This is a genomic window from Nostoc spongiaeforme FACHB-130 (genome assembly GCF_014698475.1).
In the GTDB taxonomy this organism is placed as follows: domain Bacteria; phylum Cyanobacteriota; class Cyanobacteriia; order Cyanobacteriales; family Nostocaceae; genus Nostoc_B; species Nostoc_B spongiaeforme.
In genome coordinates this window covers 230,686-344,575 of sequence record NZ_JACJTB010000003.1, presented here as the reverse complement: position 1 = coordinate 344,575, position 113,890 = coordinate 230,686, and the positions used below count along the sequence as shown (strand labels likewise).

Genomic DNA, 113,890 nt, shown 5'->3' with positions numbered 1-113,890 from the left:
GAGGTACTCATTTTTTAGCATTTGAGCCTCTGTTTCACTCTATGATTCTGCTTTTATTTTCTGTCGAGAGTGATTGACTACTCACACCTTTGTAAAAAACCTACACCTGTCAGGGGAGGTGTGGGAGGTGTGGGAGGTGTGGGAGGTGTGGGAGGTGTGGGAGGTGTGGGAGGTGTGGGAGGTGTGGGAGGTGTGGGAGGTGTGGGAGGTGTGGGAGGTGTGGGAGGTGTGAGAGGATGGTGAAGAAATCTTTCCCCCCTCTCTCCCCACACTCCCCACACTCCCCTCTCTTCCCACACTCCCCACACTTACCTCTCTCCCCACACTCCCCTCTCTCCCCAAACTCCCCACACCCCCTCTACCTTGTCTACTCAACACTCCGCACTTTGTTATTTAGTAGCCGTGGTAGTTGGGCCAACGACATTGTTAGTATTTAGCTTGTCAACTAACTGAGGATTTCCCCCCAGATTTTCGGCAATGATTCGCAGATTGTTTGCCATCATGCCAATGTAAGTATGCTGGGGATTAGTATTTTTTATGGCATTAGCTGATCCCGTTCCTGGTAATTCATCATCAGAGGTATTGGCTATTTTGACTTTGGCTTCTCTGGCAATTTGTTCTTCAACTTTGCTAGGGTAAACTTCTGAACCAAAAATTGCAGGTACACCAGTTTTACGAATTTGGTCGATGAGTTTGGCAACATCTTGGGCGGAAGGTTCTTTAAAATCAGAAGGTTGAATTGCGCCGATGACTTCAAAGCCATATTCTCTAGCCCAATAAGCCCAAGAGTCGTGATATGTCAAAAGTTTGCGATTTTTCGCAGGAATACTCGCCACAACTTCACGGGTAACTTTGTCTAATTCGTCCAGACGTTGCAAGTAGTTCGTTAAATTTTTCTCGTAGTATTCTTTCCCTTCGGGGTCTAACTTCGTTAATTGTTTAGCGGCTAATTTAGCGTAAGCTTCTGCATATTTGGGGTTTACCCATAAATGGGGATTGGGGTCTCCTTTTTCTTTGGGAAAGCTAAAATCATAAATCCATTGGGCTTCGGTGATAGTGTTGTTCCCCAGTTCATAAATATTTGTTTCTTTGGGTTTAGAAGTTTTTGCTAATTTTTCGGTAGGCACTTCTAAACGTAGTCCGTTGACGATAATCAAATTAGCTTTGGATAACAAATCAGCATCACTAGGGCGCGGTTCAAATGTATGAGAGTCAGCACCTTCAGGAATAATGCCTTTGACTTGAGTGCGATCGCCTGCAATATTACTCACAATATTCGTGATCGGTGCAACTGTGGTCACAACAGTTAGTTTACTTTTGGTTTGACTCTGCACAGGTTTTGCAGTCGCACTACTTTCTCCAGCGTTAGGAGACACTGCTGTATTTTGAGGTGCATTACAAGCTGTTAGTAGCAAACTAAGTATTAATAACCACGCAGATGTTTTCATTACTTGAATATTAGTAATTTTTTGGGTGTGAAATCATCCAATAGTAAATATTTTCCTCCTAGTTAATACAATCCCCCAATAGAGGATTTTTCTGTAACTTTTATGTTTTTTTAACATCTTGCTGGCTTGATTATTAATTCTGTCTTAAAAACTGGGCATAAGTTCACTCTTAAGATAGATTTTTCTAGGTGTAAAGGAATATCTTTGAGGATAAATCTAACTCAAAAATAATTTTTCCGGCATAATATTACACCGATTTTACTAATTAATAAAAAATATCATATTTGATAATTTAGATATTTAATTTCACTCAGGTTATTGGGTTTTAATTTTAATTAATATTTAGAATAATTATTACCATTGCAAAACTTATTTTTTTGTAATATTCAGCAAACATTATTCGTAATGTTAAATATATTTCAGATAAATGATGTACAAGTGTAAAATCCAAAATTATCTAGAGACTTTATATGTAAAGTCTCTACAATATTCGACGAATATGTAAACTTCTGTGATTCATACCGCATTTATCCAACAGCACTTTTTCAATTAGATATATTTAAAAAAGTAATACATCAACAGTCGTTATCAATGTATTATAAATTCTGTAACTTTTTTTACAAATAATCTCCGTAGGCTTTGTTGCTCAAAAATTTGATTCCGACTAACAGCTTCTACATCAAGTAGAGAATTTAAGGAATTTAATGTTTACTTTATAATTAACCTTTAATGATTGCTGATGAATAATAAATATAAAATACTTTCATAAATAGTAATTTGATTACATTATTCTCAAATATATTTAATATATAATTAAGTAGGCTTATGCAATAAATCAAAAGTTACAAACATCAAAATAAACTGAATCAAGTAAAAAATATACTTACATATCTTTATCTTAGCCAAATTAATTAAATTATATGGAAGCTGATAATTGGCAACAAACAAGACAAAGGTCAATACCAGTAAATTCCCGTGCGTTACTGTTAGTTAATCGCCATGCCCGCCAAGGAGAGCAAAAATTACGAGAGGCAACTCATTATCTGAATAAACTTGGCTTTAAATTAACTGAAGAATCTACCGAAAACCCCAAGCATCTTTCAGAAATTATCCGCCGTTATCAACATGAAGTTGATTTAGTAATTGTGGGTGGTGGTGATGGAACTTTAAACGCCGCAGTGGAAGCTTTAGTAGAAACACAATTACCTTTAGGAATTTTACCTTTAGGTACTGCCAACGATTTAGCCAGAACATTAGCAATTCCCAATTCCTTAGCAGAAGCTTGCGAAATTATTGCCTATGGAGAATTACGCCGCATTGATTTAGGGTGGGTAAACGGGAAACATTTTTTTAATGTTGCGAGTATGGGATTGAGTGTCAAAATTACGCAAAAACTCACCAAAGAAAGAAAACGTCGTTGGGGAGTGTTGGCTTATATTGCCACTGCATTACAAGTAATTTGGGAGTCTCGCCCCTTTAGTGCGGAAATTAAAATGAAGGATCAATCCTTTCGTGTCAAAACTGTGCAGATTGCGATCGGTAACGGTCGTTATTATGGTGGTGGTATGGCAGTAGTTCACGATGCCACTATTGATGATCAAAGATTGGATCTCTACAGTTTAGAAATAGAACATTGGTGGCAAATCATACCCTTATTGCCAGCTATGCGCCAAGGCAGACATATTCACTGGCGGAGTGTAAGGGCGCTGCAAGGACAAAAATTTGAAATTTATACTCGTAAACCACGCCCAATCAATACTGATGGGGAAATTACAACTTATACTCCTGCCAGTTTTAAAGTCATACCCAAGGCAATTCCGGTTTTAGTACCGCCAGTATAAATTAGAGAGTAGTTTTTTACACTCCCTACTCCCCCGATATTCAAATTTAGATTCGATATACTAAAAAAGCTGGGTCTTGTGACAATTCACTCTAACTCGCGCCAAATGTCTCTGAGATTTTCGCAAGAAATTAAATCTTTGCTACAACGCTTATCTAACCATCACTTAACTTTAGGTGATATTTTGGCAGAGACTGCGGAACGAGGTTTCAGCCTGATAATAGCTTTATTAGTTTTACCTTTTTTGTTTCCCATGCCTCCAGGGTTAGCAGGGCCTTTTGGTGCTGCTTGCTTGCTGGTTTCTATACAGATGGTTTTTGGCAGGCGATCGCCTTGGCTACCAAAACAAATCGCCAGATATCAATTTCCGCGTCCATTTGCCCAACTGATCTTAAAAAATCTCCAACGTCTTACCAAAATAGTTGAAAAAATTACCCGTCCGCGCTTAAAGCGAATCGCCAGTAATCCATTAACTTGGCGACTGAATGGGTTATGTATTTCTTGGTTAACAATATTGTTAATGTTACCAGTACCTTTAACAAATCCGATTCCAACTATTGGCATATTACTATTAGCAATTGCAACTATTGAAGCTGATGGTTTATTGATTTGTATTGGTTATATCATTACTGCTTTAATTACTTCTTTCTTTGCATTTCTAGGATATGCAATCTGGTTAGCACCTGGTTTATTACCTGCTATTTTCAAATAATTAATAGTTCTTCAGATCCCCGACTTCTTTGAGAAGTCGGGGACCTTATTATTAAAACATGATGTAGAAATGCTATGCCATTTGGAATTGATACTTGCTGTTCTGTATTCAGAATTAGAGAGAGCTGTCTTATATGCCATACGGTTTAGTTAAGGTTATAAAAGTTGATTTCTCAAGTTCTGCTTTACCTATTTAGACAATGAGCAAGATTTGGGGGATTCTCCCCCAAGCCCCCGATTAGGGGACGGTTGCGTCCCCCAAACCCCCTCCAAAAATATTCTTTCATTTTTTGTTAAGTCATTATTTGTTGGTTTTATTGTAATTTATAGTTCTTGTCTAAACCGTATTGTCTTATATGCAATAAATAAAAGCCCTCAGTGAATAACTGAAGGCGAGAAATTAATAAGGGTGCATCTACTACTACTTGTGTTTACAGATAAATAGTAACTGTATCCGGAAGGATATAATATTTTGTCAGGATTTAGATAAAATATCACGACTATTGCAAATATTTATATGGTGGTTATGAAACTGTAGAGATAAAAATTTATCTGCGTTTATCCTCTTCACTCGGTGGTTAAATTTATCTATCTGTACTTTACCAGTGCAAGAATAGCTATATTATCTATTTTTTAATGAGATATTGTGTACCAGATTTAATTTCGTCAATTGCTAACAAAGCTATTGCGAATAGCAGTGGCAAAAAATAGTATACACCTCGATAAACAAGCATTGCAGCTAAAACTGCTGCTGCTGAAATTTTATTGGAAAGCATCAATAAAACTACTGTTTCAAATACGCCTAAACCACCAGGAACATTACTCACTACTCCTGCAAACATAGCGAGTAAATAAATACCTAAAAAATCTAAATAGTTAAAAGCTATGTTAATAGGTAATAAGCTATACAGTACTGCTGCGGCAAAAATCCAATCAAGGCTGGAAATAATTATTTGCATCAGAGATATCTGAAAAGATGGCAAGCGAAATTCATGAGTATGAATAATTAAAGGTCTGTGGATAACTAGGCTACCGATTAAATAAATTCCAATCAAGCTAAGAAATATCCAACCGAGAGGCCGCACAGTGATAAATGGTAAATGTAATTGTGGGGGAATTACTAAAGGGTTAATCAAAAAAAGTAACCCAGCAACAGCAAACATTCCCAGCCAAAATGTGAAATTCACAAAAGCGATAATTTGGGCGATCGCAATTTTTGAGATTTGCCATCTAGAATAAAAACGATAGCGAATAGCACTACCAGTCAGTAAAGCAAAACCGATAGTATTGCTAAAGCTAGAACTAATAAAATTAGTCAAAGCAATTTTTTGCCAGTGTAGGGAACGATGAATATAAGCAAAGCCTAAAATATCGTAACCAAACATGACTAAATAACCCAACGCTGTGAATCCAACAGCCCGACTCAAGCTTTTTAGTGGAATTGAGGCGATCGCACGCAGAATATCATGGTAATTATACTCGCGCAGTTCGTTGGCGATCGCCCAGACAGAAAGTGCCAGCAGCAACAAGCCAAATAAAGAACTTATGTTTAGTTGCAGCTTTTTGTGCATTATTTACTTCCTATTCGCAAATTTTCCATTACCTTGACACAGCATTGTCATATCACAGGCTTAAGCTTCGAATGTACAACATCAAAGTTTAGATCAGTAATGTAGCAATTTTCCATGACAGATGATGACTGTTTTATAGATGCTTTAATTGGTTCTTCAATTCATCTACGGCGAGACGTAAACTTACAAGTTTGCCATAGTCCTGGTATAACTCCGCCGATAGTGTTTATTCACGGCGGAATGGGCAATCATTTTAACTTTAGAAACCAGTATGAATTTGCCCACAATCAAGGCTGGGAAGTTCTCGCTTATGATTTAGCTGGACATGGAAAATCTAGTCGTTACTCGCGCTATTCTATTGGGAGACATTGCCGAGATTTAGGCCGTTTGCTGCACAAGTTTGAGATTCAATCACCCGTGCTTTGCTGTCATAGCTATGGCGTTCCTATTGGTTTAGAATTTGCCCAACACCATAGCGTGAGTGCGATAATTGCCATTGCTGGTGGTACTCATGATTTAGCACCTTGGTGGGAAATTCCCCTGATGAAATTGATGGCTTGGGGTGGGAGATATCTTTACCATTTACTAAGTGTGCAAGTTTTCAATAACTTCCTTTCTACTTCTTACCGTCACAAAGTTATGGAAAGGTTTTTTGCGGAAAATCCTGTACCAACAGATTTTGATGCGTACAAAGCTTTAGAAATTTTTTGGGACTATAACTTTTTTGTCCGCCATTCATTACCACAGCATCTGCATATTCCCACTTTGGTAATTACTGCGGGAAAAGACCCAATGTTTACTCAAAAAATGGGAGAAGAATTAACAAATCATTTTGTGAATGGTACTCATTTACATTTTGCTGAAGCTGGACATCTAGTTATGGCGGAATGTGCCGAGTTAGTTAATCAGGCGATCGCAAATTGGTTAACACAACAAGTTTATTCTTAATTGTTCAATATGAACTACAAAAAAATCTTAATAATCTTCATTTCGGCATTGACTTTAGTTGGCTGTAACTATTCCCAAGGTGTAGCCGCTAAACCAACACCAATAAAAGTTTCTCTTTTACCAGCCCAGCCAGATGCTAATACTTTAGCCTCACCTTTAACTTATAAAATCGAGTCTTACGATAGCCAAGTTATGCCAGGAAAACGCACTTATGGAGTATCCTTACCCCCTGGTTATGAACAACATCCCCAACAACGTTATCCCGTAATTTTTCTTCTCCACGGTGGTCACGGTGAACCGCTTGATTGGTTTAGCGAAAAGAAAGGACAAGCCCTCAAAATTTTGACCAAACTATACACTATAGGTAAATTACCACCCAGTATTATTATCACGCCCGATGGTAATGATAAGCGCGGTTCTAGTCCATATTTTGATCCCCAATATATCGACGGCCCCAATGGAAAAGTTGTAACAGCCGTAGGCGATGAATTGGTGAAGTTAGTGCAGCAGCGTTATCGCACTTTACCTAATCCTGATTTTTGGGCAATGGGAGGATTATCTTCTGGTGGTTGGGGTGCAATGAATGTGGGATTGCACAATTTACAAAATTTTTCAGTTTTATTTAGTCATAGTGGCTATTTTAAAGATAAAAGCGGGCCGCAAAACAGCCCAATTAGCTATATTAAAACTCTGCCAAATCAGGCTAAAAAAAGATTGCGAATTTATTTAGATTCCGGGACATCTGATACAGAAGAACTTGATGATGCTAAAGAATTTTCAAAAGTCTTGAATCAGCAAAAAGTTTACAATCTATTACAGCAGTTTACTGGTAGTCATACTTGGCAATATTGGCGAGAACATTTAGCAGATTCTTTGACATTTGTGGGCGAACAGTTTCGGATTGCGGAAATCGCTCACGCTGCTGATAAATTAGGAGTTACTCAGCCGAAAAAACAGAAAATAAATTGAAATTTATGAAAATTCTGAAATTATTTTTGAGTTTAGCAGGAGCGATCGCCATTCTCACAGGTGCTGCATATTATTATGTTTTTATCTTAGGCGCACCGCAATTAGACCCACCCCAACAACAAGCAGATACAGGCTTAAAATTTCAGCTAGAAACCTTCAATTCCCAAGCTATGGGTACAGTCCGTCAATATGGCGTGATTTTACCGCCCAACTATCGAAAAAATTCCAAAACTCGCTATCCCGTGATTTTCTTATTACATGGTGGTCACGATGATGCGCGTGCCTATGCTGATAAATATGCCATCATAAACGTATTACATAAATTATACAAAAGTGGCAAATTACCACCATCAATTATTATTACTCCCGATGGCAATGATAACCGTGGTTCTAGCCCTTTATATGACCCTGATTATTATGACGGGCCGAATGGCAAACTTGGGACTTTAATTGGTGCAGAATTAGTCCAAGTTGTTAAGTCACGTTACCGGACTCTAGAAAACCCAGAATTTTGGGCGTTGGGTGGTCTATCTTCTGGTGGATGGGGCGCATTTAATATTGGGTTACGCTATCTCAACAACTTCAATATATTATTTAGTCATAGCGGTTACTTTACCGATAGTAGCGGGGCGCAAAATAGCCCATTACAAATAGTCCAACAGTTATCAATTACCGATAGAAAACGACTACGTATATATCTGGATGCGGGGTTGAATGATCAGAATTTCTTGGCTTCTACTAAAACTTTTCATCAAACCTTAAATAATTTAGGTATTGCTAACGTTTTCTATGCTTTTCCTGGAGGTCATGGTTTATCTGGTGCAGATGTTGGTTGGAATTATTTTCACAAGCATTTAAAAGACTCTCTTGCTTATGTGGGAGAACAATTTAAAACATTCAAAAAATAATTCAATATAGATTAAGGACATTATAAACGCCGACAAATTAGATTATCAATCGCTATAAAACGTATTGATTTAGTTAAAAATAATGAATAAAGACTTAAAAAATAAGATTGGAATTTGGAGTGTCGTTTTCTTAACAGGTTTAGTCGGTGTAGTCAATGTTTTATCCGCAGTTACACCAAACCTATATGGTAGAAATCATTGGTTAAAGGAATTTTTACCGTTTGAAATTCGGGTTACTGGTCATATATTTGCAGCCTTAACAGGATTTATATTATTAACTTTGGCAACTAATTTGTTACGCCGCAAGCGAGTTGCTTGGCTATTAACGATTGGGTTACTAGTTATTTCGATTTTGAGCCATTTAATCAAAGGGTTAGATTACGAAGAAAGTATATTATCAGGGATTTTATTAATACAATTGATTTTGATGCGCCATGTATTTACAGCCCAATCAGATCGACCTTCTATTGCTAGGGGTGTGCGAGTCTTAATGGGAGCGTTGCTGTTTACTTTGGCTTACGGCACAATCGGATTTTATTTATTAGATGGCAAGTTTACAGAAAATTTTAGTTGGAAGAATGCCCTAATTCAGACTTTAGCAATGTTTTTCACTGAGGATAATTGGGGCTTACAACCAACAACTAGATTTGGTGAATTCTTTGCTGATTCTATTTATATTATTGCTGCCAGTACAATTACATTTGCTGTGGTGATGTTGTTACAGCCTGTATTTTTACAGAACCCAGCAACTTTAATTGAGCAGCAAAAAGCCAAAAAAATAGTAGAAGATTATGGATGTTCTTCTTTAGCTGCAATTACACTTTTAAGCGATAAAAGTTATTTTTTTAGTCCTTCTGGTAAAAGTGTAATTGCTTATGTACCAAAAGGGCGGGGTGCGATCGCCCTCGGAGATCCCATCGGCCCCATTGAAGAACGCCAAGAGGTAATTGTCAGTTTTCAGCAGTTTTGTCAGCGCAATGACTGGTATCCAGCTTTTTATCAAACCTCGCCCGATGACCTTGACTTATATATCTCTCTGGGATTTAGAATACTGAAGATTGGCGAAGAAGCGATCGTTGACCTAAAAAACTTTACTCTCCAAGGGAAAGCCGGAAAGAACTTTCGCCCATCAATTAATCGTTTAACTAAACTCGGCTATCAAGTGAGTTTTTATCAACCACCAATCAATCATGACTTATTACATCAACTCAAATCTGTCAGCGATGAATGGTTAAAGATGGCGCAAGGTTCCGAAAAACGCTTTTCTTTAGGATGGTTTGATGAAGCTTATCTGCGTAATTGCGAAATTGCTGTCGTGCATACACCTGATGGTGGAATTGCAGCGTTTACCAACATTTTGCCAGAGTATCAGCTGAATGAAATTACCATTGATATGATGCGGCATCGTGCCTCAATGGAAAATGGAATGATGGATTTTCTGTTTACTTCTCTGCTTCAGCACTTTCAAGAAACAGGCTACGACAGCTTTAATTTCGGCCTTTCCGCCTTAGCTGGAGTCGGGGAAAATTCTACGTCACGCCGCTTAGAAAAAGTGCTGCACTATCTTTACGAACACTTGAACGGCTTTTATAATTTTCAAGGCTTACATGCTTACAAAGACAAGTTTCGTCCTAATTGGGAACCCCGTTATTTGGTGTACCCAAGTTTGACAGCCTTACCTGATGTAGTTGTAGCATTAATTCGCGCTGATTCTGGCGATCGCCTCCTCGATTATTTCAAACCAGGAGCGTAGAAGCAAGACAAGGTGGACAAGGTGGACAAGGGGGGATAGTATCAATCATAAAAACCGCAGGGGGCAGGGGGCAGGGGGCAGGGGGAGAAATAGTTTTGCCTTTTTACTTTTTACTTTTGCCTTTTTACTTTTACCTTTTGCCTTGTTCTACTAGCGAATATTTACTTCTTGTAGTTGATAGTCGAAATGAGAATTGATCAGTTTATTGGTATTTTTTTTAGGTGAACCTACATCAAATGCTAATTCTTGAGTGCGAGTTTGCCAACGTTGCTTTTGAGTGTATTCTTGCAATTTAGCTTGAGCTTGAGCATATACTTTTGTGTTTTTGGGAATTTGGCGCAGAAACTTAACCGCACTATCAAAGTCACCAAAAGCTGCTTTTTTATAAGCATTTTGTAAAAAGTAAGCGGCTCTAATCTGTCGTTTGTGATTATACTCGGTCAATTTTCTCTGCACGATCGCCCCAGCCGAACTTTCTTGGGGAATTTGGCGCAGATATTCTAAGGCGCTGGAAAAATCTCGTGCTTCCGCCTTTGCATAAGCTTTCGCTAGTAAACTTTGGCTTTGGCTTTCGAGATTAACTCTGGCTTTCTGTACGAGTAGTTGTGTCTTGGATTGCCAATATAAAATATCAGGAACTAGATTAGCTGTTTTAAAAACATCAGACCATCTACCCTCATTCAAGGCTTGTTCGGCTAATAAATATTGTTCCGCCGCTTGCAGCCATTGTTGTTGCCAAACGTCAATAGTCGCTTGTACTTCTGGATAAACATTACTATAAGATGGAATGGACTTAGCCAGAGCGATCGCACCTTGTAAGTCTCCAGCCTGATAGTTTTCCGTCGCTTTATATAAAGTTTCGCTTTCTGAATATGCAGGTGAATTATTCAGTAAAGAATAAACACCAAATCCCATCAACACAGAATTAGCCGCTAGTCCAATTTTCATCCCTGTCATCAGGGGTGCTAATTTATCGATGGTGAAATTTTGCTGAGTCTCATCACTCGTCCTTACCAGTTCTGACGGTTCATAATCTGATATTGGTAAAACTTGAGATGGCTGAATTTCGCGGCGCATTTGTTTGAGGATACGCAATACTTCCCCCACCGACTGAAAGCGTTCTTGAAAATCATAGCGGATCATTTGGCTGAGAATAGCAGCTAAATAATCACTCACAGGAGTATCTGGTAAACGCCAAATAATCTCATTCGTTTGAGGATCAACTTTAAACTGTAACGGTTCTAAACCTGTCAGCGCCTGAATAGCAATCATCCCCAAAGCATAAATATCACTATTGGGTCTTGTTTGACCAATAAATTGCTCTGGTGGAATGTAACCCAAGGATGTCACAGGAATCCAATCAATAGGCAATTCTGTGTCTAAAGAAAACTTCACCGATTGGATAGAACCAAAGTCAATTAAAACCAACTTGCCATCAATACAGCGTCTAATTAAATTTTCTGGTTTGAGATCACAATGAATCACACCTTGAGAATGCACAAATTCTAAAATTTGTAAAACATCCTCTAAAAATTCCACAACTTCACTTTCACCCCACAAACATCCCCACAGTTGATTGATTGGTAGTTCGGCTGTTAAATCATGTCCTTCCACAAACTCCTGTACCAAATACAGTCGCTCATGTTCTTCAAAGCAAGCGATGAGTTCTGGAATTTGGGGATGGCTACCCAGACGCTTGAGAGTTTCTGTTTCCGTCAGAAAATGTAACCTTAACGTTTCTAAATAGCTGGCTTGGCAATTGTGAGTTTTCAACTGCTTCACGACGTATTTAGGGTTTTCTGGGTATTCAATGTCAATAGCAGTATATGTCTGCCCAAATACACCTGCACCCAAACTTTCAACGATTTGGTACCGCGATTGTAGTACTTTACCGATCATGTAGTGGCTCATAAGCTGGTTACTTAGTAAGTCCGCATATAACTTTTCAGACATCTCCTGATTGTTTCCGGATGTCCTGCAAAATAATTACCTGAGCTTTACTGAAGGTTGTCCTGGCTTATTAATTTTTACGTATTTTTATCCACAAAATTAGTTTTTTTTGCTGTATGCACTACATATAAATCAAAATTAACCAAGTATTTATCATAATATCGTAAAAAGAGCCATCAATGCGTGTTTTTACTGGCAATATTTTCAGAGGGAACTTAAGCATTATTTTAGAAGGCGATACGGTTTAGTTAAGAGAATAGTAGGTTGGGTGTAGCGATAGCGTAACCCAACAAAGTATGCGTGAATGTTGGGTTTCGTTCCTCCACCCAACCTTGTATATTGAGGGACAAGGAAGATTGGAATAGCTCAAAGAAAAGGGTTCCTTTGCGAGGAGAGAAGGAACCCCAGTGCGTATTTGCGTAAAAAAGAACTCTGCAATCAAGCTAATCCAGTTTATGAATTATCCCCGTCTTTCAGGAATGCAACTATGCTATGGTTGCTTTTTGCTTACGCTTCATCCATAAACCCACAACACCAGCCACAGCAACACCAGCAGTAGAAACAGGTTCTGGAACTGGTACAACAGTTGCAGATGTTATTCCTATTCTTCCAGCAGTTAAATTATCGTTGATGTCTATGACACTACTAAATCTTCCACTAGATGCAACAGCCATAGGTAAGCCTGTAAAACCAGAAGGAAATTTTAATCCAAAACTTTCTGTGACTTCACCTTCGCTTGTACCTATGTTGTTACTAAATAGCAAATTATTTTGCATTATTTGACCAGTATGTCCCAGCAAGCTGCTAGAAAATGTTCTCAAAATATTGTTAGAAGCATCTTTGAGAACGATAGACCAATCATTCAAAGAGATGCTTGTAGCAGTGGGTAGTTGGTCTATATCTACTGTATAAGTTCCAAAAAAAGAACCATTTTGTAAATCTACAGCTACTCCAGTGGAACCAGAAATAGCTTGAGGCGCGAATTCTCCAGAAATATTAAATGTTTTTAAAGTTACAGCTTGTGCAGGAGCATTAACCACAGTCGCTAACATTGCAGCACCAAGGGCAATACCAGCAGTAGCTTGAGATAATTTTTTGTAAGATTGTGTCAGCATGAGTTGAGTTTCTCCAAAAGTAGGTTTCATAAAATGGGGGAGCGCAAATAAACTTTTTGCCAAATTACTTCTGCACTAGAAAGAAATTTCTAGCAGTTCATGAAGTAGACATCAAGCTATTGCATTAAGGGCAGCTTATATATCAATCAGCTTGATAACCTCAGTAGTTTCTTTTAAGTGATTTCCTACTGATTTACATCATATCGAAGCAGCACAAAACGCGCTTTGAAAGCGATATTTACGCAAATTAGCAGAAGTCGAAATTATGAGGTTATATAGCTCTTGCAATGTCAGAAATGCTTTTTAGCTACGCACTTGCTCAATTAAAGAAGCACACTAATTTAGCTTGCTGCCTTACATCTCTAATTAACTCCCTAGTTCCTTAAAGCTCGATTGTCATCGTTGCCTTTGCATATTTCCATACTGTCAGTAGAAAAAAAAAACGGCAATAAAAATCTGGTTATTTTACGAAAAGATTAAATTCCTATTTCCGTACTATCTCAGTGAAAATTCTCTCTATATTTGATTACGTAAGGATTTATCAATACTGATATCCGAAGATGCCACAGTACTTACGTAATTTTTACTTAGTGGAAAGTTTACAATGAAAAGGTTTAGGGGCTAGAGGGGAGAAGGGGGAGAAGGGAGACAAGGGAGACAAGGGAGACAAGGGAGAGGAGGGAAACTAGGTTTAGCTGGATTTCTCACAAGAGAGAAATCAAGGGGTGTGGGAGGTTTGGGAGGATGGTGAAGAAATCTTTCCCCCCTCTCTCCCCAAACTGTCCACACTCCCCACTCAGCACTTAAGCAAACTAGCGATCGCTTTTACTAATGCGTCGGGATCTACTGGTTTGGGTACGTGTAATTGGAAGCCGGCTGTGAGTGCTTGCTGTTGGTTGATTTCGCCAGCGTAGGCTGTGAGGGCGATCGCAGGGACATTTCCACCTTGCTGGGGTGTAAGCTGGCGTACTTGGCGAATTAGCATATAACCATCTACTTCGGGCATTCCAATATCACTAATTAAAATATCTGGTACTGACTGCGAAATTTCAGCAAGGGCGGCGGCGGCGGATGTGACGGCGGTAACAGCCACACCATAATCATGCAAAATAAATGTGATTAAGTCGCGGATATCTGGTTCGTCATCCACCATTAAAACTTTGATACCAGAAAGATTCCCAAACTCAGATTCACCTGCTAAAGATTCATTTTCTTGTCTTCTGACTGGTTCGTTAATCACAATCAAAGGTATCCTCACTGTAAAGGTAGCACCCAACCCTTCACCGGGACTGTCTGCTTTGACTGTACCGCCGTGCATTTCTACCACTTGACGGACAATCGCCAGTCCCAAACCCAAGCCGCCAAATTTGCGCGTTGTCGTCCCATCCGCTTGACGAAAGTAATCAAACACATAAGGCAAAAATTCTGGTGAAATACCTTTACCTGTATCACTGACTTGTATTTGTGCTTGATTATCAATTTCTTTAACTTGAATTTCTACCTGTCCAGCATTTGGGGTAAATTTTACAGCGTTGGAAAGTAAATTCCACATCACTTGTTGTAAGCGATTAGCATCACCCATAACTTGCCCGATATTGGGATCAAATATGGTGCGAATTTGAATCGATTTGGCTTCTGCTGCCAAGCGTACTGTTTCTAAGGCTGCTTGCACAACCATCACCAAACTAACAGGACAGACATTTAAGCTTAATTTCCCTTGGAGGATGCGCGAAACATCTAATAAATCTTCGATTAACTGGGTTTGTAATTTGGCGTTGCGTTCAATTGTTTCTAAGGCTTGTTTTGTAGTTTTTTCATCAAATGTACGATTTCGCAGCAATTTCGCCCAACCTAAAATCGGGTTGAGTGGCGTTCGCAATTCATGGGAGAGAACGGCGAGAAATTCATCTTTGATGCGGTTGGCGATTTCTGCTTCTTGACGGGCGATGCGTTCGGTTTGCAAAAGTCGATCGCGTTCTTGTTCGGCGCGTTTGCGATCGCTAATATCTAAAACAAAAGCCACACCCCTATCTTGACAGTCAGCTAATAACGCTATTCCTAAAACCACCGCCACCCGCTTACCGTTGCGTTGGACATATTCTTTTTCATAAATCTGCGAAACTCCGCTAACTTGCACATCTGCCAGGGCGCGATCGTCTAAATCTTGATATTCTAGTGGTGTAAATTCTCGCCAGTCAATTTTCCCGACAACCGCAAACTCATCACGGGTATAACCAACTAACTGTAAATAAGCATCATTAGCATCAGTAATGAAACCCTCCATGTTCCAAAAAGCCACCCCAAGCAAGTTAGACTCAAACAAGCGGCGAAATCGAGCTTCACTTTCCCGTAATGACTGTTCTACTTTCTTATGGGCTGTAATATCACGGGAAACGACAATTACACCTTCAATGCTTTGGGTGTGATTGCGTAGGGGCGTGAGAATATATTCGTAGTCACGCAATCCTTCAATTGTCAGTAATTGACATTCATCTTTAATGGGTTCCCCAGAAACCATCACCGCTTGTTGCTGAATTTCCACCTGTTCAACAAAATCATGGGGTAAATTCAAGTCTCGCAACGTTTTACCCACAACTTCCTGCGGTTGGAAACCTAAGATAGCCGCACCACCGTGACTAATATATTGATGGCAACCAGCGCGATCGAATATATAAATATGATCTACAGAGGTAGCAAGGATAGCATTTAACAGATTGGCTTGTTCTTGGACTTGACTAGTTAATTGACGGGTGTTTTCTTCTGTCTGCTTCCGCCCAGTAATATCCAGACATACGCCAAACATCCGCGTCGCCTGTCCTTGTTCGTTATAGTAAAATTTTCCCTGAGAAGAAATCCAATGCAAACTTTGGTCAGGCCAAATAATCCGAAATTCGTCTTTATAGTCAGTTTTATTGGCTAAAGCAGTGGTAATATTTGTTGTGACAGATTGTCTATCTTCAGGATGCACACAAGCTAAAAAAGCCGCGTAAGTATTTTCAAAGCTACCTGGAGTTAAACCAAACAGCAGTTCATGACTTTCTGACCAAATTAATTTATCAGCCAAAATATTCCAGTCCCAAAAACCCATCCAAGCAGCATCAATAGCCAGTCTCAAGAGTTGTTCGCTTTCTTGCAAAGCGATTTCAATTTGTTGTCGTTCTGCTTTTTCTTGTTGGAGTTGTTGCAGCGTCAATGCTATGTCTACCTGATGAGAATTGAGACTTTTTGCTGTCAGTTTTGTCTGTAATTCAGTTAATTGCGCCTCTAATGCAACTTGCTGACATTGATATTTAATTTCTAATTCTTCTAACTCTGCAACACGCTGCCGTAAAGCTACTAATTCATCTTGATCATGGTCTGGCATGTTGAAAACCACTTGCAATAAACAATCTCAGTTGAAACGGCAGAGACCCTATCGTTGGAATGAGTATGGATTTTTTTGGGCAAAAATGCAATCTCTCACTGGGTACATAAACTATTCAGCCGTAAGATATATAGTAATTGCTGCTGTTATTTGGGCTGAAATTACACCCAAATTCTGCACAAAATATATTTAATAAACCCATCAGACTGGAAGTCTAGGGCTATACAAACAAAGCCTGCACTCCCACAAGCTCAGTGACCACCTTATACCATTTCTTGATGAAGATGCAATTTATCAGTTGTTGTAGAGACGTTGTATACAAAATCTCTACAGGGGTTATAGGTACAGCTTCATATTAAATTGGTATTAGCAGGCTAATTATATTCTTCCTCATATCGATTTGGTATTAGTTCTCATCGCTGTTCCCAAACTAAGATAGGAATATTCCTCGCCATACAGACAATATCGCTAATAGGAATCATGAAAATTAGTCAATAGTCATTTGTCAAAATTTCATACTTCACACTTCATACTTTTCCCTGTGGCAATATTGGAATCAGACTGTGTTGCATTTAGCTAGGCAAACAAAATGTTGGGAAACACACTTGTGGGAAGATACCAAATTATTAGCTATTTGGGAGGTGGGGGATTTGGTGAAACCTTTGTAGCTTGTGATACTCAACTCCCAGGTTCACCGCAATGTGTTGTTAAGCAACTCAAACCCCAAGTTAGCAATGCAGCTACCTTAGAGATAGCTAGGCGGTTATTTGATACAGAAGCACAAGTTCTTTATAAATTAGGCACACACGATCGCATTCCCCAATTGTTAGCTTATTTTGAAGAAAATGCTGAATTTTATCTTGTCCAAGAATTTATCCCCGGTCATGATTTAAGTAAAGAGTTAGTTGCTAGAAAAACTCTGAGTCAAGACCAAGTTATCTTACTCTTACAAGAAATACTCGAAATCTTAGAATTTGTTCATCAACAAAATGTCATTCATCGTGATATTAATCCCCATAATTTACTCCGGCGTGACTCTGATAGCAGATTAATTTTAATTGATTTTGGGGCAGTCAAACAAATTACAACCCAGGTAGTAACGCCCGAAGGACAAACAAAAGTTACTGTTGCTATTGGTACTCCTGGTTATTTTCCTAGCGAACAAGCCCAAGGTACACCAAAATTTAGTAGTGATATCTATGCAGTGGGTGTAATTGCTATTCAAGCTTTGACGGGAATACCTGCTGAAGAGTTAGAAAAAGATGCTGAGACAAATGAAATTATCTGGGAAAATAAAGTGCAGGTTTCGCCAGATTTTGCCAAATTTATCAATAAAATGGTTTGTTACGATTTTCGGCAACGTTATGCTTCAGCAACAGTAGCATTAGCAGCTTTAAAAAATCTCGTTCAGCCTGAAAAGCAAACCATCAATATATCTCCGGGAATTTTGCAAAAAAATCTCAATCTGAAAAAGCATAGTAAAAATTTATTTATCAAGTTAGTGTGGGCGATTTTTCTTTTAACTATCACTGGAATATCCGCTTTATTTGTGGTTAATAGAATTAATGCTAATAATGCTGTAGAATTATCCAAACAAGGAAATACACTATTTGAATTGCAACGCTATCAAGATGCTTTATCTGTCTATAAACAAGCAGTAGATATTAAACCTGATTATGCTCAAGGCTGGAATGGACAAGGTAAAACATTATTTAAATTAAAACAATATGATGCAGCTTTAACAGCTTATGAAAAAGCAATTCAAATTCAGCCAGATTATGTAGATGCTTGGAGTGGACGAGGTTTGACATTACAAAAATTACAACGTTATCCAGAAGCGATCGCAGCTTTTGATAAAGCTTTACAACTCCATGATGATTATCCAGAAGTTTGGAATGCTAAGGGTGAAGTGTTTAGCGAGTTAAAGCAATATGATAATGCAATTAAAGCTTACAATAAAGCCATAGATTTAAAAACAGACTATGTGGAAGCTTGGTATAGTAAAGGCTTGGCATGGCAAAATTTAAAAAATTACGAAGAAGCGATCGCAGCTTATGATCAAGCCCTAGAAATCAAATCTGATTATTACCAAGCTTGGTATAATCGCGGCAATGCTTTAGTAAATTTAAACCGCTACGAAGATGCTTTTACAGCTTATGATAAAACGGTACAATATCAGCCGAGTTATTATCCAGCTTGGTTATCAAGAGGTAATGTCTTGATTACCTTACGTCGCTATGCAGAAGCCGTAGAATCATTTAACCAAGTCATCAAAAATGATGCAGATAATTACCAAGCATGGTACAACATTGGGTGGTCAAAACATCAACTGCAACGCTATACAGAAGCGATCGCAGCTTATAATAAAGCCGCCAGCATTAAACGCAACGATGATCAACTGTGGTATAGCTTGGGTAATTCTCAATACAATTTGCAGAAATATGCAGAAGCGATCGCAGCTTATAATCGAGCATTACGCTACAACCCAAAACATTACGAAACTTGGTATAGCCGAGGCAATGCCTTACTCAATTTAAACCGCCATCAAGAGGCGATCGCATCTTATAATCAAGCTATTAAATATAAGCCAGATTATCAAGAGGCGATAACTGCACGCAACCAAGCCGAGAATCAACTACACAAAGATAAATCAAAACCCATCATCGTTCCCACAATACCTAATTCCAATTGAATATCCCCTCCTCCACATCCAGGTGCTGTCCACAAACCACCTAATCCCAGTTTTTCCCATTGGCGTAATGTGGCTGTGAATGTATGCTGGTGAATTTATCAATGACGTGCAATGATCGGCATTATCAAACCTTTTCTATTTAGGCTTAATCCTATAGCTGCGATTTTGACTTTATATGGGTCGCCCGGGATTCGAACCCGGAACTAATCGGTTAAAAGCCGAGTACTCTACCGTTGAGTTAGCGACCCTTTTGCTTTGTTTGCAACTTTGCCATCATAGCACAAACACCAGTGGATTTGTAAAGGGGTTTTTAGAAAAAACTTGCCGTCAATCTAACAGATGCTTGATAGCTGGCTCCTGGCTCCACCACAGTCAAATTTTCGCCTGTGTTCAGAGAGTTGCGCGGCGCACTCCAAGGTTCCAAACAATAAAAGTCTTTGCCCTTGAGCGTCCAAAATACTACGATGGGATATTCATCGCCGTAATCTAAAGTCAATTTTAATTTACGACTATTGTCGGTGACTGTAGCTGAATTAGCAGTTAGCTGCTTAAAGGCAACATCAATTTCATCCAAGTTGAAATCAAAATTTCCACCAAAAAATTTTCTCTCCTTAGTTCTCTGGTCTTGATACTCACCAGCCGGAATAGCAAACTCTAGCTGAGTTTTATCTGGGGCTTGGAAGTAAGGATGAAACCCAGTGGAAAAGGGTATTGATGTTGCCGATAAATTTTGCAGATGTTGTTGAATTTCCAGAGTGTTCCCATTGATTTTGTAACTGAAACTTAAATGAAAATCAAAGGGATATACTGCTTTTGTTTGCGCGTTACTGACCAGATGAACTTTGACATAAGTTGTCTTGTCTTCAGAGACTTCCTCAAGTTCCCAAGGCAAATCACGGGCAAAGCCATGCTGTTTGAGAGTATACTGCTGCCCATTGTGAGTATAAGTGTTATCAGGTAAGTTACCGCAGATGGGAAACAATATAGGATTTCCACCCCTAATGCTCAAATCAGGGTGAGTAAAGCGTTCTGTATCCAAGTAGAAAATTTCTTGACCTTGGACTTGCCAGCTAGTAATAATCCCGCCCCGTTCTGGGACAACTTCTATCTGATTACCAGTAGTTTCGTCAGCCAGAAGATAAGTTTTGTATTGTCTTTGTTCAATGGTAATTTTAGGCACAAGATGAATCCTTAGAGATTACAGGTTACAGGTGAGAGGTGAGCCACTGCGGTGGACGGGTTTCCCGGCATAAAGCAAGTGGCGAACCCGGAGGGTGAGAGGCTGAATACATATTTCTAGCCTCTAGTTTCTAGTACAAAAAGGCAAAAGTAAAAGGTCAAAAGGAAAAAGAAAGAATAGTAATACCACAAGCCTTTTAGCAATTTCTTATGGTCACTGAGCATGGTCGAAGCATGGTCTGTTTATTTTCACCGAACTGTACTAGCCTCTAGTCCCTAGTACAACGCGGCGGAAATTAAAGATACCATTTCAAGTTAGCGAAAAGCATGTGATATAAGCTTTTTGACTTTTGACTTTTAACTTTTGACTTCCGCGTAGCGGTACTAGTCCCTCATTTCCCACTCCCTAGTCTCTGACAACTACTCGTCTTCTGCAAATATAAAGCGATACAATTCGCTAGGATCAGGTTCAGGACTGCTTTCGGCAAACTTCACAGCCTCGTCAATTAGGTCTTGAATCTTCTTGTCAACTGCCTTAAGTTCTTCCTCAGTTGCCAAATTCTGTTCCACCATATAAGCAGCCAGCTTCTTAATTGGGTCACGGGAGAACCAAAACTCTTTCTCGGCTTTGCTGCGTAACTCGTCTGGGTCGGCTAGGGAGTGACCACGGAAGCGATAGGTGAGGGCTTCGATTAATGTCGGCCCTTCTCCAGCACGGGCGCGGGCGACGGCTTCTTGGGCGACAGACCGGACTGCGAGTACATCCATTCCGTCTACTTCTACGCCCACCATGTTAAACACACTGGCTTTTTTATAAATTTCTGGGTCGGAGGTGGCGCGGTCATGTGCCATCCCAATTGCCCATTTATTATTTTCCACCACAAAAATAATTGGCAGTTTCCATAAAGCTGCCATATTCAAGGTTTCAAAAAATTGACCGTTGTTAGCCGCACCATCACCAAAGAAGCAAGCGGTTACTTGGTCGGCTTTGGGGTCGCCCAAAACTTCACGGCGATATTTGCTTTGAAAAGCTGCACCCGCAGCCACAGGAATGCCTTCCGCAACGAAAGCGTAACCACCTAATAAGTTATGTTCCGCAGAGAACATGTGCATGGAACCGCCGCGTCCTTTGCTGCAACCTGTAGCTTTACCGAATAATTCGGCCATAACTTCACGGGCTGGAACTCCCGCACTCAAGGCGTGAACGTGGTCGCGGTAGGTACTGCTAACGTAATCTTCTCCCGGACGCATTGCCTTGATAACGCCTGTCGAAACGGCTTCTTGACCGTTATATAGGTGGACAAAACCAAACATTTTGCCCCTATAGTACATTTCGGCGCATTTGTCTTCAAAAAAGCGTCCTAACACCATATCTTCGTAAAGCATTAGGCCTTCTGCTTTGGTGATTTGGGCGCTGGCAGTATCAAATTTAGGTAACGTCCGTTCTTGAACCATTATTTTTTTAGTATCCCTGTTGTAAAACTGAAATTTACCATGTTAAATAGGCCTCTGTTTGGCCTGGTTGTGCTGAAGACAAAAACTAAAATTTTTGGCGCTAAGTAGGATAATTGGAATATAGAGGGAAAAATAGGTGAATTTTGGAATTTATCGTCGCTATCTGCGACTTTTACACCCTAACTGCCATAAATGACCTTGAATGTTGCCCTCTGGCGTTTTACAATCCCAACTTCTGTACAGATGCTATCAATCAGGATAGCTTGGTTTCTGCATATCTATTAACAATTTCCCACAAATAAACGCCGCACTTGAATTTAGCTTGTTAGATAGTTGTAACTCAAGGTCTAAGTATGGTAACATTCTATTCCTTGTAATTATCACGCATCTACCGTTACAAGTATTGCTACTATCACTCCAAAGCCAGGGCAAACACGTAAGTATAATGTCAAGCAGATAAACTTATTTTTTAGGTATGTCGATTATGATGAACGATCGCCAGAGAGTTTTGCATTGTTTAATGGCTGATAGCAGTTATACACAAAGGAAATACTAAGAATTAAAACAAAGTTTCCCTCTTATCTAGGCGAAGTCAAATTAATAGTACTAGAATGTGTCTCAAAATTTTAGAGGGAACAAAATTAATTGTTGCAATATACACTTAATAGTGTAAGTCCGGCGCGGTGTTATTCACCGTAATATTGTGGCACGGTTTTACATACCTGGAACGCTCTAGGTGGATTATGTTGATCTCGGTGCAGGGGAAGTAGGCTGTGCGAATTCCGCTAGATTACTACCGAATTTTAGGACTACCGTTAGCGGCAAGTGAAGAACAATTGCGGCAAGCATATAGCGATCGCATTGTACAACTGCCACGACGGGAGTATTCTCAAGCAGCAATTTCTTCTCGTAAACAAATTATAGAAACAGCTTACGTGGTTTTATCAAATCCAAAAGAACGTAGCAGTTACGATCAGCTTTATCTGTCCCATGCCTATGATCCTGATGGCACAGCTACTGCCACAGTCACCGCAGGCAACCGCACAGAAACTAGTCATGATCTTGATAGCCAAGGCCTGAGTATTGACGTTCCCCAACAAGAATTAGTCGGGGCGTTATTAATTTTGCAAGAGTTGGGGGAATACGAACAAGTACTCAAACTCGGTAAAACATACCTTGCTAACCATAATGGTGTCGCCTCGGCCAAAATTGGCAATCATCCCATCGAGGAAGACTTTCTCGAAAGCAGCGAACATCCAGATATTGTCTTGACTGTGGCTTTGGCTTGCCTAGAATTAGGGCGGGAACAGTGGCAACAAGGTTATTACGAAAATGCCGCAGTTTCTCTAGAATCTGGGTTAGAAATGCTGGTGAGTGAAGGTATATTTACCAGCGTCCAGGCAGAAATTCAAGCTGACCTTTATAAACTACGTCCTTATCGGATTTTAGAATTACTACAGTTATCTTTAGATAAAACAGTAGAACGTCGCCGAGGCTTAGAATTATTACAAAGCATCCTGGAAGATCGTGGTGGTATTGATGGCACTCTCAACGATCAATCAGGTTTAAGCATAGATGATTTTCTGCGATTTATTCAGCAAATTCGCCACTACTTAACAGTCACAGAACAGCATAAGTTATTTGAAGCCGAAAGTAAGCGTCCATCGGCAGTAGCTACTTACTTAGCTGTTTATGCTTTGATTGCTAGAGGATTTGCCCAACGCCAACCCGCTTTAATTCGTCAGGCTAGGCAAATGCTACTGCATTTGGGTAAGCGTCAAGATGTGCATCTAGAACAGTCACTTTGTGCTTTGTTGTTGGGACAAACCGAAGAAGCAACCCGCGTTTTGGAAATGAGTCAGGAATACGAAGCTTTAGCTTTTATTCGGGAAAAATCCCAGGACTCGCCTGATTTATTACCGGGTTTGTGTTTGTATGGCGAACAGTGGTTACAAAATGAAGTGTTTCCCCATTTTCGGGATTTATCCAGACAGCCAGCCGCACTTAAAGATTACTTTGCCAACCCACAAGTGCAAGCGTATTTAGAAGCATTACCGACAGATGCCGAAACTACCAACGAGTGGGGTTTCATTAATCGTCAACCTGTTAACGCACCGCCAGCAAATCATCGTCAACCAAATACGCCTGGGGTTTCTCGTCCAAATCAAGCTAAAATTCCAGATTTGGATTTACCAGAAACTCCCAACCATAGACAACCTGAATATTCTCAGGTGTCGCCGCCGAGAACGAATACCCCACCTGCACCAGCTATGGCTAGTCGCACCCCAACGCCAGAAATTCCCGTTGCGTCTTTTACTTCCCCAGAACGGACAAACAACACAACAGGTAATCATCTCAATGGTAAAAGTGCTGCGCCTCATCCGACACCAAAGCGCCGACGACGGAAGCCGACAAATCAACCTATTAACCGAGAACATAGATTAGATAATAACCGCGATCGCCGACCCCGCCAACGCCGCCCTGTCAGCAGTTTAGACCGCAAAACCAGATTAGTCTGGACAGTATTCGCTTCCTTAGCTGGGATATTAGTTTTCTGGTTAATAATTTCCACCACCTTTGGTTGGTTGAAAGATATCTTTGCCCCATCTCCAGGTTTACCAGAAAACCCCTTAGTAATCAAACTTAATCAACCACCCATAGAAATTCCTGATCCCTATAGTGAAGTAATGCCACCTGACGGCCCCCTCACCGATGCAACCGCCGAAGAAGTAATTCGGACTTGGCTTTCTACTAAAGCTTTAGCATTAGGGCCAAACCATGATGTTAACAGTTTAAATAACATTTTAACTGGTGCATCTTTGTCTCAATGGCGATTAGTTGCCCAGCAAGATAAATTAGATAACCGCTATCGTAAATACGACCACAGTATCAAAATAGAATTTGTCAGTAAAAATGACCTAGACCCCAATCGCGCCGCCGTTTTAGCAACTGTTAAAGAAGCAACCCAGTTTTATGAAAATGGTCTGAAGAAAAAGTCTTCTAACGAAAATTTGCGGGTTCGTTATGATTTAATTCGGCGCGATGGTATGTGGCGGATTCAAAGTATGTATGTGGTGAATCAAATTACAATGAATTTTTAAAGTTGGCAGTGTAAAAGAGAGAAAGTTTGATTTGTGATAATTTCGTCTTTCAGATCCCCGACTTCTCAAAGAAGTCGGGGATCTTATTTATTAAGAATGATTTTGAACGCTAGTTAAAGTTAAATAAATCTAAAAATAACTTGATAATACAGCTATGTTGTTTGCAGTTTGTAACATTAACTGCATGACTTATTGCAGTTTGTAAATATTTTTTGTAACTGCAAGGAATATTCCTTTAGACTGAAACTCAATTGCAAAATATTGGGATCGAGGCCAATGCAGTCGATGAATTTCTTGTGTCATGATTTTGTAGTTGCGGTCTCCTTTGGTGCTTGTATTCTTGGTTTAGTATTACTTTGGGACGGTAAGCAACCAAAAGATGACATAGAAGAAACAGAAAAGATTTTGTTTAGAATGAGTTTTTCTTACTGGCTGGTATATTGTGTTGCTTTTGCCTTAGAAAAAGTCATTTTACCTGATTGGGAATCTGTGGTGATGTCTTTGAAAATCACTACAGCTTTGTCATATTTCTTAACATTTTCTTGTATTCTGAGTTTGCCGCTACATAAATTCGCAGTGCATCGAGTGGAAGAATAGTCAGAGAAAGTATGAAGTATGAAGTGTGAAATGAAATCAACTAGACAAAAACGAGCTAGTAACTAACTGTTAAGTTGATTTATGTTTCATAGCGATCGCAATAGCTGTTTGCAGTTCATCCTGGACTAAACTAGTTAGGATGAACACCTCTTGCACTGTCTTACCTTGTCTAGCGATAATTTTGTAACCCCCGCGAATTGGGACAGATATACGTAATTGCATTTTGGGGCTATGACCTTTTACCCGCCCAATTACGCCTGGGGTAATGGTGTAAATGCCTTCTTGCAAGCAGAGATTTTCTAAAATGGGGATCAGACCGGGAAGATGGGTAGAGTGATTCCAAACGAGTCTGCCATCTTTGCGGTTATTTGCTTTTTGGGAGTTTGTGGTAGATTTATCCATGATCTTAAGCCGCTTCTAGGGGAGCCATTGTTAAACCGGCTCGGCGCAGCTGTTGGTGATACAATTCTGCTGGTTCTTGCGGCCCTACCCAAACGATCGCTTGTCCTTCATAATGTACCTGATTTGTTAAATCCCAAGCGCGATCGCTAGTCATATTCGGGATATACTTCATCAAGCACTCAGCGACGTGTTGAAAAGTATTAAAGTCATCGTTCAACACAATCACCTTGTAATTAGGATATTGTTTGCGAATAGTTTGACTAGACCGTTCAGGAGCAATAGTTGGTGCTGTACCCATCCCGTAAACAGCTGCTGAAAGTCTTGTAAGCATAAAACAGTCGGCTACCTGGATTTTACAAAACTACATTATAAGTAAATAGTTTAGTCCATAGAAAGTCTGAAGTTTGAAGTCTGAAGTGTGAAACGTTGTTCTTTCGGCTTTTGACCAATGACCATAAATAGGTAAACCTAGCAGGAAGCACATCACAGACAACCTGCTAGGAGGAAAAAATCTATTCTCGCCATGTTTGAAGGGTAGAGCTTATTTAAAATCAATAATGCCTATCCTTAGTTAGAATAACCAAATTGCTTGTACAACAGGGTTAAGAAAAGTCAATCAATTAGTTAACGCTTTGAAAAAGAGAACAGGCTTCTCAGATGATGGCAAGATCATAAAGCGAACAATAGCTCATAATATTAAACAGACGCTTCATACTTCTTAACTATTTGCTTTATTAAAACAATGGCGAGAGATTTGCGGGGATTCATTAAAATTTTAGAAGAAAGAGGACAATTACGGCGAATTTCTGCCTTGGTTGACCCAGAATTAGAAATTGCGGAGATTTCTAACCAAATGCTGCAAAAAGGCGGGCCGGGGTTGTTGTTTGAGAACGTCAAAGGTGCTTCTTTCCCCGTGGCGGTGAACTTGCTGGGGACTGTAGAAAGAATCTGCTGGGCGATGAATATGCAGCATCCCCAAGAATTGGAAACCTTGGGTAAAAAGCTGAGTATGCTACAGCAGCCAAAACCGCCGAAGAAAATTTCCCAGGCGATAGATTTTGGGAAAGTGCTGTTTGATGTCCTCAAAGCCAAACCAGGGAGAGACTTTTTTCCCGCTTGTCAGCAAGTAGTCATTCAAGGCGATGATTTAGATTTAAATACTTTACCCTTGATTCGTCCTTATCCTGGTGATGCTGGCAAGATTATCACACTGGGTTTGGTAATTACCAAAGATTGCGAGACGGGTACGCCAAATGTGGGTGTATATCGCTTGCAATTGCAATCAAAAAATACCATGACTGTTCACTGGTTATCAGTGCGGGGTGGGGCGAGACACTTGCGGAAAGCGGCAGAACGTGGGAAGAAATTAGAAGTAGCGATCGCCCTTGGTGTAGATCCATTAATTATCATGGCAGCTGCTACACCCATCCCGGTCGATTTATCAGAATGGTTATTTGCTGGGTTGTATGGTGGTTCTGGTGTGCAGTTAGCAAAGTGCAAAACAGTCGATTTAGAAGTTCCGGCTGATTCGGAATTTGTGTTAGAAGGGACAATTACCCCAGGGGAAATTTTACCTGATGGGCCTTTTGGCGACCACATGGGTTATTACGGCGGCGTGGAAGACTCGCCCTTAATTCGTTTTCAGTGTATGACACACCGCAAAGACCCAATTTATTTAACAACATTTAGCGGTCGTCCACCCAAAGAAGAAGCGATGATGGCGATCGCACTTAATCGAATATATACCCCAATTCTGCGCCAACAAGTCACAGAAATTGTCGATTTCTTCTTACCAATGGAAGCTTTGAGTTACAAAGCCGCGATTATTTCCATTGATAAAGCCTATCCCGGACAAGCCCGCCGCGCCGCCTTAGCCTTTTGGAGTGCTTTACCGCAATTTACCTACACCAAATTTGTGATTGTCGTCGATAAAGATATTAATATCCGCGACCCCAGACAAGTCGTTTGGGCTATCAGTTCTAAAGTTGACCCCACCCGCGACGTGTTTATTCTGCCAAATACACCTTTTGATACCTTAGATTTTGCCAGTGAAAAAATTGGTTTAGGTGGACGGATGGGAATTGATGCAACTACCAAAATTCCCCCAGAAACCGAACATGAATGGGGCGCACCACTAGAATCTGATCCTGATATCGCCGCAATGGTAGAACGAAGATGGGCAGAATATGGTTTAGCAGACTTGCAGTTAGGCGAAGTTGATCCCAACTTATTTGGTTATGACATGAAATAGATATCTGTATTGGAGTGATACAGCTAAATTTGTGCAATAACCGAAATTCCATCCGCGTCCATCTGCGTTTATCGGCGGTTAATTTTATCTAAACTGTCCAATAGACTAATGCAGATTCCAGACATAAAAAAAGGGTGTGTTATCCCACAGTGCAACACACCCTTTTTTCCGTTGAATTATAGTGGCTCTCATTCCAGTGAGGTACATTTCCCTAGCCTAACCACCTCTTTTCTCCATCTACTTGTACTGCACTCAACCGAGAAACGCTATATTGTGACCTAGACCTACTAAATTAAATATCTTCCCGTGATTCAGAATTATTTGTATTAGTTTGTTCTGTCTCTTTTTTCTCCTGTTGGACTTCACTGGCTTGTTGTACTTGTTGAAGATGAATATTATTCACCTGCACAATAAATTGTTCAATTGCTTGGCTGGCTTTTTGTTGCTGCTGACTGCTATCAGAGGCATCATAACAGCGATAAGCCGGGGTTACACCCAAAATAAATTTTTCTTGTTCAGCCTCTAGTAATTCTAAAGTTGTGTTAGCCGCGACCCAATTTTTTTGAAAAGGAAATGAGGTGACAATACTAGCTACTATTGAGGCAACTGCTGGACAAATTACAGGGAGCCATTTTAGCCAAGCTTGACCAACTTCTAGTTTATCCACCAAAACTAAAATTGGGGTCACACCTGATAAAATAACCGTAGATATTTGCAGCACATAGTAAAGATTTCTCGAAAGATTCCGAGCTTTTTTATAATCATCAATTAAATCCTGGCAATACTGTAAAGCTTTTTCTCTGGCAGGAACAATTGGATTATTTTCCAACAACAAGTTATTGTTGCCCAGCATATAACTATAAATTTCGGCTTTTTTTGTCAAATAACTACGGTTGGCAACATTTTGTGAATCTTGAAATAACTGCCTGTTAAATAAAAATAAGAAAGTCAAAATTGTTAAAGCGATCGCTCCAACAATGACCAAATTTTCGTTCTTGGCATAAACAGTAAGTACAATACCACAGCAGACAAAAGCAGCAGCCAACAAATATTCCAATAGTTTTAAGATAAATAAACTTTTTCTGTTGGCTATGAGAGATAAATCTAAACTGCGGGAACTTTCTCTTTGTGGTTGCTGTTCAAAGCTAGAAATGTCGGAAGTAATCATGATTGTGTATGCGCTGAATTAACCTGTAAAATAAAATACTGTTATATCAGCTAGAGAAATACTCGTACAGCCGAAAATACTTGTAAATTTGGACTTTCAGTGAAAATCTTTCTCTAGACTGGATACAAATAAAGTGCTTAAAAACACTTTCTGCGGCAGAATTTAGTATGTTATAACACAGCAGTTATCCCTGCTGACAAACAGTACAATTGCACTTGTCAAATCTTGCTTAGAGAGGTAGTTGAAATATTCAAATGAAAAAAATTCTCTTAATTACGGCATTAACTAGCTTATTTTCGCTGGCGTTGACAGCTAACCAAGGGTTGATTTTGGCACAGTCTCCACAAATAGCACAAACACAAAGCACAATCATCCCTGTGGAGAAAGTTGGATTGGGAAAAATTCGTCCGGGAATGTCTGAACAACAAGTACGCCGCATTCTAGGAAAACCCATCCGCACTAAAACCGAATTTAATCCAGGCGTTGGCGACAATATTCGTACCCTGGAATATCCTAATATTTCTTTATATTTAGTTCCTTATGTAAACAAACCGAAAAACTTATTCTTTGTTTATTATTTTGTTACCCGTAGTTCTAAATTGCTCACGTCCACAGGTATAAAAGTCGGTGATACCCAATCTCAGGTAATCAAGGCTTACGGAAAGCCCTATATATCTAAGGAAGGCAACGTCACTTTTTTAGTATATGGGGTTGGTAGTCCAGATAGTACCGCCGCATTGACATTTCGTATAGAAGCTGGCAAAGTCACAGAAATTCAGTATAGTGAACAGCTACTCTAAGTGTTACCTGTGGAGATATAGCTATTCTATTTGAGATATGAATAAGAGACTTTAAAGAGACAAGGTAGATAAGGGAGATAGATGTTTGTCGGATTGCTATAGAGGTTTAATTGCTATAAATAAGGCAGATTTTTTAGCAAATATCAAGTCAGTATGAATAAAAATATCAATCACTCCCTGACAAAGCTAGTAATTACATTAGGACTCACAAGTATAAGTATATTTTTCAACACTGGTATATCCGAGCAAATTGTTTTCGCAAAATCAATTAATGTTAAAAAATGTGATATTTATGCTTATGTGACTGATCCAGATCCACAAGGTTTAAATGTGCGGAGTGGTATAAGTCTGCGTCACAAAATTTTAGGACAAGTACCAATTAACGAAACAGTCCAGATTGTTGCAGCTACTAAAAATTGGGTACAGATTACAAATGCTAGTGCTGGTTTTGTAGGAAAAGGATGGGTATCTGTAGGAAAATTGGGTTTATCTACCCGTGGTTATGGTACTAATGGCGTGAATCTCTATGCTAGTCCTAATCCACAAAGCCGAAAAATCGGCAAAGTTCCGGCTGCGACGACGGTAAAATTATTAGGCTGTCAAGGAGATTGGGCGCAAGTAGAATATCAAGGTATCAAGGGTTGGTTAACTAGAGAAGATCAGTGTGGTGCAGCCTTAACCACTTGTTCGTGATATTCAGGACTTACGTCAGTGTCACAATTGGTGATTGGTGCGTGACGCTATAAATCTGATGACTACGTTCAAATCTTCTTGTTGCGTCACACACCCTACAGAAAAAATATGCCAGTTGCGTAAGTCATAATCTTGTCGGGAGTAAAGCAGTTACCATAAAAATTAGTACTGATAGTCTAATAAAATTGAGCTTGAGGTAAATAAATGCCTTCTCCATTCCCAGGAATGAACCCGTATTTAGAACATCCTGATTTATGGCCGGGAATACATGGCAGAATCATAGTAGCGATCGCAGATTTTTTGGCTCCTCAGTTACGTCCTAAATATTTTGTAGCGATTGAAGAAAGAGTTTATCAAACTAATGATGATAATAGACTTTTAGTAGGTATTCCTGATGTAGTGGTAAAACGACAATCCTCAGAAATCAATCCACAGAATTATACTGTCGCTGTAGCTACACCTACTACCAAACCTAAAGCTGTCACAGTTCCTTTACCAATAGCTGTGAAAGAAAGATATTTAGAAGTGCGAAATGTAGAAACTAAAGAAGTAGTGACAGTCATTGAAATCATATCCCCAAAAAATAAGCGCACAGGTGAAGGACGCAACGCATACGACAATAAAAGGCAGCGAGTTTTAGGAAGTGCAACTAATTTGGTAGAAATAGACTTGTTGCGTACTGGAGAAGCAATGTTAGTTTTTGGCGATGATATACAAAGCGATTACCGAATTTTAATCAGTCGCGCTCAAAATCGTCCTCAAGCTGACTTATACGCTTTTAATTTACAAGATGTTATTCCCTCTTTTCCTTTACCTCTCAAAACAGAGGAAAATGAACCTTTAATTAAACTACAAAATCTATTAACCGAAATTTATGACCGGGGTAGTTACGATTTAGTCATAGATTACAATCAAGCGCCCTTCCCACCGTTGTCAGAAGCAGATGCAGCCTGGGCAAATGAAATGTTACAAACCAAAGGATTACGCACAATAGCCCACAGTCCAGAAATCCCCAATTAAAATTTAAAGTTAGGGTTTCTCTGAAATTAAGACTCATGACATTTTCTGCTCGTTTGCTTTTGCTTTGTAGCTTAGTTAGTACGTTGGGACTAGCATCAGCACTGCCAAACTTAGAAATAGCTAATGCACAAACCGCCAACTGTCCTACTCCGGCTTTAAATCGCTTTCAACGTCATAAAGTGGCGCGTGGCGAAACTTTAGAAAGCATCGCCCAAAGCTACAATCTCGCGCCTGAAACACTGATTGTCATGAACCCAAATGTGAATAATGGCCGTGTGAGTGTGGGTAGTGAACTGCAAATACCACCTTATAACGGAATTGTGGTGGAAGTTCCGACTGGACAAAGTTGGCGAGAGGTAGCAACAAAATATAAAGTTCGTCCTGATGCGCTGTTTGAAATTAATGGTTGTCAAGCAAATCCAAAAATTGTCTTTGTTCCTGGGTTAAATTGGTTGCCAAATCCACCGCAAACTACATCGCTGATACCAACAAATTCTAATACACCAACTCGTGCAGCTATTAGCGGCTATCCTTTAGAGCAGGCTACAACGCTGGGGTTGGGTTATGGTTGGCAAATTAATCCTCGCAACAAGGAAGTATTTTTTCACAGTGGTGTAGATTTGTTAGCTGCTGTGGGTACTCCGGTAGAGGCGATCGCACCTGGTACTGTAGTATTTGCTCAAGAGCAAGGTAGTTATGGTCAATTGGTGATTATTAACCACAGTGGTGGATTGCAAAGCCGCTATGCTCATCTTGCTAGTATCAAGGTTAAGGTCAATCAGCAAGTTAAAACAGGTGATGTATTAGGTACGGTGGGAACGACTGGCGAACCGACAACTCAACAACCACACCTTCATTTTGAAATGCGTTCTAGTTCGTCCCAAGGATGGGTGGCGCAAGATCCCAAAAGTTATTTGAAGAAGTGAAGATTCTGAGTTAGATAAAATTGGCAATTAGTTCGGTTGTTTTCACAATGTGCATTCCAGCCTCCGCAAATCTCGCAAAAGCTGCGTCTGCTTGTTCGGTATAGTCTACAACACCAGGAACGACAACCGGGGAAGAAGAATCTTCTAAGAGATAAACTTTTTTCGCCAGGGTAGCATCTACCTGTTTAATTTCTGTTAATAAATCATCTATTGTCCAAGCAACACAATGGCTTTTGGCTTGACCACCGATAATCACAACATCAAATTCTAAAAGTTGCTTGATTAGTTTAGTATTTTTGTGGGCAAGGGGAGCTTGATCAAAGCCTATCAAAACTTCAGGACGCAATATAGAATAATTTTCTGTTAAAGCATTCTCACCTTTAAGTTCAAATTGAGTCTGACTTTGCCGCGCCATACAATGGAAAAATATTGCTTCTTCCACAGCCGAAACTAAAGCATGACCAATGCCACCCAAAATAGAATGGTAAGGCCAAACAATTAGCGGATATTTACCATCTTGACTGAGTTGTTTAACGTAGTGATAGGCTTGTTTTTCTAATAATTTATAGTTGCCATGAGTAATGCTATGGGCAACTGCGGGGTTAACTTGCCAAACACCTTGTTCAATATCTGCGGGAGTGATATTAGTGGCGGCTGGTATCGGGTGTTGCCCTTGAGAATTCACCCAAAAAATCGGGTGAAAAATTTGCATTGCTGTATGTGTATCGAGGGTAGGAATGATTGTGGTAATTGTGCCTAAATTGCGATAGATAAACTCACATAATCTTTGATTATCTTCTACGGCTGCATTACCAGATTTACCACCGACAAATAATTCAAATCCGGGAATACAAAAGGTATTCTGCACATCAATTAATAGTAGGCAAATGCGAGTTTTGTCGGAAGCTGATGGAGGAATATTATATTGTTTTGTCCAAGTTTCGGCGGCGCTTGCACATTCTTGGTAAGGGACGCGCCATACTTCGCCAACTTTATCAGGGTTAAAGTGCGGGGGAATAGGTAGTGTATGTGGAATTGTATTCATAGTTTAGCTGGTGGTAGTTGCTGGCGATCGCATTTCTGCTGCTGTGATAGCCGAATCTTGTCAGAAAGTCAACTAAGAACGAACCACAGAGATAAGTTGCTCCCGTGTCTACCCTGTCTACCTTGTCTTCCTGAAGTCTCTTCTTCATTTCTCAAATAGGACTGCTATATAAACTACCACTTATTGGCTGCTCTACTTCTAATCAATATAGGTTGGGGAATAGTTGTAAATTTATCAACTGACCCCAAGGAATAATCATCTAATTTAAAATCGGCAAAGGGCTGATTGATTAACCGATATCTAAGGGCTTCATCAACAATTACGCCTTTAGATTTCTTGCGTACACCAATAATGATGATACTGCTTTGATAATCCGTTATATCTTGATTAGATGGACATTTACCGCGCTGAAATTGCCCAAGATTTAATAAGCGATAACCTTTGACACTGGATGTATTTTTAAATAATTTTTGGGCTAATAATTGAATTTGCTTGGCACGTTCGAGAGCGAGACGCTGGGCAACGGCTAAATTACCTTCACAAGTTGCTGTACCCACAGAAATAATTTCTGTAGGGTATTCCATAATTTTCTGAATACTTTCTTGTTCAAGATTTAACTTTAAAAAATCAACACTTACAACTTGGTCATTGTATTGAATTTGAAAATTACTATTTAATAGCCATTTATATTCTGTTGATAAAATAGCAATGCTGAATTCTGCGGTTTTACCTTGACTATCTCTACCTTCTTGATAGCCAAAAAACTCGATTTTACCTTTTGTTTCAGGGGCTTGAGTTTGGGTAATGAGGGTAGAAATTTTAGGCGATCGCATCCCCAAAGCCATCACACCAATTAAACTTAATGACACTATTAATGCGGCTAAAAATGCAATTAAAGGCAGTTTATCTCCTATTTCTGTTTTGGCAACTGTAGGAGAAAAATGTTTTTCTTGCAGATTACTAGTGAGATTTAACTGAACATACTGTTGTTCAATTTCTCCCAACTGCTGCAAGATTTCTTGAGCATTATTGGGTCTATCTGTAATTTTAGTTGCCATTAACCAGTCAACTAAATCTAACAATCCTGGTGAGACATGAGAGGCAAAATTTCGCCATTGCAGCAATTTTTTCTGCCCATCATACATATCTAAAGGATGTCGCCCAGTTAATAAAAATGTAAAAGTGCGTCCCAAAGCAAAAAAATCTGATTGTGGTACGGCTTGACTTTGCATTTGTTCTAAAGCACCGTAACCTGATGAAATAATTGATGTCATTTCACCACTATGATTAAATTGGGACAGATATTGTTTGCTGACTTCTTTAGATGTGCCGAAATCAACTAAAACTAATTGTCCGTTAGAACGCAGTTTAATATGAGATGGTTGAATATCTTGATGCAGATATTGTTTGCTATGTACCAAATTTAAAATTTCAGCTAATTGTTGCAACCATGCAATAGCTTGGGTTTGAGAAATAGGACGATATTGTTGTTGATTCATCCACTGTTCTAAATCCCAAGCATCGATTTTTTCCCTTGCTGTGCAGTGTAATATCAAACCATCGCGCGTTTGATATTGAAAATAACCATCAACTTTGGGAATTCCGGGATGATGCAACTGTCCTAATACAGCAGCTTCTTGTTGAAAAATTTTAATAGCGGCTGCATCATTTGACAGTTCCTCTCTCAGTACTTTGAGGATTTTTGGCGTATCGTTTGTGTGTGCTTCATAGACTTTGCCAAAGCCAGTTTTGTCACTCAACAAGCGAATGACACGGTAACGCCCCGGTAATTCTAACGGAGAACCACAACTTTGACAGAAGCGGTGTTTATCGTTATCTTGATTGTTCGGTTTGGGACAAACTGGATTTATACAAAGGCTCATGGGAAGTCAGAAGTCAGAAGTCAGAGGTCAAAAGTCATTTGTCAAAAGTCCAGAAATTTTTGACAAATGACTAATGACAAATGACCAATGACAAATTACTCATTTACACTCTGCTAAAAAAGCAGCCACAGTCCGGTTAAATGAGTCGGGTTCAGTCAGAAAAGGCCAATGATTTCCCGGAACTTGACACAGGCGTAGGTTTTTCAGATTGTTTTTGTAGGGTTTTAATTGCCATTCTTGGCGGTTGAGACCTTTATCTGACTTGACAAACAAGGCGGGTGTATCGATGGGGCGGGTAAAGCCCGGTACACGCATCACATCTTCAAAAATGCCATCACGGGCGGCTATGGTGAACTTACTACCCCAACTCCCATCAGGTTTTTGTTCGATTCCAGCTTGGAATACCTGCTGTTGTAGTTCATTCCAACCTTGATATTGGTTTAATTGTCGGGCGAGTTGTTCGGCTTCTGCATAACTAGCAAATGGCCCCATACCTTTGAGAAAGGATAAAAAGCGGTATAAGAGGGGAAAGGTCGCTTTTAAGAATTCGGGCATTTTCCAGATGAAAATCGGGTCAACCAAGACCATACTCCGCACTCGCTGGGGGTTTTGTCTAGCCCAGATTACAGCTAATTTACCAGTCCAGGAATGACTTACAACATGGGCGGAAGACCATCCTAATTTATCCATGAGGGCTTCGAGGTCAGCGATCGCACTTTCAAAGCTATAATCTTTTTCTGGCTTGCTGCTTTCACCATGACCCCGCATATCTGGCGCAACTATGTGGTAATCTGTCGCTAAATATGCACCCAAGCTAGACCACACAAGTGCATGGTCGCCTAAACCATGTAACAACAACAAAGGTTCTTGACCTTGATTCCACTCTAAATAAGAAAGTTGAATATCAGATTTAACTAAGGTTTGCCGTCTAGAGATCATCGTCAATCTACCTTTGGAGAGATAGCTTTGCGATTATATAGTACTGCGAAAAGCTCTACCTACCAAAGATCAGCCTGAATAGTTAGGTAAACCTAGCCGTCTCCAGCACCAAATTTCATCACCTATACGGAGTCATCCATTGCTTACATAACTTTATATAACGCTTTTAGTAACCCACCCCCGATAATTGCTTGCTATGTCATACTAGGAAGTGAGAGTTAATTCGGCGACCGCGTTTGTTTTTATTATTGACAGGCATTTTCCTTTTGGTATTTACAGACTTTTCTCCGAAACCTAAATCTCTACACATCTATGATTTCGGAGACAATCTATGTCAGTTTATGTAGGCAATCTTTCTTATGAAGTTACAGAAGATAGTCTGAGTGCAGTTTTTGCAGAATATGGCTCAGTCAAGCGTATCCAGTTACCTACTGACCGTGAAACCGGTCGGATGCGCGGTTTTGGTTTTGTGGAAATGGGTACAGATGCTGAAGAAATAGCAGCTATTGAAGCCCTTGATGGTGCTGAATGGATGGGACGTGACCTGAAAGTGAATAAAGCTAAACCAAAAGAAGACCGAGGTTCATTTGGCGGTGGTAATCGTGGGGGTTACGGTGGACGGAACCGTTACTAAAGCTTTATCAAATTAGCTCTTTCAGCTAACCCATTAATCCAGCATCCGAATTGCATTTAGTACCGGCTTAGGCAGAAATGCTTGAGCCTTTTTAATATAAAATCTGGACTGGAAAATCAGCTAATACCATTTTGGATTTTAGATTTTGGATTGAGAAAGTGTTTACTGGTAAACTTTTGGGCAATCCATTTGTCGCAATCATTCTCCAATTTGGTATAAAATCTAATTTCTGGAGTTCTCTATGTCAAACTCAACCCCTCCTGTTGAGCCTGCTGTTTTAGTCACCATTATTGGTGAAACTGTCCTCAAAGACCGGATTGTTAAGCTTCTCAAAAGCCATAACGTCAGTGGCTATACAATTAATCAAGTGCAAGGTGAAGGCGGTCACGGAAGACGCTTGTCAGACTTAGCAGGCTACAACACTAATATTGAAATCAAGACCATAGTTTCATTAGAAACATCAGATGCAATTCTGTGTACGCTAAAAGATGAGCAAGGTCAGCACGCTTTGATTGCTTTTCGCCACAATATAGAAGCCTTTTATTGATTAAATTTTTCTTTTATTCAACCCCGGAAAGTGCTAGGAAATTCGTAACCTTGATATGACTAGCTTTAATATTTAGATAGCTGAAGTCATGCACAGTAATATTACAGAATAATCTTTTCCTCAATAAACAATTGCCAGGTGTATCAAGTATGGAAACTACTGAAAGCTTAATTCCCGAATTTGAAAAATTATTTAGACAAAAATTACAACTAAATAATTGTAAGCTCAGAAAAAAAAGGCAAGAGAACAATTATGAAATAATTACTCCTGCTAAAGACATTTTTTTGATGTACTGGAGTAACTTCCCAGAAATTAAGTTGGTATATCAGGCGGTAGGAATACGCACACAGCAGACTGTAGTTTACGAGCGAGCAATTCGCGCTCATATTGATTTTTGTGTGAGCAGCATCTAGGCAAGTATGACCATGAGTACTGAATCAGTAAGCTAAACACAAAACAATTCAGCGTTCTTCTAGTTTTAATTTAAATAGCAATCCACCCAATTGATTTTAATAGGCTGCGGGTGTTTAGATCCCCGATTTTTTGAAAAAGTCGGGGATCTATTAACTATTATGATTTGTGTGGCGGACTAATAATTATCGATGCAGCACCGCAACACCATCAGAAATGGCTCACACCAAATCGATATGAAGAAGCATATAATTAGCCGACAAAGGTTTTCACTGAGCTGGTTTATATGCTTTACCTAGTAAAACACTGAAGATATTTTAAACAGGCATAATCTGAACAATCAGTGCGCGTTTATCAAGCGACTGGACTTTACCAGCTTGACCCAAATCATTGACAATGCGGTCTAGCATATCCCCAGCTTGCTGACGATATTGGTTTTCTCGACCTCTTAAACGAATCGCAAATTTTACTGAATCGCCTTTACTTAACCACTGAAGTGCTTGACTAATACGCAAATTATAATCACCCACACCAACATTAGGACGGAACCGAACTTCTTTTACAGTCGATCTAGCACTTGAACCTTGGCGTTTCTTCTTTTGATACTGAAGTTTGCCATAATTGAGAATCTTTGCTACTGGAGTATCTTCGTTTTGGGAGACTATTACTAAGTCAAGCTCAACACTTTCGGCTAACCTGAGAGCCTCAGAAGTGGATATCAAACCACGATTGTTATTTTCATGGTCAATCAAGAAGACTTGAGGTGACTTGATTTGCGAGTTAATTAGCTGCTTTTGGACTACGATAATTTTTTCCTCTCAATTATTCAACGACTTTGCTTTGCAAGTATTACTAAGGTAGCACAAGTACTATCTCTGTTTCTTCAGCCATCTGACAGAAAATACTGAATGTTGATTTGCTATAGAATCTTAGTTTATTCTGGCAAGTTATCTGTGTTGAGTTCTCCACCAGCATCTACTGTTCCTGAATCCTTGACATCGCTGCTTAATACTTCTTTAGTAAAATATTTTAAAGTTGAAGCTAAAGCTAATTGAGCAGCTACGTTATAAGCAAGTTCTTGAGAAATTTCTGGTTGTTGTTGTAATAATAACTCAACAAAGCTTTCAAAATCACGCATTACAGAATATCTGTGTAATGCTGCTTTTTTATCGATAAGATTAAATTTTTCGTCAATTTTCTCTTTAGCTTCTTTTTCTGCTTCCTCAACAGAATTAGCAAATCCAGTGTTATGACACAGTTCGCCATAAATCTTATAGTAATAAGCTTTGCGGCTTAATGCTTCCTCTGCAATGATGACTGAATGAAATTTGTATTCAATTCTGTAATTATTGGGTTCCATAAATAAATCTATAATTTTACATAATTAACGAAACATTCTTGGGGCGCTACGCTATAAGCTTATTTTTACTAAACACAATTTTTATGGCACAAATTTAAATCTCATCTTCCAGATTAACATGAGATTTAAAAACTTTACAGAATATATTTATTCAACTTGATTTAATTATTTCCTGTTGAGTTTTTCTAATAAAAATTTCATCGTTGCATTCGCCAAATTTTGATACTTTTGTCACTACTACCACTAACTAAAGTTTGGGCATCGGGACTAAAAACTACAGAATAAACAGTCGTAGTATGCCCTGTCAGTGTTTTAATTAATTTACCATCATTCAAATTCCATAATTTAATTGTTGTATCACCGCTACCACTGGCTAAAGTTTTACTATCTGGGCTAATGGCAACAGCAAAAACTGCGGCATTATGACCTGTAAGTGTCTGAATTAATTCCCCTGTTGTTAAATTCCAAATTTTAATTGTTTTATCATTACTACTACTGACTAAAGTCTGTCCATCTCTACTAATAGCGAGAGAAATCACAGCATCATCATGAGCAGAAATTGTCTGAATTAGTTCACCAGTGGCTAAATTCCAAAGTTTAATGGTTTTATCATTACTACCACTAACTAATGTTTTGCCATCAGGACTAATTGCTAATGACATTACAGAACTAGTATGGTTGCGAAGAGTCTTAATTAACTGACCAGTTTTTAAGTTCCACAGTTTGATAGTTTTATCACCACTACCACTAGCTAATGTTTGTCCATCGGGTGTAATGGCTATTGACCAAACTGCGCCTTCATGTCCTTTAAGCATGTGAATTAATTGCCCATTTGCCAAGTTCCAAATTCTAATGGTTTGGTCATTACTGCTACTAGCTAAACTTTGATTATCTGGACTAATAGCTACAGCAATTACACCACTGTTGTGAGCAGATATTTCCCGAATTAAACTGTTATCTGCTAAGTTCCAAAATTTAATGGATCTGTCACTACTTCCACTCACTAAAGTTTTACCATCTTGAGTAATTGCTAAGGTTTTAACGTAGTTGGTGTGAGCGTTAATAGTTTTGTCTAGTTGCAGATGTTCTATTCGATTATGATGTAGAAATGACAGTTTTGGTAATTGAGATAAACCATAACTCAATACTCCACCAAAAAATAAGAGAGTCGCAAAAGTGATGATTCTAGGAAATCTAGAAGTCTGGGTGGTTTTGGGTATGCTTGCCTGTTCTAGTTGGATTAGCTGCTGTAAAATAATTTCCGCAGTTTGTGGTCTATCTGCGGCTTTTCTTGCCATTAAGTTATCTAATAAATCGGCAAATTTTGGTGACACATTGGCAGATGAACGCCAGTTTAAAACATCTTCACGGGCATTGTAAAATCTCAGTGGATATTGTGCTGTGAGTAAATAAACAAAAGTCCGTCCAATGGCGAAGAAATCTGATTGGGGTACAGCTTGACCACTGGCTTGTTCGGTTGCAGTATATCCGGCTGAAAATACTGCTGTAATGCGATTACCTTCGCCTAATTTGGCTAAATAAGTATGGGTAGAATCTCTCGCAGTGCCGAAATCAATTAACACTAATTGACCATTATTTCGCAGCATAATGTTGGCTGGTTTGATATCACGATGAAACCAACCTTGACTATGGACTATATTTAATATTTCTGCTAATTGCTTTAACCAAGCGATCGCCTGTTTTTCTGTAATCGGCTGATAACTTTGTTGTTGTAACCATTCTTCTAAATTCACCCCATCAATTTTCTCCATTACTAAACAATGGAGTTTGAATCCATTGCTAGTTTGATATTGAAAATAACAGTCAATCTTAGGAATTCCGGGATGGTTTAATTGGCTTAAAACATTTGCCTCTTTTTGAAAAAGTTCCACTGCTTTCGAGTGGTCGTTGAGATGTTCTTTCAAAACTTTGAGAATTTTTGGCGTACTCCTGCTATAGACTTCATAGATTTTGCCAAAGCTAGTTTTATCGCTTAACAGGCGCATGACCCGATAGCGGTCTTCGAGAAGTATTTGGGAACCACAACTTTGACAAAAGCGGTGATGATCATTATCCGGGTTTTCTGGATTAGAGCAAAAAGGGTTGATGCACAGGCTCATATCAAGCTACAGGCAGAATGTATCAGTAGTATACGTTGTGTTGAGTTAAGAGTTATTCTCTTTAATTTACTTATCACCCCAACTCAGTGTTTCTACGCTATAAATAAAAATAATGGGGACTAAAAAACTAAGAAACACTCTGCGACAATCTCTGTCTGTCTTTCGCTACAGTGGACGGGCGATAAATTTAGTGTGGACTACCAGTCGTGGTTTAACGCTGAGTTTGGCGACGTTAACTTTAGTAGCTGGACTTTTACCAGCTGCGATCGCCTACATTGGTAAACTGATTGTAGATGCTGTGTTATTGGCGGCGCAAGGTAATGTCGTCGGTGGTTATCACCCTTTATGGTATGTTGGCTTAGAAGCGATCGCAGTTATTTTATTAGCTGGTAGTCAGCGCGGTTTGCTTGTTTGTCAATCTTTACTGCGGGTTTTACTTGCTCAACGGGTAAATGTTCTCATCTTAGAAAAAGCCCTGACTTTAGAACTGCATCAGTTTGAAGACTCAGAATTTTACGACAAACTGACCAATGCTAGGCGCGAAGCCTCAGTTCGTCCCCTTTCTCTCGTCAACCGCACATTTGGCTTAGTCCAAAACGCCCTTTCTCTCGTTACCTACGGTGTATTGTTAGTCAAATTTTCCATTTGGGCTGTCATAGTTTTAATCGTAGCAGCCATGCCTGCGTTCATTGCCGAAACTAGATTTGCAGGTGAAGCCTTTCGCTTATTTAGTTGGCGTGCGCCAGAAACTCGTCAACAACACTACATCGAAAATCTCTTAGCACGAGAAGACTTTGCAACCGAAATCAAACTCTACCAGCTAGGAGAAATGCTGTTAGCACGTTACCGGGAAGTTTTTCATCAACTTTTCGGCGAAGACAAAGACTTAACTCTGCGCCGGGGGCTGTGGGGATATCTACTGAGTTTAGTCAGTACCATTGCTTTTTATATTGCCTACGCATGGATAGTTTTAGAAGCAGTAGCGGGAAAAATTTCCTTGGGAGATATGACTATGTATCTCACCGTGTTTCGTCAAGGACAGTCTACTTTTTCTAACGCCCTGACTTCCATTGGTGGGATGTACGAGGATAATTTATATTTATCTAACCTCTACGACTTCTTAGAAGAAAAAGTTACTCAGCCTTGGGGTTATGCTACCAAAGGTTTATCGCCTCAAGATGGGGTTCGCTTTGAGAATGTATCTTTTACTTATCCTGGTAGTAATAAACCAGCTTTAAAAAATATCTCTCTACATTTAAAACCAGGAGAAAAACTCGCAATTGTTGGTGAAAATGGTTCCGGTAAAACTACTTTAATTAAACTGCTGACTCGACTTTACACCCCAGATTCCGGGCGAATTTTATTAGATGGTTTGGATTTACAAGAATGGGATGTTGATATTTTACGGCGGCGCATTGGTGTGATTTTTCAAAACTTTGTGCGTTATCAATTTACAGTGGGTGAAAATATTGGTGTTGGTGACGTTAAAAATCTCGAAGATAAACATCGTTGGCAAATTGCAGCCCAAAAAGGATTAGCCCATTCTTTTATTGAAAAATTACCGCAAAGTTTTCAAACTCAACTTGGTCGCTGGTTTAAAGGTGGACAAGAATTATCTGGCGGACAGTGGCAAAAAATTGCCCTTGCTCGTGCTTTTATGCGTACCCAAGCAGATATTTTAGTTTTAGATGAACCTACATCGGCTATTGATGCTCAAGCTGAATTTGAAATTTTTAATCATTTTCGCACATTGACGGAAAATCAAATGGTGTTTTTGATTTCTCACCGCTTTTCTACTGTCAGAATGGCTGACAAAATTGTGGTGATTGAACATGGCGAAGTCAAAGAACAAGGTACCCATCAAGAGTTACTGAAATCTGGGGGAATCTATGCCAAGTTATTTTTGTTGCAAGCAGCCGGATATCAGTAGATTTATAAACCCTTTCTCAATCCACAACGGTATAAACTTGATTATCAAAAGATTAAATCAGGTTAATGGTTAGTTATTATTTTTTACATTCACTGGTTGCATGAAATGATTTGATGATAAATAGTCAACATAATTTCCTCTAGAATTTCAAGCGATCGCCTAGATAGATATTCAAGCGATCGCTCTTCATTTTAACTATTTAGACCTACATAAAAATAGTTAAATATTAGCAGTAATATAACAGTAAAATGTAAGTTTATTTGTGAAATAAATATTAAATTTACAAAATGTGTCATGTTTTAGAAAACATTTAGAGAAATTTATGTTTGTTAGTAAATCTATTGGGGAATCTTAACTGTAGAGACATCAGTAAGTAGCTACAGAACCATGAATGCAGACGAATACATTCTCAAATTACCAAATATAGCCCTAAGAAGTAGAGAATTACTACCCGAACAACCAGGAATATATTATGTTGTAGATGAAAGTAATGTGATTTGGTATGTAGGAAAGGCAAAAAACTTACATAACCGTTGGTTAGGAGATAACCATCATAGACTTGATCAGTATAAGACAGCACGATTTGTATACAGACTTTTGCCATAGGGCTAAGCTGTTAAGCATTTAAATTGGGTATAATAAAAAGCTGAATTCAGTAAAAAAATGGAATAATGCCAGCAAAAAATCATTTAACTTCTCAGCAAATAGAGAAACTACAAAAAGCCTTAAAACTGGAAGAAAATGGAGAAATAAGTTTCTCAAACTAGAATCTCAAACCGTCACAATCTGGCTCACAGAGTACAACATTCCTCCAGTTGATAAAGTGCTGGGGATTTTGTTAAGCTTTGTTTCTAGTGCCAGTTGAAAAGATAATTGAGCAATATTTTCAAAAATTGCAAGAAAGTAAAAATACTCGCTTTTTTGATTAATAAGTCTTTTTTTCACTGTGAGATGGGATTAAAATAGTTAGACTCTCACGACTTGACTTGCTCTAGCTTCTATTAGGCTTGGTGTCCACTGTTGAGATGTTTTGAGCGTTTGATTGAACATTTTATTTGGGTGCAAAATAATGCTCAAAAATAAACCTGAAATGCAAAATATTGCTATTTTGAGCATTAAATGAGCATTTTAGGGACATATTAGGCTGAAACTGTTGAGTTAGCACACTTATGACAAAGCCAGACTGGTTGCGAGTTAAAGCGCCTCAATGGGAGCGCGTTGGTAACGTTAAAGAAATTTTGCGGGATTTAGCACTCAATACAGTTTGCGAGGAAGCATCCTGTCCCAATATTGGTGAGTGCTTCAATGCTGGTACTGCCACTTTTTTGATTATGGGGCCAGCTTGTACCCGTGCTTGTCCTTACTGTGACATTGATTTTGAGAAAAAACCAAAACCTTTAGACCCTACAGAACCAGCCAGATTAGCCGAAGCTGTCCGCCGTATGAGGCTAAATCATGTTGTGATTACTTCTGTTAACCGAGATGATTTACCTGATGGTGGTGCTTCGCAGTTTGTGGAGTGCATTACGGCGGTGCGGAATGTGTCACCTCACACCACAATTGAGGTATTAATTCCTGATTTATGTGGTAACTGGGATGCTTTGGCAATAATTCTACAAGCTAACCCAGAAGTAGTTAACCATAATACAGAAACGGTTCCCCGCCTGTATCGTCGGGTGCGTCCCCAAGGAAAATACGATCGCACATTGGAATTATTGCAGCGATCGCGGCAAATAGCACCTTGGCTCTACACTAAATCTGGCATCATGGTGGGCTTGGGCGAAACCGATAGCGAAATTCGCCAAGTGATGCAAGACCTACGGGCAGTCGATTGTGATATTTTGACAATTGGGCAATATCTCCAACCCAGTCAAAAACATTTGCAAGTCGATGCCTTCGTTACTCCAGAACAATTTGCTGCATGGCAAGCCTTTGGTGAAGAACTCGGATTTTTGCAAGTCGTTTCTTCTCCCCTAACCAGAAGCTCATATCATGCAGAACAAGTCCGGGAATTAATGGAACGTTATCCCAGACGAGTGCTGAGTGCTGATAAATCAGTTATCAGTCATCAGTAAACAGGGAGTAGACTTGATAACTGATAACTGATAACTAATAAAAGTGGTGCAAGAAACTACCATTGCAATTTTAGGTGCAGGTGCTTGGGGTACAGCTTTAGCAAATCTAGCAGAGGCCAATGGTCACAAAGTTAGACTATGGTCACGTCATGGCACAGAAACACTAGAAGCTGTTCTCCAAAATGCTCAAATAGTGCTATCTGCTATTTCCATGAAAGGGGTAAGAGATGTTGCTTTGCAAGTAAAATCTTGTCCCCTTTCACCAGAAACAATTTTTGTCACAGCAACCAAAGGCTTAGAACCACAAACCACTGCTACGCCGTCACAAATTTGGCAAGCTGCATTTCCTGATCATCCAGTAGTGGTATTATCTGGCCCGAACTTATCAGCAGAAATTCAACAATCATTACCAGCTGCAACCGTAGTGGCCAGCAACATCACCACTGCGGCGGAAAAAGTGCAGTTAATATTTTCTGCGCCACGTTTCCGAGTTTATACAAATCCCGACCCTCTGGGTGTGGAATTAGGGGGAACCCTCAAGAATGTGATGGCGATCGCATCTGGTGTCTGCGATGGCTTAAAATTGGGAACCAACGCCAAAGCCGCTTTAGTCACTCGTGGACTCACAGAAATGGTTCGCATCGGCAATTTTTTAGGTGCGAAAACGGAAACTTTTTATGGTTTGTCTGGTCTGGGAGATTTGTTAGCTACCTGCAATAGTCCTTTGAGCCGTAACTACCAAGTCGGCTATCAAATGGCTGGTGGTCAAACCCTGACAAATGTCCTCGCTAATTTGCCAGGAACGGCCGAAGGAGTTAATACTTGCCAAGTTCTGATGCAGTTAGCCAAGCAGCAAAATATTTATATGCCAATTACAGAGCAAGTTTATCGCTTACTCCAAGGTGAAGTTACTCCTCAACAAGCACTTGATGAATTGATGTTACGAGATATCAAGCCGGAATATCACTGAGTGAGTCAAAAGTAAAAAGTTAGAGGTAAAGGAGATTACATGGAACTTTCTGTTATGCTTTTTCTCCCTGTACTACTGAGTATTTGAGAGATTATTCGCAAAATTGATTGTGATACCATAAATTCAACCTGAAGCATGAGTTTTTCTTATGGCTACCTTAAGAGACATTGAAGCAGCCATCAAACAATTACCTGAAAGTGATATCCGCCAACTCTCTGTGTGGCTACAAGAGTATTTGGATGAGATGTGGGATCAGCAAATTGAAACAGATGTAGTGTCAGGAAAGTTGAATAAGCTGATTGCTAAAGCAGAGGCCGATATTACAGCTAACAGAGTGATGGATCTTGATGAAGTCCTTCACAACCCCTGACTTTTGGCAAGCATAAGCAAAATTAGCTCCAGAAGTGAAGGAACAAGCAAGAAAAGCATATCAACTTTGGCAAGAAAATCCTGTGCATCCTTCTTTACACTTCAAAAAAGTAGACAAGAATCTATGGTCTGCGCGTATTAGTGGTGGTTATCGCGCATTAGCTTTGAAAAAGGGCGACGATTATTATTGGTTCTGGATTGGTAATCATGACGAGTATGAAGCTCTGCTGAATTAGGCGATAATTTCAGCTATCAATTACAGATAATACTCAACCGAGTTTGGTAGCGAGTTGAGGCGGCTACATTAAATATAAGAATAATGTCCAGGGTGCGATCGCCCAAAATTGGTGTAGCAACCTGACTGGGATGAAAGGCTATTCATCATTACTTTTTCCTCGGTTGCCTACTTTGCCTGTCTAAACTCTGCCTTTGTTTTACTTCACATATTCCCGAAAAATCCCTAGACAGAAAATACTAAATCGTCAGGAAATTACTTTGATAACCATGTAGATATGACTAACCCAATGTTAAACATAAATTTACTGACAGATGTTTATACCAGTTAAAAAAGTAACACTTAATACATATTACGTCGAAATGCTGATCAGGTAGCTCAGAATTTAAAGCTTATCTGTAGATTTGAATAGCTATTGGTTCAATCAAATGTTCAACGGCCGAAGGATTTCGGCATTAATGTTGGAAACACTAGTGCAGTTTTTGAAAAAAAATTGTATTGGAATCCTCTACCGTGTTATTTCATCGCAAATCACGGGAACAATAGCAACAGTTGATTTTGATTAGCTGACCCTTCGGGGAACGCAGTCGCCTACGGAGGTTGTGTCCTCCCGCCGCGCTGACTCACCGTAATCTATTGTTACCTGGAGCCATTGAGACGATATGCCAGCAACATCTTTTTACCCGGATGCCGCCTACAATTCCCAAAAGTCCCGCCAGGTTTTAGACCCAGATATCACGGTTGACGACGGTGATTTATCGGTCGAAGAGCTTCACGATTTGGAGATAGTTTCTGTTGACCCTGCTAGTTTTGGCGCAAATACTAATCGCCGCAGTACAGACCTGGTACGTCTATATCTTCAGGAAATTGGACGAGTCCGGTTGTTGGGGCGTGATGAAGAAGTTTCAGAAGCTCAAAAAGTTCAACGTTACCTACGGATGCGGACAGTACTTGCCAATGCAGCCAAGCAAGGTGATGCTGTAGTTGAGCCTTACTTGCGATTAATCGAAGTTCAAGAGCGTTTAGCATCGGAACTTGGCCACCGTCCATCATTAGAAAGATGGGCTAATACTGCTGGTGTGCAAGTGTCGGATCTCAAGCCGATTTTGTCAGAAGGTAAACGCCGTTGGGCAGAAATTGCCAAAATCACAGTCGAAGAATTGGAGCAAATTCAATCTCAAGGACTGCAATCTAAAGAACACATGATCAAGGCGAATTTACGTCTTGTGGTTTCTGTTGCCAAGAAATACCAAAATCGTGGCTTGGAATTATTAGATTTAGTCCAAGAAGGAACTCTTGGTTTAGAAAGAGCCGTAGAAAAATTTGACCCCACTAAAGGTTATCGCTTTAGTACTTATGCTTACTGGTGGATTCGTCAAGGGATTACAAGAGCGATCGCAACTTCTAGTCGCACAATTCGCCTCCCAGTTCATATTACAGAAAAATTAAACAAAATTAAAAAAGCGCAACGCAAAATTGCTCAAGAAAAAGGTCGGACTCCGACTTTAGAAGACTTGGCAATTGAATTAGAAATGACACCATCTCAAGTTAGAGAAGTGTTGTTGAGAGTGCCGCGTTCTGTTTCTCTAGAAACCAAAGTCGGTAAAGATAAAGATACAGAGTTAGGAGAATTGCTAGAAACCGATAGCGTGACTCCTGAAGAAATGTTAATGCGAGAATCTTTACAAAGAGACTTGCAAAATCTGTTAGCTGATTTAACTAGCCGCGAGCGAGATGTCATTCTGATGCGGTTTGGTTTAGCTGATGGTCATCCTTATTCTTTAGCCGAAATTGGCCGCGCCCTGGATTTATCACGGGAACGAGTACGCCAAATTGAATCGAAGGCTTTGCAAAAGCTCCGTCAACCCAAGCGTCGTAATCTCATCCGCGACTATCTAGAGTCTCTGAGCTAATTGATGTATGAAGTGTAAAGTGTGTAGACGCGCTTTGCGCGGCTTCCTGTTCGCGTAGCGTCTCCCTTGGGGAGAAGGGCAGTGTGACGTATGAAGATGAAGTTTTATCCTTCATTCTTTACACTTCTATAGATTTTTGACTTTGGATTCTTCCGTTTTAGCACAGTTAATTTGGATTTTAGTGCTAAAAATTCTCTATCTTATGAAAAACTTTTGCAGCTAGTCTTGGCTATACTGCCAGACACTGCTGCTGAATTGTCCGAGAGTATGGGATCGCCACTCAAGTGGGGATTTGAGAACTTTACGGATTATTTATGGGAACTTAACAAAGATTGTCAATAAGCATTGTTTGTTGCAAATTGCTCCGAACATTTGTTATATTCTCAACTAATAGGCTTTGTTGAGAAAAATTAGTATGACTGTCTACACAACTACTTCACTCAAAGCAGAGTTAAATGAAAGAGGCTGGCGTTTAACTCCCCAACGAGAAACAATTTTACACATTTTTCAAGAGTTACCACAAGGTGAACACCTCAGTGCCGAGGATCTTTACCATCGATTAGAAACCGATGGCGAAGGTATTAGCCTTTCAACTATCTACCGGACGTTGAAGTTGATGGCACGGATGGGCATTTTGCGGGAATTAGAATTAGGCGAAGGTCATAAACATTACGAAATTAACCAACCTTACCCGCACCATCACCACCATTTAATTTGTGTCCGGTGCAACAGTACAATTGAGTTTAAAAACGATTCGATTTTAAAAATTGGTGCGAAAACTGCTCAAAAAGAAGGGTTTCATTTACTCGACTGTCAAATGACCATTCATGCAGTATGCCCCAAGTGCCAAAGGGCATTAATGCCGCTATAGCATTGGGGCAGGATAACCAAAGAATTTTGGATTTTGGATTTTGGATTTATCAATCAGCTAATCTAAGACTCAATTGGTGATAGACCAAAAAAATCTAAAATTGGCAGAGTTATCGGAGGGAAGCAACCTATTGGGGATTCACATCGACAAGCCATAGCGGATGTTAAAAGCGTCCGCTTCTAATATCACTAAGACTGACACCGTAAAATTCTTGGGCTTGCTTAATGGCTTTTCTTGTGTCTTCTGCCATAACACCATTGAGCTTTCCTTTATAAAAGCCCTTGTCTCGCAGCCGTCGTTGAATTTCTAAAACACTAAAGTCGCTCTTGGGCGCATTGCTCACCTTACTGTATAACCTAGCTCTGGTGGTAGGGCCAGCAACTCCACTGGCGGCTAAGTAATTATCAGCTTGGAAGCGGCGTACAGCATCGGAAGTATAAGAACCAAAGTAGCCGTTTGGTTCTCCCTGTAAGTATCCGGCTTTAATTAATTGTTCTTGCAGCATTCTCACGGCTTCACCGCGATCGCCCATGCGAAGATTATCTTTATCAGCTGCACGTCTTGGGGGAGCATCTTCACCATACCCTACACCGCTTCCTGGCAGTTTGCTGATGGTTGCTGGGCCAACAATCCCATCAACGTTTAGTTTATAGGCTTCTTGGAACCGCTTCACCGATTCTTCGGTAATGGGGCCAAATATCCCTGTCGCATTTCCGTAGTAGTAACCTGCTACCCGCAATTTTTCTTGCAGAACTCTCACTTGTTCCCCTTCATCACCTCTCATCAGGTATTGAGAATTACTGCGTTTGGTAGCTTGGGTTGTGGTTTTGTTGACTGATGTACTAGATGTACTAGCAGGCGCAACTCTTGTGGTTTGAGTTGTCCGCACAACCGTTGGTTTTTTTGCTTGGTTAGTTGCAGATGACTTACGCCAGTTGTCTAGTTTTTGGATGGCACTTGCACCCATCACACCGTCAACAGGCAAACCCGCAGCTTTTTGGAAGCGTCGGACAGCTTCTTCTGTGGGAAAATCGTAAACTTGCGTGATGGGTGCTTGATAAAAGCCTGCTTGTTGGAGTTTTTGTTGCAGACTTCTCACAGACGGGCCTTGATCTCCTCGCTCTAGAGCCAAGACACTATTAACACTACTGAGAATAGACAAGGTAAGCGCCAGAGGTAACATATACTTCCAAGCCTTACCAGAAAGTTTACTCCAGTCTGGGGCTGAGGCTTTGTTTAATAAATCACTCAGCAACACCAAGTCACTGGATTCACAGTCTTCATAGGCGAAAGCTAGGTGCAAATATGCAAGGTTGTCCATAGTAGATTCCTACACCGTTGATTTGTCTGGAATATATTTTTCTTCGATGGCTGCTTCTGCTTGATGTACTAAATTTCTTAAATTTTCCAGTGTCAGTATATCGACATTCTCCCATAAACCACGCTGGTGTGCTTCAAGTAATCTTTCCGCAATATCACGCAACGCATGAGGATTATTGTACTGAATAAATTCGGAAACGGTAGTATCAAATAAATAAGACTCCGCTATCCCTTGATACATATAGTCTTCTACGCATTTGGTCGTGGCATCGTAGGCGAATAAAAAATCAACAGTTGCTGACATTTCAAAGGCACCTTTATAACCGTGGCGCATAACTCCGGCAATCCACTTAGGATTAATCACACGGGAACGATACACTCGCGCAATTTCTTCTTGAAGTTTGCGGATGCGGGGATTAGCGGGAATAGAATGATCACCGAAGTAAATTTGCGGATTTTTGCCTTGCAAAGAACGGGCAGCAATTGTTAAACCACCTTGAAATTGATAATAATCATCAGAATCGAGCAAATCATGTTCGCGGTTATCTTGGTTTTGCAGAACAATTTGCATTTGCTGTAAACGTTGCCCAAATGCTTCTGGTGCAGCAATTCCGGTAAGTTGGCCCTTTTCTTGATTGGCAGTAATGCTGCTGTAGGCGTAACAACTCCAGTTGATGTAGGCGCGGGCTAAATCTTGGTCATCAGTCCAATTTTGCGATTCAATTAAACCTTGGAGTCCTGCACCGTAAGCACCGGGTTGAGAACCAAAAATGCGATAACGCGATCGCAACTTGGCCTCTGATTCTGGTAATCCTTGCGTCACCCAATACTGTGTATCTTGCTGTACTTGCACTGCTAAGGGATTTTCCTCTGGCGATTCATCTAAGTCGGCGACTGCGATCGCTGCTTGTTCAAATAAGTCAATCAGATTGGGGAACGCATCACGGAAAAATCCAGAAATTCTTAAGGTAACATCTACACGGGGACGACCCAAAATCGACAAGGGTAAAATTTCAAAATCGATGACTCGCCGCGCTGCACCATCCCACACAGGACGCACACCCAATAAGGCTAAAGCTTCGGCAATGTCATCACCACCAGTCCGCATGGTTGCTGTCCCCCACAAGGATAATCCTAGTGTTTTGGGATACTCTCCATGCTCTTGGGTGTAAGTTTCGATTAAGTTCTCGGCTGCTTTTCTACCGACATCCCAAGCTGTTTCAGTGGGTAAGGCGCGGATATCTACTGAGTAAAAGTTTTTACCTGTGGGTAAAACTTCTGGTCTGCCGCGTGTGGGTGCGCCGGAAGCACCACTGGGGACGTATCCGCCATCAAGTCCATGTAGTAAGTTGGTGATTTCTGCGGGGGTTTGTTGGAGGGCGGGGAGGAGTTTGGTGTTGATCCAGTGAAGAGAAGTGCTGAGTGCTGAGTGCTGAGTGCTGAGTGCTGAGTGCTGAGTGCTGAGTTGTTCTATGAGTTCTGCGGCTTGTTGTTCTAGGAGTTCGACTACATCGCCGATGGTGCGACAGGAGTTAAGTTTCGCGCAGAGGCGTGGAGGCGCGGAGTGAGATAAAGGGAGGGTGAATAAGGCGCTGAAGTTGTCGGTGAGGGGGTCTATGTCTAATCCCCAGGCTTGGGATAGGGCGCGGGTGATGCCGATGGAATGGCGGTTGGGGATGCGGGCGATCGCAACTATTAAGTCGCTTAGTTGTCTATCTTGGGGACATTGCCCGAATATATGCAAGCCGTCGCGGATTTGGGCTTCTTTGAGTTCGCATAGATAACCATCAAGTGAAGGCAAAAGTGAAAAGTCAAAAGGCAAAAGTGATGGGTCTTGTTGAGGAGTATTTTCTACTTTGGTGGTGATTCCTAAGTCGAGGTGGAGGTTTTCGTTGATGACGAGTTCGCGGATGCGATCGCGGATGGCGGGTAATCTTGAAGGGTCGAGACTTTCGGCTTCGTAAAATTCATCAATTAAGTTTTCTAATTGTTGCAATGCCCCATACAATTCTGCACGAGTCATTGGTGGTGTGAGGTGGTCGATAATCACCGCTTGGGCGCGGCGTTTGGCTTGGGAACCTTCACCCGGATCGTTGACAATAAAGGGGTAGAGGTGAGGCATTGCACCAAAAGCAACTTCGGGATAACAATCGCTGGATAAAGCTAAACTTTTCCCTGGTAGCCATTCCAGGTTGCCATGTTTGCCAAGATGTACCACAGCATCCGCACCAAAGTATTCTCTTACCCAGTAATAAAAGGCTAAATAAGTGTGGGTTGGTTCTAAATCTGGGGCGTGATAATTCAAACTAGGGTCGATATCATAACCCCGCGCTGGCTGAATCCCAATGAAAATGTTGCCGAGTTGGATTCCGGGAATGGGAAAAGGAGAATGGGGGTAAGAAATTTCTTCTTGATTCTCTACTCCCGACTCCCCACTCCCGACTCCCCACCGTTCCTTAATACCTTGTTTAACTGATTCTGGTAATGAGGCGAAATATTCCTGATATGCTTCATTTGAAAGACTCTGCTGAATTGGACGCAATTCTCTGGCTTCGGGGTCATTGGTTACGCCATCTGTAAGGCGTTTGATTAATTCGTTACCATCTTTGGGTAAATCATTTACTGCATAACCAGCGATTTGCAAAGCTTTGAGAATTTCTACGCAACTAGCTGGAGTATCTAAGCCAACACCATTGGCAAGGCGACCATCACGGTTTGGGTAGTTAGCCAAAATTAGGGCAATGCGCCGTTCTTGGGGTGGTTTAGTTCTGAGGCGTACCCAGTTAGCAGCAAGTTGAGCGACAAAATCAATGCGATCGCTCACTGGTTCATAAACAACGACATCTGTTTCTAGGTCAGAATTGCGTGTTTGCAAAGCTTTAAAAGATACTGCGCGGCTGATAATTCTGCCGTCTACCTCTGGTAGTGCCACATTCATCGCAATATCACGGGGAGACAAACCTTGGGACAGCGACTCCCACTGTTCCACCGAACCACCACTGAGAATTACTTGTAAAACTGGCACATCTAATTTTTGCCAAATCTCTGTTTCGGGCGCTTCTGTGTCTAAACGTGCCAGAGAAAAACTAGTAGTGTTCAACAGGATGGCAATTTGTTCAGCATCTTTTGGCTGGAAAACTTCACTCAATTCATCTTGTACACTGGGGTCACGTAATGAAGAAACAAACACTGGCACTGGTTGTAAGTTTCTGTGCGCTAAAGCTGTACACAAGGCATCAATTACATGAGTATTTCCCGCCAGATAATGAGCGCGGTAGAACAAAATACCCACTTTGGGAAGTGGAGGATGGGATGGGGTGCAGGGTGCAGGGGGCAGAGGGGAAACACTGAAAGTCAAATTTCCCCCTTGCTCCCTGCTCCTTGTCTCCCCTGCCTCTTCTCTCCACTCATACAACCCCACACGAGGAACAATTTGCGGCGGAAGGGATTGAAAGGATGTTTCTAAACAAGTGTCAGCAATAAATTGCAAAGCATTAACAAAATTATTAACACCGCCTTCATTGAAGTATTGCCAGACTTGGTTAACAATCTCTACAGGTACAGTAGATTGGGCAATTAATTCTGGGTCAAGGGCATCATCCCCTGGCATTACAATTAAGGTTGTACCGTTACGTTGTACAATTTCCTGCACCACTTCTAAACCGTAACCCCAATATGCACGTCCGCCTAAAAGACGTAAAATAATTACCTTGGCGAGTTCCAAAACTTGCTCGCTGTATGTATCAATAGTGATTTGTTGTTGTAATTGCAATAAGTTAGCGACTCTTAATGCAGGAAAATTCGTCGGTAATTTGGTAACTGCTGCTGCCAAAGTTTGAATGTCAGTATCCGCAGCCGTAATAAATACAAACGGTGCTGGAGTTTGTTCTAAAAACATTAAACTTTCTGACTGATTCCATCCGACTGATTTAGCATTTATTCGGTGCATGATCCCGCCTTACCGTCTTAAACTGTTGGTTAGAACACGATTTAAAGAACATTTCAGCCTAGCACAGCCAGTTGCTAAACCAGAGGTAACACCTCCCATAAACTGGTTCTTCAACCCCTCTCACTAGACATTGAAAATGCTTAGTTCACCTGATTTGAGCTTTTCTCAAAATTTGCCTTTAGTTGTATTTAATCAGCTTGGGGAATTGTTACAGCAAATGGCTCAATCTGTGGAAAGTTCTGTGCTAGTGCTGACAGAATCTGTGCTGGCTAGAGTTCTCATAACTGAAGAATGGCAAAGTCAAAGATTCACTTTGGTGGTTTCAGAACAGTTTAGTGCGCTGTTACTAGGCGCTTTGACGCAGGAGGAGCAAGAAGCAGAAGAAAATCCCCACTCAGCACTCAGCACTCAGCACTCAGCACTCAGCACTCGGCTGACGTTTAATTCAGAAGCGATCACGGACTTTGTGAGTAACTTGAAGGGTTTGTTTGCTAGTGATTCCGAGACTTATCAAAATCTTGACTACTACAGTCAAATTCTCCGTCCTAATGATGCTACCCTCCAAAGTCAATTCACGCTGTTGTTATTAGAATATCTGCTACCTCCAAAAAATCAGGCGGTAACAGAACCTCTGAATACAAGTCCATCTGGGAATGCTTGTCAAGCGATTGAAATTGCTTTACAAAAACAAATCTCCCAAGAGCGATTGTTAAATCAAGTTACAACTCAGATTCGCAAAAGTCTAGATTTGCCAGTGATTATGGCAACTGCGATCGCCCAAGTGCGTGAGTTTCTGAAGTTAGACAGGTTAGTAATATATAAATTTGCAGGGTCAAGGGTCAATACCCAAAACTCCACAGCAAATGGGCAAAGTCCTGCTCCAACCCTGATCTCAGACTGGCAAAAGTATGGTGGTTGTATCGTTTATGAAGTCAGGGCGACGGATGATATTCCTTCGGTGTTACATTCCCAAGAGACAACTTGCTTTACTCGCCATTCTCCTTGTTGGGATAAGTATCGCCAAGGTTTTACCTTAGTGGTAGAAGATGTGGAAAAAACTTATGCTCTAGAAGAGTGTTTGTTGAATTTTCTCCGTGCTAATCGTGTTAGAGCAAAGTTAGCAGCCCCAATTATGTTTGAGGAAAAACTCTGGGGACTGTTAATTGCTCATCAGTGTGATATTCCGCGCCAGTGGACTGAAAATGAGCGAAATTTACTCTCTTCCATTGCTGAACAATTAGCGATCGCTATTCATCAATCAGAGTTAATGCGATCACTTACTCAAGAAAAACAAACTCTCGAACAACGAGTATTAGAGCGTACAATGGCCTTACGTGATGCTTTATTAGCTGCTGAAGCTGCAAGCCGATTACGTAACGAATTTCTTGCCACCATTAGTCATGAATTATTAACACCGTTAACTTATGTAATTGGGATGTCTTCTACTTTGTTACGCTGGCCGATAGGTGAATTGAGTCAACGACAACGAGACTATCTGCAAACCATCCACGACAGTGGCGAACATTTATTAGAAATGATTAATGACATCCTGGATTTATCACAAATCGAGGCTGGAAAAACAGTTTTAAATATTAATGAATTTTCTTTAGCAAAGATAGCAGAAAGTGCTATCTCTGCCTTAATTGATAAAGCGAATAACCAACAAGTTACCCTCAAACTAGATTTACAAATTGATCCTCGACGCGATATCTTTAGTGCTGATGCCGAGCGTATCGAACAGATTTTATGGAATTTGTTAACCAATGCGATTAAATTTACACCAGAAGGTGGCAGTGTCACCCTCAGAATTTGGGTAGAAGATAATACTGCTGTGTTTCAAGTTGAAGATACAGGAATTGGGATTTCTGAAGAGCAATTACCATTAATGTTTGAGAAATTTCAGCAGTTAGATACACCTTATCGTCGGCGTTATGAAGGTACAGGATTGGGTTTAGCTTTAACTAAACAACTGGTAGAATTGCATCGGGGTCGAATTGAAGTAGAATCGACTGTGGGTATCGGTTCTATCTTTACTGTCTGGATACCTCCCCAGTCTGCGAAAGTTCTCAGTGCTGAGTCATAGCGCCGTGAGATAACTATAGTATTCCTATTTGAGATGAACCACAGAGACAATTTGAAAGCTTGAATGCCAGGAATAGTAAGACTTTTCCTCCTGCCTTCTTTTATAAGGGAGACAAGGGAGATAGATATTTGTAAATTATTTAGAGATGCTAGATGTAATCAATGTGAATATAAAAGTCAAACAAAAATAAAAATTCTACTATGGCAGAAATTGAGGACTTAGGTGTAAGTGTAGAAGAATATTTAGATGGCTTGGCAGCAGGCATTGATATTTTAGAATTGAGACGATTAGAATCTGGGGGAATTCCTACCCATTTAGCTTTAGAATTGATGACAATTATGCCAAAAGTAGTTGATGGCACAGCTACGCCTGAAGAAGTTGTCAGAGGGCTAATGATTATGTCTCCATCCCTCAGACAGCAACTGGAATAGTTGAGATTGTATATACAGTAGTTCTATCTCAAATGACCAATGACCACTTAATTCATACCTTAAAAAACGGACTGATTGTATCTTGCCAAGCGCCTGTTGATTCACCTCTACATAAACCAACTATTATTGCTGCAATGGCGCAGGCTGCGGTTAATAATGGTGCTGTTGGGGTTCGTATAGATACTCCAACTCATATCCGTGCGGTAAGAAAACAAGTGCAAGTACCGATTATTGGGTTATGGAAACAAGTCATTCCTAAATACGATGTATACATTACACCCCAGTTTCATCATGCTGCGGCTGTGGCTGCGGCTGGAGCCGATATAATTGCGATCGATGCTACAACTAGGCATCGTCCTGGTGGTGAAACAGTCGCAGAGATTATCAGCCACATACATCAGGAATTAGACAAACCAGTAATTGCTGATGTTGATACAATTGAAGCTGCCAAAGCTGCTGCTAGTGCTGGTGCAGATATAGTGGCGACAACTCTTTATGGCTATACTCCCAAGACTAATAATGATTCTCCGCCTAGTTGGGAACTACTAACGCAAATGCTAGAGGAGTTAAAGATTCCGGTAATTTGCGAAGGCGGCATTTCTTCACCGCAAATGGCATGTAACGCTTTAAATTTAGGTGCTTATGCCGTTGTCGTTGGTACTGCAATCACTGGCATAGACTTGCAAGTAAAGAATTATCAACGGATCATGCAAAACGGAGAATAATTGTTGAATACTATCCCACGGAATTCCTGATACAAATTCCTTGGCCTGCTCTTAACACTTTAGGGCAGGTTTATTTTTCTGACTCAAATGAAACTTTTTCTCAAAAGTATCTTAATCTTAATTAACGGCCAACAGAGAATAGGGAACAGGGAACAGATTCCTGTTTTATTCCCTTATTCTCTAGAAAAGTCTAATTTTCAGCTTGATATTTGTCAGGGGTCGTTATAAGATGACAGAGTTTAGTGATAATAGGTGGCAATAACTATGAGCTTTTCCAGCATTGCTATTGAGCAACGTTCTAAAGAAGCTCAAGCTCTGAAGTTTGTTCTGGGTTACAGTTTGGTGGGTTCTCTAGCGTTGCATGTTGCATTGCTGGGTTCTGGGATAGGCAACTTTTTGACAAGATTACCTGCTGATGATAAAGAACCAATAGAATTAGCGATCGTAGATGCTCCAGCTACTCCAGAACCAGAAATAGAAAAAGCTCCGATAGAAGAAAAAAAGGAACCGCCTCAGCAAGTTGTATCTCAGCCTGAGCCTCGGATTCCTGAAAGGTCGCCTGTTATTCCTCAACAACAGTCAGTAGCAATAGCTCCAGTCCAAAAGTTTGTTGAAAAGCCTCAAATTCAGCCTGTTCAACAACCAAAACAGCCTGTCTCATCAGATAAGCCTTCAACTACTACTGCCAGAACTACCCAGACATCGACCAGTACTAGTACTACATCTGAATCAACCAGTACTAATAACGGTGGCAGTTCAGGATCGAGTGGTGGCACAGGAATTTTAACTGGGAGTGGTAGTGGTATAGGTGTAGGTGTTGGTAGTGGCAGTGGTACAGGCACTGGCACAGGTAATGGTACTGGCATTGGTACTGGAACAGGTACAGGCAGTGGAACAGGTACTGGTACTGGGACAAGCAATCCTAATCCAGTAGCTGTTGCTCCCAGTCAGCCGAAAATTGAAGCACCAGCACCAGCACCAGCTAATCGTAGTAGTGGTAATGGCCGTGCCGCCTGCCGTCAGTGCGATAACAAGTATCCCGAACAAGCCAGACGCAGAGGTATTGAAGGCAAGGTAGAAGTTGCAGTTGATACTGATGCTAATGGTAATGTTACTAACGTTAGATTAACTCGTTCGAGTGGTAATCGAGAGTTAGATGAAGCCCATCTGAGACAAGCTCGTGATTGGAAATTGAAGCCAAGTGAAAGTGGTAGACAAGGCGTATCAATTGCTACCGATTATGCAATTCGTGGCTCCCGGAGATATCGAGAAGCCCAAGAACGTAAACGACAAAGACAAGCTAGAGAAACCGAACAAAGAAATCAAGCAACAGCTACTGCTAATCAAAGTACAACCAGCGAAACGACTAGACGTAGGCGGCGTTTCACGTCTGGAACTATTGTTGATGTTCCTCCAGAAAGAAGAACGATCAGAGAAGCAGCCGCTACATCTGAAAGTACTCCGTTACGCCGTCGATTACGCCCACGTACTGAAACTGCTGCGCCAGCATCACGTCCGAGTCAAGCAACAACATCTAGTGGTGAAAATAACGCTCCAAGAGTGCGTCGCCGCCGTCGTCCAGATTCTGCAACTACATCCGATAGTGCTAATAGGTTGAGAAATGCGCTGCGCCGTTCTCGACCATCATCTGAGTCTGCGCCTGCTGCTGTGCCTGCGGAGTCTAAACCATAGTAGGACGGAAGAAAGAGGTTATACCATTTCACGAAAAAAATGATACAAATTCATGGTTTTTTTATTCTTTCCCCTTGCCCTCTGCTCCCTGCCCCCCTGCGGTCTATTTGTATCAAACTTAAAGTGAAACAGTATTAGAGGTTAGGGGCTAGAGGCTAGATTTTGATAAGTGTCTGGCCTCTACATCATTAACTTGCGGTTTTTAGCGCGGATATCTGAGACAAGGCGATTTGTTATCGGTGGTGGCTTCATCACCATAAATTGCCAAGGTATGATAGCCAGGGTCAGAATCTGTATATAGCACGCGAAATGTGTAAAGCTTACTTTTGCCTTGTGCTTCAGTAATGACTGTTAACAGTGTTTTATCTGTGTTGGGAAGTCCGGGAATTTTTAATTTGGGAATGCGTCGCATTTGGATGACATTGGCGGCGGAGTTTTTACAATCTCCAGAATTAAAATTTTGATTTTGTCCGAACTGGGTACAAACTGGCCCGTCAAAGTCTATGGTTACTTGTGATGGATCATTTAACCAGACTTTTTTAATTGTTTCACCAGCCGGTAAAAAGCTTAAATTTGTACCTTGGACATAAGATACGGTAATTGTTGGTTCTATACCACTTAAACCTTGTGCTTGACAAGAAAGCATAGAACGCAAAACCGTATTTTGAGCAATGGCACGGCCAGCTAATAATATCACTCCGGTGGAAACAATTAAGGAGGCCAGAGAGAAGAAAGGAGGAAATTTGGCATTTTTCATGACTGCGATCGCTAAACTAAGTCAACATTAAAAATTAAAACTGTAACTGCTGATTAACATAGACTTCCACTTCTTTACCCGCAGCGATAAACCACACGTTAGTTTGTTGAGTTAATTGGGCAATTGCTTGCTGGTTACGTTGAGAAATTTGGGGAATTACAGAGTTAAAACCACCTTCTAATACCCCAGCTAAAATGTTACGTCTGGGATTAGTGTTACTCACAATCGTACCTGTAGCAGTTGTTGTGACTACTTGAGCTTCTGTACGGTTAAATAACTCTGCGGCTTTACCAATACCACCCAATACAAATAACCCTAAATCCATACTTGCAATCGAGCCACTAGCATTAGGAAATTTATTTGCGATTAAAGGTCTACCTTTGACACCACGAATAATAATCGCATTTTTGGGCAAGGTTGTTTCTGTTAAAACACCGTCTTTTTGCGAGACAATTTTGGTCACATTCAACTGCAACAAACCTTGATCAGACAAAGATTTAATTTCAGCTAATAACTCAGTTTTTGCCGGAATCGCAACTTGACCGTCGATGGATTTTAAAGGTTGTTTTAATTGAATGACAAAGACATTTTTATCTTCATCATCATCATCTCTGGCGTTACCTCTGGTTCTGGTAGTTTCGCCAAAAATCGCTGTAGCAACTACGGCTTTAGTACTAGTACCAACTGCTACTGTCTTCGGCCCTTGAGTTTGGGTTGTACCAAGTCCAGGATTTGTTTGAGGTTGTGGTTGGGTTTCGGGTGGTGTTACTTCTGGTGATGTCACTCTATTGTTATTATCAACTGGGGGAACTTGACTGATATTTACTCCCGATGTTCCAGTGGTAGAAACTTGACCATAACTGCCTAATTTAGCTAATTTTGCCCATTCTTGTAGCGGATCTGGTGGCGCAGGTGGAGTTGTCACCACTGCTTGTGGTTGTAAGTCTGGTACTGAGCGAGTTTCAGGAATAGCGGGTGACACAACAACTGGTCTTGCTAGTGGTGGACTAACTTGACGCGGGACATACACTACTTGGGCTGGTGCTTGGACTGCTGGGCGGACATTTCTGATAGCTGTACGGTTAGGTCTACTATCTACCGATGAAACCAACCTGACTGGATTTCGCAAGCTTTGTTGGGATGCGGCGACTTCATCGGCTTGTTCAGATAGGGCTAATTTTGTTTTTAAATCTTCGATTTGTTGTTGTAAGTCTTGCTGGCGGGGTGCTGTATTAGTTGCGGCTGGAGTGGGAACGGAAACAGGGCGAGTTGCTGATTTTTGACCGCCACCGCTCATAATTTGCGATAAAAAGCCACCAGCTAACAAAACTACTACTAAGGTGGCAGAGCCGACTAAAGTTAATTTAGCAAAAGGATTTGATGATAGGGGTTGGGTGGTTTTAACTTCTTGTGGTTCTTCGATTAAAGCTTCGGGAATGTCTGGTTCTTCGGTGGCTTCCACATTCACCGTTTTTGATTCATCTTCAAAACCTACCAATCTGGCGATTTTTGATTCCCAATCGGAAGATTCTACGTGTTTTTGCGAATCGGAATGAGAGCGATTTGTTAGCCCTTGGGGGTTAAGTTCTGAAGAAATGGAATATGAAGTCATGGTATATAGCTTTGGTAATAATGTTTAAGAACAATTTTTGTCTTTTATGTCACATATATTGTAAATTTGTAGCCTTGCTTCGCCAAGACGGTAAGCAGCTAAATGCCAGGATAGGGGTTTGTCTGGTAATGATGCTAAGGGTTCATCAACAACCTGGACGAGAATTTGTTTATTAAAAGGACTGGACACTCCTAGTTTGTCATAATTTGTAAAACTTAATTGGTGAGCATAAATTTCTACTTTCCAGGTTCCTTCTGTGATTTTGGTAGGTTGGGAAATACTATCAATCACTAATACATATTCACTACCTTTATTAATAGTTTGAAATTGTGAACCGGATTTTAAACTGATGATTTCTAAGAGTAATTTTTGTTTAATGTTATTGGATACCATCTGAGAACTAATATCCCAGGCTGTTTGCGGTGGTTGTTGTTCCGACCAAGTGAGCATCAGGCTTATGGTTTCGCCAACAAACCGCCGAATGGTTTCGGGATATCTTTCAAAGCTGGGTTTAGGATCTACTGTTACGGCTTGACCATCTATTAGTTGTACCAAACTTTGGGGTGTTAGTTGTTGTTTCAGAGCTTGTAACATTGACCCATGAAACATTAATAGCAGTAAGGCAAATATATTTAACCCAAAGGTAGCGACGGCAAATAAGGGGAGAATATTGCTTTTTTTATTTTCGGTTTTGAGGATTTGCATGAATAATATTTTTGTGGGAGTGGGGAATGGGGTTTAATTATTTAGCAAATTTATCTGAGAAAATTACTGTTTGACTTATTATTGAGACATTGCTTGGTTTGGTCGTCTGGGGAATTATATTCGTCTATTAAACATAAATTCCGAATTTCATAAATTTCTAATTTATCTGTGCGGGTACTGTATATGGCTTTTTGTAAGTCTGTGCTGTTTTCACTTAAGGGATAGGGAAAATAATCAACTGCACGGACTAATAAATCTTTATTAAATGCTGTAACTTTGCGGCGATTATCGGAACGTTTGGTTTGTACTAAGTCTGCTACCATACTGACACGCCATTTACCAGGGGCAATTTTTTGGGGTGGATAAAGGCGCTTGATTACTAATTGGGCGGTGATGCTTTGACTGGAGTTGTTAGCAAAAACTTCTGGGGGTGTGAGTTCGGCGATCGCACTTAACAAACCTTTACGAAAATCTTCGGAAATTGCAAAACTCGCTATCCAAGTGCTAGTGGTGACGTTTCTGTTCCCACCTTTGAGGGTTCGCACTTGAATCCCTGGGTCTGGTTTAGGTTTAGCGACTTCTTCAATGTTTTGGGGTGGTAAGTTTCCCGACCAATTAAACATAGCGGTCATGGTTTTACTGACAAATCGGCTGATGCTTTCCGTGTCTCGTTCTAACTCATCAGTGGCGGTGGGTGTCTGACCATCAATCATCTGCACAAAGTTAGGTGGTTTTCTCAGACTCAGTTGCCGGATATTTAAACCTTGAATAATAAATAAAATTAACACTAAGATTTGCAAACTGAAAGTGGCGATCGCAAAAGTTGTCAATACACTTCCTGTTTGTTTGGGTTGTCTTTTTTTAAGTAAATTGACCATACGATCTAGGGACTAGGGAGTAGGGAGTGGTGAGTAGGGGAAGAAAGTCTGTCTTTAAATTGCTTGAAAGCCTTACTTACTATAAGAGTTTCTTCATTTCATACTTCAGACTTCAGACTTCAGACTTTTTTGCTAAATTCTATTCCTCACTAAACTTTCAGTATTATTAATCGCGCTGAAAACTGCAAACCCTCCAGCCGCAGCTAAAAACAACGATAACAACGGCGCTAAAATTCCCAAAAAGATAATAAACCACATTAAATCAGGACTGGCATTAATATCTTGTCCTGGGCCATTGATAATCACTGCGGATGTTAATGCAGCCACAATATTAAAAGAAATTTTGGCAATTCCCGCCGCTAAAAATCCGGTAATCCAAGCGAAAATCGGCTTACCAGCTACAGGTAATAATGAAGCTCCGACAGCTATGGGGCCTAAAGCTGCTATCAGCAACATCGTAGCTTCTAGCAAGTTTTGAAAAGCATATTGTAAGGAAATTAAAAAGTTTTTAATAGTTGTTTGTCCTGTATTTCCTAACAGCGCGTTAAATGCTGCGTCGGTGATAATTCCTGTACCGAATTTAATTTGATTAACTTGATTTTCTAATCTATCTATCCAAGTTCGATTACCGTATCGATTACGATATTCTTGCCAGAGGTCATCAATTTGTTCAGTGGCTTTGTTCAAACATTGAGTTTGTTGTTCACCAGTCAGTGCTTGACAAGGGCGTAATAAAGAACCTGCAACTTCTTCCGCCACACTCATACTAATGGCTTGCTGATAAGTTTGTTCAGCATCGGCGGTGGTGACTACTTGTTGATTTACTGTATTAATAAAATTCCGCACACCCAAAGTCAGGTTAGAAAGTGCGCTACCATTGCCAGGGTTACTTAATAAAACTACCACCACAAACGGCCAAATTAACCCAGATATCGGGCGAGAATATTCACTGTAAATGACATCTTTCAGCCATTGCACCATAAAAAATAATAGTGTTCCAACAGCAAAAAATACACCTAAATTGGTAATGGCTCCATATAAGTTATTACTGGTGTCATTTTGTAATAAATTCACCCATTGATTATCCCAGCTTTCAGCGATACTTTTAGCTGTTGTTGCTCCATTTTCTAGAGTATCTGTAATGCCGGGAAAAACCTGTGCAAGATAAAGCTGCATTTTAAATCACATTGTTTGATGATAAATGATTATGGTTCGCGTCCAAATAAATCTGTTTGCGAAGCAGTCCGTAAAAGTCTTGCTGCTTCTGTAGCAGAATCAACTCGCCGAGCGCGGTTTGCTTCTTCAACTTGCTGAGAAATATTCGCTAAATTTAAATTAGTGTATTGTATTGACTGATTTGTTTGGATGGTTTGAGCCAGATTTTCCGCGTTAATTTTTGCTTGTTCTTGGAGGATTTTAACAGTTGTATCTTGTTGGATAGTCGATTGACATAAACTTTGATTGGCAACATTTACAGCCCCGGCTGAACCAGTTATTTTACATACCTGGTCTTTCAAATCATCGAGAAAACTATCAGCATCTTCAATAGTCTGGGCAATAGTTTCGATACTTCTTTCTGTATCTTCTAATTTAGTTTTTAAGCGTACTTGCCCCTCTCTACCCAGTACCCCAACTACAGCACCGCGAGTAACTACGCGATTAACTTCATTACTCACCCCTGCACCATTGACTGCGGAATTATTTTCATATCTTCCTGAGATGGAGTTAATAATAATATCGCTGCGTACTTGTCTCCCTGCTGACACTGGATCAGGTAAATTCAATTCACCACTATAATTACTCAGCGCACCTTGAGTTCTAATATCTAGTGGTCTAAAAGTTTCATTGACATTACTTCTGAGATAGTTTTGTAAATCTACAGAATAATATTGAAAATCAGTCCAAACTTTGCCGAGTTGTGCCATTGCTGGCAAAATTAATAAGCTAGAAAATATGAATGTGAATAAAGTTGTTTTCCGCATAAGTTTTACCTGAGATTGTGTGAGGAATTGAATTTAGGCAAATTAAAATTAGTAAATTTTCTCCCTTGCTCCCTGCCCCCTGCTCTCTGCTGTCTCAATGTACTTTCTTATATGCTTAACAGTTTATCCTCCGCGCAAAGAGGCTAATAATTGACGGGCAAAAATAGAAACTGCTTCGTATTTGTCACTGTGTTGTTGCATGACTTTTCTGCGGGCAGTTTGCTCATGGGGGTTATTAGCAACTACCGCTAATTGTTCGTAACCTGGATAGTAGCGGCAAAATGTATAAATGCCGTTATCATCTAATAACCATTGGCTATAAACTCCTTCTTTGCGTGGGAAAAAGCTTTCAGAAGCATTACGGGCAATAATATCGCGGGGATATTTCAAAATATTGATGAAACTATCAACGGCGACTGGTTGAATCCGGCCGATGAGTCTGGTGGATAAGTTTTGCAGAATTTTGGATGAGGCTTTAGATTTAGCAATGGTATCGGGGTCTTGGGCTGATAAGATAACGCGAATCCCGGCTTTGGCACCGTTGGCGCAAATTCTGCCTACTAAGTCGGCAATTTGGTCAAATTCAAACAAAATGGGAGCTTCATCAATAAAGAAGATAGAAGCTGGACTGCTTAAAGCGCGGCGCAAGGCGGCGGAATAGGCGCTTAAGGAAAGGACGGCTGCATCTTCGTTGTCAGCTAAGTTTCGCAGGGCAAAAACCAATAATTGGGCATCGGTGGGAAAGCTGGACGGTGAAGAAATTGCTTGTCCTACCCTACTAGATAGCCAAAACCGCAAGCGCAGTTGAATTTGACTGAGTGCATCTTCGACTCGACCACTCACAGAATCGAGACGCAGATGTTCTGGTGAACAGAAATAGAGAAAATCTTGTAAAGTTGGGGTTTTTTGCCATTCTGGGCTGCCAAATCCACCGTTAATGGCGAGGCGATATCTTTCTTGAATACCTTCATCGGCAAAAAAGGCTCCTAATGCAAGGTTTAGGAGAGAACGTACAGTTTGGGAGAGGAGTTGATTTTCGGTAGATGAGCCTAAGACCATTGTCATTAAGGCTGATTCGAGAAAGGCGACATAATCCAGGAGGCGATCGCGTTGTTCTTCCGCAGAGAGCGATCGCAAATCCGGTTGTTCAAATAAGTTATTCGATTGTTTGGAAATATCAAAGTACGCCCCATTCCCTTCCATAAACTCGGTATAGTCGGTAAAGGTCGATGAGCCATCTGGTTTGGGGAAATCTAGAGCAACCACAGGAATATTATGAGCTAGAGCCTGAGTTAAAATTCCCGATACCAACACTGATTTCCCGGCGCGGGTAGTCGCAAACAACGCCAAGTTTTTGTGTTGGTGAAACATATCTAAATGTATGGGTGTGCCACCTTCTTCAGCAACCAACTCAAAGCCATATTTATCGCCTGCTTTGGTCATTACTAACGGCATTAATCCAGGCACTTCACTGGTTAAATACAACTGTCGGCGGTTAAAGGGTTTAACTAACAAACCTTCCCAAACAATTGGCAGAGATTGTAACCAAACTTTCCAAGCATATTCTGTTTCTCGAATTACCTGCGCTGGACGTTGAAAACAGTTTTCAATATATCTGATGGCTTCATCTAATTTGACTTGGTTGGGACGATGGACAAAAATGGCAATTCCTGTATGAATCGGTACGGCTCCTTCATACAATTGTTCTTGGGCTGCTACCGATTTTTTTAATTTTAATTGGGCGTTGACATCAATAGTTTTACTTTTTTCCTGTGCCAAAAGTGCTGAGACATTGGATTGTTTCAGCACTCGTTGTAATGTGGTTTTGACTATGGCGGGATTAGCGGCGGTTAATTGGCAAAAAATTTCGGTATCAACTACACTTTCCCTCGCTAATAATTCCCATAAATACCGCAGTTGGGAAAATTTATTCGGCCAACCACCGGGTTTTTCTAAAAAGGTCATCGCGCCGACGTAGTGATTGTTGATATATACCCAACGGCGATCGGCACGAGGTACGCTTGATTCCATCAGTAAAGTTGTACTGTGGATATTCTCAACCAATAATTTGCTACTTGATAAATCAGAGTTAACTTGTTCGTGTAACCCGGTTTCATCTAATGTGAGTAATTGCGGAATTTCTATGGGGGTTGTATCGTTAAATCTCAACCAAACTTCTTCCCAAAGTTCTTCTGCACTTAAAGGCTTAATATCTAACCCCATTTTGTTAGATAACAACTGTTCCCAACGGCAAAAACCTTGTTTATAAGCCTCGGTAATCACAGTTTCAAGGCGTTGATTTTCGATTTCTTCCAGTTCGCCTTTGAATTTCAGCCACCAAGATTCTGCTCTAGCCAAGAGTTTTTCAATCCAATCATCGGCATTAGTAGAATTTGGTTCTACGGTATAAGTGACGTAAATCCGTAAAAATTTCGGTTTACGAATGCCAGAATTAGTCAACTCTCTAATTCTGGCTCTTTCTGCCATAATTAAATATTTAATATCATTCGATGGCGTACTTTTAATTAAATCTGCTAGTTCTTGTTGACGCTGTTTATCGGAACTAAAAGACCCTATATGTAAGGTCATTCTTTCGCCTTCAGGGATATCTTTCAGCCCAGATTCAATATTATTAAAGATAGTATTTATCTGTTCAGTTCTTAAAGTGGTATGGATGCCTTTACATTCAAAGCCAAAGACAAAGCAAAATCTATCTCTTTGCGTGCCTTTCGCCAAAATATAAGCGCCAAGATCACGTCCATCCACTGCAATGCGGAGCATTGTTGCTAGGTGTAAAGCGTCTTCAAATGGCGTTAATCTACTTTCGTTTCCTGGGGTGCCGATGCTCTTTTTTCCGATTTTTTGCTTCATGATTAATTTCCAGCAAGCTTTGATAACGAGCAAAGCCTCTAGTCCAAGTGGGAACTCCGATAAATTTGCTTAAAAAACGCCAACTCCTACCACCAGATAATATCCACCAAGTTGCAATTCCCCAACCAGCAATTAAAAATGTCCACAACCATTTTTGAAATTCATCGGTGAACAAGCCACCAAAAACGCCATTGATAATAAAGTATGAAGTTAGGGCAATTACTAACCAAGGAAAAATTTGATCGGCAGGAATTGGCCCTAATGATGGTTGTGCGCCTAAAATCTGATTGACTGGTCGAAAATCTTGCTCTCGTTCTTCAGACATACCATTAATTACCAATCACGAAGCCTGTCATGACATCGGCAATTGTGACAGCCAAAACAACTAATAATGGGGTTCTGGCAATACTTTGCCAGTCTTCATCTTTCCGTACAGCATTAATTACTCCAATTAACGAAACTGCAATATAAAGCAGATAAATTCCTCTCAGAACGTTGAATATTAAACTAACGGCTGTTTCTGTACCAGCAGTATTAGTATTAGCACCTTGTGTCAGATTAGTTTTGAAAAATCTTTCGGCTTTACCAAAAAATTGGGCTTGGGCTGGGGCAGCCAAGTAATCTAACCAAAATAAGCTTAAAATTACGATTGGTGCCAAGATTTGTAATGCAATCCGCCACCGATGCGGTAAGTTGACTAATTGCCCAATTTGTTGTATCGATATAACAATTAAACTACCAATTAATAAACAAAAAAGCAGTACTGGGCTGTGTAAGCTAATTACACTCAAAAATACAGTGCAAGCCAGCAAAAACGGTACTGACTCTAAAAAGGTAATCCGCAAAAATTCCAATTTTTCTTTAATATTAGGCAATTTTTGTCCAGCTTTCTGCTTGCTAATTTTGTGGATGTTGCCTGCCCGATAACCCTGTCTAAACATTTGTGAGTTTCCTTAGTTATTTAAAAAAGTTAGTTGATGTTGATGGAAAACCATGTTAATTTATCACAAATGATGATTCATATAATAAAAATTATGTACCAAAAATATGATATGTATTCAGACTCTTATTAATTATTAAGAACAAGTTAACCAAGTCTTAACATTGAGTAAAAGCTTGAATACTTTACGTTTTTTTAATTTTTTGTTTTGGTGAATAATTAGCTTCTTTAATTTTATTTATTGCAGAGTTCGTTGATTTCATCAAAACTTTTAGCTCCTGAGAAATTTACTTAAATGTGATATTTTCACCTGTATAAATGCTAGACAGTTAAACAATTTATGATTGATACTCTATTGATTGTAGTTTCTATCTCACGATATGTACTGAAATAGAAAGCTAGTGTAATTGTGCAACAGTTGTCAATCACGATGATAGATGTTGTTTGCTGAAATCAGGGATATTTTTTACACAGCGATCGCCTCAGCTTGTATTCCTACAGGCAGATAAGCACTGTCGAGTTAATCTGTGATTATGCTTAAGACTGAAACGTGATTTTAGAGCTTTTTCATCAACGAGCGATCGCTTATAATACTGGTAACAATTAGCAGTAAATGAGCTTTGCCCTACGTGATTACCCGCAATTTTATTGAGGTTGATCTGGAGCATTGGCACGTTTTTGTGAAATAACTGTATTTTATTCAGTAATTTTGTCAAGTCTAGCACAATCGGGAATATTTTTTTTACATAAAAAGAATAAACAATAGGCGAAGAATTGAACTAACCAGCTAATTAGCTGCATTTGGCAACTCAAGCCTACACTGATGTCTAGCACAGTTGTAATCGGGAAATGTACGGTGAATGGGCAATATAAGGTTTTAATTTCACCCAGTAAACTACTGAAGTAAACGTTACTTTTCCGCAAATAACAGTAGGTTTAGTTGAGTAATTATGAAAATTATCAAAAAATCTAGATAAGAGTTTTCTTGGTGTCGAAGATAACTCATAATATCTTCACATTCTAGCGGAGAATTCTTGAAGTTTCCGATGAATACGAATGCTCGTTTACAAGTAATTTTAACTGACACACCGATCGCAACTGTATTACCCGCGATCGCCCAAGTCAACTTACCTAACTGGTGGTTAGCTGGAGGTGCAGTCCGCAACAGCGTTTGGCGGTCAATATTTGGCGAAAACTGCGCCTTAGTCATCAATGACTTTGATATTGGCTTTTTTGATGCAGATGGCGATCGTTCTCAGGAATTAGTAGCCAAAACCAGTCTCACAGAGAAATTCCCCAACTATAAGTTCGATGTCAAAAATCAAGCCAGTTTTGCGCGGTGGCGGGCTGGTAGGCGGACTTACACTAGTACTGAGGATGGTATACAAGATTGGCTACACACCGCCACTGCTATTGGTGTGAGGTTAAATAGCCAAGGTGAATGGGAGTTTTTGACACCTTACGGATTAGATGACTTGTTTTCTGGCATTATTCGACCAACACCAGCCCATATTCATAATCCAGATGCTGAAAACAAAGCAGCAACGTTTCTCTCTAAGTGTCCCCATTTGAGATTGGCATAAGGGAGACGAGGAAGAAAAATTTATTCTTGATGGTGTATACAAATTCTCGATAAATCTTGTCGAGAATTTGGATTAATAGCAATTCTCTATAATCAGACAACAGAATGCAATAAATTCGTAGCGTGGTTGAAGCGATCGCAAAACCCAAAAAATCTGGATGATTTTAAGCTTTGTCACTGTCACCTCTAACCTGTCACCTCTTCTTATCTTTTCGTTATTTATATATTAACTTTGCAATATTTGTTAACCAATTATATTAATAATACTTCGCCAGTTAATTTTTAGCAGTATCGCTATTAGTTACTTATCAGTATTAACTCTCAGGCATTATTGATTAATAGTTTTGATAAAGAATTGTATTGTTGAATAAGCATATACTTATGGCTATTCCTATACTGGATATTAATTTCCACACTGTGCGATTTGCACTAGGGGGTTCCAATGGTTCATACTTTTGAGGTGTTGGTTGATATTAAGGAATATGCCGATCAAGCTAACAGTGCCTATCAATGCGGAACGTCAAGATACGAAATTAGTGCTGAGTCAAAAGAAAAAGCAGATGGTATGGCAAGAGTTCAGGCCAGAATTGAACATCCAAAAGGTACTGAATATGATGTTAGAGTAACCAGACTCTTGAGATAAAGGACAGTCTGTATTCCACAATAAATTTATTAATTGTTCTTGTTTGCTAGTAATAATAGATAACCATTAGTTGTGCAGTTTTCCAAAAATAACATCGATATTTTGTGCAGATATTTGTTGCCATAAGGAAAGTTGTAACAAATCAATATCTGCATCACTACTGGAATATTGCATAACTTTACGAAGAAACACTATCACTTTCAAGATTTTTGCAACAAATACATAACTAACTGTTCACCTGCGGTATCGATATGACGTTTTAGTAACCGCACGGCAGTTTTTGTATCTCGTTGTTTGCAAGCATCTAGAAGTTGATAGTGTTCTTTTTGAGAACGTTCTTGATAATCCATTTGTGCCATCTGCATACGTACATAGCGATCGCAATTTATATGCAGATTTTTGATCATTGCTAATAGTCGCGGACGTTCTGCGCTGGTGTAAAGTGCGGCGTGGAATTCCCAATTAAGTTGCGCTAACAAACCTGCATCGGTGGTTTGATCAGTGGTTTCGAGAATTAACGCAGCTTTTTCTAAATCTGCTGTGCTGAATTTTGGTATCGCTAACTGTATGGCTTGGACTTCTAAAGCACTGCGAATCTCACAAATTTCTTGCGCTTCGGCTGCTGTGAGTACCGATACCATCGCACCACGATTCAGATGCAGCGTTACCAAACCTTCTGCTTCTAATTGACGCAAGGCTTCCCGCACAGGAATGCGACTCACGCCAAATTGTGTGGCGATTTCATCTTGTCTGAGAGATTGTCCTTCTTGAAAAATGCCGCGTAAAATCGCTTCCCGCAAAGCATCGGCAATTAAATCGGGAGTGCTGCGTTGTTGTTGCAGCACATTGGCAGCTAAATCATGTAAGTTCATATTTTATATTGTATACAATTTTGGAAAGATTGTATACAATATCCAAAGTTACAAATAATTCCCTTAACCAAATGGGAGACTAGTTATGAGCATTGCATCTCAAGCAACAGACCGAGTTATCATTTTCGACACCACCTTGCGGGATGGTGAACAATCCCCTGGTGCAACCCTAAATGCAGAAGAGAAATTAGCGATCGCTCATCAACTAGCTCTGTTGGGTGTAGATGTCATTGAAGCGGGTTTTGCCGTCTCTAGTCCAGGAGATTTTCAAGCCGTCAAAACCATTGCTGAACAAGTCGGGAAAGCAGACGGGCCAATTATTTGCAGTTTAGCCAGAGCCACCCGCAAAGATATTCAAGCCGCCGCCGAAGCCTTACAACCTGCCGCCCATCCGCGCATTCACACCATGATTTCGACATCGGATATTCACTTGCAATATCAGTTGAAAAAGTCCCGTAGTGAAGTGTTGGCGATCGCTCAAGAAATGGTGGCTTATGCCAAATCCTTTGTCGATGATGTGGAATTTTCGCCAATGGATGCTAGTCGGACAGATCCAGAGTTTTTATATCAGGTTTTGGAAACTGCGATCGCGTCTGGTGCAACCACAATCAATATTCCTGATACCGTTGGTTACTGCACACCCAAAGAAATCGGAATTTTGATTCAAGGAATTCGGGAAAATGTGCCGCATATTGACAGCGTAATTCTTTCCATCCACACCCAAAATGATTTGGGTTTAGCAACTGCCAATGCCTTAGCCGCCATAGAACATGGTGTGCGTCAAGTAGAATGCACGATTAACGGCATTGGTGAACGTGCCGGAAATGCTGCATTAGAAGAAATTGTCATGGCCTTGCAAGTGCGGAAACACTACTTCAATCCTTACTTTGGCCGTTCTGTGAATTCTGATGTACCCCTCACCAATATCAAAACCCAAGAGATTTACAAAACTTCTTCCTTAGTTTCTCAATTAACCGGAATGCTGATTCAGCCAAATAAAGCAATTGTAGGAGCAAATGCCTTCGCCCATGAATCTGGCATTCATCAAGATGGCATTATCAAGCATCGTCAAACCTACGAAATTATGGAAGCAGCATCCATTGGCTTACCAGAAAATCGCATAGTTTTAGGCAAACACTCAGGACGAAATGCTTTCCGTACAAGGTTGAAAGAATTGGGATTTGAACTGAGTGAAGCCGACTTAAACAAAGCCTTTAACCGTTTTAAAGAAGTTGCAGACAAGAAAAAAGAAATCTCCGATTGGGATATAGAAGCACTTGTGCGGGATGAAACCCAAAATCAAGTAGAAAGCGGTTTTCAACTCGAACACGTCCAAGTAATTTGCGGTGACTGCACTTGTCCAACCGCAACCATTACAGTCGTCACCCCCGATGGCAAAATCCTTACAGATGCTAGTGTCGGCACAGGGCCAGTAGATGCAGTCTACCAAGCAATAAACCACTTAGTACAAATTCCTAATCAATTAATTGAGTTTTCTGTACAGTCAGTCACAGGCGGAATTGATGCCTTGGGAACAGTCACAATCCGCTTGGCATATCAAGATAGAATCTTTTCTGGGCAAGCATCCGACACCGATATTGTCGTAGCCGCAGCTTACGCCCATCTCAATGCTTTAAACCGCCTTTATCGTTACTTGCAAACTCAAAAAATTCCCGCTCAGGTAAGCGAGTAGCAATGTCTATCTTGTAGTTCACTAACTCAAAATTGCCATGTAGAACTAGCAGGGGAGCAAGGAGGAGAATTTTTCCCCTCCACTCCCTGCCTCGAAGCCCTATACCCTTTCGCCCCTACACCCAATCTTTACAGACAATTTTTGTATTCATTTAGCTTGATCTATTATGTATACTACGGTTAATGTATCGAATAATAGTACTATAGATCATGGTGTCTTTACACTCAAGCTTATCTACCGCACCTACTAAAAACGCCAAGCAGCATTTTACTAGGCGCTCATTTTTGCCAGATCATCAAAATGTACTTTGGCAAATCGAAAAAGGTTTTGTACGTACTCATACTTATTTAGAAGATGGCACAACAGTTGCTTTAGGGTTATGGGGGCCTGGAGATACCGTTGGCAAAGCCTTGTCAAAAATGGAACCTTATCAGATGGAATGCTTAACCAAGGTAGAAGTTAAAATCTTGCCCATAGAAGATTGGTATCAGGCGCAAGAAACACTACTAGCACATATCCAACAAGCTGAAGAATTGATGGTAATTCGTAGCTACAAAAAAGTTGATACTATGCTGATTAAATTATTAGCATGGTTATCTAAAAAATTTGGTTATCAGGTTGAACAAGGACGTTTAATAGATATGCGTTTAACTCATGAAGACCTAGCAGAAATGCTAGGTTCTACCCGTGTAACTATCACTCGGATTTTAGGACAATTTGAAGATGAAGGTTTGATTGACCGTCTCTCTCTCCATCGCATTGTCGTGAAAGAAGAAGACATTTGGTACTATGAAATTTAATGGTAACAACACGCAAAAATATTTATTAGCTAATAATTTTGGGGGATAAAGAAAGCTAAGTTTTTGAGTATAGCATCGGTAATTACTCTAGTTGTTAGTCTTTTGATATACTTAAACTTTTAAGTGTAAGACTAGGAAACAAAGATTTTTATACACTGCTAGCTTGATTCCCCCGATAATTATTCATGACTTATATAAATATATAGGAATAAAAAAAGCGAAATTATTCTAAATTTGCGAGGAACTCTTCATGTAAGATATAAAATCATAAGCTAAGAAACTTAAGCGCAGTTCTGCACAGGTTTTGTGCAGGAATTGTTTCTAGCAAAGCACTCAAAATTAACAAATTGAGGTAAGCGTGATGTTACAAAAACGTTATCTGGTCAGCATCTTCTCGATTGCAGCTTTAGGATTAGCTTCTTTACCAGCTTATGCTGATACTAATCAAACCAGTACTCAGATAATTAATCAAAATGCTGCGGCTGTGGGTGATGAAAACTATATCGATCAAAGAGCTGAACAAATAAACATTCAAAACAGCCGTCAACGTATTAGAGGGCGGCGTTCTGGCGGACGTGTAAATCAAGACAATGCCCAATTTACTGGTCAATCTGCGGGCGCTGTGAATTATCGCAACAACATTAGGCAAGGCTCTAGAACAATTAACATACAAAGAAACTCCATTCGTCGTGACCGCAACCGGAGATATTCTGATTACTAAGCGGTTATTTATAAAGTAAAAATCAAATCTTTGTGGGGTGTGTCTAGTTGATGTGGCGAACTACTAGCAGTTCATAATGCAAAACACTAAGTCTTGACACGCTAATACACAATATTTACTTTATCAATGATCTCTGAAACTCCCAATTCCTAAATAGGCTTGGGAGTTATAAGCTAATTATTCAGTTTTTTGCATCTGCGATCGCAATTAGCAATCAGCAACATATTTCAGCTTTTTGAATCAATTCTCAGTGTCAAAAAGCTTTTGACTCCATCATTTATGGAGAAATTTCATGATGATAGCAAAACAATCTTTACCCTTAGCGGTTTTTTTAGCACTAATCGTTTTACCAGGTGCAGCCAGCGCATCCAGAATTGAGATTCGTACCGATGACGGTACAACAATCGTTGATTCTGATGAAGGGGTCAAAATAACTTCTGACGAAGACAGGGATCAAATTACAGATAGTTACTATACTCAATCAGAGTCTTCTGCTCGTCGTCGTCTACGTCGATATTATCGCCAAGCACCCTGTCGTCGCTACACTTCTAGCTATACCAAGCGCCAAACAAGTTACTCAGGTAGAAGCGTTTCTCAAACAACCACTTCTACAACTGTATGTCGATAGTAATTACCAAATGTTGATTATGAAATCCAAACTTGTATTACTTGGATGGTTATCGAGCAGTGCTTTACTACCGATATTACCTGCTATGACTCATCCTGCGGCGGCTCAATGTGTCATGACAGATGTTTCTGTTCAAGTAGCTGTTCGTGGTTCTCGACGGCCTTCCCGACAAAGTAATAATGTTGATTTGCAAAATCAAGGTCGATGTTCAGGAAATGCAATTACACAAGTTGGGACTCAAGTGTACACCGGGAGTGGACGCGCAAACCAACAGCGTACTAGCAGACAACGCATCAATGGCGGTAGAGGTAACAGTACTGGGATAAATGGGCCGACTATTAAGGTTCCCGTTGGGGTACAGGTGGATGTTTACAACCCAGCTTATGACCCATCTTTCCTGAGAAATCGCAATTATCGTCGTTGAAATCTTTAACTCTCCCCTTCCCCACACGAGAAGGGGTTTGAGAGAAATTTATATAAGTTTTGATTTTAATTGATTGTATTTAAGGTATGGCAAAGATGAGGAAGCAAAAATTTGTTTTTGGTTTTTTAACAGCAGTGGCAACTTTTGGTCTGGTTTCCTCACCTACACTAGCACAGGTTAACAGTAATCAAGGAGCCAGCCAAACTGCTGCTATTAATGGAAATAACAATACAATTATTCAAATTATCAATCAAACTAGTCGTCAACAAAATAATCGAGGACGAGTATTAAATCGTCGTCAATTACCCAATCAACGACGCGGTTTTAACAGAAATCAAGAGTATGGCAGACGCGACAACGATAATTATCGTAGACGCGACAATGATAATTATCGCAGGCGCGACAATGACAATGATCGTCGTGACCGTGGGAATCATTACGGACGTGACAAAAAGTATCGCTATGAAAATCGCTGGAATAGGTAGCTGTTATTGATAGGGGGACAAGGGAGATTGAAAATTATAAACTTATTTTTCTTTGACCCACAATGCTAATCCACCTCCGCGACCACGGGCAGCGATAAAATTATCTGTGACTAAAAAGAAGGCAAAAAATGGCAATTTAGCGATGGGTTGGTTGTCAAAATCTGTTGTTTGTGATTTGTTTTTTCCTAGAGGTTTGTTATAGAGAATGCGGCCAAATAAACTAATTTGGATATGAGTAAAATCAAATGCCAAGAGGTTTTTTTTGCCTAAATATTTAACTGGGCCTGTGATTTTTAACAACGCAGACCCTAGTTTTACCTGATTGCTAATTTCTCCTGTGATTGGTGTTGTTTTACTAAAAGAAATATGAGTTGGCGTAAATTTAGGCCAATAAAAACCTTTGCCTAAAATAATGCCGCCACGCTGTTTAACTTTGCGTGTCCCGGTGGCAAAACAAAGTCGCCATGTTCCGACAAGAGAATCAAAATTATAGCTAATGCGTTGCTGTTTGGCAGTTTTTTCAGCTTGCAATAAAGCATCAACTACTACTTTAGCTGATGGGCGATCGCTATTTTGACCGGCTTGTGCTAACGTGGCGACAAACTCTGATGCCGTAATTGATGGTAACTCAGCAGTCATGAACAGTTAACTATTGTGAAGAAGACTTTGGTTTTAGTCTATCGCGCCAATTTGGTGTTGATGCTCCACCAGAACTTGAAGAACCAGAACTATTACTATTTGAAGCAGGTTGAGACCTACGAGGTGCAGCAGAACCTGATTCTGTTTGCCTGGATCTTCTGCCAGAACGAGATGGTTCTGTGGCTGTTGCACTAGACTCATTTTCGACAGTACCAGAGCGTCGCCGTCTTCTGGGTGTATCACTGCTGTCTTCTTGGGCTTGATATCGCCGCCGTCTTCTGGGTGTTTCTGTATTATCTTCTTGCTGCTGGTAACTACGTCTGCGTCTTCTGCGAGATGAACTGCTATCATCAGAATCGCTGGAATTTACCTCTTCATTATTTTTACTGGAACTGTTGCGGATTTTCTTTGGTTTAATTGGTTCGGCTTTAATTGTGCCTTTGCGACCTTCTAATTTTGGTCTTTCGGGGAATTTTTCCACTGGCATTCCCTCTGTTACTTTTTCCATAAATTCATGCCAGGTGTAGGCAGCACTACTACTAGCGCCATAGGTAGGACGGTTATTATCGTTACCTAGCCAAACTCCTGTCACAATTTGCGGGATGTAGCCAATAAACCACAAATCTCTCGCTTCGTCAGAAGTACCAGTTTTGCCAGCTACAGGTCGATTATCGAGTTGGGCAGATGCACCTGTTCCTTCGACAACCACGTTACGCAGCATCCAAGTCATGATGGCGGCACTGTCAGCATCCAAAGCCCGTTGTGATTTAAAATCGGCTGACCAGATAACTTGACCTTGGCGGTTCAGAATGCGCCGAATACCGTGAGTTTCTACGTGTAAGCCCTGGGTGGCAAAGCTGCCGTAAGCACTGGTCAATTCTAGAAGGTTGACTTCATTAGAACCAAGGGCTAAAGAATAATGGGAATTCAGTTTTGATTTAATGCCCATATTGTGGGCTAATTTAATGGTTGGCTCAAATCCCACATCTAGTAATACTTTCAATGCAACTATATTCACAGAGCGCGTGAGAGCATCTCTAATGTTGATCATGCCCCGGAATTTTTCGCCATAGTTTTTGGGTTCGTAACCATCGACGACAAAGGGTGCATCTAAATAAGTATCGTAAGGGCTTTTGCCGGTCGCGATCGCCGCAGCGTAGACAAATCCCTTAAATGTTGAGCCTGGTTGACGTTTGGCTTGGGTAACACGATTAAATTGGTTTGTACCAAAATCTTTACCACCTACCATTGCTTTAATTTCGCCACTGCGGGGGTCAATGGCCACTAAAGCGGCTTGCTTAAAGTTTTCCCAGCGCCCTTGATTTTTTAATACTTTTGTAACTGCGGCTTCGGCGGCTTGTTGCCATTTTGGGTCTAAGCTGGTTTCTACGGTTAAACCTCCAGCCGCCAGCACATCTGCTGAAACATATTTGGGTAATTCTTGCTGGACGTAACTGGTAAAATATGGTGACTCAACTTGTAACCGTTTGGGCAAGCTAGTTTTGACCACTAACGGTTCTTGAGTAGCTGCTTGACTTTCAGTGGCGGTAATAACGCCATCTTCCCGCATCCGTTGTAATACCAGATTGCGTCTTTGTTTTGCTGCTTCTGGATTTTGGGCTGGAGAATATAAACTCGGTGCGGGGGCTAAACCAGCAATTGTAGCTGCTTCGGCTAAAGTGAGTTGGTCTACTGGTTTGCTGAAGTATACCCAAGCAGCATCAGCCACACCATAAGCCCCGGAACCTAAGTAAACCAAATTCAAGTAACGCTCTAAAATTTGGTCTTTCGTCAATTCTTCCTCAATTTTCTGGGCGAGGCGGACTTCTTTGAGTTTCCGCCAGATGGTTTTTTCTTGTTTTAAGAATAAAATCCGGGCTAATTGTTGGGTAATGGTGCTACCACCTTCTACCACATTTTGCGATCGCAAGTTATTTAAACCTGCTCTGGCAATCCCTTGGGGATCAACACCATTGTGTTCTGTAAATCTGCGGTCTTCTGAGGCAATAAAAGCTTTTTTTAAAATATCGGGAATTTGTGTGATTTTAAGTTGTTCTCTGGTAGCTTCTCCTTGCTGTTGAAGAATAGCTCCATCAGCAGCTTTGATGGTTAAGGTTTGCTCCCGAACCACAGCTTGCAATTCGGATTTATCTGGCAGAGTTTTATCTATGGAGGTAACGATATATTTCGCACCCACCACACCACTACCGACAGTGAGTACTGCCCAAAACCATAAACGACGATAAAATGGCTTTTCCCTACTGGTAAATATGGTTACTATCCCAGAGGAAATATTAGCCACCCGGCCAAATAGTTGGCTGGCTTTTCCCACCTTGGTTGGGCTTAAGCTCTCGTCGGTGGATTCTTCATTTTTATATTGATTCCCAGGCGACAATCGCGGTTCCTCCTTGTCAGAGTCACTCAAACTTTGTTGGTTGTTGCTTGAACCAGGAGGTGAGATTCCCCACGTTAGTTCCTTGTTCCAAGTAAGCACAGGTTAACCGCCTAAAAGAGATTTTAGGGCTTAATTAACTGTGTTCGTGTTAGTATATTATCCTATAAATAATTAACTGAATTCATTGCTACATAAAATATTATTCTGATGTTTAATAGTCTAATTTTGTCAAGATTCAAGCTGTAATTTTATTTAATTCTTAAAAGAAAAATTGTTAAAAATATCCGGTCTCAACGGGGAGCAAAAGATAGCAAATCATCCTGATGATAATGGGCAAGAATTTCTTAGTAGTAAGCAAGGTGTACGGATAGCAGTAGCACTAGGAAGTAATCTAGGTGATTCTCAGCAAATATTAGCAGCAGCGATCGCCCAGTTAAGTACAGTACCAAAAATGCAATTAATAGCAACATCCAGTTGGTATAGAACTAAAGCAGTAGGTCCGCCGCAGCCAGATTACATTAATGGCTGTATCATCATGCAAGTAGACATGACACCGCAGGTATTACTAGAAACTTTGTTAGCCACAGAACAGCAATTTGGACGAGTCAGGCAAGAACGTTGGGGGCCGCGATCGCTCGATTTAGATTTGTTGTTGTATGATCAGGTAATTCTAGACATCCCAAATTTGCAAATCCCCCATCCGCGAATGCGAGAGCGAGCATTTGTTTTAGTTCCCTTAGCCGAAATTGCGCCAGATTGGATTGAGCCAGTTTCCGGATACAAGATCAAACAGTTGGTAAAAGATGTAGACTGTTCTGATGTACATTTACTGAAGAGCAATTAAAGTCACTACCCATAAACAAGCAAAATCCTGATCCCACAAACGACAAACACAGTTTGTTCGTTGATTTTTAAAAGATAAAAACATCACTATGCCATTAGGTAGAGAATTACCACAATTATTAAAGCAACGCCTATTTCACAAAGGACGCAAATTTGATTTTGAAGTGAATCGTTTGCGTTTACCCAACAAATCAGAAGGGGAATGGGAGTGCATTCGTCATCCCGGCGGGGCGTTGGCTGTACCTGTCACCAATGAAGGAAAACTGGTACTTGTGCGTCAGTATCGCTTCGCCGTTCAAGGCAGAATCTTAGAATTTCCCGCCGGCACTTTAGAATATAACGAAGATCCCCAAGCAACAGTCAAGCGGGAAATTGAGGAAGAAACAGGCTATAGCGCCCAAACATGGCGCAAACTCGGCGAATTTTTCCTTGCGCCGGGATACTCCGATGAAATTATTTATGCTTTTCTCGCCCAAGATTTAGAAAAGCTAGAAAAGCCGCCTACCCAAGACGAAGATGAAGACATTGAAACAGTCCTGATGACACCAGAGGAACTGGAAGCCGCAATTTTACAAGGCGAACCAGTCGATGCAAAATCAATCGCCAGCTTTTTCTTAGCGCGTCCTTTTTTAGTTTCATAGCAAGATGCTGTTTGATTAATAATCAACATACTGATTGAGTCAGCAATGAATATGCTCATATCGTGGGCATATTCATTACCAAAATGACTTTAACTGCAATCACAACAGAAGGCGCATTTGCTGTCCGCCTATGATTTTAAATATTTTTTAACATTTTCGGAACCATAGTTCTTTTGACTGTTATTTCTGTAAATTGATGCAAAGTCTAGAAATTCAAGAACCGCCTCTTCCTCCATCCACTGCTTGTTATATATGTGCATAATCCACTCACATAAACTAGCATCATCAGTAATTTCATCAAAATCTACATCATAATTCATGCGTCGATGACGCATTACATTTAACTGAGGTACATAATCCCAATACTCAAGATTTGCAAGAAATTCTTTTATATCATTTTCCACCTTTTCTCTTAACTCATGAAAGGAGTAGATACGAGACTCCTCTTCATTTTTGCCTCCGATTCTCATAATTTTTTACCCACAGCAAGAGTTTCCTTATTAATAACATATCTAAAATACTGTATCTAAGCAGAAAAGTAGGTTGGGTGGAGCGTAGCGAAACCCAACAAAGTATGTTCGGATGTTGGGTTTCGTTCCTCAACCCAACCTACGCCTGAACTAAGTCAAAAGTTAAAAGTCAGAAATTCTCTAACTTTTGAATTTTGACTTTATTGTAGAGGTGTTGGTGTTAAAAACCCTTACCCTTACACCCCTATACCTTTTGATCTCTATTTTTCTGGAGATTAACTAATTCCAAATCCACTATATTCTCTCATATATGGAGGTTGCAGTCCCAGAACAATATCGTTTTTTGCAACTCCTTTAGCTATTAATATATCAGCAATGATTGTGTCTGTTTGATTGCGTTGAATCCAAATTTTTTCTTCTCTAATTTCTAAATGAAGTACACAGTTATAAATCCGGCGATGTTCGTTCCACCCCAAATCAATTAATAAGTAACGGTCATTGACTAAATCAAAAACTGTTTCTGATTCAATTTCTCCCCCTAAAACTTTTCCGTGAGATTCTTCAGTTAATACTTGCTGAATATATTGGCGATATCTCGTTAATTTATCCATTTGACAATTAATCTTTTTTCCCTGCTGCCTTGTATAGCAGTCCTAAATCAATTACAAACAAATCTACTCCCCACTCCCCACTCCCTATTCCCTACCTTTGCTATTTTTTATCCCGATTTATCCAAATCCCGCGCATCCCAACAGCCTTCGCCCCTTGATAATCTTCAACAATGCTGTCGCCAATGTGCCATGCTGCTGACGGCGAACAATCATGTTTTTCTAAAGCAACGGCAAAAATTTGGGGATCGGGTTTAGCCGCACATGCTTGAGTGGAAATTGTCACCGAAGTAAAGTAGTCACTAATTCCCAGACTTTGTAACACAGAATAAATTCGAGAATCAAAGTTAGAAATAATCCCTAGTTCAATTCCTAAACGTCGCCAGTTCATTAAAGATGGCACGACATCAGCATAAATAAACCAGGGTTCAGCCGTGCCGAAGTGAATGTAAAGTTCGCTAAAAAAAGCCGAAAAGTCAGAAAATTGCTGGAGAACACCAGCCGTCTCAAAGGTGTTGAGGGCTATTACTCGCCACCAGTCAAACTCGCGTTGGGGTATATCGGCTGGTTCCGCATCTAAAAATATTGGTGGTGGTGCAGCTTTAAAACTTTGGATAAATGCTTGATTTAATCTGGGCGCAGAAACTTCCACACCAAATTCTTTGGCTATCTGACTATATACTTCGCCTACACTGCCTTTGACACCAAATATTGTGCCGACAGCATCTAGAAAAATAACTTTCGGTCGTTCCATCAAACTGTTAGTAATGAATGTATTTTGAACGTGATACTAATGTGAACCAAGACAAGGACAGATGGATTGATAGAACCCAAATACTCAAAACAATTCCCAACCCAAAATAATATGAGATTAAATTGATTGGGAAATTGTCTCTATAATAGGACGGACTAGCCAGTTAAAGCCAACTTTGAGTTGATGTTCTAAAGTCGGCATTCGATACAAATAAGCAAGACGACGCGCCACATAGCCTAAAGAACCGTCGAGTTTCACGCCTAAACCCGTGAGAGTGGCGTTATCTGTACCCAGGGCCAGCATTTCGCCAAGTTTTTGATAGCGGAAGGGTAACAAGGGGCAATCGCTCAAAGAAGCCCAGATATTCCACGCAGTATAATCAGCTTGTTGAAAAGCGGCTTGGGCTGTGGCGGGAATTTGTTGATCTTCCGCATCTCGACAGTCGGCTAAATCTCCCAAGGCAAAAATTTCTGGGTGGTCAAGTACTTGTAGGGTTGGTGTGGTAGTAATTTGATGACGTTGGTTTTGTTTAAAAGGTAAGTTTTTCACCACAGGCGCGACTTGTGTACCGACAGTCCAAATCACTAAATCTACAGGAATGGTATCAATCTGATTTTTATATTCCAGGGAAATGGTATCTGCACCAATTGATTCGACTTTGGTTTCTAAATCAATAAATACACCCCTGGCTTCTAAAGCTTTCTTGGCGGTTTCGCGGTTAAACTCTGGGGAGGTGCGTAAAATTTGGTCGCTGATTTCAATTAACCGCAAACGTGCTTTTTCGCCTAGTCTGTCGGCTAGTTTACAAGCTAGTTCTACACCACTGTAACCAGCACCCACAATGGCAATGCGGATTTTATCAGCCTCGGATTCTGCTAAAATTTGCAGCCGTTGTTCTAGGCGGTAAGCATCATTGATAGTACGGAAAGGCAAGGCGTAGGATGTAGCACCGGGAACCATATCAAGCGGTGTTTCGCCGCCTAAAGCCAGCACTAAGCGATCATAGGGAATTTCTGGCCCGTCTTGTAATTGTACTCGTTGCTGGTCGGTGTCAATTCCTGAAACTACTGCTTGGTAAAAACGTACACCTGTACCTTGGAGAAGTTCGGCAAAGGGAGGCGCAATTTCCCAAGTTTGCAATTCGCCTGTGAGCAATTCGTAGAGTAAGGGGGAAAATAGAAAGCGATCGCTTTGATCTACCAGTACAATTTCGGGTTTTTGCTGCGATTCCCAAGGTAACTGGCTTAAACGCAACGCTGTGTAGAGACCACCAAAGCCTCCACCAAGGATTAAAATTCTCTGAGTTTGTTGAGTCATCATTTGTATGGGATGGTTAATCCCAGTCGTCCATCTACCTCTCAGTGTAATGATTTTAGGACTTACTCACAAAGATTTCCTCTGGAGATTGGGTGAAAAAGTGAAAGGGTGTAGGGGTGTAAGGGTGTAAGGGTTTTAGATACATACACCCCTATACCCCTATACCCCTTCTTCTGAGTTAATTACCACCAGAAGTAACTGCTTTATTGTGTACGGCGGTATCTTCAGGCTTTCTGTGCCATTCGCCATTTTGACCTTGTTCGTATTCGTTTCGTACACTATTCCAAGCAACGTTAGTAGCACCTTGTTCACTTAACCCATCACGTTGGGAAGCGTTGAAAGCAGCACAGAAGATTTGTTGGGCGTGTTGAGGAAGTTTGTCTTGAATTTCTTGAGGGAGTTCTTCTATTTTGTTGTAAGGCATAAACTAACTCCAGTAACTTTAACCTGGGTCAATCCTAGAAAATCTAGTCATACAACTTCCTCTGACTTTCAGTAGAAATGGGTAATAAATATCAATAGGTCAATAGAAATATTTACAAACTCACATAATCGCGCCATTTATCTAGCATCTTAGTACTTATACCAGGAATTTTGTCTAAATCTTGGAGGGATGTAAACTTTTGTTGTTGACGTGCAATGATTATTTTTTGAGCTAACTTTTTACCCACACCAGGAAGAGTGGCTAATTCTTCCAGGCTGGCTGTGTTGAGATTGATTTTTTGGGTGATGGGATTTTGACTAGAAATTGGTGCAGAGATTGTCGGACACTTTTTTGTTTCTGCTTGAATTTTTGCTTGAATTTCTGATGGTAAACCAATTTGCGCTTTGGCATAAAGACGAGCAAATTCTCGCACATAATGAGCCGCAACAGTAGGATTTTCAATAACCATCAAAGTTTCATCGTTGCCATTGTTAGCTGCATCTGACCAATTATGTGAACCTGTGATGATTATTCTATTATCAATAATTGAGAATTTATGATGGAGTAAATCACCTTTGGCTAATACAGGTACACCCACACTAGTAATTGGCTTTGACCAAGGTTTATTGTCAATTTCATACTTACATTTATTACTCAAAGCAACTCCCAGCATATCTAAGGCTTCGCTGTAATAACGATAGGCAAATTGAGCATCAATTAAAGCCTTAACATCTATATTTTGTTGATGACGTTGTTCTAAAACATTGGCAAGTTGCTGTTCAGAAAAGACAAATAATGCCAAATCAATTGATTTAGTGGCAGTATTTAACTTTTCCCCAATTAACCCATTACTAGTTTGACTCCAAGGTTGAGTAGGAGAAGCCGGAGAAAATTGGACTGTGATTTTACTATCACCCACAGTAATTTGTTGGGGAGGACGCAGTGGTTTTTTAATGCCAAATCGGCTGTCTGGCTTACCTCCAGTGCCATCACCCCACATAATATTAAACTCTTGGGTAAACACAGTTGCTAATTCTGGACTATCAATTTTGAGTAAATTATTGGCATTACCTAAACTGCTAGGATTGCTGAAATCGCCTGAAGTGTCGCTGAGAGTGAGGTTAGCCGAAGTTACAATAACCATGCGATTATCCACAATCAAAAATTTGTGGTGCATTAAATTACTACCTGCGGAACCATCAGCTTGATCATCAATTACGGGAGTTTTGGCATTTTGTAAAATTACTAATGCGTCTCTTTGATTAATTTCTTCTGGGCTGAGTTGGTTATCTTGATTTAAGTCAATAAATTTATGAAATTCGTTATATCTTTCTCGTTCTCTAGTTGCGAGTTTTTTAACTTCTGCTGTTGTAAAGCTACTCCAAGGACGACTATAAATATTTTCTAAAATTACTCTCACTTTTACCCCGGCTTTTTGTCTGTCTACTAATGCTTGAGCAACTTTAGGTAAACGTAATTCTTGGACTGCTACATCTACTGTAGATTTCGCTTGAGAAATAGTATCAACAATGATTTTTTCTAAATCATCACCTAGTCGTGTTTGCTGACGGTAAGATTCACGATATTCTGAAGATTCAGACTGATTTAGATAAACTTGAATCAATGGATCTTGTGGTAAAGCTGATAAACTTTTATCGGATGTTTTAGCCTGTTGACAAGCTGTGGTAACAAATATTAAGGCAAATAGCCAAAAATACCTTGATCTACGAAAAATTGGCACGGTAATCTGCTAAAAGTAAATTGGTGGCGAACATAGTTATTGTTCCCAAAATGCAGTACGCCAATTTAAAGAGGTAAACAGCTTGATCGGCAGTTAAAAAATCTTCCTATTGATGCACATTAATTCACATTTTCTCAAGATTTAACCAGACATCTTTGTATGGTGAAAATAGTGAGTAGCCTATTGCCCTTGTCTTTCCGCCCTAATGTTGTGATATGCAAATATATTTAGATTACAGTGCTACTACTCCAACTCGCCCAGAAGCGATCGCAGCGATGCAAGCAATTCTCACTCAACAGTGGGGTAATCCTTCTAGCTTGCATGAGTGGGGACAAAGGGCGGCGATAGTTCTGGAACAAGCCAGAGTTCAAGTTGCAGACTTAATTAACGCTATTGATTCTGAATCAATTATTTTTACGGGTGGCGGTACAGAATCTGATAATTTGGCAATTATTGGTGTAGCGAGGTTGTATGCTGTACCGCAACATATCATTATTTCTAGTGTGGAACATTCCGCCATTTCTGAAACGGTGCGAATGCTAGAAATGTGGGGTTGGGAAATCACACGCTTGGGAGTGGATAGCTTAGGAAGAGTTAACCCGTTAGATTTACAAGCTGCTTTGCGACATAACACCGTGTTGGTGTCAATCATTTACGGACAAAGTGAAGTCGGGACAATTCAACCAATTAGCGAGTTGGGTAAAATAGCGCGATCGCATGGTGCAATTTTCCACACCGATGCAGTGCAAGTTGCTGGACGTTTACCCCTGGATGTGCAGACATTACCAGTTGATTTACTCAGCATTTCCAGCCATAAAATCTACGGGCCACAAGGTGTCGGGGCATTGTATATTCGTCCTGGGGTAAAAATTATGCCTCTGTTGACTGGTGGTGGACAAGAAATGGGGATGCGTTCGGGAACGCAAGCTGTCCCGATAATTGCTGGGTTTGGTATCGCTGCTGAATTAGCCGCCAAAGAACTAGCAACCGAAACACCAAGATTGATTAATTTGCGCGATCGCTTGTTTGCTTTGTTAGCAGATGTCCCCGGTTTAATTCCCACAGGCGATCGCATCCATCGCTTACCCCATCATGTTAGTTTCTGTTTAGAATACGCCGACGGTGAAAAACTCAGTGGTAAAACCTTGGTTCGACAATTAAATTTAGCTGGTATTGGCATTAGTGCGGGTGCTGCTTGTCATAGCGGTAAACTCAGCCCCAGCCCCATATTATTAGCAATGGGTTATTCTCAAAAAGCAGCCTTGGGCGGTATTCGGATGACATTAGGGCGTGATACCACCCAAGCAGATATTGATTGGACTGCAATGGTGTTGAAGCAAGTTTTGCAAAGGTTGACACCGAACTATCCTATTCACGAAAATCTTACTCAGTATTCATATCTAACCTGATACTCACTAGCCTCAAAAATACCCCCAATTTGTTGGTCGATACTGCTTTGGCTAAAGTAAATATCCTGGGGATGCTCGCAACTATCTTCTGATACCTCAAAATGTAAACAGATTTCTTTATTAACTGGGTTAAAAATTGTTTCCACGTATCTCAATTGGGAAAATACTGGTATCTCGTTGTGGTCAACAAACTCGTAAATATTACCTGGTTTAAATCTGAGTTCCTGCATAACCAACTCCGTATAGTTATGCAGTTTATTCTAAGCTGCCGAAAATCATTCAAACCCTATCTATATGGAGATTTATGTACGGTAGGTACAAGGCTTGAAGAGTCAGGCTGGTTCTGAAAATGAATAAATTCCAACTCCAGAAAAAGTAGCATATCGCTGAAAAAAAACAACAAGCGATCGCTTGGCGGCAAAACTGCAAGAATTAGGTATTGACCCAGATTATATATAGTGGATTATACTTCTGGTTCAATTTCAAAAATCCTATAGCTACGTAGTTTTTTATCTAAGTTTAAATATTTTCCACCCACAGAAGATGATTAACGTAAACAGTGTTTTGCAGCGCATTGTAGAATTTCTCATCTGCTGTCACCATCTCGCATTTTTGCGAAATTGCCAGGGCTAGATATAAACTATCATATACTGCGCGATCGCTTTGCATGGCAATATCTAAAGCAAGTGGCATCAATGGCTGAGATAAGTAAACTTCTACAGGAACTGTATTTAAATCTGCCAAAGTTTGCCTTGCATTTTCAGCAGTATCTTCGCTGCGACGTACTCGTTTCCACAAGACATTTGCTAATTCTGCGAAGAAAAAATCTGGCACTAAAAAAGTATGATTACTTGCTAGTAAACGTCTAGCAAAATCAGAGTAAATTTCTGGCACAAATCATTTTATAGCAATGCTGGCATCTAAAACATATCGGCTCACCGTTCTCTATCCTCACGGATAAGTTCAGCACTGTCAGTGAAAAATTTATTTGCATATCTTACCTGAGCGCGTGCTACTGCATCTCTAGCTTGTTGCATATCGCCCCCAGTGTGGTAATTTGTTACTGTTTCTGCGGCTTGTTGAAGAATATGTATTAATTCTTCTTGCAAAGACCTACCGTGCTGCTTGGCAAGATTTTCTAGTTTTTCTAGAATTATAGGATCTAAATTTTCAACTAAGATTTGAGCCATACCGACCCTTCGGGTAATTCAAAAGTTAAAAGTCAAAAATAAGTTGTGTAAGGATTGTACTGCACCATTCTTAATTTTATTGTAGTTTTTCTGTTTCTTTCTCCCTATCCCTACGAATAAATTTAATTTTGTCCAACTACTTATGTGAGAATTAATCTATGTATTTGGGGAGTTGCAAAGATGGCTTGGGTTGCAGGTGATCAGTTGCAAGGTGGAAAATACACGATTGAAAGGGAGTTAGGAAAGGGACGCTTTGGGATTACCTATTTGGTAAAAAACAGGAATAGCGATCGCTTAGTTATTAAAACCTTAAATGATGACTTGCTTCAATCTCTCAGTCCAGATGAACGCGCACGACTGGAGAATATGTTTTACGATGAAGCTTTCAAACTTCGAGGATGTAAACATAACCATATTGTGCAGATTACGGAACTCTTTAGGGAAGGGGAGTATCCGTGTTTGGTAATGGAATATATCGGTGAAGATAGTTTAGCTAATCTTCGTCCATCAATACTTTCGGAACCAGACGCACTGCGTTACATTCAGCAAATTGGCGAAGCACTGATAGAAGTACACAACAAAGGGTTGATTCATCGGGATGTGCATCCGGGAAACATCTTACTGCGGAAGCGAGATGGAAATTTAGAAGCAGTGTTGATTGATTTCGGTCTAGCTTTAAATTTTGACCACATCTTAACTACAAGCCGAACTCAAGAAACATCTGAAGGATTTACACCACCAGAACTTTATGCTAGAGGTAATACAACACAAGCTTATAGCGATATTTATTCACTGGCAGCTACTCTGTATAAACTTCTGACAGGGAGAACACCTGTAGGTGCGGTAAAGCGTAAAGCAGATGGTGAACATTTAGTCTCTCCAAAAGAATATAATCCTCAGATTACCAAGAAGACCAACGACGCAATCTTAGCAGGAATGCAGCTAGATCCCAAGCAGAGGCCACAGTCTATGCAAGAATGGCTTAATTCTTTGGGATTGACTGGGAGCAAGATAGAGACAACAAAACCACTTAAACCTAAAGCAAAAATTGATTGGGTTGCTATTACTGCCATTGGAACTTTACTTGCAGGTATTGGAGCTATGGCTGCTTGGTATACAATTTTCAAACCTTCTCCACCGCCTCCCCCGACAGTGACCAGTCCGCCATCTAGTAAAACTCCGTAGAATCAGCTAAACTTTCATCATCATTCCAATCTCATAGTAATTTTATTTACCAAGAGGTATTCATGCCCTGGATAGCAGGACAACAATTACAAAATGGCAAATATGTAATTGAGCGAGTCCTGGGACAAGGTGGATTTGGGATTACTTACAAAGCATTGCAAGTTGAGCTAAATCGTCCAGTTGTTATTAAAACACCCAATGAATTTCTCAGCCATGATCCAGAATACGACAGATATGTAGAACGATTTATCAAAGAAGGGCAAATATTAGCACGCCTATCTCAAGGTTCCCATCCTCACATTGTGGGAGTGATTGACCTGTTTCGAGAAGGCGCAACTCACTGCTTGGTAATGGACTTTGTACCAGGAGAAAACTTGTTTGAGGCGGTAAAGCGCAGAGGAGCTTTACCAGAAGCCGAGATTTTGCCTTGTATCTGTCAAATTGGGGAAGCTTTAACAGTGGTGCATAAAGCCGAACTGGTACACAGAGATGCACACCCAGGAAACATTATGTTGCGGAGTGATGGTAGAGCCGTTTTAATAGACTTTGGCATTGCTAAAGGAATTGAGCCTCAAACTTTGAGTACAACAAGTAAGGCAGGTAATCAGGGATTTGCGCCCTATGAACAGATGACTAGGGGTAGTCGAGAGCCAACAGTTGATATTTACTGTCTTGCTGCCACACTTTATTATGCAGTGACAGGTCAACCCCCAACAACTTCTCTAGCTCGCAAGCTTGATAATACTTTTCTTATACCGCCCAAACAATATAACCGAGCCATCAGTGAGCGATTAAATCGAGCAATACTCAAGGGTATGGCATTGGAGTCAAAAGATCGCCCTCAGTCTATGCAAGCATGGTTGACAATGTTAAAAGCACCAAAAGCAACACCTCCGCCTTTTGTTGAATCATTCTATAAAAGAGAATTTGTTCGTCCTAAAGTCAAGGTAAACTCAAAACCCACACCACCTAGAATTATTCCTTGGGGCTGGTTGATAGGTGTAATGTTAAGTTACCTATTAGTAGGCTACTCATTAGTTGCGTCTAACGCTCCGATCTGGGTTTGGGTTGTGGCTGTGTCTGTGGCTGTGGCTGTGGCTGTGGCTTGGGTTTGGGCTGTGGCTGGTGCTGTGGCTGGGGCTTGGGCTGTGGCTGGGGCTTGGGCTGGTACTTGGGCTGGGGCTTGGGCTTTTGCTTTTGCTTTTGCTTTGGCTTTGGCTTTGGTAGGAGAGAAATTACGAGAATCTTTTAGCCAGTTTCATACTTTTTTAATTTTGGTTGCTACTTCCTTTATTGGCTTGGGTTTGGGAGTGCTAGTACACCGAGTTTTTAACGGAGGGCTTCCTATACGTGCCTTGTGGTGATGATAAAGAACAGATAACAGAAAAGTAGTTTGGGTGGAGCGATAGCGCAACCCAACATCCAAAATTCCTGATATGGTTAGGTTTCACTTCGTTTCACCCAACCTAAACTCTCTCCAATACAGTCAAAAATGCGATCGCTAATCAACAGCATTATCTAATAAACATTCTGTCGTTAGGACACAAAGGTCTGTCGTTAGAACAAAAGGTTCTGTCGTTAAGACAAAAGGTTCTGTCTTTAGGACAAAAGGTTCTGTCTTTAGGACACAAGGTTCTGTCTTTAGGACAAAAGGTTCTGTCTTTAGGACACAAAGTTGTGATGTTATTACTCAATTAAGTCATATCTTGCACCCAGCGACTGAAGTCGCGGCTACACGGATAAAACCCGCCTGCGCGGGTTCAAAAACTTTGATTTTATCTTAGTCCGCGCAGGCGGACTTTGTTTTTATAGCCGCGAATTCCATTCGTCGGGGCTAAGTTCTACTTAGCTGAAATTGCTGAATATGCTTTTTATTTTAATACACTGAATAAATCCTGAAAATTTTTCTCATCCTTATTTAAATTCCTTTATAAACTGCGATTTAAACAGATTTAATTAGTTGCAAAAATATTTAAATAAGTGATTGACAAGTATAATTTTATACTTTAATATAAATAGCATGAGAAAGGCGATCGCCGTCCTGTCAAAGTCTGCAATCGCCTTTCTTCCAACACCTAATTAGGAGTCGATTATTATCATGGCACAAGAATATAAATTCGGTGATGATCAAAATTCTGCTCAAACACCACTAGAGCAATTTTTGAGAAGGGAAAATTTTGATGCACCTACTCCCAAAGCATCTAATCAACAGCCATTACCCAACAGAGAACCCATTAAACATTTGTTGATTGGTTCACCCAAAGCTGTCACCAGTACAATACATTATTTGCAGGCGATCGGTTATGCCGAGGTGGGCGATTGGAGTCCACTAATTCCAACTGACAACCCTGATCAAGTGATGAGTATTTTAATCCGTTACATTTTAGTTGCATAACTAACCACAACACCCCGGCTTTTTTTTCACAGTCGGGGTGATTTTCAAATATTCAGCAACAATATGAGTCACAATTAAAACATCTTATAGTGAGGTAGATTATGGGAAAAGAAGAACAATTACTTGAAAGCTGGCGAGAACTCACACCCGAAAAGCAGCAAATGGTTTTAGAGTTTGTTGAAACCCTAAAATCCCAATCAAAAACAACAGCAATCAATAAAGAATATATTCCACAAACCCCTTTAGCCAAGAAATTGTGGGAAATTCGTCAACAAGCGATCGCCTCTGGAATAAAATTACTTAACGAAGCAGAAATTGAACAAGAGCTTGCTGAACGTCGGGGTGGATACAGTGAGTCGTAAGAAAACTTACATCGATTCTGGAGTTCTGATCACTGCTTTTAGGGGAGTTGAATCTATCAGTATTCGAGCAAATAGCATGAAAATCGAGAATTTGTATCGAGTCAATTTGTCAAGTTAGAAGTACTCCCCAAAGCAATTTATAACCAACAGCAAACCGAAACAGACTTCTACGAAACCTTCTTCAATGCTGTTAGTGATTGGGTGATAGACTTGGAGCGAATCACAAAAGATGCTCATCAACTAGCCTGTATTTACAGTTTAGCGGCGATGGATGCACTTCATGTTTCTGCTGCTCTTTGGCTCAAAGCTGATGAACTAATTACTACTGAAAAACCAACCAAGCCAATGCACCGAGTTAAAGCTATCCAAATTATCTCGATTTGATTCCAATAAACCTAAATTCCGATTGAGAAATTAAAGGAAAAGCGATCGCACTCTCCGGTAAAGTAAGAAATGCGATCGCTCATCAACAGCATTATTAAAAACTAGTTAACTTCCTTGTCCCTTATGTCCATGTGTCGGACATGGAGGTGCAGATATTGATTTATCTAACCAACCTACAGCTTGTTCTAAACGGGGAAGGGCTTCTTCTGGCTGATTTTTGAGGAGATATACCAGCGCCGCCGCTACTTGTTCACTAGCACGAGAATTGCGGTTAGACTTGAGGCGATGCCAATCGTTAGGAGAGATGGTGAGTCTTTCCATGAGGGCTTGTGCTAGTTCTTGAGTGCTGAGTTCTTGAGTGCTGAGTGCTGAGTGCTGAGTATTAAGAGATTCCATATCTATAAATTTGGGGATTAATTAGTAACTTTCAACTATTGGCATTAGATTAATCTTAATTTACTACCAGTCAATGAAGCCGCCTAAAAAATCACATAATCCTTCAGCCGAAGAAAATCAAGAGCCGGATTTTGAGCAAGAATTAGCCCAAGTAGAGCGATCGCTCATTTTAATTAAAGAACGATACACTCAAGTTAAGCAGGATCAACAGCAAAAGGCAGAATGGCAACAACGTCAACAAGAACTAAGAGACAATAAACCCCAAACGCCAGAAATCAAAGCTGAGTTGCAACAAATTCAAAAGCAGTTGGATTTGCTAGAAATCAATTTAGAAAGTCGGTTATTTTCTTGGCGTAGCTTGAAAAAACCTTTCTGGCAAGCCGTCCGCTTTGGTGGAATGGGCGTTATCATAGGCTGGATATTAAAATCCTGTGCTGGGTAAATATGGTAAATAGACGAGTTGCAGAAATATTGCGAAGTGGTCAACCTGATGAGTCTCTTGTAGTTCAAGGCTGGGTAAGAACAAAGCGTGACTTGAAAGGATTTGCCTTTATTGAAGTCAATGATGGTTCATCACTAGCGAATTTGCAAGTTGTCATCAATCAAGATTTGCCAGACTATGAGGCGATTTTGAAAAGACTGAATACAGGTGCGTCGGTGGAAGTTAACGGTGTATTGGTAGCTTCTCAAGGGAAAGGACAGCGTATTGAATTAAAAGCCGAGGCGGTGAAAGTCTACGGTGAAGCTGATCCCGAAACTTATCCATTGCAAAAGAAACGCCACTCTTTTGAATTTTTACGCACAATTGGACATTTGCGATCGCGTACAAATTCCTTTGGTGCAGTGTTCCGCGTCAGAAACGCCTGTTCCACAGCCATTCACCAATTTTTTCAAGAACGCGGCTTTTTATGGGTACACACCCCCATTATTACCGCCAGTGATTGCGAAGGTGCAGGTGAATTATTTAGCGTCACCAGTTTCGATCTCAAAAATGTTCCCCGCACTGACAACCAAGCTATAGATTACACTCAAGACTTTTTTGCTAAACCCACATATTTAACAGTTAGTGGACAGTTAGAAGCCGAAGTTATGGCGATGGCGTTTTCCAACGTCTACACCTTCGGCCCCACCTTCCGCGCCGAAAATTCTAACACCTCTCGCCATCTTGCAGAATTTTGGATGGTCGAGCCAGAAATGGCATTTTGTGACTTAGAAGGTGATATGGATTTAGCCGAGGCATTTCTCAAACATATTTTTAATTATGTATTAGAAAAATGCCCAGAAGATATGCAGTTTTTCAATGAACGCATTGATAATACAGTTTTAGCCACAGCCGAAAATATAGTTAACAATCAATTTGAACGTCTGACTTATACAGATGCCATCAAATTATTAGAAAAAGCTGATGTTAAATTTGATTATCCTGTAAGTTGGGGCTTAGACTTACAATCAGAACATGAGCGTTATCTGGCAGAACAATTATTTAAAAAGCCTGTAATTGTCACAGATTATCCCGCGCAAATCAAAGCATTCTATATGCGGTTGAATGACGATGAAAAAACCGTCCGCGCAATGGATATTCTCGCACCCAAAATTGGGGAAATTATTGGCGGTTCCCAAAGAGAAGAACGTTTAGATGTGCTGGAACGTCGGGTAATAGCCCAAGGAATGAAACTCGAAGATTTATGGTGGTATTTAGACTTGCGCCGTTTTGGGACTGTACCTCATGCGGGTTTCGGCTTGGGTTTTGAAAGACTCGTGCAGTTTATGACAGGTATGGGAAATATTCGTGATGTGATTCCATTCCCCCGCACACCACAAAATGCTGAATTTTAGTCAGGGATAGAAAGGAAGGTGTGGGGAGTGTGGGGAGTGTGGGGGGAAAGATTTCTTCACTATCTTCCCACCCCTCCCACACCCCTAGATTTCTCTCTTGTGAGAAATCTAGGTTACACCCTCACACCTCTTTTAATCACCTTTAACCTGTAACCTTCTTAATTACAATTAACTGCGGAAGCCGAGGTTACTTTTGTTAAATCACTAGTAAATATGGCGGTATATTTATAAGGTGATGCACCAGCGCAAGTCATAGAATTTTTATCAGCACGCCGTGGATTAGACCATGAGTCTGCTAGTACTTTTAAGGTGGTGCCGTTCCATGATAAGTTAGTAATTATTAAAGAATTACTTTTACCATCATTTGGTTTTTTAGCAGTGACAAATGTCGCAGATAAAACGCTACCGTTGCTCGGATTAATCCTGGCGATAACTGCTACTTTTGCACCGCCACCACTACCATAAGAAGATAGCCAACCTTTCTTAGCAAAGCGACGAAAATCGTTACCGCTCTGGCTACCAGTTGAAGAGAAAATGCCATATAAAACGTTATTGCCATCCCATAACAACCCATAGCCTGTACCATCATCAATAGTGGTTTCGTAGTCACTGCGACACCATTTTTTCACACCATTATCAAAGCGAACGATGCGGGGGTCTTTGTTGAGAGATGTTACTTGTTGATAACCAATGTAGATAGTTTTTGCACCTATTGATATTTTCGGCCCGTTTTTCGCTTTGATGCTGGCTTCACTGTCATTGCAGGTAAATGCTACACTTTTGCCAAAAGATGGCCTAATACTCGTTTGAGCAACAACTTGAGGATGGACTAAATCAATTCCTAATACTGCAAATAAACATAAAAATGCTAGAGATTTGGGTAATTGGTGGCGCTTAGTCATGATTTCTTAGTAGGGAACCCTGTCAAAGACGACACCTTAACACAAATTTTTCTCAGCGCCAATTTCGTAATAGATAAATCATGGGTGCATAGGGATAAGAGTATAGGTGTGTAAGCTAGTAGAAAGCTTATTTTGATACACAATTTGGCTCTTGAGTAGGAAAATAGTCACATTTTCACATTTCTGCTATATAGCTGTAACAAAAGTGTAATAAACCCTGTCTACATTAGTAATAGATTCAAAATAACCTTTCAGACGGCAATGCAAAATCAAATACCAGACGGAAATAACCCATTAAATAGCACTTCAGATGCCAAATACCGTAAACCAGCACCTTGGAGAAAGGCGGCGGCTTCTCTATCATTGGTGTTGCTAGGTTCTGGTATGACCTTAGCTGGTGGTTATCTGGCTAACCATCAGTCGCAGGTGTCGCAAAGTGCATCGAATTTGGCATTAAGTCGGGTGAATGCTGCACCGCCAATTGTTGCGGGTACAGATCCTAATTTTGTGACTCAGGTAGTGCAGAAGGTAGGGCCAGCCGTGGTACGAATTAATTCTTCTCGCACCGTCAGAAGTCAAATACCAGAGGAATTCAACGACCCATTTTTCCGCCGCTTTTTTGGTTCACAACTACCAGAAAGCCAAGAAAGAGTAGAGCGTGGTACTGGTTCTGGCTTTATTATCAGTGGTGATGGTCAAATCCTCACCAATGCTCACGTTGTTGATGGTGCAGATACAGTGACAGTCATCCTTAAAGATGGGCGGAGTTTACAAGGTAAAGTTTTAGGCAAAGATGAATTAACAGATGTTGCGGTTGTCAAAATTCAAGCCAACAATTTGCCGACTGTCACCGTGGGTAACTCTGACCAATTGCAACCAGGAGAATGGGCGATCGCAATTGGTAATCCTTTAGGATTAGATAATACAGTCACCACAGGCATCATCAGCGCCACCGGACGCAGCAGCAACCAAATTGGCGCATCTGATAAGCGAGTAGATTTTATTCAAACTGATGCAGCAATTAATCCTGGGAACTCTGGCGGGCCATTACTCAATGCCCGTGGTGAAGTAATTGCCATGAATACAGCTATTATTCAAGGAGCGCAAGGTATAGGTTTTGCTATTCCCATTGCGACAGCACAACGTATTGCTAACCAATTAATTTCTACAGGTAAAGTCCAGCATCCTTATCTTGGCATTCAGATGATTGGGTTAACACCACAACTCAAACAAAATATCAATTCTGACCCCAATAGTGGTTTGAGTATTAATGAAGATAAAGGTGTCTTAGTTGTGAAAGTTATGCCTAATTCACCCGCCGCCAAAGCCGGGTTACGTGCAGGTGATGTCATCCAAAAGATTGAAGGTAGCACTGTCACAGAAGCCGAGAGTGTCCAGAAAGCCGTTGATAAAAGCCAAATCGGTGCAGATTTGCGCTTAGAGTTACGCCGTAATGGACAAACACTCAATTTATCTGTCCGTCCCGGTAGTTTCCCCACTCAAGTGCAATGATGAGTGCTGAGTATAGGGTATATGGAAATACAGTTCATTTGAGGCAACAACTTAGACTGGTGTAGGTTGGGTGGAGGAACGGAACCCAACATTCACGCATACTTTGTTGGGTTACGCTATCGCTACACCCAACCTACTATTCTCTTAACTGTATTAGTTTATAGCAATAGTATGGGCGAACAGCTGTTCGCCCACATACACCCGCACTCTCACAAATTAACGGAAGAACAAATATCTTCCACCTATGATTAATAAAAAGATGCCATACAGCTTCTTCATGGTTTCACTGCTAATAAATGGCTGATTGGCAAATAAAGCACCAAAGAGATTTCCTACTACTAAACCAAGAGCAATCATGACTGCATATTTGATGTTAATGTTACCGCTACGGTAGTAAACTGCTGCGCCTAAAATACCTATGGGTAAGATTTGGGCGGCTATGGATGTACCTGTGGCAAATTTTTGGTCTAGCCCCACTAGTAGTACCATTGCTGGAACCATAATTGCACCACCGCCGATACCAAACATCCCACCAGCAACACCAGCCGCTAAACCAATGAGCAGCATTTGTACAAGAATATTAGACATACAAAATGTTTGTTGTTGACTTACAGAATTAAGAATACAGAAGTCAGAAGTCAGAATTTTACCTATAGTACAATACAGTTCAGTTAAGGTAACAATCTAAACTGGTGTAGGTTGGGTGGAGGAACGGAACCCAACATTCACGCATACTTTGTTGGGTTACGCTATCGCTACACCCAACCTACTATTCTCTTAACTGAACCGTATTGACCTATAGTAGAGGACAAGTGACGGGTGATATCTCTGAACTTCTTCACGATTCTGACTTACTGGATTGTGAGTTCTTAATTCTGGCTTACAAACTCATTTTAGGTGAGAAGATTGATTTGGGTAACATCCCGTGAACGCCTTTATGGGGACTGTTCACAACTTGGGTGATGCGAAAATTGACAGCTAAACTACACAAAATATATGCTTCCTCTGCTGATAAATTGGCGAAATCTTGTAGAAAAGCAATCATATTTTTTAAAGCTTGTTCTAAAGCTGCGTCTAAGGTTTCAGCAAAACCCATTGTGATGATGTCTGTTGGGGTTTCGGCGATGGGTGTTGTGAGTGATAAATCTTTGCGGAGTATGAGAGAAATTCTCCCGTTCATGGAAGTTTCAATGGCTGTAACATTTACTTCTCCATCTCCTTGGGCAGAATGTCCATCACCCATAGAAAATAATGCCCCAGGGACGTAAATCGGTAAAAATAACCGTGAACCTGCTTGGAGTTCGCGGTTATCGATGTTACCGCCATAATTGCCGGGGGGAATGGAATTGCGATCGCTTTGCGGTGTCGCCACACCTAAAATCCCAAAAAAGGGTGTAAGCGGAATTTTAATGCCCCTGTTAGCGGGAAATTCGGCGATATTATTAGCTAAATCTAGGGGAATGAATCTTAGTGCAGGTTGGGTAAATTGCTGTGGTAAAGCTCCCCAGCCTGTACGAATAGCATTAAAACCCACTGGTAAACTTGGGGCGATCGCTTCTAATCTTACTTCTAAAACATCCCCTGGTTCAGCATCCCGCACATAAATTGGCCCAGTGAGTAAATGCGGCCCCCCAGCAATTTTGCGTTCGGCTGGCAAATTTTGGCAGATATCCACAAATTCTGGAGTGAGAAATTCTGGGGGTGCTTTGTCGTAAATGTAGTAACCAGTGAAGGTTTCGACATCAACAGTGTCGCCAGAATTAATCATGAGTGCTGGTTTTAATAAATGGGAGAACCCACCAAGATGCACTGTTTCTGTGGTGGCTTTTAAGATGTGATGCGTCATAAAAAAGAGTCAGAAGACAGAATTCAGAATACTCCACCCATAAAGGAATGGAGTTTTAAATCAAAGAAGAAAGTTTTATTTTGATTTCGCCCACGTTCGCGGTAGCGTCCCGCAGGGAGGGACGAGGTTTTCCACCAATATTCATCACCCAGTCATACAGAATTCATCCTGGAGATTACTGTGGGATAAGACTTTATATAAATTTCAGTGTTTTTTCTCTCAAAAATCCGAAAAACCATTAGTTAGCTTTGAAACTGATAGTAATCAAACTTTAGGACTGATTATGAATAGCTTTTATCAGGTACACAATAAGTCTTTTGCTTTAATTTTAGCAACAGCTTCACTACTGTCTGGAGTTGCAGGTATATCTTCATCTGTGAGTGCTGCACAATTAGAATCTACTCCCGTTTCAACAGTTAATAGTCAGAAAATTGCCCAAGCATCTAATTGTCCTCGTTATGCAGGTGGCGGAAGATTAGAAGCTTATATTGAAACTACTAATTTTTATATTCATATTTGCAATAAAAAAGGCAATCTGTTTTACACTGGGATTTCTAAGTCAACGGGTAAAGGTATCCGTTCTCTCCGTGCTTACTCCGAAGAAGGTACAGGATATGTAGCTCGAAATAATAACTATGAATATGTAGTTAATGGTGCAGGCCTTGATATTGTCAAAAATGGTCGGGTGATTCAAACAGACCGAGTTCTTAAATATGTAAGCGGATACTAAAAGTCAATATGCAAATTCCTGGCGTAACAGCTTAGGATAGAGATCCAAGTTTCAACTCGTAAGTCTCTCCCTATGTCTGTTACGCCATCCATTTCTCAAGTTGACTCACCCGCTACGGAAAAATTAGCAATTCCTCCCTTACTCGGTGCTTCGGTTAGCGAGTTAACTGCTTGGGTACAGCAGCAGGGACAGCCGGCTTACCGGGGTAAACAGTTACATGATTGGATTTATCATCAGCAGGTGCGATCGCTTGCTGATATTTCCGTTTTTCCCAAACAATGGCGTACAGAAATTGCAGATATCCCTATTGGTCGTTCTACCATCCATTACCGCAAAGTTGCCCCAGATGGTACAGTCAAATATCTACTGCAACTAGCTGATGGACAGATTATTGAAACTGTAGGTATTCCCGCCGATAAGCGATTAACTGTCTGTGTTTCTACTCAAGTGGGTTGTCCGATGGCTTGTGATTTCTGTGCGACTGGTAAAGGTGGCTATAAGCGCAACCTCGCCCGTCACGAAATCGTTGATCAGGTGTTAACTGTCCAAGAGGATTTTCAAGAACGAGTTAGCAATGTGGTGTTCATGGGTATGGGTGAACCGTTGCTAAATACAGATAATGTCTTAGCCGCCTTGACATCCTTAAATCAAGATGTAGGTATTGGACAACGGATGCTAACTGTTTCGACAGTGGGAATCCGTGATCGCATTCGTCAATTCGCCCAACATCATTTGCAAATTACCCTGGCGGTGAGTCTCCACGCCCCTAACCAAGCCCTCAGAGAACAACTCATTCCCAGCGCCCGCCCCTATCATTTAGCAGATTTATTGGCGGAATGTCGGGAATATGTAGCAATTACAGGCCGTCGTATGACTTTTGAATATATCTTGTTGGCTGGTGTCAACGATTTACCAGAACACGCCTTAGAACTAGCACAACATCTGCGGGGCTTCCAAAGTCATGTTAATTTGATTCCCTATAACCCAATTCAAGAAGTGGATTATCAACGCCCTAGCCGCGATCGCATTCAAGCTTTTGTTAACATTCTTCAACAACAAAAAATTGCTGTAAGTGTACGTTATTCTCGCGGTTTAGAAGCTGATGCTGCTTGTGGACAATTGAGAATGAATAAAAAGTAAATTGAAGTCTGAAGTATGAAATTAACTTACTCATACTTCATTTTTTTGCCTTTTTACTTTTTATCTTTTACTTAGTTGAATTCCAGGGGCGTAAGCTTCAATTACTTTACCAGTACGGGTGCAACTAATCATCAAGTAATCACAACTTGAGCATTGTGTCCGTGTTAATTCACTATCTGAAATGTAATAACGCTCTGCTTTACTACCACAATTTGGGCAGTAAATCTTGTGTACTATCTGCATTTTTTAACCCCTGGAGATAACTAAATTTTTGTTTTTGAACTGTTAATCTTAACTTCGATGTTGGGTTTAACCAACCTAACAAATAGCCAGAAGATTTGTTGGTAATCTTAAGAAAGATTTTAGCTAATAAACCTTTACAATACTTTTATTGATTATCTTAATCTGTAGGTGATTTTATCATCTCACTTTAGATATATAAATTCACTTAGAACTGGTTTTTACTTAGAGATGAGATGATCCCTGTGATTAAAACTTTGAGAGAGCTTGATTTTACGTCATTATAAATTTATTACATTGCTATTTATGTATTCAAAAGTCAATCACTAAGGATTACTGTATATTTGGTAACAAAATCCTAATTTTAAACATTGCTTAATTTTTATTAGAGGGTATAGATATTGCAGAATCCCCCAAATCCTACTCCTTGGTCTGATAGATAGAGCAGAAATTGAGAATGAAACTCTCATCACCTTAACTGAACCGTATTTTCTTATAATTGGGGGAAGGCTGATACCATGATGAATTGTGAGCAGTCTTCTAACTCAGCACTTAGCACTTTCAACTCAGCACTTTTCATTTCAAAGGTAGTTTAATACTAAAGGTAGAACCTTGTCCTTCGCCCAGACTGATAGCTTGGATTGTTCCACCGTGCAGTTCTATTAAATAACGAGCGATCGCTAACCCCAAGCCTAAACCGCCTTGTTTGTGAGTCCGATCATCTTGGCGGTAGCGTTCAAATACATAAGGCAAAAATTCTGGGCTAATTCCAATACCTGTATCAGTCACAGTTATTTCAATATGAGATTCTTGACGCAATAGTTTGACATCTATACTTCCGCCGTTTGGGGTGAATTTAATGGCATTGGAGAGTAAATTGCCGAAAACTTGCAGCAAGCGATCGCCATCTCCAGTTATTGTAGATATGGACTGATCAATCACAGATTCTAGATGAATGTTTTTCGCCTGGGCGCTGGGGTAAGCAGTCTGAATAGCTTGACTGACGATTGTGCCTAAATGAACTTGTCTCAACTCTAGTTGTAACTTGCCTCGCAGAATCCGAGACATATTCAGCAAGTCTTCTAAAAGTTTTGCCTGAGATTGGGCATTGCGTTCAATTGTTTCGAGGGCGTGGTTGATATTTTCTGGACTCAACTTTCTAGTCCGCAGTAATTGTGTCCAACCTAAAATGGAATTCAAAGGCGATCGTAAATCATGGGATACCATCGCCACAAACTCATCTTTTGCACGGTTAGCAGCTTCCGCTTCCGCACGGGCGGCTTGTTCTAATTGCAACAATCGCTGACGTTCTGCTTCTACAAGTTTGCGTTGAGTGAGATCCAGCACAAAGCAAACACTATAACCTCTCTGATCTGTATCATCAATTCGCGCAATTCCGACCAGCACCGACACACGCTTACCATCTTTGCGAAAATATTCCTTCTCAAAAGGAACACAAACACCAGAAGTATGCAATTCTTCTACTTTTTGCTGATCAAGAAAGAGATATTCTGATGGAGTTAAAGTATCCCAACGCAGATTTCCGGCGATTAATTCTGCACGACTGTAGTCTAACAATTCTAAAAAAGCATCATTAGCTTCATAAATCAGACCACTAAAATCACCAAAATAAATGCCAATGACATTTGACTCGACAATTCTACGAAACTTGGTTTCACTTTTTTGCAGTGCAACTTCATGATGTTTGCGAGCAGTAATATCATAAGCTGTGCCGACAATTTGACGTGGCGAACCATCTTCATTTCTGGTGAATACCGTATCTCGACTGTAAAACCAACACCATTGGCCATTTGCATGACGCATCCGGTATTCAAATTCCAAAATTTCGTTATCTTGAATTGTGGCAACTTTTTGCAGATGTAAAAAGAATAAAGGCAAATCATCGGGATACATTGTCTGTATCAAGAATTCCTTCCCCAAATCTTGAACTTGCTGGGAAGTATAACCAAGCAATCTATTAACTTGACCATTCAGATACAAATTGCGCTGTTCTAGCAAATCATAAACATACAAAATTCCTGGGGTTGTTTCCGCAATGCGTTCGATAAACTGCTGACTTTCGCGCAAGCGTGCTTCACTTTGCTGTAGTTCTTGACGCAATTTGACTTGTGCGACTGCTGAGTGAATGGTTGAATGCAAACGTCCGGCTGTTGTTTGTCCTTTGACTAAATAATCATGAACCCCACTTTTCATCGCTTGAACAGCAATGGCTTCATTACCATACCCAGTCAACATCACCACGGCTGGAACTGGTTTAGCTAGTTTTGGCAATTCTGCCAAAAATTCTAGCCCATCCATATCTGGCAATAAAAAATCTAATAAAATGCAGTCTGTAGGGAATTGGCGATATACTTCTAAGGCTTTCTCTCCTGATGCTGATTCGAGAATATTGTAATTATATTCCTGGTCTTGCAGCAGATAGCGACGATAAGCCTCACGGTCTTCAGGGGAATCATCAATAATTAAAATGGTAAGCGGTTGCACCATGACTAGTTGCTTGCAGCATCAGGGAAAATCAAAATATCTAACCAATGAGTGATAAATATTTCAAATCTTTATACCTATCGGTGGATATCAATTGGTGAAAAATATAGGGATTCACACAATATCGATAGCATATTGTATCTCTTTTGGATGAGAAACAGCAGTCAAGATAATTGTTGCATTGGTATTATTTTGATAATTTTGATTAACCTCAGTGTATTACAGTAAGAAGCCGTATTATTATTTACATTTGCTTAATTAGAAGATCAGCGATAAGTCATAACATCAAAATTGAAAATCTTTGTGTCATTGGATGCGAGGAAAATTACTTACTCCCAGCCTTTATAGATAATGTCAAAAATTAACTCAGTTTACTCTTAGCCTGTCTTATTGATTTTAAAGTTTGTAGTTGGGCTTTAGCCTAATTACCAACAAATCTGCACCTTAGTCTCTGTCTACAAAAGTAGATTCAGAAATCAAATCTAATTTCTATATATCTTAAGAGATAAGACTTAAGTTAGAGGATAATTCAGCTTAATCATCTGTTATATTAAACAGGATATTGATGAGAATATTATTTATTTTATCTGTAAATAATTATTCACAAAAATTAATTGATATGGTAAACAAAATAGCCAGCAAGTAAAAGGTATTAAATACTAATTATCGTGGAAAACATCAGGTTTTTAGGTAAAATCTGCTGTGAAAGCAGTAAAATTGTTAATAGTATATTCGCTGAGGAAAAACAAAAATTTCACTTGGAAAAATCAGCATTTTTCAACGTAAATGGAGATTGTATGGAAGCTCCTCTACCGCTTGCTGGCTTAAATGTTTTGGTAGTTGACGATGATGATGATAGTCGTTTTTACGTCACTACCGTGTTAGAAACAGATGGAGCCAATGTTGTTGCAGTAACATCAGCCGCAGCTGCACTAGAAGCATTAATGACGCTACAGCCAGAAGTTTTGGTATGTGATATTGCTATGCCGGAGGAAGATGGTTATACATTGATCCGCAAAGTACGATCGCTCAAACCAGACCAAGGAGGAAGAATCCCAGCGATCGCTTTAACCGCCTACGGTGATACAGAAGACCGTATCCGCGCCTTAGAAGCAGGTTTTCAAACTCATGTTGCAAAGCCAGTTGACCCAAATGAACTAGTGGCGATTGTAGTTAAGTCGGTAACTAAGTGTGAAAATTATTAGGAGAGAGGTTAGTACAACAAGGCAAAAGTCAAAAGGAAAAAGGAAAAAGAAAGAATAGTCATACCACAAACCTTTTAGCAACTCTAGATGGTCATCGAGCGTGGTCGAAGTGTGGTCTGTTTATTTACGCCGACCTGTACTAAAGGCTAAAGGCTAGAGGTGATAGGTAATATATCTCTCCCTTGTCTCCCACATCCCCCACATCCCCCTAACTAAAACTAATCTGTTCCGATTTATACTCTGGTGGTTCGACGTGAATTAATATCCTCACAGGATGAAAGCGTTCTTCTAAGAGTCTTTCTACATTTTCTGTGACGCGGTGTGCAGTTGCTACATCTGGTGCATCTACAATCAAGTGCATTTCGATGAAAACTTGCCTACCTAAAATCCCTCTCGAAGCAATATCATGACAGTTTATTACTCCTGGTACAGAAGTGGCGATTTCATGGATTGCTTCTGGTGCGATCGCCATTTGATCTACCAGCCAAGGTAAATTAGCTTGTAACACTGACCAGCCACTCCAAAACACCAGCAAAGCCACAGGAAACGCCAACACTATATCTAACCATTGAAAACCCAGCCAAACCCCGATTAAACCAAAAATTACCGAAATCGTTACCCAAATATCGCTCATCGTGTGCATTGCATCAGCAATTAAAATTGGGCTACCTACACGCTGACCAACTCTTCGTTCATAAAATGCCACAAAAATATTTACGCCCAAAACTATTAGTAATAACCACAACTCAGGCGGTGAAATTCTCACAGGTTCACCACCTTTTATAATCCGCTCAATTGCTCCTTGAAGAATTTCAAAGCAAGCTATCCCTAAAAATGCTGCAATTCCTAAAGCTCCCACCGCTTCAAATTTTTGGTGTCCGTAAGGATGTTCACGGTCAGGATGTGGCGAAGAAAATTTACTAGCAAATAATCCTAAAACATTATTGGCACTGTCTGTCACACTATGCAAAGCATCAGCTAATAAGCTTAAAGAACCAGTCCAATAACCCACAACAGCCTTTAACCCCATCACGAATAAATTTAGCAGCAGGGTAATTATTAAAACCTTTCTAACAGTCCGGCGATTATCGTAAGTCATAGATATTTTTTAACAGTAAGTTCTATGACTTATAAGTGTAAAACTCAAAATGTTAATTAGGTAAAATAACTTTTTGCTTGTTTAGAATTATTGTCTATATACCCTATAATATTTTGTCGTAGTTGTTGCGATTAATTACACTTAATTTCTGCCATAAGCTTAGTATTATTAATGCCTCAACTTTTATCATCAGCGACTTATTATCATTAATTTCTGCAAAAAATTCATTAATTTTCTTTTTAAATGAATACTCCAGTCAGTTCACACCATCGGGTCACAATTAAATCTGTATACAAAGACTTATCCAAACCATAGCTACCTAAAGCAAAACCATCGTTCCACTCAATCAGGGCAGTAACACCATCTGACAAAACACCAAAGTCAATCCCGTAAGCAGCAGTTCCTTCACCAGAAACGTTTAACAACTGCACTGCTTCTGTAATCACGCTTAAATCAACTGCTACAGATGAATTTCCCCAGTAATGTTTAATTCCCACAATCTCACCGCGAATCACAAAAACCCGATACTCTGACAACCACTCAACAACCTCAGAACAATATACAGGTGTACGGTGAGATGTTCCTTGCAAATACATTAAATCGCTGGGTGAGGCAAATACATGACCTGTAAATTGCTTTTTGCGATTTTGAGGTTTAGCAAATATGGGTGCATGATCATCATAAATTCGCTGAATAATCTGCCCAACTGTGCTTCGCCAAATTTGCCGATGCAGAAATGCTTGTAAACACTGGGGATAATCAGTGAGATTTGGCAAATCTATACCTAGCTGTCGTAATGCGCCCAATACTACTGGGATATAACCAGCAACTAATGTGTCAGTAGCCAATGGTAGCTGTCGCCTGTGTAGACGTTTTTCGGTAAAAGTTTCAACCGGAATTCCTCGGTGATTTAACTCCGCCAATAAATCAGCCATTTCCGGTTCCATTCGTCCATTACCCTTTTCTTGGATAAATGCTTTCTGAATCATCTTGACCTTTGGTAGAGATGCCCCAGTCTAGACGAACTCTTCCGGTACTATTAAGTAAGTATCAAACAAATTTAATCAAGCCCATGTCTTCAACTCCTCTGACATTAAATTTAGTTGAAGGTTCTGTATCCTTCAGTTTTTCACCCCAAGCCGCACGAGAATTAAAAGCGGCGATTGATCAATTAATGGCAAGTCTGAAAGCTGTTGCGGCTAAACCTGCGGCTGGTGGTAAAGTCACCCCCCAACCGCCTTTGGAATATCGTTACACTGGTGAGGTATTTTTAGAAATTTTCTGTAATCCTAATATCTGGCCGACTCCCTTTGCTGCTAAAGTTTTGTTGACAGTGCGAGATGTCACCATTCGCTTAACTACGGAAGCTGAACTCACTCGCCTCATTGAAGACATTAACCAATATTTAGAACAAGTTGGGTAAACGGGTAAGCTAATCGTCATTTAAGTTGCACCATGTTCATGGTAATAAAAGCTGCAAACCCTCTCCCCTGCTCCCTGCTCCCTGCCCCCCTGCGGCCTCAATGTGCAAATTAAATGCTTAACAGCTTACTAAATTGAAAGTGCTGAGTGCTGAGTAAAAATACTAATGACCAGCAGAATGGGTGCATAAACTCAAATCAAACATTTTCGCGGGAGGTATTAACTAGCTAAATAGCCTCTGATTTTATCTTTGTGTCGGCGAAGAGTGCTTAAAGCTTGCGATTCGATTTGCCTGACTCGTTCTCGACTAATACCCATCTGTGTGCCAATCTCAGATAAAGATAGGGTATTTCCGCCTGTCAAGCCAAATCTTAAGGTTAATATTTCGCGTTGCTGAGGAGTTAATTTTAATAATAAATCTTGGATATTTTGTTTGAGAAAACTTTGGTCAGCGTATGATTCAGGAGAGATGCCTTCATCTTCTAGCATACTAGATAATTCTGTATCTCTTTCGGGGCCGACTCGTAATTCTAAAGACAAAGGTTGGCGTGCTAACAGTAGATAATCTCTAATTTGTTGTGGTTCTAAAGATAATTCTTGGGCGATGTCAACGGTGGAAGGAGTACGACCTAATTTTTGTGCTAGTTCCCGTTGAGTGCGTTTAATTTTATTGAGTTTTTCTGTAATATGAATAGGTAAGCGGATAGTGCGTGCTTGTTCTGCGATCGCTCTTGTGATTGCCTGACGAATCCACCAATAAGCATAAGTTGAAAATTTGTATCCCCTTTGAGGTTCAAACTTCTCAACACCTCTTTCTAAACCTAAGCTTCCTTCTTGAATTAAGTCCAAAAAATCTAAATTGCGTTTTTGATATTTCTTGGCGATCGAAACAACTAGCCGCAGATTAGCCCTGATCATTTTTTCCTTGGCTTGATATCCTTGCTTGAGTTGTTGCAATAGTTCTGATTCACTCAGATGGACATATTCTGCCCATTCTAATTGTGTTGATTGGCGTTGTAACTGCACAGTTAGTTTTTCTTTAGCAGCCAGTAAATTCATCATTTGTTGGACTTGCTGACCAAATTTTATTTCTTGTTCATGACTTAATAAAGGGATACGTCCAATTTCATGCAGATAGCTACGTACCAAATCAGCTTGAGACAATGATTTTCTGTTTGTGTTGCTGACTTCAATCGATTTATCAGATAGGTATTTCATTTTTTTTATCATCCCGATAATAATTTCTGGATTGAGCAGAAAATGATTAGCGTTCTAAATATCAAAGGTTAAGTATTCGCTAAAATTTATCCCGCGATAACTAGATACACTTTTCTATTTAAGAATTAACTTTTCTTAATGTAAGAGCTTGATGTGACAGAGACTTGTCAAAGATTTGAAAAAATTATGTCTATGGAAAAATGATATCAGGTTTATTTGAAATATGAATAAAAGAGACAAGGGAGATAAGGTAGACAAGGTAGAGAGATGTTTATAAATTATTTAGGATTGCTACATAAGTATAAGTCGATAAAAATAAACCAAAAAAACTATATTACGAAGCGTAAATATTCGTGAAACTCTTACCAATGACAAATGACAGCCCTCACTAGTTATCTTAAATTGCACCGACCTACTTAACTAAAAAATAATCAGTATAAATGAAGTTTAAAAAGTTCGGAAAAGTATTTAAAATTGCTATAAGCTTTCAGTAATTAGACTGAATTCAGTATAAATTGGTAAACAAAAGTGAATCTCCCTTTAATTACTCGTGCTGAGGCACATAACGATAAACCAGCGATTATTGCAGATACAGGAGTATTTACATATCATGATTTGCTGCAAGCTTCGGGTCAAATAGCGGCAAATCTATTACAAAATACAGTAGATTTACAAGAACAACGAATTGCTTTTCTCATCCCTCCAGGGTTTGAGTATGTAGCGACGCAATGGGGGATTTGGCGGGCTGGTGGGATAGCTGTACCATTGTGTATTTCGCACCCAAGACCAGAATTAGAATATGTAATTACAACTTCTGGTGCATCGATTATTATTGCCCATCCGCAGTATAAGGATATAATGCGATCGCTCGCTACAGAACACAATCTCAGATTTATCCTGACTTCGGAAGCACCACCAAATCATATTGTTAGTCTGCCAGAAGTAGAAATTACTCGACGTGCGTTAATTCTCTACACCAGTGGTACAACAGGTAAACCAAAGGGTGTGGTGACAACCCATCAAAACATTCAAGCGCAAGTTACAAGTTTAATTACAGCTTGGGAATGGACATCAAGCGATCGCATTTTACACGTACTCCCACTACATCATCTTCATGGCATTATCAACGTCCTCACCTGTGCTTTGTGGGCTGGCGCAGAATGCTATATGTTAAGCAAATTCGATGCAGAAGTTGTCTGGAATCGCATTTGTGACGGGGACTTAACTTTATTTATGGCAGTCCCGACAATTTATGTAAAATTAATCGCCGCTTGGGAAATCGCCACTGCTGAACACCAACAAAGAATGACCGCAGGTTGTAAAAAAATGCGCCTGATGGTTTCTGGTTCCGCCGCCTTACCAGTGCAGGTTTTAGAAAAATGGCAAAATATCAGTGGTCATTTTCTCCTAGAACGCTATGGAATGACTGAAATCGGGATGGCATTGTCAAATTCTTTACACGGTCAACGTTATGCAGGTTATGTTGGCCAGCCTTTAAAGCAAGTAGAAGTTAGATTAGTTGATGAAAGTGGAGAACCAGTACCACTAGGAACACCAGGCGAAATTCAAGTTAAAAGCCCTAGCGTGTTTTTAGAATACTGGCAAAATCCCCAAGCAACCGCCAAAACCTTTAAAGACGGCTGGTTTTGTACAGGAGATTTAGCTGTAGTGGAGAACGGTAATTACCGCATTCTCGGCAGAATGAGTGTAGATATTATTAAAACTGGGGGCTATAAAGTATCTGCTTTAGAAATTGAAGAAGTGTTAAGAAATCATCCAGATATCCAAGAATGTGCAGTGGTGGGAGTTGCTGATCCTGAGTGGGGTGAGAGAGTTTGTGCGGCGTTAGTATTACATCCCCAACGCCAGTTAACATTAGAATCATTTCGGAGTTGGGCAAAAGAGCAATTAGCAGTTTATAAAGTGCCAACTAAAATACTCACAGTTGCAGAGTTACCCCGCAACGCGATGGGGAAAGTTACTAAGCCGGCAGTAGTTGAGTTATTTCGTTGCATAATTGCAGGATGATTTAGCTCACGCAGAGGCGCAAAGGCGCAGAGAGAACAAGGAGTTTGAAATCCGGTCTGATCAAATTTCATCCAATGATTCAGCAACGCCTAAAAATACGATCGCTCAAACTCTCATTCTCCGCGCCTCTGCGTCTCTGCGTGAGTAAACAATCATAGTCTTCATTCCTTAACGCGCACGTTGGGAGGACACCAAAACAAATTTTTGCTAGAAATACCCAAAGATTCTAAAATTCCGCGCATAATTTCTGTGCAGTACATCCAATGTTCCAAGTCATCATACATCCGGTCGGGATTAAACTCGGCATTGTAATGCAGCACATTGGGAATATCTAAAAACTCATCAGAGTCTTGGGGCGAAAGCAGCAAAAGTTGAAATGGTTTACCTTGGCAGTGTTTTTCTAGTTTGCTGACTAAATCTAACACGCCATTGCGATCGCAAATGCCAGTGCGAACAAAAAGTGCTTGGTCGCAATTTTCAATTGTGTACCAAAATCGTTGAGAACGTGCTGTATAGCGTGACCGCATCCGTTCATATACAGGAGACATATCATGTACAGGGTTGTCTGTGGCTTCAACTTCATGGGCAAAAGATAAACCAGACCATTTGCTATGGTAAATTCTCCCTGCTTCTGGACTGTAATCTAGCAAGCTGGGATTCCACATATCATCAAAACGATTTTCGATGATATCTGCGATGTCTGCAATCTTGGTAGTGCGGGTCAAGTCAAAGGGAAAAGCCGGGCCATCATATTCCATTTTGTATAACATCATCCGCACCGCACAGCGATCGCCCAATGGCACAATTGCTACGCGACTAATGTCTGATAATTGACATTGATATTGAAATAACACCGCCGACTGTGAGGGAATTTTCACCCGACTTTCCAGACCGTCTTTACCAATCATCATTGTGCGGAAGGGAATTTCAGGGTGTAATGGGTCTTCGTAAACACCTGCTGGTACAGCTTTTAGTGCTTGCCGTACTTCTTTCCACATGGGATGGATGTTATATTCATGGTCTGATTCATTAATTAGCCAGAGGTGACGTTCATCTTTTTGCAAGATTCCCAGATGCCCATCATAAAACAAAACTTGG

At 40.3% G+C, this 113,890-nt stretch carries 104 protein-coding genes and 1 tRNA gene (1 of these 105 cut by a window edge); 54 read left to right on the top strand and 51 right to left on the bottom strand.

Translation table 11 applies throughout. From position 1 onward, the window contains the following. The first annotated feature begins 69 nt into the window (after positions 1-69). Positions 70-243 (top strand): hypothetical protein, encoded by a 174-nt coding sequence (locus tag H6G74_RS05430; RefSeq protein WP_190966699.1) that lies wholly within the window; start codon positions 70-72, stop codon positions 241-243. 146 nt (positions 244-389) lie between these two features. Here H6G74_RS05430 and H6G74_RS05425 read toward each other — a convergent pair whose 3' ends face one another. Further along, positions 390-1,448 (bottom strand): metal ABC transporter substrate-binding protein, encoded by a 1,059-nt coding sequence (locus tag H6G74_RS05425; RefSeq protein ID WP_190966698.1) that lies wholly within the window; start codon positions 1,446-1,448, stop codon positions 390-392. 920 nt (positions 1,449-2,368) lie between these two features. Between H6G74_RS05425 and H6G74_RS05420 the strand changes: the two genes are divergently transcribed. Further along, positions 2,369-3,289, top strand: coding sequence for a lipid kinase (locus tag H6G74_RS05420; RefSeq protein WP_190966697.1), 921 nt, complete (start codon positions 2,369-2,371; stop codon positions 3,287-3,289). 105 nt (positions 3,290-3,394) lie between these two features. Next, positions 3,395-4,000, top strand: a complete 606-nt coding sequence (locus H6G74_RS05415; protein WP_190966696.1) for an exopolysaccharide biosynthesis protein — start codon at positions 3,395-3,397, stop codon at positions 3,998-4,000. Between the two features lie 625 nt (positions 4,001-4,625). On the opposite strand, the gene H6G74_RS05410 is transcribed toward H6G74_RS05415, so the two are convergent. Continuing rightward, positions 4,626-5,570: a lysylphosphatidylglycerol synthase domain-containing protein gene (locus H6G74_RS05410; protein ID WP_190966695.1), complete on the bottom strand. Its 945-nt coding sequence runs from the start codon at positions 5,568-5,570 to the stop codon at positions 4,626-4,628. Positions 5,571-5,684: 114 nt separating this feature from the next. Between H6G74_RS05410 and H6G74_RS05405 the strand changes: the two genes are divergently transcribed. From H6G74_RS05405 to H6G74_RS05390, 4 genes are all read left to right on the top strand, one after another. Next, positions 5,685-6,518, top strand: a complete 834-nt coding sequence (locus H6G74_RS05405) for an alpha/beta fold hydrolase (protein ID WP_190966694.1) — start codon at positions 5,685-5,687, stop codon at positions 6,516-6,518. A 9-nt stretch (positions 6,519-6,527) separates the two neighbouring features. Continuing rightward, a complete protein-coding gene (locus tag H6G74_RS05400; RefSeq protein ID WP_190966693.1) occupies positions 6,528-7,487 on the top strand; it encodes an alpha/beta hydrolase in 960 nt (319 codons plus the stop codon). A gap of 5 nt (positions 7,488-7,492) precedes the next feature. Then, positions 7,493-8,395, top strand: coding sequence for an alpha/beta hydrolase (locus H6G74_RS05395; protein WP_190966692.1), 903 nt, complete (start codon positions 7,493-7,495; stop codon positions 8,393-8,395). 82 nt (positions 8,396-8,477) lie between these two features. Beyond that, positions 8,478-10,148 carry a phosphatidylglycerol lysyltransferase domain-containing protein gene (locus tag H6G74_RS05390; protein ID WP_190966691.1) on the top strand — a complete coding sequence of 557 codons (1,671 nt, stop codon included), beginning with the start codon at positions 8,478-8,480 and terminating at the stop codon, positions 10,146-10,148. Positions 10,149-10,298: 150 nt separating this feature from the next. On the opposite strand, the gene H6G74_RS05385 is transcribed toward H6G74_RS05390, so the two are convergent. The 3 genes from H6G74_RS05385 to H6G74_RS05375 all read right to left on the bottom strand — a co-directional run bounded on the left by H6G74_RS05385 (position 10,299) and on the right by H6G74_RS05375 (position 16,577). Further along, a complete protein-coding gene (locus H6G74_RS05385; RefSeq protein WP_190966690.1) occupies positions 10,299-12,059 on the bottom strand; it encodes a serine/threonine-protein kinase in 1,761 nt (586 codons plus the stop codon). 524 nt (positions 12,060-12,583) lie between these two features. Then, positions 12,584-13,243, bottom strand: coding sequence for a PEP-CTERM sorting domain-containing protein (locus H6G74_RS05380; RefSeq protein ID WP_190966689.1), 660 nt, complete (start codon positions 13,241-13,243; stop codon positions 12,584-12,586). 766 nt (positions 13,244-14,009) lie between these two features. Continuing rightward, positions 14,010-16,577, bottom strand: a complete 2,568-nt coding sequence (locus tag H6G74_RS05375; RefSeq protein WP_190966688.1) for a PAS domain S-box protein — start codon at positions 16,575-16,577, stop codon at positions 14,010-14,012. Between the two features lie 589 nt (positions 16,578-17,166). Here H6G74_RS05375 and H6G74_RS05370 point away from each other — a divergent pair. Further along, positions 17,167-19,269, top strand: a complete 2,103-nt coding sequence (locus H6G74_RS05370) for a tetratricopeptide repeat protein (RefSeq protein ID WP_190966687.1) — start codon at positions 17,167-17,169, stop codon at positions 19,267-19,269. 176 nt (positions 19,270-19,445) lie between these two features. On the opposite strand, the gene H6G74_RS05365 is transcribed toward H6G74_RS05370, so the two are convergent. The 3 genes from H6G74_RS05365 to pdhA form a co-directional block, all read right to left on the bottom strand. Then, positions 19,446-19,517 (bottom strand) — tRNA-Lys (locus tag H6G74_RS05365). A gap of 62 nt (positions 19,518-19,579) precedes the next feature. After that, a complete protein-coding gene (locus tag H6G74_RS05360; RefSeq protein ID WP_190966686.1) occupies positions 19,580-20,449 on the bottom strand; it encodes an aldose epimerase family protein in 870 nt (289 codons plus the stop codon). A gap of 419 nt (positions 20,450-20,868) precedes the next feature. Further along, on the bottom strand, positions 20,869-21,903 hold the full coding sequence (pdhA, locus tag H6G74_RS05355) for a pyruvate dehydrogenase (acetyl-transferring) E1 component subunit alpha (RefSeq protein ID WP_190966685.1): 1,035 nt from the start codon (positions 21,901-21,903) through the stop codon (positions 20,869-20,871). Between the two features lie 773 nt (positions 21,904-22,676). Between pdhA and H6G74_RS05350 the strand changes: the two genes are divergently transcribed. Together H6G74_RS05350 and H6G74_RS05345 are read left to right on the top strand one after the other, a co-directional pair. Then, positions 22,677-25,004 carry an IMS domain-containing protein gene (locus tag H6G74_RS05350; protein WP_190966684.1) on the top strand — a complete coding sequence of 776 codons (2,328 nt, stop codon included), beginning with the start codon at positions 22,677-22,679 and terminating at the stop codon, positions 25,002-25,004. Between the two features lie 276 nt (positions 25,005-25,280). Then, the gene (locus H6G74_RS05345; protein WP_190966683.1) at positions 25,281-25,601 is read left to right on the top strand and encodes a hypothetical protein; all 321 of its coding nucleotides are present in this window, start codon (positions 25,281-25,283) and stop codon (positions 25,599-25,601) included. A gap of 69 nt (positions 25,602-25,670) precedes the next feature. Here the strand turns inward: H6G74_RS05345 and H6G74_RS05340 are convergent, their stop codons facing one another. Both H6G74_RS05340 and clpS read right to left on the bottom strand, forming a co-directional pair. Further along, positions 25,671-26,003, bottom strand: coding sequence for a DUF2103 domain-containing protein (locus H6G74_RS05340; protein ID WP_190966682.1), 333 nt, complete (start codon positions 26,001-26,003; stop codon positions 25,671-25,673). Between the two features lie 4 nt (positions 26,004-26,007). Beyond that, the gene (clpS, locus tag H6G74_RS05335) at positions 26,008-26,334 is read right to left on the bottom strand and encodes an ATP-dependent Clp protease adapter ClpS (RefSeq protein ID WP_062289826.1); all 327 of its coding nucleotides are present in this window, start codon (positions 26,332-26,334) and stop codon (positions 26,008-26,010) included. A gap of 411 nt (positions 26,335-26,745) precedes the next feature. Here clpS and H6G74_RS05330 point away from each other — a divergent pair, with 411 nt between their 5' ends. After that, positions 26,746-28,254, top strand: coding sequence for a UbiD family decarboxylase (locus H6G74_RS05330; RefSeq protein ID WP_190966681.1), 1,509 nt, complete (start codon positions 26,746-26,748; stop codon positions 28,252-28,254). A gap of 292 nt (positions 28,255-28,546) precedes the next feature. On the opposite strand, the gene H6G74_RS05325 is transcribed toward H6G74_RS05330, so the two are convergent. Next, a complete protein-coding gene (locus tag H6G74_RS05325; RefSeq protein WP_190966680.1) occupies positions 28,547-29,422 on the bottom strand; it encodes a DUF4231 domain-containing protein in 876 nt (291 codons plus the stop codon). A 254-nt stretch (positions 29,423-29,676) separates the two neighbouring features. On the opposite strand from H6G74_RS05325, the gene bamE reads away from it, so the two are divergent. The 4 genes from bamE (at position 29,677) to H6G74_RS05305 (ending at position 32,861) form a co-directional block, all read left to right on the top strand. Then, the gene (bamE, locus tag H6G74_RS05320) at positions 29,677-30,222 is read left to right on the top strand and encodes an outer membrane protein assembly factor BamE domain-containing protein (protein ID WP_190966679.1); all 546 of its coding nucleotides are present in this window, start codon (positions 29,677-29,679) and stop codon (positions 30,220-30,222) included. Positions 30,223-30,522: 300 nt separating this feature from the next. After that, the gene (locus H6G74_RS05315) at positions 30,523-30,915 is read left to right on the top strand and encodes an SH3 domain-containing protein (protein WP_313888455.1); all 393 of its coding nucleotides are present in this window, start codon (positions 30,523-30,525) and stop codon (positions 30,913-30,915) included. Positions 30,916-31,119: 204 nt separating this feature from the next. Next, positions 31,120-31,935: a DUF4058 family protein gene (locus H6G74_RS05310; RefSeq protein ID WP_190966677.1), complete on the top strand. Its 816-nt coding sequence runs from the start codon at positions 31,120-31,122 to the stop codon at positions 31,933-31,935. 35 nt (positions 31,936-31,970) lie between these two features. Continuing rightward, positions 31,971-32,861: a LysM peptidoglycan-binding domain-containing M23 family metallopeptidase gene (locus H6G74_RS05305; RefSeq protein ID WP_190966676.1), complete on the top strand. Its 891-nt coding sequence runs from the start codon at positions 31,971-31,973 to the stop codon at positions 32,859-32,861. 10 nt (positions 32,862-32,871) lie between these two features. On the opposite strand, the gene H6G74_RS05300 is transcribed toward H6G74_RS05305, so the two are convergent. The 4 genes from H6G74_RS05300 to H6G74_RS05285 form a co-directional block, all read right to left on the bottom strand. Further along, the gene (locus H6G74_RS05300) at positions 32,872-33,906 is read right to left on the bottom strand and encodes an isochorismatase (protein WP_190966675.1); all 1,035 of its coding nucleotides are present in this window, start codon (positions 33,904-33,906) and stop codon (positions 32,872-32,874) included. Further along, complete coding sequence (locus tag H6G74_RS05295) at positions 33,863-34,054, bottom strand: hypothetical protein (protein ID WP_190966674.1); 192 nt, start codon at positions 34,052-34,054, stop codon at positions 33,863-33,865. The genes H6G74_RS05300 and H6G74_RS05295 overlap by 44 nt, the downstream gene beginning before the upstream one ends. A gap of 25 nt (positions 34,055-34,079) precedes the next feature. Then, positions 34,080-35,789, bottom strand: a complete 1,710-nt coding sequence (locus H6G74_RS05290; RefSeq protein ID WP_190966673.1) for a serine/threonine protein kinase — start codon at positions 35,787-35,789, stop codon at positions 34,080-34,082. Positions 35,790-35,888: 99 nt separating this feature from the next. Then, a complete protein-coding gene (locus H6G74_RS05285) occupies positions 35,889-36,728 on the bottom strand; it encodes an alpha/beta fold hydrolase (RefSeq protein ID WP_190966672.1) in 840 nt (279 codons plus the stop codon). A gap of 331 nt (positions 36,729-37,059) precedes the next feature. On the opposite strand from H6G74_RS05285, the gene H6G74_RS05280 reads away from it, so the two are divergent. The 3 genes from H6G74_RS05280 (at position 37,060) to H6G74_RS05270 (ending at position 38,322) form a co-directional block, all read left to right on the top strand. Then, entirely contained in the window at positions 37,060-37,362 is a 303-nt protein-coding gene (locus H6G74_RS05280; RefSeq protein WP_190966671.1) for an RNA recognition motif domain-containing protein, read from the top strand. A 241-nt stretch (positions 37,363-37,603) separates the two neighbouring features. Next, positions 37,604-37,909 carry a P-II family nitrogen regulator gene (locus tag H6G74_RS05275; protein WP_190966670.1) on the top strand — a complete coding sequence of 102 codons (306 nt, stop codon included), beginning with the start codon at positions 37,604-37,606 and terminating at the stop codon, positions 37,907-37,909. Positions 37,910-38,058: 149 nt separating this feature from the next. Then, positions 38,059-38,322, top strand: a complete 264-nt coding sequence (locus tag H6G74_RS05270) for a hypothetical protein (RefSeq protein ID WP_190966669.1) — start codon at positions 38,059-38,061, stop codon at positions 38,320-38,322. 315 nt (positions 38,323-38,637) lie between these two features. On the opposite strand, the gene infC is transcribed toward H6G74_RS05270, so the two are convergent. The 3 genes from infC to H6G74_RS05255 all read right to left on the bottom strand — a co-directional run bounded on the left by infC (position 38,638) and on the right by H6G74_RS05255 (position 41,800). Continuing rightward, positions 38,638-39,105 carry a translation initiation factor IF-3 gene (gene infC / locus H6G74_RS05265; RefSeq protein ID WP_313888457.1) on the bottom strand — a complete coding sequence of 156 codons (468 nt, stop codon included), beginning with the start codon at positions 39,103-39,105 and terminating at the stop codon, positions 38,638-38,640. Positions 39,106-39,254: 149 nt separating this feature from the next. After that, positions 39,255-39,680, bottom strand: a complete 426-nt coding sequence (locus H6G74_RS05260; protein WP_190966668.1) for a hypothetical protein — start codon at positions 39,678-39,680, stop codon at positions 39,255-39,257. Between the two features lie 197 nt (positions 39,681-39,877). Continuing rightward, on the bottom strand, positions 39,878-41,800 hold the full coding sequence (locus H6G74_RS05255) for a serine/threonine-protein kinase (protein ID WP_190966667.1): 1,923 nt from the start codon (positions 41,798-41,800) through the stop codon (positions 39,878-39,880). A 112-nt stretch (positions 41,801-41,912) separates the two neighbouring features. Between H6G74_RS05255 and H6G74_RS05250 the strand changes: the two genes are divergently transcribed. The 8 genes from H6G74_RS05250 to H6G74_RS05215 all read left to right on the top strand — a co-directional run bounded on the left by H6G74_RS05250 (position 41,913) and on the right by H6G74_RS05215 (position 50,163). Further along, a complete protein-coding gene (locus H6G74_RS05250; RefSeq protein WP_190966666.1) occupies positions 41,913-43,730 on the top strand; it encodes an ABC transporter ATP-binding protein in 1,818 nt (605 codons plus the stop codon). 387 nt (positions 43,731-44,117) lie between these two features. After that, complete coding sequence (locus H6G74_RS05245) at positions 44,118-44,336, top strand: excinuclease ABC subunit C (RefSeq protein WP_190966665.1); 219 nt, start codon at positions 44,118-44,120, stop codon at positions 44,334-44,336. 563 nt (positions 44,337-44,899) lie between these two features. Beyond that, positions 44,900-45,805, top strand: a complete 906-nt coding sequence (gene lipA / locus H6G74_RS05240) for a lipoyl synthase (protein ID WP_190966664.1) — start codon at positions 44,900-44,902, stop codon at positions 45,803-45,805. 46 nt (positions 45,806-45,851) lie between these two features. Beyond that, positions 45,852-46,775 (top strand): NAD(P)H-dependent glycerol-3-phosphate dehydrogenase, encoded by a 924-nt coding sequence (locus H6G74_RS05235; RefSeq protein ID WP_190966706.1) that lies wholly within the window; start codon positions 45,852-45,854, stop codon positions 46,773-46,775. Between the two features lie 148 nt (positions 46,776-46,923). Beyond that, positions 46,924-47,145, top strand: coding sequence for a hypothetical protein (locus H6G74_RS05230; RefSeq protein ID WP_190966663.1), 222 nt, complete (start codon positions 46,924-46,926; stop codon positions 47,143-47,145). 34 nt (positions 47,146-47,179) lie between these two features. Then, positions 47,180-47,380 carry a ParE family toxin-like protein gene (locus H6G74_RS05225; RefSeq protein ID WP_313888454.1) on the top strand — a complete coding sequence of 67 codons (201 nt, stop codon included), beginning with the start codon at positions 47,180-47,182 and terminating at the stop codon, positions 47,378-47,380. Positions 47,381-48,041: 661 nt separating this feature from the next. Further along, entirely contained in the window at positions 48,042-49,292 is a 1,251-nt protein-coding gene (gene sigC, locus H6G74_RS05220) for an RNA polymerase sigma factor SigC (RefSeq protein ID WP_190590036.1), read from the top strand. A gap of 415 nt (positions 49,293-49,707) precedes the next feature. Then, entirely contained in the window at positions 49,708-50,163 is a 456-nt protein-coding gene (locus H6G74_RS05215; protein ID WP_062295370.1) for a Fur family transcriptional regulator, read from the top strand. 163 nt (positions 50,164-50,326) lie between these two features. On the opposite strand, the gene H6G74_RS05210 is transcribed toward H6G74_RS05215, so the two are convergent. Both H6G74_RS05210 and cobN read right to left on the bottom strand, forming a co-directional pair. Further along, positions 50,327-51,484, bottom strand: a complete 1,158-nt coding sequence (locus H6G74_RS05210) for a peptidoglycan-binding domain-containing protein (RefSeq protein WP_190966662.1) — start codon at positions 51,482-51,484, stop codon at positions 50,327-50,329. A 9-nt stretch (positions 51,485-51,493) separates the two neighbouring features. Then, complete coding sequence (gene cobN, locus H6G74_RS05205) at positions 51,494-55,432, bottom strand: cobaltochelatase subunit CobN (RefSeq protein ID WP_190966661.1); 3,939 nt, start codon at positions 55,430-55,432, stop codon at positions 51,494-51,496. 136 nt (positions 55,433-55,568) lie between these two features. Here cobN and H6G74_RS05200 point away from each other — a divergent pair, with 136 nt between their 5' ends. The 4 genes from H6G74_RS05200 (at position 55,569) to H6G74_RS05185 (ending at position 60,363) form a co-directional block, all read left to right on the top strand. After that, entirely contained in the window at positions 55,569-57,515 is a 1,947-nt protein-coding gene (locus tag H6G74_RS05200; protein ID WP_190966660.1) for a GAF domain-containing sensor histidine kinase, read from the top strand. Between the two features lie 200 nt (positions 57,516-57,715). Continuing rightward, entirely contained in the window at positions 57,716-57,946 is a 231-nt protein-coding gene (locus H6G74_RS05195) for a hypothetical protein (RefSeq protein WP_190966659.1), read from the top strand. A 32-nt stretch (positions 57,947-57,978) separates the two neighbouring features. Further along, the gene (locus H6G74_RS05190) at positions 57,979-58,671 is read left to right on the top strand and encodes an N-acetylmannosamine-6-phosphate 2-epimerase (protein WP_190966658.1); all 693 of its coding nucleotides are present in this window, start codon (positions 57,979-57,981) and stop codon (positions 58,669-58,671) included. A gap of 264 nt (positions 58,672-58,935) precedes the next feature. Continuing rightward, a complete protein-coding gene (locus tag H6G74_RS05185) occupies positions 58,936-60,363 on the top strand; it encodes an energy transducer TonB (RefSeq protein WP_190966657.1) in 1,428 nt (475 codons plus the stop codon). A 202-nt stretch (positions 60,364-60,565) separates the two neighbouring features. Here H6G74_RS05185 and H6G74_RS05180 read toward each other — a convergent pair whose 3' ends face one another. The 9 genes from H6G74_RS05180 to H6G74_RS05140 all read right to left on the bottom strand — a co-directional run bounded on the left by H6G74_RS05180 (position 60,566) and on the right by H6G74_RS05140 (position 70,109). Continuing rightward, positions 60,566-61,120, bottom strand: coding sequence for a hypothetical protein (locus H6G74_RS05180; RefSeq protein WP_190966656.1), 555 nt, complete (start codon positions 61,118-61,120; stop codon positions 60,566-60,568). 34 nt (positions 61,121-61,154) lie between these two features. Next, positions 61,155-62,732: a TrbI/VirB10 family protein gene (locus H6G74_RS05175; protein WP_190966655.1), complete on the bottom strand. Its 1,578-nt coding sequence runs from the start codon at positions 62,730-62,732 to the stop codon at positions 61,155-61,157. A gap of 24 nt (positions 62,733-62,756) precedes the next feature. After that, positions 62,757-63,437 (bottom strand): hypothetical protein, encoded by a 681-nt coding sequence (locus H6G74_RS05170; protein WP_190966654.1) that lies wholly within the window; start codon positions 63,435-63,437, stop codon positions 62,757-62,759. A gap of 50 nt (positions 63,438-63,487) precedes the next feature. Further along, on the bottom strand, positions 63,488-64,315 hold the full coding sequence (locus H6G74_RS05165) for a hypothetical protein (RefSeq protein WP_190966653.1): 828 nt from the start codon (positions 64,313-64,315) through the stop codon (positions 63,488-63,490). A 132-nt stretch (positions 64,316-64,447) separates the two neighbouring features. After that, on the bottom strand, positions 64,448-65,491 hold the full coding sequence (locus H6G74_RS05160; RefSeq protein ID WP_190966652.1) for a hypothetical protein: 1,044 nt from the start codon (positions 65,489-65,491) through the stop codon (positions 64,448-64,450). Positions 65,492-65,520: 29 nt separating this feature from the next. Continuing rightward, entirely contained in the window at positions 65,521-66,297 is a 777-nt protein-coding gene (locus H6G74_RS05155) for a hypothetical protein (RefSeq protein ID WP_190966651.1), read from the bottom strand. 123 nt (positions 66,298-66,420) lie between these two features. Next, a complete protein-coding gene (locus tag H6G74_RS05150) occupies positions 66,421-69,168 on the bottom strand; it encodes a hypothetical protein (protein WP_190966650.1) in 2,748 nt (915 codons plus the stop codon). Next, positions 69,116-69,493 (bottom strand): hypothetical protein, encoded by a 378-nt coding sequence (locus H6G74_RS05145; RefSeq protein ID WP_190966649.1) that lies wholly within the window; start codon positions 69,491-69,493, stop codon positions 69,116-69,118. The genes H6G74_RS05150 and H6G74_RS05145 overlap by 53 nt, the downstream gene beginning before the upstream one ends. 4 nt (positions 69,494-69,497) lie before the next feature. Beyond that, entirely contained in the window at positions 69,498-70,109 is a 612-nt protein-coding gene (locus H6G74_RS05140) for a hypothetical protein (protein ID WP_190966648.1), read from the bottom strand. 1,045 nt (positions 70,110-71,154) lie between these two features. Here H6G74_RS05140 and H6G74_RS05135 point away from each other — a divergent pair. Beyond that, positions 71,155-71,691 (top strand): nucleotidyltransferase family protein, encoded by a 537-nt coding sequence (locus tag H6G74_RS05135; RefSeq protein WP_190966647.1) that lies wholly within the window; start codon positions 71,155-71,157, stop codon positions 71,689-71,691. Between the two features lie 441 nt (positions 71,692-72,132). Further along, entirely contained in the window at positions 72,133-72,333 is a 201-nt protein-coding gene (locus H6G74_RS05130; RefSeq protein WP_190966646.1) for a hypothetical protein, read from the top strand. A 200-nt stretch (positions 72,334-72,533) separates the two neighbouring features. Here H6G74_RS05130 and H6G74_RS05125 read toward each other — a convergent pair whose 3' ends face one another. Continuing rightward, positions 72,534-73,205 (bottom strand): GntR family transcriptional regulator, encoded by a 672-nt coding sequence (locus H6G74_RS05125; protein ID WP_190966645.1) that lies wholly within the window; start codon positions 73,203-73,205, stop codon positions 72,534-72,536. 85 nt (positions 73,206-73,290) lie between these two features. On the opposite strand from H6G74_RS05125, the gene H6G74_RS05120 reads away from it, so the two are divergent. The 6 genes from H6G74_RS05120 (at position 73,291) to H6G74_RS05095 (ending at position 77,956) form a co-directional block, all read left to right on the top strand. Beyond that, complete coding sequence (locus H6G74_RS05120) at positions 73,291-74,898, top strand: 2-isopropylmalate synthase (RefSeq protein WP_190966644.1); 1,608 nt, start codon at positions 73,291-73,293, stop codon at positions 74,896-74,898. A 209-nt stretch (positions 74,899-75,107) separates the two neighbouring features. Continuing rightward, a complete protein-coding gene (locus tag H6G74_RS05115; RefSeq protein WP_190966643.1) occupies positions 75,108-75,698 on the top strand; it encodes a Crp/Fnr family transcriptional regulator in 591 nt (196 codons plus the stop codon). A 361-nt stretch (positions 75,699-76,059) separates the two neighbouring features. Next, the gene (locus H6G74_RS05110; protein WP_190966642.1) at positions 76,060-76,419 is read left to right on the top strand and encodes a hypothetical protein; all 360 of its coding nucleotides are present in this window, start codon (positions 76,060-76,062) and stop codon (positions 76,417-76,419) included. Positions 76,420-76,711: 292 nt separating this feature from the next. Then, positions 76,712-77,047, top strand: a complete 336-nt coding sequence (locus H6G74_RS05105; RefSeq protein WP_144427503.1) for a hypothetical protein — start codon at positions 76,712-76,714, stop codon at positions 77,045-77,047. A gap of 19 nt (positions 77,048-77,066) precedes the next feature. Then, positions 77,067-77,471 carry a hypothetical protein gene (locus H6G74_RS05100; protein ID WP_190966641.1) on the top strand — a complete coding sequence of 135 codons (405 nt, stop codon included), beginning with the start codon at positions 77,067-77,069 and terminating at the stop codon, positions 77,469-77,471. Between the two features lie 95 nt (positions 77,472-77,566). Continuing rightward, positions 77,567-77,956, top strand: coding sequence for a hypothetical protein (locus H6G74_RS05095; RefSeq protein ID WP_190966640.1), 390 nt, complete (start codon positions 77,567-77,569; stop codon positions 77,954-77,956). Positions 77,957-77,998: 42 nt separating this feature from the next. Here H6G74_RS05095 and H6G74_RS05090 read toward each other — a convergent pair whose 3' ends face one another. After that, entirely contained in the window at positions 77,999-78,595 is a 597-nt protein-coding gene (locus tag H6G74_RS05090; protein WP_190966639.1) for a hypothetical protein, read from the bottom strand. A 10-nt stretch (positions 78,596-78,605) separates the two neighbouring features. Then, positions 78,606-80,990 carry a transglycosylase domain-containing protein gene (locus tag H6G74_RS05085; RefSeq protein ID WP_190966705.1) on the bottom strand — a complete coding sequence of 795 codons (2,385 nt, stop codon included), beginning with the start codon at positions 80,988-80,990 and terminating at the stop codon, positions 78,606-78,608. Positions 80,991-81,357: 367 nt separating this feature from the next. Here H6G74_RS05085 and folK point away from each other — a divergent pair, with 367 nt between their 5' ends. Together folK and H6G74_RS05075 are read left to right on the top strand one after the other, a co-directional pair. Further along, on the top strand, positions 81,358-81,834 hold the full coding sequence (gene folK, locus H6G74_RS05080; RefSeq protein WP_313888456.1) for a 2-amino-4-hydroxy-6-hydroxymethyldihydropteridine diphosphokinase: 477 nt from the start codon (positions 81,358-81,360) through the stop codon (positions 81,832-81,834). Positions 81,835-81,922: 88 nt separating this feature from the next. Beyond that, entirely contained in the window at positions 81,923-82,474 is a 552-nt protein-coding gene (locus H6G74_RS05075; protein WP_190966637.1) for an NUDIX hydrolase, read from the top strand. Positions 82,475-82,602: 128 nt separating this feature from the next. On the opposite strand, the gene H6G74_RS05070 is transcribed toward H6G74_RS05075, so the two are convergent. From H6G74_RS05070 to H6G74_RS05045, 6 genes are all read right to left on the bottom strand, one after another. Then, positions 82,603-82,944 (bottom strand): hypothetical protein, encoded by a 342-nt coding sequence (locus H6G74_RS05070; RefSeq protein ID WP_190966636.1) that lies wholly within the window; start codon positions 82,942-82,944, stop codon positions 82,603-82,605. Positions 82,945-83,219: 275 nt separating this feature from the next. Continuing rightward, the gene (locus H6G74_RS05065) at positions 83,220-83,555 is read right to left on the bottom strand and encodes a XisI protein (RefSeq protein ID WP_190966635.1); all 336 of its coding nucleotides are present in this window, start codon (positions 83,553-83,555) and stop codon (positions 83,220-83,222) included. 100 nt (positions 83,556-83,655) lie between these two features. Beyond that, a complete protein-coding gene (locus H6G74_RS05060; protein WP_190966634.1) occupies positions 83,656-84,306 on the bottom strand; it encodes an HAD-IA family hydrolase in 651 nt (216 codons plus the stop codon). A 117-nt stretch (positions 84,307-84,423) separates the two neighbouring features. Continuing rightward, positions 84,424-85,623 (bottom strand): NAD(P)/FAD-dependent oxidoreductase, encoded by a 1,200-nt coding sequence (locus H6G74_RS05055; protein ID WP_190966704.1) that lies wholly within the window; start codon positions 85,621-85,623, stop codon positions 84,424-84,426. 178 nt (positions 85,624-85,801) lie between these two features. After that, positions 85,802-86,047 (bottom strand): ChaB family protein, encoded by a 246-nt coding sequence (locus H6G74_RS05050; RefSeq protein ID WP_190966633.1) that lies wholly within the window; start codon positions 86,045-86,047, stop codon positions 85,802-85,804. 112 nt (positions 86,048-86,159) lie between these two features. After that, entirely contained in the window at positions 86,160-87,788 is a 1,629-nt protein-coding gene (locus tag H6G74_RS05045) for a DUF655 domain-containing protein (RefSeq protein WP_190966632.1), read from the bottom strand. 215 nt (positions 87,789-88,003) lie between these two features. On the opposite strand from H6G74_RS05045, the gene H6G74_RS05040 reads away from it, so the two are divergent. Next, entirely contained in the window at positions 88,004-89,197 is a 1,194-nt protein-coding gene (locus tag H6G74_RS05040) for a cysteine desulfurase family protein (RefSeq protein WP_190966631.1), read from the top strand. Here H6G74_RS05040 and H6G74_RS05035 read toward each other — a convergent pair. From H6G74_RS05035 to H6G74_RS05025, 3 genes are all read right to left on the bottom strand, one after another. Further along, on the bottom strand, positions 89,176-89,427 hold the full coding sequence (locus tag H6G74_RS05035) for a hypothetical protein (RefSeq protein WP_190966630.1): 252 nt from the start codon (positions 89,425-89,427) through the stop codon (positions 89,176-89,178). The genes H6G74_RS05040 and H6G74_RS05035 overlap by 22 nt on opposite strands. Positions 89,428-89,716: 289 nt before the next feature. Then, complete coding sequence (locus H6G74_RS05030; protein WP_313888453.1) at positions 89,717-90,091, bottom strand: type II toxin-antitoxin system VapC family toxin; 375 nt, start codon at positions 90,089-90,091, stop codon at positions 89,717-89,719. A gap of 41 nt (positions 90,092-90,132) precedes the next feature. After that, entirely contained in the window at positions 90,133-90,387 is a 255-nt protein-coding gene (locus H6G74_RS05025; RefSeq protein WP_190966629.1) for a FitA-like ribbon-helix-helix domain-containing protein, read from the bottom strand. A gap of 180 nt (positions 90,388-90,567) precedes the next feature. Here H6G74_RS05025 and H6G74_RS05020 point away from each other — a divergent pair, with 180 nt between their 5' ends. From H6G74_RS05020 to H6G74_RS31715, 5 genes are all read left to right on the top strand, one after another. Continuing rightward, complete coding sequence (locus tag H6G74_RS05020) at positions 90,568-91,572, top strand: serine/threonine protein kinase (protein ID WP_190966628.1); 1,005 nt, start codon at positions 90,568-90,570, stop codon at positions 91,570-91,572. Positions 91,573-91,634: 62 nt separating this feature from the next. Then, on the top strand, positions 91,635-92,936 hold the full coding sequence (locus H6G74_RS05015) for a serine/threonine protein kinase (protein ID WP_190966627.1): 1,302 nt from the start codon (positions 91,635-91,637) through the stop codon (positions 92,934-92,936). A gap of 731 nt (positions 92,937-93,667) precedes the next feature. After that, the gene (locus tag H6G74_RS05010) at positions 93,668-93,967 is read left to right on the top strand and encodes a hypothetical protein (RefSeq protein WP_390849035.1); all 300 of its coding nucleotides are present in this window, start codon (positions 93,668-93,670) and stop codon (positions 93,965-93,967) included. A gap of 101 nt (positions 93,968-94,068) precedes the next feature. Beyond that, on the top strand, positions 94,069-94,329 hold the full coding sequence (locus H6G74_RS05005; protein ID WP_190966625.1) for a hypothetical protein: 261 nt from the start codon (positions 94,069-94,071) through the stop codon (positions 94,327-94,329). Between the two features lie 210 nt (positions 94,330-94,539). Beyond that, positions 94,540-94,713 carry a hypothetical protein gene (locus H6G74_RS31715; protein WP_313888452.1) on the top strand — a complete coding sequence of 58 codons (174 nt, stop codon included), beginning with the start codon at positions 94,540-94,542 and terminating at the stop codon, positions 94,711-94,713. A 105-nt stretch (positions 94,714-94,818) separates the two neighbouring features. Here the strand turns inward: H6G74_RS31715 and H6G74_RS04995 are convergent, their stop codons facing one another. Then, positions 94,819-95,109, bottom strand: coding sequence for a DUF6439 family protein (locus H6G74_RS04995; protein ID WP_190966624.1), 291 nt, complete (start codon positions 95,107-95,109; stop codon positions 94,819-94,821). Positions 95,110-95,182: 73 nt separating this feature from the next. Here H6G74_RS04995 and H6G74_RS04990 point away from each other — a divergent pair, with 73 nt between their 5' ends. Both H6G74_RS04990 and asnS read left to right on the top strand, forming a co-directional pair. Next, positions 95,183-95,551 (top strand): hypothetical protein, encoded by a 369-nt coding sequence (locus H6G74_RS04990; protein WP_062293227.1) that lies wholly within the window; start codon positions 95,183-95,185, stop codon positions 95,549-95,551. Positions 95,552-95,553: 2 nt separating this feature from the next. After that, on the top strand, positions 95,554-96,945 hold the full coding sequence (asnS, locus tag H6G74_RS04985; protein WP_190966623.1) for an asparagine--tRNA ligase: 1,392 nt from the start codon (positions 95,554-95,556) through the stop codon (positions 96,943-96,945). A gap of 158 nt (positions 96,946-97,103) precedes the next feature. On the opposite strand, the gene H6G74_RS04980 is transcribed toward asnS, so the two are convergent. Further along, positions 97,104-97,847 carry a hypothetical protein gene (locus H6G74_RS04980; protein WP_190966622.1) on the bottom strand — a complete coding sequence of 248 codons (744 nt, stop codon included), beginning with the start codon at positions 97,845-97,847 and terminating at the stop codon, positions 97,104-97,106. A 261-nt stretch (positions 97,848-98,108) separates the two neighbouring features. Here H6G74_RS04980 and H6G74_RS04975 point away from each other — a divergent pair, with 261 nt between their 5' ends. Then, positions 98,109-99,359, top strand: coding sequence for an HhoA/HhoB/HtrA family serine endopeptidase (locus tag H6G74_RS04975; protein ID WP_190966621.1), 1,251 nt, complete (start codon positions 98,109-98,111; stop codon positions 99,357-99,359). Positions 99,360-99,575: 216 nt separating this feature from the next. Here the strand turns inward: H6G74_RS04975 and H6G74_RS04970 are convergent, their stop codons facing one another. Together H6G74_RS04970 and H6G74_RS04965 are read right to left on the bottom strand one after the other, a co-directional pair. Continuing rightward, positions 99,576-99,947, bottom strand: a complete 372-nt coding sequence (locus tag H6G74_RS04970) for a sulfite exporter TauE/SafE family protein (protein WP_062293231.1) — start codon at positions 99,945-99,947, stop codon at positions 99,576-99,578. A 292-nt stretch (positions 99,948-100,239) separates the two neighbouring features. Then, the gene (locus H6G74_RS04965; protein ID WP_190966620.1) at positions 100,240-101,205 is read right to left on the bottom strand and encodes an acetamidase/formamidase family protein; all 966 of its coding nucleotides are present in this window, start codon (positions 101,203-101,205) and stop codon (positions 100,240-100,242) included. Between the two features lie 283 nt (positions 101,206-101,488). On the opposite strand from H6G74_RS04965, the gene H6G74_RS04960 reads away from it, so the two are divergent. Both H6G74_RS04960 and rlmN read left to right on the top strand, forming a co-directional pair. Beyond that, on the top strand, positions 101,489-101,935 hold the full coding sequence (locus tag H6G74_RS04960; RefSeq protein WP_190966619.1) for a hypothetical protein: 447 nt from the start codon (positions 101,489-101,491) through the stop codon (positions 101,933-101,935). 72 nt (positions 101,936-102,007) lie between these two features. Next, positions 102,008-103,075: a 23S rRNA (adenine(2503)-C(2))-methyltransferase RlmN gene (gene rlmN / locus H6G74_RS04955; RefSeq protein ID WP_190966618.1), complete on the top strand. Its 1,068-nt coding sequence runs from the start codon at positions 102,008-102,010 to the stop codon at positions 103,073-103,075. Between the two features lie 60 nt (positions 103,076-103,135). On the opposite strand, the gene H6G74_RS31050 is transcribed toward rlmN, so the two are convergent. Together H6G74_RS31050 and H6G74_RS04950 are read right to left on the bottom strand one after the other, a co-directional pair. Then, the gene (locus H6G74_RS31050) at positions 103,136-103,318 is read right to left on the bottom strand and encodes a replication restart DNA helicase PriA (RefSeq protein ID WP_242049169.1); all 183 of its coding nucleotides are present in this window, start codon (positions 103,316-103,318) and stop codon (positions 103,136-103,138) included. Between the two features lie 573 nt (positions 103,319-103,891). Next, complete coding sequence (locus H6G74_RS04950; protein WP_190966617.1) at positions 103,892-105,823, bottom strand: hybrid sensor histidine kinase/response regulator; 1,932 nt, start codon at positions 105,821-105,823, stop codon at positions 103,892-103,894. Positions 105,824-106,617: 794 nt separating this feature from the next. Between H6G74_RS04950 and H6G74_RS04945 the strand changes: the two genes are divergently transcribed. Then, a complete protein-coding gene (locus H6G74_RS04945; RefSeq protein WP_190966616.1) occupies positions 106,618-107,025 on the top strand; it encodes a response regulator in 408 nt (135 codons plus the stop codon). Positions 107,026-107,233: 208 nt separating this feature from the next. Here the strand turns inward: H6G74_RS04945 and H6G74_RS04940 are convergent, their stop codons facing one another. Both H6G74_RS04940 and H6G74_RS04935 read right to left on the bottom strand, forming a co-directional pair. Next, on the bottom strand, positions 107,234-108,124 hold the full coding sequence (locus H6G74_RS04940; RefSeq protein WP_190966615.1) for a cation diffusion facilitator family transporter: 891 nt from the start codon (positions 108,122-108,124) through the stop codon (positions 107,234-107,236). Positions 108,125-108,363: 239 nt separating this feature from the next. Beyond that, the gene (locus H6G74_RS04935; protein WP_190871287.1) at positions 108,364-109,113 is read right to left on the bottom strand and encodes an ATP-grasp domain-containing protein; all 750 of its coding nucleotides are present in this window, start codon (positions 109,111-109,113) and stop codon (positions 108,364-108,366) included. Positions 109,114-109,196: 83 nt separating this feature from the next. On the opposite strand from H6G74_RS04935, the gene H6G74_RS04930 reads away from it, so the two are divergent. Next, positions 109,197-109,547 carry a hypothetical protein gene (locus H6G74_RS04930; RefSeq protein ID WP_190590318.1) on the top strand — a complete coding sequence of 117 codons (351 nt, stop codon included), beginning with the start codon at positions 109,197-109,199 and terminating at the stop codon, positions 109,545-109,547. A gap of 218 nt (positions 109,548-109,765) precedes the next feature. On the opposite strand, the gene H6G74_RS04925 is transcribed toward H6G74_RS04930, so the two are convergent. Next, positions 109,766-110,764: an RNA polymerase sigma factor, RpoD/SigA family gene (locus tag H6G74_RS04925; RefSeq protein WP_190966614.1), complete on the bottom strand. Its 999-nt coding sequence runs from the start codon at positions 110,762-110,764 to the stop codon at positions 109,766-109,768. A gap of 528 nt (positions 110,765-111,292) precedes the next feature. Here H6G74_RS04925 and H6G74_RS04920 point away from each other — a divergent pair. Then, a complete protein-coding gene (locus H6G74_RS04920) occupies positions 111,293-112,792 on the top strand; it encodes an acyl-CoA synthetase (protein WP_190966613.1) in 1,500 nt (499 codons plus the stop codon). Positions 112,793-112,953: 161 nt separating this feature from the next. On the opposite strand, the gene H6G74_RS04915 is transcribed toward H6G74_RS04920, so the two are convergent. Further along, a protein-coding gene (locus tag H6G74_RS04915) for a DUF1796 family putative cysteine peptidase (RefSeq protein WP_190966612.1) crosses the window boundary here: on the bottom strand, positions 112,954-113,890 show its 3' end. It continues 1,319 nt past the right edge of the window; 937 of the gene's 2,256 nt are visible here — the last part of the coding sequence; its start codon lies off the right edge, out of view — the gene reads right to left on this strand; the stop codon is at positions 112,954-112,956.

What these genes read in the sequence shown, in the direction of transcription:
- bamE (WP_190966679.1), top strand. Translation starts at nt 29,677, where the DNA reads ATGAAAAAAATTCTCTTAATTACGGCATTAACTAGCTTATTTTCGCTG.
- H6G74_RS05400 (WP_190966693.1), top strand. Translation starts at nt 6,528, where the DNA reads ATGAACTACAAAAAAATCTTAATAATCTTCATTTCGGCATTGACTTTA.
- lipA (WP_190966664.1), top strand. Translation starts at nt 44,900, where the DNA reads ATGACAAAGCCAGACTGGTTGCGAGTTAAAGCGCCTCAATGGGAGCGC.
- H6G74_RS05310 (WP_190966677.1), top strand. Translation starts at nt 31,120, where the DNA reads ATGCCTTCTCCATTCCCAGGAATGAACCCGTATTTAGAACATCCTGAT.
- H6G74_RS05060 (WP_190966634.1), bottom strand. Translation starts at nt 84,306, where the DNA reads ATGGAACGACCGAAAGTTATTTTTCTAGATGCTGTCGGCACAATATTT.
- H6G74_RS05295 (WP_190966674.1), bottom strand. Translation starts at nt 34,054, where the DNA reads ATGAAGAAGAGACTTCAGGAAGACAAGGTAGACAGGGTAGACACGGGA.
- H6G74_RS04950 (WP_190966617.1), bottom strand. Translation starts at nt 105,823, where the DNA reads ATGGTGCAACCGCTTACCATTTTAATTATTGATGATTCCCCTGAAGAC.
- H6G74_RS05340 (WP_190966682.1), bottom strand. Translation starts at nt 26,003, where the DNA reads ATGGATAAATCTACCACAAACTCCCAAAAAGCAAATAACCGCAAAGAT.
- H6G74_RS05015 (WP_190966627.1), top strand. Translation starts at nt 91,635, where the DNA reads ATGCCCTGGATAGCAGGACAACAATTACAAAATGGCAAATATGTAATT.
- H6G74_RS05385 (WP_190966690.1), bottom strand. Translation starts at nt 12,059, where the DNA reads ATGAGCCACTACATGATCGGTAAAGTACTACAATCGCGGTACCAAATC.
- H6G74_RS05280 (WP_190966671.1), top strand. Translation starts at nt 37,060, where the DNA reads ATGTCAGTTTATGTAGGCAATCTTTCTTATGAAGTTACAGAAGATAGT.
- H6G74_RS04970 (WP_062293231.1), bottom strand. Translation starts at nt 99,947, where the DNA reads ATGTCTAATATTCTTGTACAAATGCTGCTCATTGGTTTAGCGGCTGGT.
- H6G74_RS04995 (WP_190966624.1), bottom strand. Translation starts at nt 95,109, where the DNA reads ATGGAATCTCTTAATACTCAGCACTCAGCACTCAGCACTCAAGAACTC.
- H6G74_RS05165 (WP_190966653.1), bottom strand. Translation starts at nt 64,315, where the DNA reads ATGGTCAATTTACTTAAAAAAAGACAACCCAAACAAACAGGAAGTGTA.
- H6G74_RS04960 (WP_190966619.1), top strand. Translation starts at nt 101,489, where the DNA reads ATGAATAGCTTTTATCAGGTACACAATAAGTCTTTTGCTTTAATTTTA.
- H6G74_RS05180 (WP_190966656.1), bottom strand. Translation starts at nt 61,120, where the DNA reads ATGAAAAATGCCAAATTTCCTCCTTTCTTCTCTCTGGCCTCCTTAATT.
- H6G74_RS05330 (WP_190966681.1), top strand. Translation starts at nt 26,746, where the DNA reads ATGGCGAGAGATTTGCGGGGATTCATTAAAATTTTAGAAGAAAGAGGA.
- H6G74_RS05135 (WP_190966647.1), top strand. Translation starts at nt 71,155, where the DNA reads ATGAATACGAATGCTCGTTTACAAGTAATTTTAACTGACACACCGATC.
- asnS (WP_190966623.1), top strand. Translation starts at nt 95,554, where the DNA reads ATGGTAAATAGACGAGTTGCAGAAATATTGCGAAGTGGTCAACCTGAT.
- H6G74_RS05395 (WP_190966692.1), top strand. Translation starts at nt 7,493, where the DNA reads ATGAAAATTCTGAAATTATTTTTGAGTTTAGCAGGAGCGATCGCCATT.
- H6G74_RS05130 (WP_190966646.1), top strand. Translation starts at nt 72,133, where the DNA reads ATGGTTCATACTTTTGAGGTGTTGGTTGATATTAAGGAATATGCCGAT.
- H6G74_RS05255 (WP_190966667.1), bottom strand. Translation starts at nt 41,800, where the DNA reads ATGAGCCTGTGCATCAACCCTTTTTGCTCTAATCCAGAAAACCCGGAT.
- H6G74_RS05250 (WP_190966666.1), top strand. Translation starts at nt 41,913, where the DNA reads ATGGGGACTAAAAAACTAAGAAACACTCTGCGACAATCTCTGTCTGTC.
- H6G74_RS05270 (WP_190966669.1), top strand. Translation starts at nt 38,059, where the DNA reads ATGGAAACTACTGAAAGCTTAATTCCCGAATTTGAAAAATTATTTAGA.
- clpS (WP_062289826.1), bottom strand. Translation starts at nt 26,334, where the DNA reads ATGCTTACAAGACTTTCAGCAGCTGTTTACGGGATGGGTACAGCACCA.
- H6G74_RS05290 (WP_190966673.1), bottom strand. Translation starts at nt 35,789, where the DNA reads ATGAGCCTTTGTATAAATCCAGTTTGTCCCAAACCGAACAATCAAGAT.
- H6G74_RS05370 (WP_190966687.1), top strand. Translation starts at nt 17,167, where the DNA reads ATGTTGGGAAACACACTTGTGGGAAGATACCAAATTATTAGCTATTTG.
- H6G74_RS05070 (WP_190966636.1), bottom strand. Translation starts at nt 82,944, where the DNA reads ATGAGAATCGGAGGCAAAAATGAAGAGGAGTCTCGTATCTACTCCTTT.
- cobN (WP_190966661.1), bottom strand. Translation starts at nt 55,432, where the DNA reads ATGCACCGAATAAATGCTAAATCAGTCGGATGGAATCAGTCAGAAAGT.
- H6G74_RS05380 (WP_190966689.1), bottom strand. Translation starts at nt 13,243, where the DNA reads ATGAAACCTACTTTTGGAGAAACTCAACTCATGCTGACACAATCTTAC.
- H6G74_RS05305 (WP_190966676.1), top strand. Translation starts at nt 31,971, where the DNA reads ATGACATTTTCTGCTCGTTTGCTTTTGCTTTGTAGCTTAGTTAGTACG.
- H6G74_RS05300 (WP_190966675.1), bottom strand. Translation starts at nt 33,906, where the DNA reads ATGAATACAATTCCACATACACTACCTATTCCCCCGCACTTTAACCCT.
- H6G74_RS05065 (WP_190966635.1), bottom strand. Translation starts at nt 83,555, where the DNA reads ATGGATAAATTAACGAGATATCGCCAATATATTCAGCAAGTATTAACT.
- pdhA (WP_190966685.1), bottom strand. Translation starts at nt 21,903, where the DNA reads ATGGTTCAAGAACGGACGTTACCTAAATTTGATACTGCCAGCGCCCAA.
- H6G74_RS05410 (WP_190966695.1), bottom strand. Translation starts at nt 5,570, where the DNA reads ATGCACAAAAAGCTGCAACTAAACATAAGTTCTTTATTTGGCTTGTTG.
- H6G74_RS05035 (WP_190966630.1), bottom strand. Translation starts at nt 89,427, where the DNA reads ATGCAGGAACTCAGATTTAAACCAGGTAATATTTACGAGTTTGTTGAC.
- H6G74_RS05110 (WP_190966642.1), top strand. Translation starts at nt 76,060, where the DNA reads ATGTTACAAAAACGTTATCTGGTCAGCATCTTCTCGATTGCAGCTTTA.
- sigC (WP_190590036.1), top strand. Translation starts at nt 48,042, where the DNA reads ATGCCAGCAACATCTTTTTACCCGGATGCCGCCTACAATTCCCAAAAG.
- H6G74_RS05150 (WP_190966650.1), bottom strand. Translation starts at nt 69,168, where the DNA reads ATGAAGCAAAAAATCGGAAAAAAGAGCATCGGCACCCCAGGAAACGAA.
- H6G74_RS04975 (WP_190966621.1), top strand. Translation starts at nt 98,109, where the DNA reads ATGCAAAATCAAATACCAGACGGAAATAACCCATTAAATAGCACTTCA.
- H6G74_RS05055 (WP_190966704.1), bottom strand. Translation starts at nt 85,623, where the DNA reads ATGACTCAACAAACTCAGAGAATTTTAATCCTTGGTGGAGGCTTTGGT.
- H6G74_RS05210 (WP_190966662.1), bottom strand. Translation starts at nt 51,484, where the DNA reads ATGGACAACCTTGCATATTTGCACCTAGCTTTCGCCTATGAAGACTGT.
- H6G74_RS05175 (WP_190966655.1), bottom strand. Translation starts at nt 62,732, where the DNA reads ATGACTTCATATTCCATTTCTTCAGAACTTAACCCCCAAGGGCTAACA.
- H6G74_RS05390 (WP_190966691.1), top strand. Translation starts at nt 8,478, where the DNA reads ATGAATAAAGACTTAAAAAATAAGATTGGAATTTGGAGTGTCGTTTTC.
- H6G74_RS31050 (WP_242049169.1), bottom strand. Translation starts at nt 103,318, where the DNA reads ATGCAGATAGTACACAAGATTTACTGCCCAAATTGTGGTAGTAAAGCA.
- H6G74_RS05125 (WP_190966645.1), bottom strand. Translation starts at nt 73,205, where the DNA reads ATGAACTTACATGATTTAGCTGCCAATGTGCTGCAACAACAACGCAGC.
- H6G74_RS05215 (WP_062295370.1), top strand. Translation starts at nt 49,708, where the DNA reads ATGACTGTCTACACAACTACTTCACTCAAAGCAGAGTTAAATGAAAGA.
- H6G74_RS04935 (WP_190871287.1), bottom strand. Translation starts at nt 109,113, where the DNA reads ATGATTCAGAAAGCATTTATCCAAGAAAAGGGTAATGGACGAATGGAA.
- H6G74_RS05050 (WP_190966633.1), bottom strand. Translation starts at nt 86,047, where the DNA reads ATGCCTTACAACAAAATAGAAGAACTCCCTCAAGAAATTCAAGACAAA.
- H6G74_RS05345 (WP_190966683.1), top strand. Translation starts at nt 25,281, where the DNA reads ATGCAGTCGATGAATTTCTTGTGTCATGATTTTGTAGTTGCGGTCTCC.
- H6G74_RS05025 (WP_190966629.1), bottom strand. Translation starts at nt 90,387, where the DNA reads ATGGCTCAAATCTTAGTTGAAAATTTAGATCCTATAATTCTAGAAAAA.
- H6G74_RS04930 (WP_190590318.1), top strand. Translation starts at nt 109,197, where the DNA reads ATGTCTTCAACTCCTCTGACATTAAATTTAGTTGAAGGTTCTGTATCC.
- H6G74_RS04980 (WP_190966622.1), bottom strand. Translation starts at nt 97,847, where the DNA reads ATGACTAAGCGCCACCAATTACCCAAATCTCTAGCATTTTTATGTTTA.
- H6G74_RS05245 (WP_190966665.1), top strand. Translation starts at nt 44,118, where the DNA reads ATGAATGCAGACGAATACATTCTCAAATTACCAAATATAGCCCTAAGA.
- H6G74_RS05420 (WP_190966697.1), top strand. Translation starts at nt 2,369, where the DNA reads ATGGAAGCTGATAATTGGCAACAAACAAGACAAAGGTCAATACCAGTA.
- H6G74_RS05090 (WP_190966639.1), bottom strand. Translation starts at nt 78,595, where the DNA reads ATGACTGCTGAGTTACCATCAATTACGGCATCAGAGTTTGTCGCCACG.
- H6G74_RS04925 (WP_190966614.1), bottom strand. Translation starts at nt 110,764, where the DNA reads ATGAAATACCTATCTGATAAATCGATTGAAGTCAGCAACACAAACAGA.
- H6G74_RS05115 (WP_190966643.1), top strand. Translation starts at nt 75,108, where the DNA reads ATGGTGTCTTTACACTCAAGCTTATCTACCGCACCTACTAAAAACGCC.
- H6G74_RS05260 (WP_190966668.1), bottom strand. Translation starts at nt 39,680, where the DNA reads ATGGAACCCAATAATTACAGAATTGAATACAAATTTCATTCAGTCATC.
- H6G74_RS05040 (WP_190966631.1), top strand. Translation starts at nt 88,004, where the DNA reads ATGCAAATATATTTAGATTACAGTGCTACTACTCCAACTCGCCCAGAA.
- H6G74_RS05120 (WP_190966644.1), top strand. Translation starts at nt 73,291, where the DNA reads ATGAGCATTGCATCTCAAGCAACAGACCGAGTTATCATTTTCGACACC.
- H6G74_RS04990 (WP_062293227.1), top strand. Translation starts at nt 95,183, where the DNA reads ATGAAGCCGCCTAAAAAATCACATAATCCTTCAGCCGAAGAAAATCAA.
- H6G74_RS05405 (WP_190966694.1), top strand. Translation starts at nt 5,685, where the DNA reads ATGACAGATGATGACTGTTTTATAGATGCTTTAATTGGTTCTTCAATT.
- H6G74_RS05170 (WP_190966654.1), bottom strand. Translation starts at nt 63,437, where the DNA reads ATGCAAATCCTCAAAACCGAAAATAAAAAAAGCAATATTCTCCCCTTA.
- H6G74_RS05095 (WP_190966640.1), top strand. Translation starts at nt 77,567, where the DNA reads ATGAGGAAGCAAAAATTTGTTTTTGGTTTTTTAACAGCAGTGGCAACT.
- H6G74_RS05415 (WP_190966696.1), top strand. Translation starts at nt 3,395, where the DNA reads ATGTCTCTGAGATTTTCGCAAGAAATTAAATCTTTGCTACAACGCTTA.
- H6G74_RS05160 (WP_190966652.1), bottom strand. Translation starts at nt 65,491, where the DNA reads ATGCAGCTTTATCTTGCACAGGTTTTTCCCGGCATTACAGATACTCTA.
- rlmN (WP_190966618.1), top strand. Translation starts at nt 102,008, where the DNA reads ATGTCTGTTACGCCATCCATTTCTCAAGTTGACTCACCCGCTACGGAA.
- H6G74_RS04945 (WP_190966616.1), top strand. Translation starts at nt 106,618, where the DNA reads ATGGAAGCTCCTCTACCGCTTGCTGGCTTAAATGTTTTGGTAGTTGAC.
- H6G74_RS05020 (WP_190966628.1), top strand. Translation starts at nt 90,568, where the DNA reads ATGGCTTGGGTTGCAGGTGATCAGTTGCAAGGTGGAAAATACACGATT.
- H6G74_RS05285 (WP_190966672.1), bottom strand. Translation starts at nt 36,728, where the DNA reads ATGATCTCTAGACGGCAAACCTTAGTTAAATCTGATATTCAACTTTCT.
- H6G74_RS05325 (WP_190966680.1), bottom strand. Translation starts at nt 29,422, where the DNA reads ATGATTACTTCCGACATTTCTAGCTTTGAACAGCAACCACAAAGAGAA.
- H6G74_RS05200 (WP_190966660.1), top strand. Translation starts at nt 55,569, where the DNA reads ATGCTTAGTTCACCTGATTTGAGCTTTTCTCAAAATTTGCCTTTAGTT.
- H6G74_RS05100 (WP_190966641.1), top strand. Translation starts at nt 77,067, where the DNA reads ATGAAATCCAAACTTGTATTACTTGGATGGTTATCGAGCAGTGCTTTA.
- H6G74_RS05005 (WP_190966625.1), top strand. Translation starts at nt 94,069, where the DNA reads ATGGGAAAAGAAGAACAATTACTTGAAAGCTGGCGAGAACTCACACCC.
- H6G74_RS05190 (WP_190966658.1), top strand. Translation starts at nt 57,979, where the DNA reads ATGACCAATGACCACTTAATTCATACCTTAAAAAACGGACTGATTGTA.
- H6G74_RS04965 (WP_190966620.1), bottom strand. Translation starts at nt 101,205, where the DNA reads ATGACGCATCACATCTTAAAAGCCACCACAGAAACAGTGCATCTTGGT.
- H6G74_RS05375 (WP_190966688.1), bottom strand. Translation starts at nt 16,577, where the DNA reads ATGCCAGACCATGATCAAGATGAATTAGTAGCTTTACGGCAGCGTGTT.
- H6G74_RS05195 (WP_190966659.1), top strand. Translation starts at nt 57,716, where the DNA reads ATGGCAGAAATTGAGGACTTAGGTGTAAGTGTAGAAGAATATTTAGAT.
- H6G74_RS05275 (WP_190966670.1), top strand. Translation starts at nt 37,604, where the DNA reads ATGTCAAACTCAACCCCTCCTGTTGAGCCTGCTGTTTTAGTCACCATT.
- H6G74_RS05425 (WP_190966698.1), bottom strand. Translation starts at nt 1,448, where the DNA reads ATGAAAACATCTGCGTGGTTATTAATACTTAGTTTGCTACTAACAGCT.
- H6G74_RS05140 (WP_190966648.1), bottom strand. Translation starts at nt 70,109, where the DNA reads ATGTTTAGACAGGGTTATCGGGCAGGCAACATCCACAAAATTAGCAAG.
- H6G74_RS05075 (WP_190966637.1), top strand. Translation starts at nt 81,923, where the DNA reads ATGCCATTAGGTAGAGAATTACCACAATTATTAAAGCAACGCCTATTT.
- H6G74_RS05145 (WP_190966649.1), bottom strand. Translation starts at nt 69,493, where the DNA reads ATGTCTGAAGAACGAGAGCAAGATTTTCGACCAGTCAATCAGATTTTA.
- H6G74_RS04940 (WP_190966615.1), bottom strand. Translation starts at nt 108,124, where the DNA reads ATGACTTACGATAATCGCCGGACTGTTAGAAAGGTTTTAATAATTACC.
- H6G74_RS05230 (WP_190966663.1), top strand. Translation starts at nt 46,924, where the DNA reads ATGGCTACCTTAAGAGACATTGAAGCAGCCATCAAACAATTACCTGAA.
- H6G74_RS05185 (WP_190966657.1), top strand. Translation starts at nt 58,936, where the DNA reads ATGAGCTTTTCCAGCATTGCTATTGAGCAACGTTCTAAAGAAGCTCAA.
- H6G74_RS05105 (WP_144427503.1), top strand. Translation starts at nt 76,712, where the DNA reads ATGATGATAGCAAAACAATCTTTACCCTTAGCGGTTTTTTTAGCACTA.
- H6G74_RS05155 (WP_190966651.1), bottom strand. Translation starts at nt 66,297, where the DNA reads ATGCGGAAAACAACTTTATTCACATTCATATTTTCTAGCTTATTAATT.